Raw genomic sequence first — 111,638 nt, 5'->3', positions numbered from 1 at the left:
CACGGTGCCCACCATCACCAGCAGCGCCGCGATACCGCCCACCGTGAAGGCCAGCGACACCATGTTCAGTCGGATGAAGCTGCGCTTTTCGCGCTCCTCATAGGCGACGTTGAGGGCGTCGAAGATGGCTTTGACGCCGGCATTGGCGCTCCAGATCGCGAGCACGAGGCCAAACAGGAAGGTGATACCCAGGGCCGCATTGCCATTCGACACCACGCGCGCGACCTGGTCCTCGACGATCTGGAACGCGCCCTCGGGCAGCATCATCGCGAGCGTCTGCAGGTTGGAACTGATCGTCGAGGGATCGGCGAACAGGCCGTAGGATGAGACCAGCGCGGTCACGGCGGGGAAGATCGCGAGCAGCCCGAAGAAGACGACACCGCCCGCGGTCGCGAGCAGGCGATCGTCGTCGATGCGCTGATAGGTGCGCCAGAAAATATCCTTCCAGCCCGCCCAGGGGATCGTAAGCGGGCTTTTCGCGCGGCGGCCGTGGCCGGGCTGCGCGGCTGCGCCCGCCGGGCTCATCTCGGGCGAATTCGACTCGTTGCTGCGGCGGTCGTGCAGAGGCCCCGATCGTCCGAGGCCGGCCTCCCAAAAATACCGTTCCGCGGTCAGCACGAAGACGGTCGTGGCTGCCACCAGCAGCCAACTGTCGAGCTGCCCGGAGCGCCGCACACGCATTCAAGTATCCACTCTGTGCCCGTGGTGCCGCCGGCGCGCCGCCGTGAGTCCCACCAGCCCAACGGCCGCGAGCATCAGGCCAAGCTGCACGGACCGGTTGGAACGAACCGGCCAGGCCTTGCTGCCATGGCCCCGATCACCCGGTGCGAGCGGCGCCAGGGGAATCGTGGTCGCGACGTCTTTCACCGCCTGCTTGATCGTTCCACGCGGGATGCGCGGGGTGACAATCGCCACCCGCAACCGGCTGGCAAGCGGCACGATCGGTCTGCTCGGGCGATTGATCTGGGCCATTGCAACTCCGGCGCAGGCTGCGGCCAGCACGAGCAAGATCGCCCCGACGGCGCCGAATCCCCAGAATTGGCCGTATGTGAGCTCGACCCAGCGGAACAGGGCCATCAGGCCGACGAACAACGTCGCGATAACGAACAGTCCCGCGACCGCGAACAGGGCGCCGGCCACCGCATAGGACGTCACCCTGCCGGTCGCATGGTTGGTTTGATCACGCAGGTAGGACTGCGCCGCGCGTTTGAGGTGGTTAAGCTTGAGAGCCACGCCGGCGCGCAGCAATTCGCCTGATGGCGCAAGCATGCGGAACATCCTCCGAGCGCGAGAAATTCGTCGGTGGATGAACGTGGCGGAATTTGACTTGTTCCGACGGTGCGGGCCCGTCGTGACCGATCAGCCGAGATCGGCTGCAGCGATCCAGAACACCTCGCCCTCGGACTCCTCGCTGTCCAGCCAGAGCAACGGCAGCTCCGGAAAGGCTTCGTCGAGCAATTCGCGGCCGCGGCCGATCTCGCAGAGCAAGCCGCCGTCGGGCGTAAGATGGTCGGGTGCGTCGCGCAGGATGCGGCGTACCAGGTCGAGGCCATCGGGGCCGCCGTCGAAGGCGAGCTTTGGTTCAGCCCGGCACTCCGGCGGCAATGCCGCCATGCCCTCGGCATCGACGTAAGGCGGGTTGGTGATGATCAGGTCATAGCGCGCATCCCCAAGCGGCGCGAACAGATCGCCGCGATGGAGGCTGATCCGCTCGTCGAGCCCATGCTCGCTGACATTGCGTGCGGCAACCTCGATCGCGCCCTTGGAGATGTCGACGGCATCGACCTCGGCATTCGAGAAATGATGTGCGGCGAGGATCGCGAGGCATCCTGATCCCGTGCAGAGATCGAGCACGCGCTCGACGGCAGCGGGGTCGTCGATCAGCGAACCGGCCTCGCCATCGCCGCCGAAATGCGACTCCAGGAGTTCGCCGATAAAGGAGCGCGGAACGATGACGCGCTCGTCGACATAGAAGGGCAGGCCGCGCATGTAGATCTTGTTGACGAGATAGGCGGCCGGTTTGCGTGTGGTGACGCGCTTGTTGATGAGATCGAGGATGGTCTTGCCTTCCGCTGATGTAACGCGGGCGTGGACGAAGATCTCGAACTGGTCGGGATGCAGGTGCAGCGCCGCGCAGACCAGGAAGGCTGCTTCCGCGACCGGATCGGTCGTGCCATGGGCAAAGGCGAGCTTTGCTTCGACGAAGCGGCTGACTGCGTAGCGGACGAAATCGATCAGGGTGAGAAGCTCGCCGCGGCCCACCTTTGCAAGTTTTGGCGCGGTGCGGCCGCGCGCGGTCTTTTTCGCAACTCTTGCCATCAGGATCGGGTCCAGCGTGCGGCGGCGTCGTCGTCGCGGGCCTGGGCCTCGACCCAGCCGGTGCCGGTGGCGCTCTCTTCTTTTTTCCAGAACGGCGCGCTGGTCTTGAGGTAATCCATCAGGAACTCGGCTGCCTCGAACGCCGCCTGGCGGTGCTGCGAGGCGGTCAGCACCAGCACGATATTCTGGCCGGGCATCAAGCGGCCGACGCGGTGGATGATCGTGACGCCGTTCAGCGGCCAGCGCGACGTAGCCTCGTCGACATGGCGCTTGATCTCGTCTTCCGCCATGCCCGGATAATGTTCGAGCATGAGCGCCGAAATCTTCGCGCTGTCCTCGTCGCTACGGCAGATGCCGGAGAAGCTGACGACCGCGCCGATGTCGGTGCTGCCTCTCGTCAGGCTCGCGATCTCGCGCGCGATGTCGAAATCGTCCTCCTGGATACGGATGGTGACGGGGCCGCTCATGCGCCTAGCCGCCGGTCATTGGCGGAAAGAACGCGATCTCACGGGCGCCCGCGATCGCGGCGTCCGGCTTGACATGGGCGTGGTCGATCGCGGCGCGGATCACCTTCGGCTTCTCGAACGCATAGGCATACGCCTCGCTCCGGCCGGACAGCCAGGCGATCAGGTCCTCAACGGTGCGCACCGTCGGTGGCGGCTCGATGGTCTCCTCGGCCATGCCGACGCGCTCGCGCACCCAGGCGAAGTATTTCAGCTTCATCCCTCATCCTCCTTGATGAGGTGGTGGATGCCGGCGCGGAAATAGTCGTAGCCGGTGTACATGGTGAGGATTGCCGAGGCCCACAGCAGCAACAGGCCGATCTGCGTCACCACCGGCACGACCTGGTCGCCGGCCTCGCCCGCGAGCAGGAAGCCGATGGCAACGAGCTGAACCGTGGTCTTCCACTTTGCGAGCTTGGTCACGGGTACGCTGACACGGAGCGCGGCCAGGTATTCGCGCAGGCCCGAGACCAGTATTTCGCGGCACAGGATCACGATGGCGGCCCACAACGACCAGCCATGGATGATGCCGTCGGCAGCCAGCATCAGCAGGCAGGATGCGACCAGCAGCTTGTCGGCGATCGGATCGAGCATCCGGCCGAACGCCGATTGCTGATTCCAGATTCGCGCATAATAGCCGTCGAGGTAATCGGTCACCGCGGCGCCGATGAAGATGGCCACCGCCACCCAGCGCAGCCACAGCGGCCCGTCCATGATCGACTGCGCGTAGATGCATCCGACCACGACCGGGATCGCGGCGATCCGGCCATAGGTCAGGATGTTCGGGAGGGACATCGCGCGGCTGGTCGTCCCTCGTGTGGTGGCGATGTTCATCCGTCCTACCAATACCGCTGTGGCCTGAAGGTCAACCGTGCCGCTCCCCAAATGAGGTGCGGGATACGACGACCATATGACCGCGGTCCCCCTTTAATTCACCCCGGCTGGGGATGGAAATACTCGAAAATCCTACGCGCGCTTTCGGCGCTCACTCCCGGAACCTTGCCGAGATCGACGATCGACGCCCGTTCGATCTCCTTCAGGGTTCCGAAATGGTGCAGCAAGGCACGTTTGCGTGACGGGCCGATGCCCGGAATCTCCTGCAAACCGGCCTCGCGGATGTCCTTCTTGCGCAGCTTGCGGTGCGAGCCGATGACGAAGCGGTGGGCCTCGTCCCGCAGCCGCTGGATGAAATAGAGCACGGGATCGCGCGGCTCCAGCTTGATCGCCTCGCGCTCCGGCATGAACAGGGTCTCGCGGCCGGCATCCCGGTCCGGTCCCTTGGCCACCGACATCAGCGACACCTGGGTCAGCCCGAGATTTGCAAAAATCTCCCGGACCGCATTGAGCTGGCCGCGGCCGCCGTCGATGATGACGAGGTCTGGCCATTGCGGGAAATCGTCGTCCTTCGTCTTGGCCGCATTGTCCTCAGGAGGATTGATCAGGCGCTTGAAGCGGCGCTCCAGCACCTCGCGCATCATGCCGTAGTCGTCGCCGGGCGTGAGCCCTTCGGACTTGATGTTGAACTTGCGGTACTGGTTCTTCACGAAGCCGTCCGGGCCGGCGACGATCATGGCGCCGACCGCATTGGTGCCCTGGATATGGCTGTTGTCGTAGACCTCGATCCGCTTGGGCGGATGGGGCAGGGTCAGCGTCGTCGCCATGGCGTCGAGCAGGCGGCTCTGGGTCGCGGTATCAGCGAGTTTGCGGCCCAGCGCTTCGCGGGCATTGGTCAAGGCGTGGGCGACGAGTTCTTTCTTCTCGCCACGCTTGGGGGTCGTGACCTCGATCTTGTGGCCGGCCTTGATCGACAGCGCGTTGGCAAGCAGCTCGCTCTCCTCGATTTCGTGCGAGAGCAGGACGACTTTCGGCGGCGGCTTGTCGTCGTAGAACTGGGCGAGGAACGAGCCCAGCACTTCCTCCGGCGTAAAAGTCTTCTCCGCGCGGGGAAAATAGGCGCGGTTGCCCCAGTTCTGCCCGGTGCGGAAGAAGAACACCTCGACGCAGGAGAAGCCGCCTTCCTGGTGGATGGCGAACACGTCGGCTTCCTCCACCGTGCGCGGATTGATGCCTTGCTGCGACTGGATCGCCGACAACGCGGCGAGGCGGTCGCGGTAGAGCGCCGCGCTCTCGAATTCGAGCTCGCCGGAGGCCTTCTCCATCTCGCCGGCGAGCTCCTGCTTCACCGCCTGGCTTTTGCCGGACAGGAAGTCGGTCGCCTCGCGCACCAGCGTCGTATAGCCGGGGAAATCGATCTCGCGGGTGCAGGGGCCGGCGCAGCGGCGGATCTGGTGGAGCAGGCAGGGCCGGGTCCGGCTCTCAAAGAAGGAATCGGTGCAGGAGCGGATCAGGAACGCGCGCTGCAACGCCGTGATGGTGCGGTTGACGGCGCCGGCCGAGGCGAACGGGCCGAAATAGCGCCCGGGGCGGGTCTGTGCGCCCCGGTGCTTCAGGATCTGCGGCGCCCAATGGTCGCCGGTGATCAGGATATAGGGAAACGATTTGTCGTCGCGGAGCTGCACGTTGAAGCGCGGCCGGAGCTGCTTGATGAGGTTGGCTTCGAGCAGCAGTGCCTCGGTCTCGGTCGTGGTCGAGACGATTTCCACGGAGACCGTGGCGGCGATCATGCGCAGGATGCGCGCCGGTTGCGGCGCACTGAGGCGCGCATAGTTCGATAGACGCTTTTTTACGCTCTTGGCCTTGCCGACATAGAGCACGTCGTTGTTCGCATTGAGCATGCGATAGACGCCGGGCGAGGTGGGGGCGAACCGCACCGCGCGCTCGATCGCCTCATGGCCGGTCGCCAGCGGGGCCTCGCCGACCGCGCCGTTCTCCTCGAGGATATCCGGCAGCCGTGAATCGTCCTCGTCGTCACCGCTTGCAGTCGCGGGGTCGAGGTCCGGCGGCGCCAGCCCCTCGGGCGGGGCGTCCGGCGCGGTGCCGCGCCCGGGTTTGCGCGTGCGTGCGTCGTCCGGATTGTCGGTGGAATCGTGAACCATGGGACGAATTTAGGTGCTGAGGGTGCCGATTTGAAGTTCCGGCCATGCCGCACGCACAAGATACCGCGCAGTTCCCGGTAACGCTTCCTTAAGTCTGTTAAGAGCGCGGTAACGGGTCTTAACAGCCCTTTAACTTAAAACTCTCGATAAATCCTACGCGAAAGTTTGTTGGTTCCGTAACCATGCAGTTTTGCTTTGCGCGGCGGCGCAGGCATCGCACCGGTTGCGGCAGTTGCGTTGGAGAGTGTGATGAAGAGGTTCGTTGTGGGCGCAGCCGTATTGGTTGCTGCCGGCTGGACAGCTTCGGCAGAGGCCGCCGATCTCAATTACGGGCAGCGTGCGCCCTATACGGTCAATCAGCCGCTCAACGCCTATAGCTGGGCCGGTCCGTATCTCGGCGCCAATCTTGGCTACGAATGGGGCTCGGTGAGCAGCAATCCCGCAAAGCCCTCCGGCTTCGTCGGCGGCGCGCAGGCGGGCTACAATTTCCAGAGCGGACCGTGGGTGTTCGGCATCGAGGGCGATATCCAGGCTGCCGGCGCCGACGACACCTTCGCGCCGTGGAAATTTTCCAATCCCTGGTTCGGGACCGTGCGCGGCCGCGCTGGCTACGCCTTCAGCAACGTGCTGTTCTACGGCACCGCTGGCCTCGCCTTCGGCGAGCTGCGTGCGCAGACCTTCGGCTGGACGGAGTCGCATACGACCGCGGGCTGGACCGCCGGCGTCGGCGCGGAAGTCGGCTTCGCGCCGAACTGGAGCGCCAAGCTCGAATATCTCTACATCGATCTGTCGACGAGTCAGTTCGCAATTACAGGCGTGTCAAACGGCTATAGCGCCAGCGTTGTGCGCGCAGGCGTGAACTATCACTTCTGATAGCTAAAGAAGAAAATACCGGACCTATAACCTCCCGGCCGCAAGCGGCCGGGATTTTTTTGGGCCAGGCTCGCTAGGCGAGGATCACTAAATTGACCGCCTTCGGCCCCTTACCCTTCTTGTCCGGTTCGACTTCGAAAGTAATACGCTGTCCTTCGGCAAGGTCCTTCAGTCCCGCCCGCTCCACAGCAGTGATGTGAACGAAGACATCGCGACCGCCGTCGTCCGGCTTGATGAAACCGTAGCCGCGCTCGCCGTTGAAGAACTTGACCGTTCCCGTCATGGCCATCGGGAAACTCCCCCTCATTGCTCCTCCGCCGCGACGCAGACGCACGTCACGGCATGACCGGGCCTTACGAAGCCCGGGAGCTGGCCATCCTTGGGCAGACCATGCGGTCCGACTGGATCTTTCTTAGGCCTTCACTCCGCCGCAACCATTCGCGGAAGCGGAACGTAAAGCCAGTCACGGAAACACCATAATACGGTTCATTGCAGATTGACTACGGTTCCTGCATATTTTTCCCAAAGATGGCGGCGCCTTAGGGCTTTGGTACTTCCAGTCTGAAACGCGCTGGTCCGCCCTGGCCGAGCGGCACTTCCAGTTCGGGAAGGATCGTCTTGAGCTCGCCATGCAGCGTGAAGGGCGGATTGACGATCAGCAGCCCGGTGGTGGCGAGCGGCGCGCCATCAACCTGCGGCGCGACGCTGAACTCGAGCCGCAGGCATTTTCCAGCCGGTTTTGCTGCGGCCGCGGCGCGCGCGACCAGTTGCGCGAGCGTGTCGGTGGCGCGTCGGCTCTTGGCCGGATACCAGATTACATAGATACCGGTCGGCCATTTCGCGAAGGCTGCCGAGAAGGCCTCGCCCAGCCGTTCGAACTCGTCCTTCGCCTCGAAGGACGGATCGATCAGCACGAGGCCGCGCCGCTCCTTCGGCGGCACGAAGGCCGGCAGTGCCATCCAGCCGTCGAGATCGACCACGCGGGCCTGTTCGTCCCGCCGCAGCAAGCTGATCAACGCTTTTCGCGCTTTCGGCTCGAGCTCGCAGGCGACGAGACGGTCCTGCGGCCGCATCAGGCCGCGCGCGATCAGCGGTGAGCCCGGATAGGCCTTGAGCTCGCCTTTCGGATTGTAGGCGCGCACGATGTCGAGATAGGGCTTCGCCAGCGCGATGCTCTCGTTCGAGAGGCGCGACTGCATCAGCCGCGCGATTCCCGTCAGCCACTCGCCGCTGCGGCGCGCCTCGTCGCCTTCGAGATCATAGAGGCCGGCGCCGGCATGGGTGTCGATGACGCGGAACGCGCCCGGCTTGTCCTGCAAATAGGTCAGGATGCGGGCCAGCACGATGTGCTTGATGACATCGGCGAAGCTGCCGGCATGGAAGGCGTGGCGGTAATTCATGGCGCAGAGTTACGACATCAGGCGATGAAAGTAACTCCCGTCATTCCGGGGCGGTGCGTCAGCACCGAACCCGGAATCCATTTCGCCATCGACTACGCGGCTGAATGGATTCTCCGATGCGCAATTGCGCATCGTAGTTCACGCTTCGCGTGCCCCGGAATGACGGCGATCCAGCCTAACCACCCCTGATCGGCGGCATCGTCAGCTGGTCGCGGCGGCAGGCGCGGCGGTCGTTTTCTTCGCAGGCGCGGAATTGCAGGTCCTTGCTGAGGCAGATGCGGACCTCGGAGAGCCGCGTCCGGTTGCAGGTGACCGAGATTGCGGCATTGCTCAGGCCCGGATTGGCCTTGATGAAGGCCTCCTCGACCTCGGCCGGCGCCACCGTCTTGGCCTGCGGCAGGTCGAGATATTCGGCCGGAATCTTGATTGCGGCACGGGCCTTTCGGATCGTCTCGAAATAGTTTCGCTCGGTGAGCCCGGCGCAGGTGCCGTGCTTGTCCCATTCATTATAGATCAGGCCCGGCGCCGGCATCAGGTCGAGCATCGAGGAGACGATGCCGCGGCTCAGCCGCGGCGCCGGCCGCTGGCAATATTCGGGGAAGCCGTTCTCATATTGCGGCCACAGGCCGTGCACCACGAAGGCGTAGGGCCGTCCGTCGCACTGGATCTGCGAGCGTCCGCCGCGTTCCGCAGCTTCTTCGCAGAAGGAGGGCGACCAGGACAGCGACAGCACGTAGAAATCGAACTCGCCCGGCGCATTCTGCCGCTTGTCCTGGGCTCTTGCGCCCCCGGCGAGCGACACCAGCCCGGCTGCGAGGGCAACCGAGATCATCAGGCGGGAAAATGAACGCAATCTGGAATAAAACATGGCGACGCCCCTCAACTAGACTGTGCAAACGAGCCTAGCAGGCGACAGGAACATTTCAAGAACAAAATTCGAGCGGTGCGCGTCCAGGCGAAGCCGCCTGCGAATCAGTGCTTCGCGGCTCGGCAGGCCGGGTTGTAGGCCCAGTTGCGGTCGAGCCCGACCACGCACCATTCGACGCCCTGGCCGAAGCCCGCAAAGCCGCCATCCTCGATAATCGAGAAGTGCACCTTGCGCAGCTTGCCGTCATTGAGCATGGCGTCGCCCGTGCAATAACGGCGCGGAATGTTGTCGGACGTCCAGGGCCGGAACGCGGTCTCGTGAACGGCAGCGAAGCCGGTGATCTTCAACGAGGAATTCCAGAACGAGCTTTCCTTCTCCCAGAACTGGGTGGCGATCGTCGGCAGCGCCTTGTCGCAATCGGCGACTTTGCCGTCGTAACGCGGCCCGCTCAGCCAGAAATTCAGTTCGAGCGGATTGGCGGCCTTGGCCTCGCTGAGCGACAGCGCTCCGAACGTGAGGCCGAGCAAAGCGGCAAAGCGGAGCGATTTCAGGATCGGGAGGGCGCGCATGGACAATCCAGACAGCATGATCTGCGAAGGGCGGACGGTGCCGCGAAGGCCGGGGGAGGTCAAGTGCAGCGCGGCAACACTTGCCGACGAGTTGACCGTAATGACGCGGCAAGCGGCCCTTCCGTTCTTTTCACCGTCGCGCCGGCACCGTAAGCTGGCGCCAACCAATTGGAGTGACGGGAATGCGAATCATTGCGGCCGCGGGCCTTCTTGCCGGCCTGGTTGTCTCGGGCATGCTGGCGAGCCAGTCGGCACGCGCCGACATCCTTCCGGTGCCGCCGTTCAAGGGCAACGACACCGGCGGCATCATCGCCTATTCGATGGCGACGCAGGTCGATGCGCGGCAGGTCGCGGTCGATCACTGCGCGCGGTACGGCAAGGTGGCCAAATTCCTCGCGGTGCAGGGCTATGAGGGCGGCTACGTCTCGTTTTCGTGCCGCTGGGTGCCTTATGGTGCTGCCGACCGGCCGATCCGCACCCTCTACTAAGCGCTGCTCGCTGCGCCACCACAAGAACAACCGGGAGCCTCTCGCATGACGCGCAAGCTTGCTTTGCTCGGGTCGGCCGTGTGTCTCGTGTTGTCGACTGGGGTGGCCGACGCCGACGATCTGCCGGTGCGCAAGGCCGGCCTGTGGGAGCTGAAGATGGTCAGGGCCGGCTCGCCAGTGCCGGAGATGACCATGCAGCACTGCACCGACGAGGCCGTCGACAAGGAGATGAACAACAACGTCTCCCCGATAGCCAAGCAGATTTGCTCCAAGCAGGAGATCAAGAAGACCTCGACCGGCTATGTCAGCGATTCCGAGTGCAGCGTCGCCGGCATGAGCACCACTTCGCACGCCGAGATTGTGGGCGATTTCAATTCGGCCTACACGGTGAAGACGTCGTCGCATGCGCAGGGCGGCCAGGCCGGCGCGGCGGGCCGCGACACCACCATGACGCTCGACGCCAAATGGCTTGGCGCCTGCAAGGCGGACCAGAAGCCCGGCGACATCGTGATGCCCGGCGGCTTCAAGATGAACGTGCGCGACGTCGACAAGCTGAAGGCGCTGTTGCCGAAGTAGGCGAGACCGTAGCCCGGATGGAGCGCAGCGAAATCCGGGGCACTCTCATCCGTAGCGCAAAAGTCCCGGATTACGCTTCGCTCTATCCGGGCTACGCCAGCTACACCGGTATCCTCACGCTTGCCCGCAATCCGCCCATCGGGCTGTCGCCGAGCGTGATGTCGCCGCCATGCGAGCGGGCGATGTCGCGGGCGATTGCAAGGCCGAGGCCGGTGCCGCCTTCGTCCTGGTTGCGTGCGTTGTCCAGCCTCAGGAACGGCTTGAACACCTCTTCGCGCAGATGGGCGGGAATGCCGGGCCCGTCGTCGTCCACAGTGACGGTCAAATAACGGTGATCGCGCTGGCCCGCGATGGCGATGGTCTTGCCGTAGCGCGCGGCATTGGTGACGAGGTTGGCAAGGCAGCGCTTGAACGAAGCCGGCTTCACCGTCACCACGGGCAGGCCGTGGAACGTCACGGTCGAGGTGTGGCCGTGACGTTCGGCGTCGCTGCGCAGTTCTTCGAGCGCCTGCGCCATGTCGGTCGGCTGCGATTGCTCGCCGGAATCGCCGCGAGCAAACGCAAGGTAGTCCTCCAGCATCATCGACATCTCGTCGACGTCCTTGCGCATGCCCTCGAGCTCAGGGCTGTCGCCGATCAGCTCCAGCTCGAGCTTGAAGCGGGTCAGGATGGTGCGCAGATCGTGGCTGACGCCGGCGAGCATCGCGGTGCGCTGCTCCATCGTGCGCTCGATGCGCGATTTCATTTCGAGGAAGGCGACTGCGGCGCGCCGCACCTCGCGCGCGCCGCGCGGCCGGAAGTTCGGTGCCTCGCGGCCCTTGCCGAAACTTTCGGCGGCGTCCGCAAGCCGCAGGATCGGCTTGATCTGATTGCGCAGGAACAGCACCGCGACGATCAGCAGGATCGAGGACGTGCCGACCATCCAGAACAGGAAGATTTCCGAATTCGAGGCATAGGCGGCGCTGCGCTGCGCGAACACGCGCATCACGGCGTCGTCGAGCTGGATGCGGATCTCGACAAGGTTGGAGCGGCCGACCGTGTCGATCCAGAACGAACGCCCGATCTGGCGGCCGAGCTGCACCGACAGCGTCTGGTCGAGCAGCGAGAAGAACGGCTTTGGTCCAGGGGGCGGCATGTCGCCGGCGGGCAGGAAATCCACCACGAGGCCCAAGCGCTGCTGGGCGATGCGGCGGATCTGGTCGCGGTCCTTGTCCTGCGGATAGCCCTTGTAGACGTCAATGAGTGCCGCGATATCCTGCACTACCGCGGCGGACAATCGGCGCGTCACCGTGTTCCAGTGCCGCTCCATGAACACGAAGGCGACGACGGATTGCAGCACCACCATCGGCACGATCATGATCAGCAGCGCACGGGCATAGAGGCCGGTCGGCATCCAGCCCTTGAAGGCATTGCCCATCAAGCCATTGACGGCGGAGACGCGCCCGGCGGCGCTTCGGAGCAGCGTCAGGCCGGTATCAATCGTGCTCATCGGTCGCGCTTCACTGCTCTGGACTCAAGGCGATGCCACCAGCCGGTAGCCGATGCCGCGCACCGCCTGGAGGAACAGCGGATTGGCGGGGTCGTTCTCGATCTTGCGCCGCAGGCGGTTGATCTGCACGTCGACGGCGCGCTCGTTGACGGTGCCGTTGCCGGTGAGCGCGCTGCGCGGCACGGTTTCGCCCGGCGTCTCGGAGAGGATCCGCAGCATCTCGCGCTCGCGATCGGTGAGGTGGATGACGTCCTCGCCCTGGCGCAATTCGCCGCGATCGAGATGGTAGACGTACGGACCGAACGCGATCTTCTCCACCGTCGCGGCCTGCGGCGGCGGCGCGGCGCGCTTGAGGATGTTGTTGATGCGCAGCGCCAGCTCGCGCGGCTCGAACGGCTTTGCCACGTAATCGTCAGCGCCGATTTGCAGACCCTCGATGCGGGCTTCGGCTTCATGCCGCGCCGTCAGCATCACGATCGGCACCGAGGAGGACGTCCGGATGAAACGGGCAAGATCGAAGCCGGTCTCGCCGGGCATCATGACGTCGAGGATCAGCAGGTCGAAATGCAGGCCCAACAGCTTCGAACGCGCATCGCCGGCGCTGGCGGCGGTGGTGACGCGATAGCCTTCGCCGGCGAGGAAGCGCGACAGCAGATCGCGGATGCGGCGGTCGTCGTCGACCAGCAGAAGATGCGGGGCGTCGTCGGCCGGTTGCGCGGGCGTGCGGGCGAGCGTGGCAGCGAACGGCACGGTCACTCCTTTGCGTCTTGATTGACGGTGGCGAAGATCGTCTCGAGCACCTTGTCCGGATCGTCGCGGTCGATCATCGCACGCAGGAAACGCTTGACGGTCTCCGCATCCTGCGGCGCCATCTCGGCGAGTGCCCTGGTGATCCGCGTGGTCTGGAGGCCGGCGAGCTTCTGCACCAGCGCCTCGCCCTTCGGCGTTGCGTAGAGCAGGCGCTGGCGGCGATCATTGTCGCCGGTCTTCTGCACGATGTAGTCCTCGTCCAGCAGCTGCTTGAGCACCCGGCCGAGCGATTGCTTGGTGATGCGCAGGACATCGAGGAGATCGGCGACCTTGAGCCCGGGATAGCGATAGACGAAGTGCATGACCCGGTGATGAGCCCGGCCGAAGCCGAAGGCCTCCAGCTCCTGGTCGGGATCGCCGACGAAATCGCGATAGGCGAAGAACAGCAGCTCAATGATATCCCAGCGCAAATTGCCTCCGTCGCCTGCTGCCGGCCGTGGCTCGGCAGCGTCTAGAGGGGGAGTCGCGAAATTTATGTCAGGCATATTGACGTATCTTGGGTTCAATGTTACAAAACGATCAGCCCGGACGAAATTTTAGATCGTTTCGTTTCGGGTGCATCGTCCAAAGCGACCGGAGAGAGCCGGACAGGCGGCGGCGGCCGGATCAGGTCTACCGTGCGATTGTCGAGCGGCATTTCGGCAAAACATACTGGACTTCTGCCTTCCGCAAAAGCATGTCCTCGGCGATATGCTGGCCACGGAAACCGGCCGTAACAAGGCTGGCGGTGGTCCGGCCAGAAACCTAGTCAAGCCAGCCGGCCCCGAAACAGGCAGGCCGGCGCCAGAACAGCGCCGATACCGACAGCGGGAGCCAAGGAAATGAGCATGAAATTCGATATCCAGCCCGCGGCCAATCCAACCGCCGAAAAGGACCGTATGGCCAAGCTGGTGGACCCCGGCTTCGGGCGGGTGTTCACCGATCACATGGCGATCGTCCGCTACAACCAGGCCAAGGGTGGCTGGTATGAGGCGCGTGTCGAGGCGCGCGCCAATTTCCAGATCGATCCGGCCGGCGCCGTCCTGCACTACGCGCAGGAAATCTTCGAGGGCCTCAAGGCCTACAAGCGCGACGACGGCGGCGTGAACCTGTTCCGCCCCGACGCCAATGCACGGCGCTTCAAGGATTCGGCCGACCGCATGGCGATGGCGCAGATCCCCGAAGACGTCTTCATCGAGGCGGTCGAGCAGGTCGTGCGCATCGACCGCGCCTGGATTCCGGGCGGCGATGGCAGCCTTTACCTACGCCCCTTCATGATCGCGAGCGAGACCTTCCTCGGCGTGAAGCCGTCGTCCGAATACATCTTCGCGGTGATAGCCTCGCCGGTCGGCTCCTATTTCAAGGGCGGCCCTGCGCCGGTGTCGATCTGGGTGTCGGAAAACTATACGCGCGCCGCGGTCGGCGGCACCGGCGCCGTCAAATGCGGCGGCAACTACGCCGCGAGCCTGCGCGCGCAGGCTGAAGCCATCCAGCACGGCTGCGATCAGGTGGTCTTCCTCGATGCGGTCGAGCGCCGCTACATCGAGGAGCTCGGCGGCATGAACGTCTTCTTCGTGTTCGAGGACGGCTCGCTGTCGACGCCGCCGCTTGGCACGATTTTGCCCGGCATCACCCGCGACTCCATCATCGCGCTCGCCAGGGATGCCGGCAAGACGGTGCGCGAGGAGCCGTATTCGATCGACCAGTGGCGCAAGGATGCGGCCTCCGGCAAGCTGAAGGAAGCGTTCGCCTGCGGCACCGCCGCCGTGATCTCGCCGATCGGCAAGGTGCGCTCGGTGAGCGGCGACTTCGACATCAGTGGCGGCGCCGCCGGCCCCGTCGCCATGGGCCTGCGCAAGCAGCTCGTCGACATCCAGTACGGCCGCACCAACGATCCGCACAACTGGATCAGGAAGGTGTCTTGACGTTTGGCGTCGTTCACTCCGGGATGGTCCGCGGGACCAGACCCGGAATCTCGAGATTCCGGGTTTGATGCTTCGCATCGCCCCGGAATGACGGCATCCGGATAGACGGCAACGGTTGCCGCTTCGCGCGTCGGCTGGTAAACGCCGCGCATGGCCGAAAAACCCAAAAAACCCCAGAAACTGAAGGCGCGCCTGCCGCGCGGGCTCGAGGATCGCGATCCCGCCGCAATCCGGGCGACGCGCGAGATGGTCGAGAAGATCCGCGCCGTCTACGAGCTCTACGGGTTCGAGCCGGTGGAGACGCCGGCGATGGAATACACCGATGCGCTCGGCAAATTCCTGCCCGACCAGGATCGTCCGAACGAGGGCGTGTTCTCGTTCCAGGACGATGACGAGCAGTGGATTTCGCTGCGCTACGATCTGACCGCGCCGCTCGCGCGCTATGTCGGCGAGCGATACGGGACGGACAGTCTTGTCCTGCCCTATCGCAGCTATCGCGTCGGCTACGTCTTCCGCAACGAAAAACCCGGCCCCGGCCGCTTCCGCCAGTTCATGCAGTTCGACGCCGATACCGTGGGCTCGGCGACGCCGGCGGCGGATGCCGAGATCTGCATGATGGCGGCGGACACGATGGAGGCGCTCGGGATCGCGCGCGGCTCCTATGTCGTGAAGGTGAATAACCGCAAGGCGCTTGATGGCGTGCGTGATGCGCTGGGAATCGTCGATGATGGCCAGTGGCTCACGATCATGCGCGCGATCGACAAGCTCGATCGGCTCGGCCTTGCCGGAGTCAGGCAGTTGCTAGGCGCGGGTCGCAAGGACGAGTCCGGCGACTTCACCAAGGGGGCAGGGCTGCAGGACGACGACATCGCGCTCGTCGTCTCCGCCATCGAACACAACAAGGACGAGCCGATCGATCTGCGCCTCAGTGCGAGCGTCGTCGGGCAGCAAGGCCGAGACGAACTCGACCAGATCAGCAAGCTTGTGACGGCCGCCGGCTATGGCGAAGATCGCATCAAGATCGATCCGTCCGTCGTGCGCGGCCTCGAATACTACACCGGCCCCGTCTACGAGGTTGAACTCCTGCTCGACACCAAGGACGAAAAAGGCCGCCCGGTACGGTTCGGCTCGGTCGGCGGCGGCGGGCGTTATGACGGGCTCGTTTCGCGCTTCCGCGGCGAGCCGGTGCCGGCGACCGGGTTCTCCATCGGCGTGTCGCGGCTCCAGGCGGCGCTTACGCTGCTCGGCAAGCTCGACACGCGCCCCGAGTTCGGGCCTGTCGTCGTCACCGTGTTCGACCGAGATCGCGTCGCCGACTATCAGAAGATGGTCGCGACCCTTCGCAACGAAGGCATTCGCGCCGAGCTCTATCTCGGTAATCCCAAGAACATGGGCAATCAGCTCAAATATGCCGACCGCCGCAACGCGCCCTGCGTCATCATCCAGGGGTCTGACGAGAAGGCGCGCGGCGAGGTGCAGATCAAGGATCTGATCGAGGGTGCAAAGGCGGCTGCCGCCATCGCCTCCAACCAGGAATGGCGCGAGAGCCGCCCGGCGCAATTCTCGTGCAGCGAAGCCGATCTCGTCGCAAAAGTGCGCGAAGTTCTGGCCCGCCATGACGTGAGCTGGGGCTAGCCATTCGCAAGCGACGTCGTGCCCGGGCTTGTCCCGGGCACCCACGTCCTGTTTGATGCCTCCATCGTGAATGGCCGGGGTGTGCCCGGCTGTCGTGAAAGCAGCAGGGAGACGACAATGCCTGAGATCACCGTCAGCATGGCCGAAGGCCGCACCGACGAACAGAAGGCCGGCATGATGCGCGACATCACCCAGGCGCTGGTGAAGAATCTCGGCGTCGATGCCGATGCCGTTGTGATCCAGATCAACGAAGCCCCGCTTCGCCACAAGATGAAGGGCGGCAAGACCTTTGTGGAGCGCGCGGCTGCGGCGAAGAAGTAGTTTTGGTCGCGAATAGCAAACACAACTGTCGTCCTGGCGAAAGCCAGGACCCATTACCCCAGGGAGCAGTTGTTGCGGCAGGTCGTGGATAGACTGTGCCGCCGATAAGCAGTCGGGGTAATGGGTCCCGGATCAGCGCTCCGCTTCGCTACGCTTGTCCGGGACGACGTTGAGGAAGCACCATGGACGCACGCGACTTCATCAAGATCGGCATGAGCGCCGAGCGCACGCTGGTGGTGCCGGTGGAGCGCACGGTCGGGCATTTCGTGCCCGGCATGCCCATGGTCTACGCGACGCCGATGATGATTCTGGAGATGGAGATGACCGCGGGCGACGCCATCCGCGCCGCGCTAAGGCCGGGCTGGGTCACGGTCGGTACCGAGGTCGACATCCGCCATCTTGCGGCAGCGCTGGTCGGCGCGACGGTGCGGACGACCGCGAAGGTGGTCGCGGTCGAGCGCCGCGTCATCCGCTTCGAGGTCGAAGCGTTCGAGGGCACGCGCAAGCTCGGTGAAGGCCGCCATGCGCGCGGCCTCGTCAATGTCGAGATGTTCAACAAGCGGTTGGGGGCGTAGCCGCCTACTTCGCCAATTCCTTCGACCGCTGCGTCGCGGCCGCGATCGCGCGGATCATCAGGTCGCGCAGGCCGGGCTCGCCCATCAGCACGCCGAGCGCTGCGGCGGTGGTGCCGCCGGGCGAGGTGACGTTCTGGCGCAGCGTGCTCGATGGCAGCTCCGATTGGTGCAGAAGCTCGCCGGAGCCGGCGACGGTTTCGCGTGCGAGCTTGGTCGCGAGCGCCTCGGGCAATCCCGCCTCGACGCCAGCGCGGGCGAGCTCTTCGGCGAGCAGGAACACATAGGCCGGGCCCGAGCCGGAGACGGCGGTGACCGCGTCCATCAGGTTTTCGTCGTCGACCCACTCGACCGAGCCAGTGGCGCGCAGCAGAGCGTCCGCCACCGTCCGTTGCTGTGCGCTGACATTGTTCGCCGCCACTGCCACAGTGATGCCGCGGCCGATCGCGGCCGGCGTGTTCGGCATCGCGCGCACCACCGCGCCGCCGCAGACTTCCTGGAGCGAGGCGATCGGGGTTCCCGCCATGATCGACACCACGGAGGTTTTGTCGGAGACGAATGGCTTCAGCTTGGCACCGGCCTCGCGGAAGTATTGCGGCTTCACCGCGACGACGAGCGTCTCGACGGCGCCGGCCGCCGTCACGTCAGGATTGAGCGCAGCGCCCTTTGCGGCAAGCGCGCTGATCTCGGGCGAGAGGTGCGGATCGATCACTGCGACCCGGCGTGGGTCGAGCCCGCCCGCCAGCCACCCGGTCAGCATCGCGCCGCCCATCTTGCCGGCGCCGGCAAGCAGGATGGTCCCGGTGATGTTTTGGAGAGTGCTGTTGTTCGCCATAGCTGCCGCCAAAAAATCCGCCGTCGTCCCGGCGAAGGCCGGGACCCAACCACAGGCGGTTCTAGTGGATGGAAGGCAGAGCAACAAGCGTCGCAAAATACGGCGAAATCACGCGGTATGGGTCCCGGATCTGCGCTCCGCTTCGCTGCGCTTGTCCGGGACGACGATGAGGAGAGAGTCGTGGCTTTCTCACCGCGTTGGAGAGCGAGGCGCCCTACGCCTCGCCCGCCGTATCGAACATCGCCGCGTCCATCGCTTCCGTCGTGCTCTTGCCCGCCCACACCACGAACTGGAACGCCGGGAAATAGCGCTCGCTGGCGTGGATGGCCCCGGCGAGCATCGCTTCGCATTGCGCGGTCGAGGCGGTGAGGCCGCCCGGCAGCACCAAGGCCTGGCGATGCATGATCATGCCGGTGTGGGTCCACAGGTCGAAATGTCCGACCCACAATTGCTCGTTGATCGCGGCAACGAGCCGCTGCACCTCCGGCCGGCGCGCGACTGGAATCTTCATGTCGAACGCGCAGGCCAGATGCAGCGCCTCGATCTCGCCCATCCAGGTGAAGGAGATCTGATAGTCGGTCCATTGTCCCTTGGAGACAATCGTGAGCTCGTCTTCGCCGGAACGTTCGAACGGCCAGTTGTTGCTGGCGGCAATGTCCTCGACCACCGCGAGCGGATGGTTTCGGGAATCGATAGTGCTTTCGAGCAAGGACATGCCGTCTCGACCTCTTGCCTTTTTGTTATCTTTGATACGCACGCGGTTGGTCCGGCGCGCGCTCCCTAAACGTCGCTACGGCGATCCCCTCGGAGTCGCTCTTGCGATCCCCTCAGAGTCGCTCTTGCGATCCCCTCGGATCAGCGCGGGCCTGTCGCGGATCAACTGATGTGATTTGCGGAATCTGCGCAACCGGGTCCGGAGTCCGTCCACAAGTCAGGACTCGTTCGTCCACAGCTCATCTCGGCCATAATTATTAACGAGAAGAACAAATCGGAATCGGATTCGTCGAACCGGCCAATCGTTAATTCCGTCCCGCGAGGGCCGGACCGCCATGGCGGCATGGGACCATGCGGTTTTCCCATGCGGAACACGCTTGCTGCGGCCGCCCGCCGGCGTCATATTTCCTGTCAGGCCGTTCATTCCGAACGGCCGATGTTCTCAGGGCGGGGTGAAAGTCCCCACCGGCGGTAAGGGTCGCAAGGCCCAAGCCCGCGAGCGCCTTCCCCAAGGGGTCTCCTGAAAAGGATGTTTCCTGAAGGGAAGGGTCAGCAGATTCGGTGCAACTCCGAAGCCGACGGTTAAAGTCCGGATGAAAGAGAACGGTCGGTGGCAGACGCATCGGAAGATGCGGCTGTTTGTCGTTCCGTGTGCCCTGATTCTGGTCCTTAGAAAGAGGAAAGCCATGAATCAGATGTTGCAAGATCCCCAAACCGAAACGTCCCAAGTAGCCCCACCGCCGGTTCCGCAGGATCCGGCGACCGAGCATCCGCGCTTTGCAAAACCGCAGCGGGTGGCCTTCGTGCAGGCCTGCTGGCACCGCGACGTGGTCGAGGAAGCCCGCATCGCCTTCGTCAAGGAGGCGGAAGCGCGTCACCTCACCCATGTCGACGTGTTCGAGGTGCCGGGCTCGTTCGAGATCCCGCTGCACGCGCAGATCCTCGCCAAGACACGGCGCTATACCGCGATCGTCGCGGCGGGCCTCGTGGTCGATGGCGGCATCTACCGCCACGAGTTCGTCGCCGACACCGTGATCAAGGCACTGATGGACGTTCAGTTGCGCACGGAAGTGCCGGTGTTCTCTGCGGTGCTGACGCCGCAGCAATTCCACGAGACCGAGGTGCATTACGATTTCTTCCGCCGGCACTTTGCCATCAAGGGCGTCGAGGTCGCGGAAGCCTGCGCCAACACGCTGCACGGCCTCGAACGCCTGCGCGGCCAAGTCGCGGCGGGAATCGTGGGATAGCGAGGGTCGGAAGGACCGAGCACTCCTTCGCCCCGCTTGCGGGGAGAGGGGGAGTCTCCGCGGGGACGGTGAAGGTTGCCCTTGGGGAGACTCCCCCTCACCCGGAATTCAAGCTTCGCTCGAATTCCGGCCTCTCCCCGCAGGCGGGGAGAGGCGAAAGAAATCAGTCGAACAGGCTCGACACCGATTCTTCCGCGGCGGTGCGCGCAATCGCGTCCGAGATCAGGCTGGCGATCGGCAGCATGCGGATGTTCGGCGACTTGATCACCGCATCGGTCGGCTGGATCGAGTCGGTGATCACGAGCTCTTTCAGCTTCGAGGAGGCAATTCGCGCGGCCGCGCCGCCCGAGAGCACGCCGTGAGTGATGTAGGCGTAGACGTCCTTGGCGCCCTTGGCGATCAGCGCATCGGCCGCGTTCACCAGCGTCCCGCCGGAATCGACGATGTCGTCGACCAGGATGCAGGTGTAGCCGGCGACGTCACCGATCACGTTCATGACCTCGGATTCACCGGCCCGCTCACGGCGCTTGTCGACGATCGCCAGCGGGGTGTTGATGCGCTTGGCAAGGCCGCGCGCGCGGGCCACGCCGCCGACGTCCGGCGAGATCACCATCACCTTGGAGAGGTCGAACTTCTCCTTGATGTCGCGCACCATCAGGGGTGCTGCGTAGAGATTGTCGGTCGGGATGTCGAAGAAGCCCTGGATCTGGCCGGCATGCAGGTCGAGCGTCATGACGCGGTCGACGCCGGCCTGCCTGATCAGATTGGCGACGAGTTTTGCCGAGATCGGCGTGCGCGAACCCGATTTGCGGTCCTGCCGCGCATAGCCGAAATAGGGCAGCACCGCGGTGATGCGGCGCGCCGACGACCGGCGCAGCGCGTCGGTGATGATCAGCAATTCCATCAGATGGTCGTTCGCCGGGAACGAGGTCGACTGGATGATGAAGGCGTCCGAGCCGCGGACGTTCTCCTGGATCTCGACGAAGATCTCCATGTCGGCGAAGCGCCGCACCACCGCTTTGGTCAGCGGCAGGTCCAGGCCCTGCGCGATGGCTTGGGCGAGTGCCGGATTGGAGTTGCCGGCGACGAGCTTGATTGAGCCATTCTTGGCCGACATGGACGCTTCCTCCCGCGCTTTGCTGGACACGATGTTCAACATCTCGGATACCCACGGAGCACGGTTACGACGGGCGAGGAAATATCAGGCTCAGGGCCGCACTGGCAACCCGGGATGCTACGTTTTCCCTGCGAAATCCCGAGTCGGGTCAACGGTTTGGCCGGTATCTGGAGCCGTGGTTTAACGGTGGTTATCGCTCAGTATAGCCGAGCGCCGAGGCAGGCATGTCCGGTTCAGGCGCCGCGGTCATCACGCTTGCCACCGCCGGTCCGCGCAAGCCGGGAGCAGGGCTCGGGGCATCCGGCGTTCCGTTGATCATGTTGGAAAGTCCGCTGAATCCGGCCTGCGCGATCTTCCGCAGCACTAGATCGTCGGCGGCCGACCAGGGATCGCGGCCGCTCTTGGCCGAGGTCGGTTCCTCGCCCGAGACCCGCAGCGCCCGCTGCTGGTTGGCGTCGTAAACGTCCCAGACCCAGGCGACCACGGTCTTGCCGCGCACCACCTGAGCGGAAAGGTAGCTGCGCACGCGGTAGGCGGCCGTCCCCTCGCGGGAGACGACGGACAGGCTGCGCAGCTTGGATTCGCTGTCGAGCACGCCGACCATGCGGTCGAACACCTGCGGCGGCGGCCCGTCGATCGACTCGAAGGCCACCGTCGCTCCGCTGCCGGCACTTGGCGCCATCGCATAGGAATTGCCCGCAGCACCCCCGCCGGCGCAGCCGCCGAGCGCGGTCGTTGCCGCCAGCAGCATGACCGCCAGCACGGGCGAACCCACGCGGCGCAAGAATGATGACGCATCCCTCATTATGGGGGGCAGCGATATCGTTAAAACCGATTAACGTCTAGGGCAGGGGCGCCATAGATCACCGTCATTCCGGGGCGCGCCCCTTGGCGCCAACCCGGAATGACGACGTGTTGCTCTTGTGTTCACCCCTCCAGCGCGATCGCGTGGATGTGGCGGCCGTAATCCGGCTCCTTGCGATGCACCGAGCGGCGGTAGCTGAAGAAACGTTCGTCGGAATAGGTGTCGAGGCCGAGATCGTCGATCATCAGGATGCCGGCGGCCTCCAGCCGCATCCGGATGAAGCCTGCGAGATCGAACATCGCGTGGCCTTCGCGCACCGACGGGATGAAGAAAACCGCATTGTCCGCGTCCGCCTCGATGAAGCGCGCCACGAATTCGTTGCCGACCTCATAGCTGTCCTGGCGGATCAAAGGACCGATCGCCGCGATGATGCCGCTGCGCGAAGCGCCGAGCTTCTCCATCGCCGATATCGTCTGCTCCAGCACGCCGGTCAGGGCACCCTTCCAGCCGGCATGCGCGCCGCCGATGACGCGCGCGTCGGGGTCGACGAACAGCACCGGGCCGCAATCGGCGGTGGAGACGCCGAGCGCGATGCCGGGCGTTCTGGTGACCAACGCATCGCCCTTCGGCCGCGGCCCGCTTGGCCACGGGGCTTCGGCGACCAGGACGTCGGGCGAGTGGATCTGGTACAGGCTGAGGAAGCGTTCCGGTGCGACGCCGACATGCTCGGCCATGCGGCGGCGGTTTTCCGCGACATGGGCCGGATCGTCGTTGGAGCCGAGCCCGCCGTTCAGCGCTGAATAGATGCCATTGGAGACGCCGCCTTCACGGGTGAAGAAGGAATGACGCAAGCCGGGCACCGCTGACAACAGCGACGATGCGAGGATCATGAGGCCCCTCCAGCCTGTTCGAGGTCGCTGAGGCCCGCGATTCTGGTCAGCCGCGGCTCGGAGATACCGAGCACCTTGAACATCGAGCCCATGCCGCTGCGCCCCGCATCGGTCAGGCGCCTCAGCGCCACCGAAATGTCGGTGGCGACGTCCGGCGCCGCCTTTTGCATCAGGGCGGCTGCGCGGGTGTCGATGCCGATGCGCTTGAGGAAGTCGCCCTGCGTGACCGGACCGTGCACGCGGGCGCCGACATCCTCGGCCGCGCGCGCCAGAGCCTGGAAGTCGACATGGGCGGTGACATCGGCCTGGCCCGGCGCCTTCAGGGGATCGGCGAAGGTGTGGCGCGCGATCGCCTGGAAGGTGTCGCCGGCATCGCTGCGCAAATGGCCGTAGTCGATGATCAGCGCCGCGCCGTCCTGGTCGCGCACGCGCGTGGCGAGCTTCATGATCTCGGCGTCGGGCCGCCATTCGAACACGGCGCCGACGGGCGCCGCGCGTACCAGCGGCGGCAGCAGCACGTCGAAGCGCGGCGTCGGCTCGGCCGCCGCGCCGAACTGAAGCCTGCCGTTGCCATCGAGCTCGATCACGCGCTCGTGCCAGCCGTTCTCGTATCTCACCATCTGATGGATCGGCAGCACGTCGAAATATTCGTTGGCGAGGATGATGCAGGGGCCTTCGGGCACCTCGTCGATGCTGTCGTGCCAGGCGATGTTGCGCACGCCCGACAGCGTCGCATTCTGCCGCTCGCGCAGCACCGGGTTGACCTCGACCAAGTGGATATGAAGCGCCTGGTACAGCGGCGGCAGCACGCGCAATGCGCGCAGCGCATCCGCCATCATGGTGCCGCGGCCGGGGCCGAGCTCGATCAGCCGCAGGAACTGCGGCGAGCCCATGTGCTTCCACACCGAAGCGGTCCACAGGCCGAGGAGCTCGCCGAACATCTGGCTGACCTCGGGCGAGGTGGTGAAGTCGCCCTCGCGCCCGAGCGGATCGCGCGAGACGTAATAGCCGTAGCGCGGATGCATCAGGCACAGCTCCATGTACCGCCAGACCGGCATGGGGCCCGAGGATTTGATCAGCGCCTTGATCTCGTTCAACAGCGGCGAGTCGGTCACGGCCTGCTTTCCCAAAAGGAATTAACGGACGGCCTCAGCGGGCCTCGGCGCACCGCGCCGTAATGCCAATACAACAAGTATGCCGCCGACAATAAGCATCGGGATCGACAGCAGCATGCCCATGGTTAATCCGCCCCAGAGGAAGCCGAGCTGGCCATCGGGCTCGCGAAATTGCTCGCCGGCGATCCGGGTCAGGCCGTAGATCAGGATGAAGGCGCCGAGGACCAGGCCCGGCCGCTTCAGGGCGCCGCAGCGGATCATCACCGCCAGCACCGTGAACAGCAGGATGCCCTCCATGCCGGCTTCATAGAGCTGGCTCGGATGGCGCGGCAGCTGCGTGGGATCATTGGGGAAGATCATCGCCCAGGGCAGCTCCGGATCGGTAGCGCGGCCCCACAATTCGCCATTGATGAAATTGGCGATCCTCCCGAGGAACAGCCCGATCGGACCAACGGCGGTGGCGACGTCGCCGAGCGACAGGATCGGGATGTTGTTGCGGCTGGCAAACCAGATCGCCGCAATGACGCAGCCGATGAAGCCGCCATGGAACGACATCCCGCCTTCCCACAATCGGAAGATCGCGGCGGGGTGCTCGACGAAGAAGGGCAGGTTGTAGAACAGCACGTAGCCGGTGCGGCCGCCCAGGATGATGCCGAGCGTGACCCAGAGCACGAAATCGTCGATCTGGAGCAGCGAGATCGGCGCGGGCCGGCCCCACAAGCGCTCGCTCTTCAGAAGCGAGCGCGCATAGATCCAGCCGAACACGATGCCGCCGATATAGGCGAGCGCGTACCAGCGAATGGCGAACGGCCCGATCTCGAGCGCGATCGGCTTGAAGGCGGGAAAGTCGATGAGCAGAAAGGGCATCGCGCCTTCGAAAGGTTAAACGAGATTGCGGCGATAGAGCGCGAGCAGGCGCTCCCAATGCCGCTCGGCGGCGTCGCGGTCATAGACCGGACGCTTGGGAAAGGCGAAGCCGTGATGAGTGCCGGGATAGATCTCGACCTCGGCCTTGGCGCCGTTCTTGGCGCCGCTCACGCCCTGCTTGACCTTCTCGATGATCTCAGCGGGCGCATAGATGTCGGTCTCGGCGCAGGCGAAATAGAGCTCGGCCTTGGTCTTAGCCGCGACGAGATGCGGGCTGTCGTCCTGGTCGGTCGCAAGCTGCGTGCCATAGATCGAGGCGGCGGCCTTGACGCGATCGGGGAAATGCGTGGCGGCATTGACGGCGTAACGGCCGCTCATGCAGTAGCCGACGGTGCCGATCAGCTTGGTGTTCGCGGCCGTCTGGCCCTCGGCATAGGTGAGCAGCGCCCTGCTGTCTTCCATGATCATGGGAATGCTGAGCGAGCCCATTAGCTGGAACATGCGCTTGCGCTCCGGCGCGTTCGGATCGGCCGGCAGCGCTCCGAGCTCCATCACGCCGGAGCGGTAATACAGGTTCGGCAGCATCACATAGTAGCCCGATGTCGCGAGCCGGCGCGCCATGTCGCGCAGCTCCTCGCGGATCGCCGGCGCGTCCATGTAGAACAGGATCACCGGGAACGGCCCGCCGCGCTCGGGATGGCTGATGAAGGTTGCGGTGTGGCCGTCCTTGGTGGGGATCGCGATCTGCTGGTCGATCATGACTTGCGTTCCGTCTTGTGATTCTTGTTATGCAGGGACGTTGAATACGATTGCAAGGAAACCGAGGCATGACAAGGATACCGCCGATCGGCTCTTGAACCGGCCTGTTCGGATTGCCATTGTGTTTCGGAGAGTTCGCGCAAAGTTTATCGGAGGCCGCCATGACCCAGACCAGCAACCGGTTTTTCGACGAGATCGGCCGCCTGATGAACGACGCCGCCGGTGCCGCCCAGGGCGTCAAGCGCGAGTTCGACACCGTGATGCGCACCCAGGCGGAAAAATTCCTGCGCGACATGGACCTGGTCAAGCGCGAGGAGTTCGAGGCGGTCAAGGACATGGCGCGGCTGGCGCGTGAGGAGAACGAGGCGCTGAAAGCGCGCATCGCGGCGCTGGAGGCCAAGCTGGGCGGGTAGGTTTTGCCTGGCGTCATTCCGCGGCGCGACCAAGTCGCGAACCCGGAATCTCGAGGTTCCACAATGCGCAATTGCGCATTGGGGTTCGGTCGCTGTCGCGACCGCCCCGGAATGACGGCGGGATCCGGTCATCGCCGGCAGCCCATTCTCCTTGTCATTTCCGCATCTTCCGGGTAAAAGCCCGCCACGTTCGCGGCCCCCGCACCCCTGGAGGCTTGCTGTGAACGGCACCATGGGCCGCCTTGCGGCCCATTAACTTTTGCAAAAACAAGGACTTAACGTTATGGCGACCGTCAAGGAATTGAAGGCGACCGCACGTCCGAAGAGCGGCAAGGGGGCCGCCCGGGCAGAGCGTCGCGCCGGGAAAGTGCCCGGAGTGATCTATGGCAACAAGCAGCCCCCGCTCGCGATCTCGGTTGATGATCGCGAACTGCGCCAGCGCATCCTCGCCGGCCGCTTCCTGACCACGCTGGTCGACATCGACCTCGAAGGCAAGAAGCACCGCGTGATTCCGCGCGACTTCCACCTCGATCCGGTCAAGGACTTCCCGATCCATGTCGACTTCATGCGGCTCGGCGAAGGCGCCACCATCCGCATCAGCGTGCCGCTCCACGTCGTGAAGGCGGAAGGCTCGCCCGGCGTGAAGCGCGGCGGCGCCGTCAACATCGTTGCCCATGCGATCGAGCTCGAATGCGGCGTCGAGAGCATCCCGCAGTACATCGAGGCCGATGTCGGCTCGCTCGAAATCGGTCACTCGCTGCATCTGGCCGACATCAAGCTGCCGGCCGGCGTCAAGGCACTGACCCGCGAGGACGCGACCCTCGTCACCATCGTGCCGCCGTCCGGCTACGCCGAAGAGCAGAAGGCGGCGGCTGCGGCTGCGGCCGGTGGTGCGGCTCCGGGTGCTGCGGCTGCTCCGGCGGCTGGCGCGGCTGCGCCGGCTGCGGGTGCTGCTGCTCCGGCAGCGGCCGCCAAGGCTCCCGCCGGCGGCGACAAGAAGAAGTAATCTCTCAAGGCTGGCGCGCGATCTTTGATCGCGCGCCGAGCGAGGGGCGCGCCGCGTCATGCGACTGTTTGTTGGGCTCGGCAATCCCGGCGCGAAATACGCACGTAACCGGCACAATATCGGCTTCATGGCCGCCGACGAGATTGCGCGGCGTCATGGTTTTGCGCCATGGCGCCGTCGCTTTCAGGGCGAGACCTCGGAAGGCACGCTCGGCAGCGAGCGCGTGATCCTGCTCAAGCCCATGACCTACATGAACGACTCGGGCCGCAGCGTTCAGGAGGCGGCAGGCTTCTTCAAGATCGCGCCGGGTGACGTCACCGTGTTCCACGACGAGCTCGAGCTGCCGGCGGGCAAGGTTCGGGTGAAGATCGGCGGCGGCATCGCCGGACATAACGGCCTGCGCTCGATCTCCGCGCATATCGGCAACGAGTACCGCCGGGTGCGGCTCGGCATCGGTCATCCCGGCGTCAAGGAATTGGTGCACGGCCATGTGCTGTCGGACTTCGCCAAGGCCGACAACGAATGGGTGGCGACGCTCTGCGACGCGGTGGCGGAGCACGCCGCGCTGCTCGCCAAGGGGACGGATGCGACCTTCGCCAACAGGGTGCATCTTGCCATGCAGGCGAAGGGTTTTTTGACCAAGGACGACAACGGAGAGAAGTCGGGCTGATCTCTCTCCGTCATGGCCGGGCTTGACCCGGCCATCCACGCCTTCTTCTCCGCGGAGCGAAGGACGTGGATGCCCGGCACAAGGCCGGGCATGACGACCCTCAACGAACGCACGCGCCCACGGCGCGAGGACTGGAAGACACGATGGGATTCAAATGCGGGATTGTCGGGTTGCCCAATGTCGGCAAGTCGACCTTGTTCAATGCGCTGACCGAGACGGCCGCGGCGCAGGCGGCGAACTATCCGTTCTGCACCATCGAGCCGAATGTCGGCGAGGTCGCCGTGCCCGATCCGCGGCTGGATAAGCTGTCGACGATCTCCAAATCGGCGCAGATCATTCCGACCCGGCTGACCTTCGTCGACATCGCCGGCCTCGTCCGCGGCGCCTCCAAGGGCGAAGGCCTCGGCAACCAATTCCTCGCCAACATCCGCGAGGTCGACGCCATCGCGCATGTCGTGCGCTGCTTTGAAGATTCCGACATCACCCATGTCGAGGGCAAGATCGCGCCGGTCGCCGACATCGAGACCATCGAGACCGAGCTGATGCTCGCGGACCTCGACAGCCTCGAGAAGCGCGTCGACAATCTCGGCAAGAAGGCCAAGGGCAACGACAAGGACGCCAAGGAGCAGCTCGACCTCGTCAACCGCACCCTGGTGCTGCTCCGCGACGGCCAGCCCGCGCGCCTCGTCGAGCGCAAGGCCGATGAAGAGCGCGCCTTCTCGATGCTCGGCCTGCTGTCGTCAAAACCGGTGCTTTACGTCTGCAACGTGGAGGAAGGCTCCGCCGCCACCGGCAACGCCTTCTCCAAGGCGGTGGAAGAACAGGCCGCCAAGGAAGGCGCCGTTGCCGTCGCCATCTCGGCAAAAATCGAATCCGAGATCGCGACGCTCTCGCGCGAGGAGCGTGTCGACTTCCTGGAGACGCTGGGCCTCGAAGAGGCCGGTCTCGATCGTCTGATCCGCGCCGGCTACACCCTGCTCGACCTCATCACCTATTTCACGGTGGGACCGAAGGAGGCGCGTGCCTGGACCATTCACCGCGGCACCAAGGCCCCGGGGGCGGCCGGCGTGATCCACACCGATTTCGAGAAAGGCTTCATCCGCGCCGAGACCATTGCGTATGACGACTACATCGCGTTGAACGGTGAAGCCGGCGCCCGCGACGCCGGCAAGCTGCGGCTCGAAGGCAAGGAATACGTCGTCGCCGACGGCGACGTGATGCATTTCCGGTTTAATACGTAAGCAGCTGAATTCGTCATTCCGGGCTCGCCTCTTCGAGGCGCCTCGGAATGACGAATTAGCGCAACCCGCCGCCCTGATCCCTGATCGCGCCGAGATGCTCGTTGATGCGGAAGACGATCAGGATTAATTCCGCGGCGATGCGTGAGAATATGATGCCGACGACGACGCCGGCGATGGACTCCAGCACCACCAGGAAGCCGCCGAACGGGCTGATCGCCATCGCGGTGAGACCGGCAAAGATTCCGGAAAGTCCGAACAGACAGATCACCGCGATCACCAGCCAGTAGAAGGTCTTGATGATCGTCGGCGTGATGAAGCGGTCCCATTGAAACAGATCGCTGAATGAAAACATCTCTCTCCCCCGGGCAAATCGCGCCGCCGCCGTGTCAATTTGACTCAAGGCGGGTCTGGCCCGACTCGTCGAATGTAGCACGAGCCATGCGGGCCGGCGGGTTGAGATTGCCGCAAAGTGCGGCCACAATCTGTCATTCCCGCAAAGCTTTCCCAAGATGACCCTGACCTTCGAAGATTTTCCCACCGGCCGGTTCGGAACGTTCGGCCCGCGCCATGTCACCCGCGACGAGATCCTGGCCTTTGCCGCCGAGTTCGATCCGCAACCGATGCACCTGGACGAGACGGCCGCGGCCAAGAGCATGCTGCGCGGCCTGTCCGGCTCGGGCTGGCACCTCTGCTCGCTGATGATGCGGATGATGGCCGACGGCTTCATCACCCGCGCCGCCTCGCTGGGCTCGCCCGGCGTCGACGAGGTGCGCTGGCTTTCTCCATTGAGGCCCGGCGACGATCTCACGCTCGAGGTCGACGTCGTGGAGGCGCGTACGTCCAAGAGCCGGCCCGAGCTCGGCATCGTCAAGTTCAAATGCACCGTGCGAAACGCCAAAGGCGAGGCGCTGTGCGAGATGACCTCGCCGATCCTGATCGAGCGGCGCGAGGGGGCGGTCTGATGCGGTTCTTCGAGGAGATCGAGATCGGCCATCGCCGCGAGATCGGCGCCTACACGTTCACCGCGGAATCCATCAAGACGTTCGCCGCAAAATTCGATCCGCAGCGCTTTCACCTCGACGAGGAGGAAGGCAGGAATTCGCTGTTCGGCGGGCTCGCTGCGTCGGGCTGGCATGTGGGCTCAGCCTGCATGAGTCTTCTCGTCGCGGACGGCCAGCGCCTGATGAAAGAGGCCACCGCGCGCGGCGAGGAGGTTGCGGTATGGGGGCCGTCGCCGGGCTTTCGCGACCTGCGCTGGATCAAGCCGGTGCTCGCCGGCGACACCGTCAGCTACGTCAACGAGGTCGTCGACAAGCGCGCCTCCGGTTCACGTCCCGGCTGGGGGATTTTGACGGCCCGCACCACCGGCACCAATCAGCGCGGCGAGCAGGTCTATTCCATCACCGCCAGTGCCTTCGTGCCGATGCGCGAGAAGGGCGATTAGACTAGTTCCAAGATGAACAGCCGAAATGAGCGCGCGAGTGTTGCTCGCGCGCTATGGACGCGATTCCGGGCGGCTGCCATAAGCCCTCCCGAGATGGCCGGCCCGCGAAGCAGTTGGCGGAACCATCGAGATGCTAACCAAATATGAACCTGTCGCTGTCTATTTGAACGAACTGGGCAGAGTACAGGGGACGAGGACCATGGCAGACCGCGGCGCACTCAAGCTGGTCGGATTTATCTTCGCTACCGCGACGCTGGCCGTGATGCTGGTCGCCGGCATGGTGGTGAAGGGCTATGCGGATGGCGGCTACACCCTGGAAGCCTCGACGATCGACGCGAGCCGGTAAGAGTTCGTTAACTCTTTGGGGCCGGCGTCCGGCCTCCGCTCAGCGGCTATAGACCAAAGCCAGCACTGCAATCGCGACAGCCAATAGTCCAACGAAGCGCAGCATGATCGTGCCGAACTGGTTCGGCGCAGGTCGCAGCGGTATAGGGTCCGTGTTGTCGGGCCGAATGCTTTCCATATGAAATGTCCCCGGGCCCAGCCGTAACACCGACGGGCGCTGGGCATTGGTCGGCGCGGGGGCGCGGAAAGTTCAAAGTGGGGTTCTTCACCTCGCCCCGCTTGCGGGGAGAGGTCGGATTGCATCGAAGATGCAATCCGGGTGAGGGGGACTCTCCCGCGAGAGCCATCTATCGCCGAATTTGCGGAAGCTGCCCCTCACCCCAACCCTCTCCCCGTAAGAACGGGGCGAGGGAGAAGAGATCCTCAGACTCAAAACCGCCGCGCCCCCTGTTCGGGAACGCGGCGGCTGGTGATGCCTGATGTGTCCGATCAGCTGTTGCGCAGGCCGTCGGCGGCGCGCTTCCACTGGGCGACGTTGTCGGAGATCATGCGGGTCGACTTCATCGCGGCCTGGCTGAGCTGGGCGTAGCCGGAGATCTCGCGCTGGACGCGCTGGCCTTCGGCGTGGAGCAGGTCGCGCAGGCTTTCGAGCTCGGAGATCAGATTCTCGATCTCGGCGAGCGAGGTGCCGGCGACGCGCTGGATCAGCGAGTTGACGTTGGTGACGGTGGCGTCCGCGCTCGGATCGAGCGGCGTCTCGGTGCTCCCCGCCGCCGGACGGCGCAGATAGGCGATATCGTTGCGGACGAAATCGCGGATGCCGGCTTCGACTTCCGTCACCGCGGCGAGATTGTTGTCGACGGTTTCGGTCTCAGTTGATTCAATCTTTTCCGGACGAGTTGCGTTCATCGTTGTTCCCCTGTTCGCATCAGCGAGTGTCCCCCGCACGACGACGTTGCGGGACCATCAGGGCTTCGGATTTTGACCGCAAATGGGCCGAGATGCGGCAAGGGCGGACCATTCGGGGGCTTTGCCGTGGCGTTTCACTACAAGGTTTCTGAATCGTGTCGCGCGGGCGAGGTGAAGAGACTTCACCAGCTCTTCTTGAAGCCTGCGCTGAGGCTCTTGTTGATCGCGCCTTGCGACGTCTCGCCGACGGAGCCGGAGACGGTGACGTTGTCGAACAGCTTCTGCTCGGCGCCGAACTTGCGCAGCCATTTGTCGTCGGTGGTCGACAGCGTCTGGCCCGCGGTGATGCTGGTGCCGGTGTCGGTGATGGTGACCTTGGCGGACTGGTCGGTCTCGTAGTTGCGCGTGATGTGCCCGCCGACGCCGGGTAGCGCGGTGGTGCCCTGCTGGTTGACGCTGTAGCCGTTCTGGAGCGTCAGCGAATAATCGTTCGACAGCGGCACCGATTTGGTCAGCGAAGCGCCGATCTTGCTCTGCTCGGCGCCGGGATCGACCCGGGCTTCCACCGCGGTTTTGTCCCAGATCGAGCCTGCGCCCGGCGCGGTCGCGGCCGCCCAGGCGCTGCCGGAGGATTGCGGCACGCTGCCGCCATTGCTGGCCTTCTGAGCCAGGAGTTCGGACATCGTCCGCGGCTCGCTCGTCACCGTCATGTCGGCGCCGATCCGCGTGTCCCAGAACGAGAACACCGATTGCTTCACCTTCACGGCCGAGGAGCCGTTGGCGTTGGCGTTCGACGACCAGTTCATCCCGCTATTGGCGGCGGCCTGCGCGCGCTTCTTGGCGGCGATGATTTCGTTGAGCGTGCCGGCGTCGATGGCGAGCTGGCCCCAGTCGAGCTTGTCGACCTCGATGCCTTTGAGCACGTCGGGGTCGTTGACGTCGGCCGTCTCCGCCGCGTCGGCGTCCTCGTCCGGCGCCGCCGCAATGGGCGGGATGATCTGCGCCGACGCCGTCAGCACCGAGCCGAAAATGAACGCGGCCGCCAGCAACGGCAGCCTGGTCCAGCCAAAACCTGTCGAGAATTCCATCGTCCTGCCCGCGAGCCCAGTTCACGCCCAGGATGCGGAACTATCGTTGCGAAATTGTGGCGCTGGCCTCATTTCGAATGACGAACCAACGGGCCGCGCGGAAGGCGCGCGCCCGATGACGAGCTTCTCCACGACGGCATCCGGCGGGGCTGGAGGCCAGGACGCATCGCGAGAGCCTCAATCTATCGGTCCCGACAAGCGGGGCCCGTTGGTGTCTCCCTCAGCCCACGCCGGTCATCTTCGGCAGATGAATGGCGCGGCCGAGTGCCTGCTCGACCAGATCAAACGTGTCGATCAGCACGCGCATGTTGATGAGCCGGCCCGCCCTGAACTGGGCGAACTGCGCCACCCGCAGCGAGATCGGCTTGTCGGAATCCAGCGCGGTGAGCGAATAGCGCAGCATCGAGGAGGCGGAATCGACGCCGAGCATGATGCTCTCGCGGTCGAAGCGGCGAACCTGGAAGTTGTCGGCGAGCTGGCGGATGACGTCGAGCACCGCCACCTTGCCCTGGCGCGCGCCGAGGAACGGAAACATGTCGATCGGGCCGTAGAGCGCCCAGTCGACGTCCTCGTCGATCAAGGCCTCGACATCCTCGAAATGCCGGTCGTTGATCGCGCGGTGCAACGCGCGCGAGAAACGCCAGAGGCTGTGCTCTGTCATTTTGGGGCGTCCTGAAACTGGCTTGCAAAAAAACGAAAATCAACCCCATGCACAGGTGGCGCGGCGGGGTTGCTCAACTCATTTGTGTGCGAACAAATACGGGATTTCGGCGAAAACGCAAATCACGTTTTTGCAATGCAGAATTGAGCGCGCTTTGTGAGATTTACAATAGAACCCCGTATTTTACCGGTCGGCCGCCCGGACCGGCTCAGCGTCCGTCCACCCGCTCGCCCACGATCAGCGGCCCGATCTCGCGCTCCAGCACCTGTTGCACCAGATCGTAGGAATCGATGATCTCGCGGATCTGCGCGACCTGGCCGTTGCGGAAGCTGTAGAACACGGCCATGTCGACCTGAATGATGCGGTCATTGCTGCGCTTCTTGAAGAATACGCGCAGATAGGCGGCGACCACGTCGCCTTCGGCGACGATCTGCGGCACCTGGTAGCGGGTCTCGGAGTAGCGCGCCTGTACCGTGCGCCAGAGCTCGCGCAGCTCGGCCTTGCCGTGGCGCGGGCCCATGTGCGGCAGCACGTCGATCGGCGCGTGGGTGAGGAAGTCGACGTCGTCGGTGCAGCACGACAGCGCGGCCTCGAGATCGCTGCGCGTGATGGCGTCGAGCAGATGCAGCACGCGCTGGCGATTGAGCTTCTCGACCGTCATTCCGCCCGTCCTCATTGGCCGTGTGGCGTTTGCGCAAAGCTAACGCGCGGTTTTGCGCGCCGGCAATCCGCAAAACCACAGAGATGTTGCAGACGATATGACGCGCGAGCGCAATGCCAGGTTCATGGCTGCAATTGCGGGTTGAGCGAGCGCGTGCCTGCACGAATTCACACAGCGCCGCCGCGCCAGACGAACGGGCAGGGCAAGCTGTAAAGCGCAAGCAGCGCCGCATCGGCGGTCCGCTCCCTCGCCCCGCTTGCGGGGAGAGGGTTGGGGTGAGGGGCTTCCCGGGGCAGTGACAGTCGGACTCGCGGAGGCTCCCCCTCACCCGGAATCCAAGCTGCGCTTAGATTCCGGCCTCTCCCCGCAAGCGGGGAGAGGCGAAGGGCGAGCCGACGGACCGCGTGACGCATCTCACATCACGCCTCCCCCATCGCAGCTAACTTCATCCGCATGTCATCAGGGAAACGTGCCATGGCCGTCATCGCCGCCGCAAGAAAGTCCCGCCTGCACAACGCGCTCGAAGGCCTTGCGCTGACCGCGACCCTCCAGAGCTTCCCGACCTTCGCCACTGCTGCGATGCTGCTAAAACTGTTCGGCAATCACGACCTCGTCGGCGACCCCGGCGTCGCCATCTTCGTCGCCGTCGCCTCGCTCGCCCACGCGCTGGCCGCGGTGGCGCTGGGCCCGAGCTTCCCCGGTTTCTTCAAGACCGTCTACGAGCCAAAATTCTTCGAGGCCCACCTGTCGCTCTCCGACAAGATCACCGAATGGCGCACCCAGCCGGTCGCCTCGCTCCAGCTCGTGACGATCGTACTGCTGCTGTCGGTGATGGCGGTGGTCACGGCGAGCGTGGGGTGAGGGACTGTGGCGATCCGCCGTCCTCAAGCGAGCGCCCTACCTCTTCTTCCACCCGCCCCGTTTGCCGGGCATCCCGCCCGTCGACTTCGGCGCCGGCCCGAACTCCGGGCCTGACTGCCGCGAATCCGTCGGCTGGATGATCCGGCTCTCGCCGCCGAACGGCTTTGACGGCAGCGGCGCGTTGGCGCGGTAGGGCAGCGATTCCGGGCCGTGCATCTCGTCGAGATGCGGCTTGTGGACCTTTGAGCCGCCGCTTCCGCCGCTGGCCTTCAGCGCGGAGCCCACGGTCTTTTTCTTCATCGCGCTGACAGGCAAATTGGCGGCGTCGCCGTATTTCTTCGTGCCGGCATAGGCGCCGGCCTTGCCCTGCACGGTGCGCTGCTTGACGGTGGGGTCGTCGACCACTGCGAGCTCGGTCGCGCGCAGGCGCTTGACTTCGTCACGCAGGCGCGCGGCTTCCTCGAAGTTCAGATCGGCTGCGGCCTCGCGCATGCGAGTTTCGAGATCGCCGAGCACGGCCTCAAAGTTGTGGCCGATGGAGATGACGTCGTCGGTCATGTCGTGACCGCCGACCTCGACCAGCACGTGGTCGCGCTCGTAGACGGAGTTGAGGATGTCGCCGATCGACTTCTTCACGCTCTCCGGCGTGATGCCGTTGGCGGTGTTGTACTCGACCTGTTTTTCGCGGCGCCGGTTGGTTTCCGCGATCGCGCGCTCCATCGACCCTGTCATCTGGTCGGCATAAAGGATCACCTTGCCGTCGACGTTACGCGCGGCGCGGCCGATGGTCTGGATCAGCGAGGTCTCGCTGCGCAGAAAGCCTTCCTTGTCGGCATCGAGAATTGCGACCAGCGCGCATTCGGGAATGTCGAGACCCTCGCGCAACAGATTGATGCCGACCAGCGCGTCGAACGCGCCGAGGCGAAGATCGCGGATGATCTCGATGCGCTCGATGGTGTCGATATCGCTGTGCATGTAGCGGACGCGAATGCCCTGCTCGTGCAGATATTCGGTGAGGTCCTCCGCCATGCGTTTCGTCAGCACGGTGACCAGCGAGCGATAGCCGGCTTGGGCTGTGGCACGGACCTCGCCGACGAGATCGTCGACCTGGGTGCGGGCGGGGCGGATATTGACGGGCGGATCGATCAGGCCGGTGGGGCGGATCACCTGCTCGACGAACACGCCGCCGCTTTCGTTCAGCTCCCAGGCGCTGGGCGTGGCGGAGACCGCGACCGTCTGCGGCCGCATCATGTCCCATTCCTCGAAGCGCAGCGGGCGGTTATCCATGCAGGAGGGCAGGCGGAAGCCGTATTCGGCGAGCGTCGCCTTGCGCCGAAAATCGCCGCGGAACATGCCGCCGATCTGCGGCACCGTGACGTGGCTTTCGTCGGCGAACACCAGCGCGTTGTCGGGGACGTATTCGAACAGCGTCGGCGGCGGCTCGCCGGGGCGGCGCCCGGTGAGATAGCGCGAATAGTTCTCGATGCCGGCGCAGCTTCCCGTCGCCTCCATCATCTCGAGGTCGAAGGTGGTCCGCTGCTCCAGCCGCTGCGCCTCTAAGAGGCGGCCCTGGTCGTGCAGCTGGTCGAGCCGCTGCTTCAACTCAGACTTGATCGACTTGATCGCCTGCACCAGCGTCGGTCGCGGCGTCACATAGTGCGAGTTGGCGTAGATCTTGATGAATTCGAGCTCGTCCTGCTTGTGGCCGGTGAGCGGATCGAACTCCTCGATATTCTCGACGGTGTCGCCGAACAAATTCACGCGCCAGGCGCGGTCCTCATAGTGCGCCGGAAAAATGTCGATGACGTCGCCGCGCACGCGGAACGTACCGCGGGTGAAATCGGCCTGGGTGCGCTTGTATTGCAGCGCGACGAGGTCGGCGATGAGCTGGCGCTGGTCGATGCGCTCGCCCTTCTTCAGCGCAAACGTCATCGCGGTGTAGGTCTCGACCGAGCCGATACCGTAGATGCAGGAGACGGAGGCGACAATGATGACGTCGTCGCGTTCGAGCAGCGCGCGCGTCGCCGAGTGGCGCATGCGGTCGATCTGCTCGTTGATGGAAGAATCTTTCTCGATATAGGTGTCGGTGCGCGGGACGTAGGCTTCCGGCTGGTAATAGTCGTAGTACGAGACGAAGTATTCGACCGCATTGTCGGGGAAGAAGCTCTTGAACTCGCCATAGAGCTGGGCTGCCAGCGTCTTGTTCGGCGCCAGGATGATGGCGGGGCGCTGCGTCGCCTCGATCACCTTGGCCATGGTGTAGGTCTTGCCCGAGCCGGTGACGCCGAGCAGCACCTGCGAGCGGTCGTTGCGCTGAATGCCCTCGACCAGCTCGGCGATCGCGGTCGGCTGGTCGCCGCGCGGATAGTATTCCGACTTGATCTCGAAGCGCACGCCGCCTTCGGACTTTTCCGGGCGCGGCGGCCGGTGCGGCGTCCACACCTGAACCGAACCGTCGTCCCTGCGGAACTCCGGCCGGCCCTCGCGGATCAGCGACTCCAGCGCATCCGCGGTGGCCTTGACGCCGAGCGCCTCCATCTTGCTGCGCGGCGGACGGGCAAGCGCCTCGGCGTCGTCCTCTTCAGTCGGCAGCCCAAGCTGGCGGGCGAGTTCCGGATCGAGCGTCGGTATCGTGGCGGCAGTTCCGTAATTGGCCTGCGGCGCCTCCTCCAATCCGGCGCTCTCTCCGCTCCCTCCCCCCGCCGGGGAGGGGGGTGAGCCACGGGTCGCGTCGCCTGCAATTGGCCGCGTATCCTGCCCAAAATCCTTCGGCGTCGAGGCGCGCGCGCGATGCGCGGCGGCTTCGCCCCCGGAACGGCGGTCGCGCGAATTGTCCGGCGGCGGCTGGAGGCCGGTGCCCGAGCCGAGCCCGGCATCGCCGCGATTGATCGCGGGATTGAGCAACTCGGCCAGCGCCGGTCCGATCGGCTGCACGTCGGGCCGATGTGCTTTGGAGTTCGGCGCCTTGGATTTGGGGGATTTTGCGGGGGGAGCAGGTTTCTTCGCCATGCCCCGAATATGGGACGAGTCCGCCTCTCAGAAAAGGGCGAATGCCCGTCCCGGTTCAGGCTGCTGACAGCAGGTTGGCAGCAGGGCAGCAGCAGATTTGCTCTTAGGCCGCCGGCAGCGGTCCCTCGTCGTCCTCGGCCGCCATGCGCGGCTCGAGAATGTCGAGATGGATCCCGCCGCAATCGGTGCAGCGCATGGTCCAGTACTCGCATCCGGCGCGGCCGCCGATCACGCGGAGCACCGTGAGATCGCCGTCGCATTCCGGGCAGTTCGACAGCACGTTGCGGGCGTAAATCCTCGGCCGCGGTGCGTCTTCGATTTCGATGACTGACATGACCGGTTCCCCCTTTTACGCCGCGCTGTCCCTGCGGTCCATTTCGGCAATCCAGTTATCGTCGCTGTCGTCAGCCCGCCGGCGGAAGCGGTCGATGTGGTGCTTGGCATCGGCGATCGCGGCGTCGGGATCGGGCCAGGCGAAGCCGACTTCCATCGCCGGAAACAGCACGCCGTCGATCGCAACCGGGCTGAAATCGGCGCGCCGGATGCGGGCGTGCCACAGCCCCTTGCCAGCTTCGAAGGATTCGATGTCAAAGCCGTCGTAGATGGTCGTCATTGGTGTCCCCAAATGTCTTGCGAGTGTCTTGTTGGAGGGGCAGGGGACCACGGTTGCGGATTTGCGTATGTGAAGCCGTTCACAAGCGGCCGGGCTTTTTTGCCTAAAGCGCGATGAGACGAGGATGAATCATCATCGCGCTTCAGGTTGTTGTTGTTGTTTGGAGCATGATCTTTTCGGAAAACCGCTTCGCACTTTTCCGGATCATGCTTTAAGGACCGGTTGAGACCTCAGTTCCGCGTGGTGGCGCGGCCGATCCGCCTCACGGGCCGAGCCGCAGGCTCGGAGGCGGCGCGCATGATCCAGCGCCGGAACGCGGCAAAGTCGCGCTGCTCGGTCTGAAAGCTGCGATAGAGCAGGTACCAGCGCATGCCCTTGGGCACCGAGAGATCGAACGGCGCGACCAGCCGGCCGGCGGCGAGATCGTCGTCGATATACGGCCGGATGCCCATGGCGATGCCGAGCCCGTCGGCGGCGGCCTGGAGCGCCTGCCCGTAGAACTGGAACTCCGGCCCGCGCGCATTGATCCGCGCGACGCCGGCGGCCTTGAGCCAGATCGGCCAGTCCTCGGGTGAATGCGCGACCCGGATCAGGCTTGGTCCCTTCAGGTCCGTCGGCCGCTTCAGGCTGGCCGCGAGGCGGGGCACGCAGACCGGCGTGAGGTCGCCGGCAAACAAGGGCTCGGCGACCAGCCCGGGCCAGTCGCCGGTGCCGAGCTTGATGCCGCAGCTCCAGTCCTCGCCGAACGGCACCGTCGCGCCGCCGGTGGTGAAGCGCACTTCGATGTCGGGCTCCTCGCTGCGAAACTCCGACAGCCGCGGGATCAGCCAGCGCATCGCAAAAGTGTGGCCGACGCCGATGGTGAGCACGCGCACGCCCGAGGGCGCCGTCACCTGCGCGGTGAGGCTTGCCAGCGCATCGAAGATCGGCGTCAGCCCGCTCTGATAGGCGCGCCCGGCCTGCGTCAGCACCAGGCGGTTGGCCTTGCGCTCGAACAGGGCGACGCCGAGCCGTTCTTCCAGCAGATGCACCATGCGGCTGACGGCGGCCGCCGACACGTTCAGCTCGACGCCCGCCGCGGCAAAGCTGCCGGTCCGCGCCGCCGCCTCGAACGCCTTGATGCCGTTGAGAAAGAGCAGCCGGCGCAATTGCGTAGACCCTCAGGAAAGCTGATGCCAGGCCAAGATAACTCAGTTTGCGCGAGGAGGGCAAGCGGGCCACAAGGATGGGCGCAATTCCAAGTTGATTTGCTGAGCCGGAGGCGGTGCTCTTCGCCTCTCCCCGCCTGCGGGGAGAGGCCGACGCGCGAAGCGTGGCGGGTGAGGGGAACTCTCCGCGAATCCAACTGCCACCTCCCTCGCGGAGACTCCCCCTCACCCCACCCTCTCCCCGCAAGCGGGGCGAGGGAGACGAACAGTCTGCGTCCCTGACTTGCGCCGCGCCACCACAGGAGTCCCTCGTGACGCCCATCATGATCGCTGCCCTTGGATTGCTGATGGTCGGCACCGCGTTCCTGTCGGGGCTGTTCGGCATGGCGGGCGGGCTGATCCTGATCGGGGTACTGCTGGCCCTGATGCCGCTGCCGACCGCGATGGTGCTGCATGCGATCACGCAGATGGCCTCGAACGGCTGGCGCGCCTTGCTGTGGCGGGCGCACATTCGCTGGCGGCCGGTGTTCGTCTATCTGATCGGTTGCGCGCTGGCGCTGGCACTGTGGTCGATCACCCGCTACGTGCCGGACAAGCCGGTCGCGCTGTTGATGCTCGGCGTCACACCGTTCATGGCGCGGATGATGCCGGCGGGCATCAAGCCGAATCCCGACAGCATCTGGCAGGGCACGTTCTACGGCTCGATCTGCATGGGCTTGATGCTGATGACGGGCGTTTCCGGACCGCTGATGGACACGTTTTTCCTCGGTGGACAATTCGGCCGGCGCGAGATCGTGGCGACGAAAGCGACCTGCCAGGTCGCGAGCCATTTCGCAAAGCTGCTCTATTTCGGCGGCATCATCGACCAGGCTGCCTCGCTCGATCCGGTGCTGGCCGGGATCGCGATCGCGGCCTCGATGCTCGGCACCAGCCTTGCGCGGCGGCTGCTGGAGGCCATGAGCGACCGGCAATACCGCGTCTGGGCAACGCGCCTGATCACCACCATCGCCTGCTACTACATCGCCTATGGAAGCTGGCTGCTGGTTCGCACGCCGGTGCTGGCCGCCTTCGACAAGGGAGGCTTGCAATGAGCGAAATGGCCGATCCGCTGGTGCTGGATTTCGTCGAATGGGTCGCACGCGAACCGCGCGCCTATGCCGAGGTGATCTCGACCTGGAAGACCTCGTGCCCGCGCCTCACCATCTGGGAGGACGCCGCCGATCGCGGCTACGTCGCGCGCGAGACGCTGCCCGGTCTCGGGCTGATCATCGCGGTGACGGCCGAGGGGGAGAGGCTGCTGCGGACGAACGGGCGGTGACGCGCATTGTCTCCACATCGTCATTGCGAGCGCGAGCGAAGATTCCATGGGGAGTGGATAGCGACCAGGTCTGAGGCCAGACTGAGGTTGCTGAACCCCTCAACCTGGAGACGACGATGTTGCTCGATCATCCTTCCGACGGACCGACCGCTATCCGGACGCAGTTTGGCGCAATTTTTGTGTCTTTGGAACTGAGCCGTTCGACGTGGGTGATTACGTCACTTTCGCCTGGTACGGGCGAGAAGATGTCCAGGCACAGCGTCACGGCCGGCGATACGGCTGAGCTGATGAAGCTGTTTGCGGAACTCAGGCGCAAGGCGGAGGCCAGGACCCGCGAGAGCTATCCGATCATCACGATCCAGGAAGCTGGGCTGGACGGGTTCTGGCTGCACCGTGTTCTGCAACAGAACGGCATTGAGAGCCACGTGGTCGATCCCGCCTCGATTGCGACGTCGCGACGGCGGCGGCGGGCCAAGACTGACAGGCTCGATGGCGAGGCGCTGTTGCGGGCGCTTCTGGCCTACAAGCGCGGCGAGCCGCGGGTCTGTGCGATGGTGGTTGCGCCCTCGCCTGAAGAGGAGGACCGGCGCAGGCTGTGTCGCGAACGAGCGACGCTGATCGCCGAGCGCATCACGCATGTGAACCGGATCAAGGGTCTTCTGTTCGCGCAGGGGATATCCGACTACGTGCCGCTGCGGCGCAATCGGCGGGCGCGGCTTGAGGCCTTGCGCACGGGCGACGGGCGGGAGCTGCCTTCGCATTTGAAGGCGCAGATCGGCCGCGAGCTCGATCGGGTCGAACTGCTTCTGGAACAGATCAAGGCGGTCGAGGCCGCGCGAGATGCTCTGCTGGCCGCAGCCCGGAAGCCTGCAGACAAGAACGCTGCAGACAAGGTCGCGCCGGATCCGGTGGCGATGCTGCTGGCCTTGAAAGGGCTCGGCGCCAACTTTGCGGCCGTGCTCTGGTCGGAGGCGTTCTACCGGCAGTTCTCCAACCGCCGCCAGGTCGCCGCCTATGCGGGGCTTGCGGCGACGCCGTGGCAAAGCGGAGGCATCCGGCACGAGCAGGGCGTGTCGAAGGCCGGCAATCCCAGGCTGCGGACCACAATGATCCAGCTCGCCTGGCTGTGGATACGTCACCAGCCGCAGTCGGCCCTGACGCGCTGGTTCAAGGAGCGAAGCCCGCAAGGCCGCAAGCGCGCGATCGTGGCGCTGGCGCGCAAGCTTCTCGTGACCTTGTGGAAGTATGTCACCGCGGGCGAGACCATCGAGGGGGCCGTGATGAAGCCCGCCGCCTGATCCGGACCGCACCAAGCGGCGTGCTTCGCCGCCCGCGCGCAACGAAAGAACCATAACCCATCTGCCGAGGCCCGATCAGTCTCGGAAGATCCGGGTGGACGAACCGATGGATTGCATGGCTTCAAACGCCGCAACGAAGAATGGCCTCGTCCTCTCGAGCCTGCCCGCCGCAAGCGGAATCGTGGTGCAGTCGCCTTGTGCGACGACCGAATGTGAGTTTGATCTGGCAAGCAACCCAGATCGTCGAACCGGCTCGACCCTTGGATCGCAAATGCGAGGATGGCAGATGCCCTGACAGAACCGCCAACGCGAGGAGCTCCTATCGGCCCAACGCACCAAGCATGATGGCGTGCTCGCTCAACTCAAGGCCAAGCCGCTTCGCGGCGGCCCTAACAGGCCGGCCTTGACTTGATCTGCGCGCGCCATCCTGCAGAACCCGCGGTCGGGACGAAGAGGTGGCTGCAGTCGAACAAAAAGGTGACTGCTCATCCTTGACACACACATTCCCCATGTGAGCAATCCAGAATGCGCACTACGGCGACAGCCTGGATTGCTTCGTCGCAAGAGCTCCTCGCAATGACGGAGCATGTGGAAAGCGCCTTTCATGAACCTCAAGCTCTTCGAACTCGTCGGCACTGACGCCTCGCGGCCCTTCAGCCCGTATTGCTGGCGGACGCGGATGGCGCTGGCGCACAAGGGGCTGTCGGCGCAATCGCTGCCCTGGCGCTTTACCGAGAAGAGCAGAATCGCGCCGCACGGCTCGGAAAGGGTCCCGGTGCTCCTGCATCACGACAAGCCGGTGGTCGATTCCTGGACGATCGCGACCTATCTCGAAGACAATTTTCCGGACCGTCCGTCGCTGTTCGGCGGCGAGGGCGGCCGCGCCATGGCGCGCATGCTTAACGCCTGGGGCGACATCGCCATCGTCGGCGGCATCTCTCCGCTGATCATCGCCGACATCCCGAAAAACCTCGCCGAGGTCGATGCCGAATATTTCCGCAAGTCGCGCGAGGCGCGCTTCGGCGGCAAGGCGCTGGAAGAGATCATGGCGAGCCGCGACGCGGGCGTGATCGCGTTCCGCAAATCGCTCGAAGTGATGCGGCAGACCTTGAAGAAGCAGCCCTATCTCGGCGGCGACGCGCCGAACTACGCCGACTACATCGTGTTCGGCGGCTTCCAATGGGCCCGCGTGGTCAGCCCGTTCAAGCTGCTCGAGGCGGATGACCCGGTTTATGCCTGGCGCGAAAAGTTGCTGGATGCGTTCGACGGCATGGCGCGGAGGTCGCCGGGGTTTGCGGTGTAGTTGTCACGCACACTTCCTCCGCAACGTCGTCCCGGCGAAGGCCGGGACCCATACCGCGAGGTCTATCGATTGCGGTTGGTCGCAATACCGAACAACTAGTCTTCGCCAAACTACGCCCTGTGGCTATGGGTCCCGGCCTTCGCCGGGACGACAGCGAGTGTGGGGAGCGTTAGTGCCTCATGAGAAGTGTGGCGAGCTACTTCGCCGTTTCCGCCGCCGCATTGCGCAGACACTCCCGGCACAGGCAATCCTCGCCCTTGACCGGCATCGGCAGTCGCGCGGTCTCCTCCGCGCACCAGCACGATCCCGACAGGTCGCAGCCGAACTCGGCGCCGCAGCGGGAGCAGGCGAGGCGGCGCGGTTGCGGTTCCTGCAACGGAATTTCTTTCTGATTTGTCATGATTTGCGCAAAAGCTTTGCCGTCATTTTCATGTCGGGTTCATCTCCCGCTGCGGTATATTAGGCGACGCGCACCTGCTCGCAAAGCGCCCAGGACAAATTGATGGCCCGCGATTCGCAAGCCGCCCTCGTTGCGCTCAACCGGTTCGGTTTTGGCGCCCGCGGCGGCGCGTCGGGCGATCTCATCAATGCGGCCACCGATCCGCGCGGTTTCGTCAAGGCGGAACTGAACCGTCCCAACGGCGTGCTGCTGGAAGCGCCCGGCCTGCAATCGACGCCGCAGCTCGGGCAGGCCGCGTTCGCCTATCAGGATCAGGTCAAGCAGGCGCGCGAGGCGGCCGCGAAAGCCGGTACGCCCGCCGAGGCGCCGTCCCCGCAGGCGCCGGCCGATCAGAAGCCGGACAACAAGCTCCGTCGCAATCTGTCGCTGAACACGGTGATGACCGAGATCGCCGGCCAGATGGCCGAGGCGAAGCCGGCCGACAATGCGGCGAAACCCGACGCCATGCAGCCCAATGCCGCTGTGCCCCCTGCCGCAAAGCCCGCGCCGCAGCCGCTCAACGTCATTCAGAAGACGTTTCGCGCCGAGGCACTGGCGCGGTTGCAGCGCGCGACACTGGTCGAGTGCGGCTTCACCGAGCGGCTCGTGGTGTTCTGGTCCAACCATTTCTGCATCTCCGCGAACAAGGGCGAGTTGGCGCGGATGTGGGCCGGCGCGTTCGAGCGCGAGGCGATCAGGCCGCATGTGCTCGGGCGCTTCGCCGACATGCTGAAGGCGGTCGAGCAGCATCCGGCGATGCTGTTCTTTCTCGATAACCAGCAATCGCTCGGGCCGGACTCGCGCGCGGGCCAGAACCGCAAGCGCGGGCTGAACGAGAATCTCGCGCGCGAGATCATGGAGCTGCATACGCTCGGTGTCGGCGGCGGCTATACCCAGGAGGACGTCACCTCGCTGGCGCGCATCATCACGGGCTGGAGCTTTGCCGGTAGGCAGGGGCAGCTCGGCACACCTGGCTCCTTCGTGTTCAACACCAATGCGCACCAGCCCGGGCCGCAAGCCCTGCTCGGCAAGACCTATGAGGCGACCGGCCTGGCGCAAGGCGAGGCCGCGCTTGCCGACATCGCACGCCATCCCTCGACGGCGAACTTCATCGCCACCAAATTCGTCCGTCATTTCGTCGCTGACGATCCGCCACCGTCGCTGGTCGCGCGATTGCGCGATGTGTTCGTCAAGACCGACGGCGATCTCAAAGCGCTTGCGACCGCGCTGGTCGATTCCGACGAAGCCTGGAAGGCGCCGCTGACCAAGATGCGCTCGCCTTACGATTTCCTGGTCGCGAGCGGCCGGCTGCTCGCGCGCGTGCCGGAGGATCCCGGCGCCTATCTCAACAATCTGAACCTGCTCGGCCAGCCATTGTGGACACCGGCCGGGCCCAATGGTTTTCCCGACACCAACGCCGCCTGGGCCGCGCCCGAAGGCATCAAGCTCCGGCTCGATATCGCGGCACAAATGGGCGCGCGGCTTGGCAACAACATCGACCCGCTCGATCTATTGGAATTCGCGGCTGCGGACGCGGCCTCGACCGAAACACGGCGGACCATCGAGCGCGCGGAGTCGCGCCAGCAGGCGCTGGCGCTGCTGTTGATGGCGCCGGAGATGCAGAGGAGATGATGATGGATTGCTGCGAAAACCGGCTCCTCACCTCGCGCCGCGGCCTGCTGCTTGGCGGCGCCTCCTTCGCAGCGTGGGCGTACTTGCCGAAATTCGCGCGCGCGGCGGACGGGCGCGACCCGCGGCTGATCGTGGTGATCCTGCGCGGCGCGCTCGACGGGCTCTCGACCGTCGCGCCGGTCGGCGACCCCGATTATGCCGGCCTGCATGGATCGATCGCGCTCGCGGCGGATGGCGCGCATCCGGCGATCATGCTGGACTCCTTCTTTGCGCTGCATCCGGCGATGCCGGAATTTGCGCGCATGTATCGCAACATGCACGCCGCGGTGATCCATGCGGTCGCAACGCCTTATCGCGACCGTTCGCATTTCGACGGTCAGGACGTGCTCGAAAGCGGCTATGCCGGTCCGGGCCGGGTGCAGTCGGGCTGGCTCAACCGCGCGCTCGAAGCGCTGCCGCGCGGCGAGCGCGTGTCGAGTGCTCTTGCCGTCGGCCCGACCACGCCGCTAGTGTTGCGCGGCGCTGCGCCGACCGTCGGCTGGGCGCCGGTCGCGTTGCCGCAGGCCGATGACGACACCGCGATGCGGCTGGTCGATCTCTACCGCCATCGCGATCCCGCGCTGGCGTCGGCGCTGTCGCAGGGCCTTCAGCTCGAGAAGGCCGCGAGCGGCGACGACATGAAGCCAAAGCCGGGCAATGCGGTGGCGCAGATGCGGCAGGTGGCGCGCGGCGCCGCCAAGCTGATGGCGGCCGATGACGGACCGCGCATCGCGGCACTCGCCTTCGACGGCTGGGACACTCACGCCAACGAAGGCGGTCCGGTCGGACGTCTGGCGTTCCTGCTCGGCGGGCTCGACGGCGCGCTCGCCGAATTCGAGAGCGGTCTCGGCGAACGCTGGCGCGACACCGTCGTGGTGGTCGCGACCGAGTTCGGCCGCACCGCGCGAATCAACGGCACCGACGGCACCGATCACGGCACCGGCACCATCGCGCTGCTCGCCGGCGGCGCGGTGAAGGGCGGCCGCGTCATCTCCGACTGGCCGGGCCTCAAGCTCGCCAACCTCTACGAAGGTCGCGACCTCAAGCCCACCACCGATCTGCGCTCAGTGATCAAGGGCGTGCTGCAAGCCCAGTTCGGCCTGTCCGATCGCGCGCTCGCCGAGACCGTGTTCCCCGACAGCGCCGCAGCGCGGCCGATGAAGGGGCTGGTTACTTAACCTCTTCCCGCCCTTATGCGGGGAGAGGTCGGATCGCCCCCGGCGATGCGAAGCATCGTCCGGTGCGATCCGGGTGAGGGGCAGGGCAATGCGCGGCCACGATGGGAAGTCCATCCGACTCGCAAGACGATTGCGTGTTGTTCAAACAGATGCGGAGACGGTTCTCTGGAATCGCATTCGCAACCGACGGATCGACGGCAACAAGTTCGTAAGACAGGAGCCGATCATCGGCTACATCTGCGATTTCGTGTGCCGCGAGAAGCGGCTCATCATCGAAGTCGACGGTGGGCAGCACAACGAATCCGCCGCAGATGCGATCCGTGATGCGCGCCTGAAGGACAAGGGCTACAGAATTCTCCGCTTCTGGAACAACGACGTTCTCGGTAATATAGAGGGTGTGTTGCTAACAATTCAGACCGAGCTCGCGGAGGCAGCCCCTCACCCCACCCTCTCCCCGTAAGAACGGGGCGAGGGAGTGAGAGGGCGGTGCCTCCCTCACGGGCGAGAAGGCAATCGAATGATCCCGAGTGCGTGCAGCGCGCGTCTTAACCTCTCCCCGCTCTTTTGCGGGGAGAGGTCGGATCGCCCCCGGCGATGCGTAGCATCGTCCGGTGCGATCCGGGTGAGGGGCAGGCACTCCGTTGCCATGATCGAATGTCCCTCCGACTCGCAAGACGATTGCGATCGAGCACATTCCACCTACAATTCAGACCGAGCTCGCCGAGGCAGCCCCTCACCCCACCCTCTCCCCGTAAGAACGAGGCGAGGGAGTGAGAGCGATGCCTCCTTCACATCAGGAGACCACCCGCATGTACATCGCCATGAATCGCTTCCGTGTCACCAAGGGCTCGGAGTCAGCCTTCGAACAAGTCTGGCTCTCGCGCGACACCCATCTCGACAAGGTGCCGGGCTTCGTCGAATTCCATCTGCTGAGGGGGCCCGAGCTCGAGGACCACACGCTGTATGCTTCGCACACCGTGTGGGCGAACTATGCCGCGTTCGAGGCTTGGACGAAGTCGGAGGCGTTTCGCGCGGCGCATCAGCGGGCGGGCGACAACAAGCCGCTTTATCTCGGCCATCCCCAGTTCGAAGGCTTCGAGGTGATGCAGACCGTGGGACACGGCGCGAAGTAGCGCGCCGCGCTGCACACGTCAGCCTTTGGTGATCTCATCGATCTCGGCGAGATCACCGGCGCCGAGCTGCCAGGCGATCGCCTTGACGTTCTCCTCGACCTGCTCGACGCGGGTGGCGCCTGCGATCACGCTCGACACTTGCGGGCGCGCGGCGAGCCAGGAGAAGGCGAGCTCGAGCATCGAATGCCCGCGCGCCTTGGCAAAGGCCTCGAGCTTTTCAACGATGTCCTCGTTGCGCGGCGTGACGTAGCGGTCGCGCAGCGCCGGCGCTTTTGCAAAGCGCGTATCGGTGGGTGCGGCTGCGCCGCGCTGGTACTTGCCGGTGAGCAGGCCGCTCGCAAGCGGGAAGAACGGCAGCAGGCCAAGCTTGTATTCCTGCGCGGCCGGCAGTAGGTCTTGCTCGATGCCGCGGACCACGAGGCTGTACTCGTCCTGGGCCGAGACGAAGCGGCTGACATTCATCGCGCGCGCGGTGAATTCGGCTTCCGCGATGCGCCAGGCCGGGAAATTGGAATTACCGATGTAGCGGACCTTGCCCTGGCGGATGAGGTCGTCGAGCGCGCGCAGCGTCTCCTCCATCGGCGTTAGCGGGTCGTAGTCGTGCTGCTGGTAGAGATCGATGTAGTCGGTCTTGAGCCGCGTCAGGCTGGCATCGACCGCGTTCATGATGTAGCGGCGCGAGGCGCCCTGCTTGGTGCCGTCGGTCGCCATCGGCTTGGAATATTTGGTGGCGAGCACGATGTCCTTGCGGCGGTCGCCGAGCACGGTGCCGAGCACCGTCTCCGAGCCGCCCATGCCGGCATAGATATCGGCGGTGTCGAACAGCGTGATGCCGAGATCGAGCGCGCGGTAGATCACCTTGCGCGAGGTCTCCAGATCCGTGCGCTGGCCGAAATTATTGCAGCCGAGCCCGACCGCCGAGACGCGCAGGCCGGAGGCGCCGAGATTACGAATTTCCATGGGAGGTCCTGTCAGAACAAAGCAGCGGGCCATTGTGACCGCGGTGTGCCGCAGCGGCAAGGCGCCGGCTGCGTTGCTGCCATGCTGGCGATAGACTGCGGGCAAAAAAATGCGGCCCCTGTCAGACGCGGCGACTGACGGGGACCGCTTGGAGCGCTTGATCGGTGACGGGGGGCCTGATCAGACGCAGGCGCAACCTAATCCCGGAGTGTAACGCGCCGGTGACAGGCAAAGTTATCCACAGGGGCCCGCGGCCGGATCAGAATATCTTGCGATAGACGATGAAGCCGGAGCGCTCCGCGACCTTGTCGTACAGGCTCTGCGCCGTGAGATTGGTCTCATGCGTCTGCCAGTAGACGCGCGGCGATCCCGCGAGCTTCGCCCGCTCGTAGACGCCGTGGATCAGCGCCGAGGCGACGCCTTTGCCGCGTGCGGCCTCAAGCGTGAACAGGTCCTGCAGATAGCAGGATGGCTCGATCGCAGTGGTGCTGCGATGGAAGAGATAATGCGTCAGCCCAAGCAGCCGGCCCTCGCTCTCGGCGATCAGCGCATGCACCGGCTCGTAGGCATCGAAGAAGCGCTGCCAAGTCACGCGCGTGATCTCGCCCGAGAGCGCGGTCGGGCCGGAGCGGCCGTAGAAGGCGTTATAGCCGTCCCACAGCGGCAGCCATTGATCGTAGTCCTGCCGCGTGACGGGGCGAATGGTGAGCGACATCTGAAAATTCCGCAATCTTGGAGGACGTAAGGCGCAAAGCCAATGAAGCGTCCTTCATACGTGATGACCGGTGCGCCGATCAATCGCGCTCTAGCGTCGCTCGGCGACGCGCAGATGGCCGATCAGCCTGCGGCCCGTGGGATCGCGCAGCGAGCGGTAGTAATCGGCACGGGACGCCGCATCGGTGTGGCGCACGAGGTCGGTCACCGGCGTATAGCTCAGCATGCGCCCGCCGTCGGGCAGCGCGGCGCAGACGAACCGCAGCACCTCGCCATTCCGCAAGCTGATGTTGATCGGCGTAGCATCGCCGATCCGCACCATCTCCATGCGCTGGGCGATGAAGGCGCCCAACTCATCCTCCGGCAGCTCGAACGCGCCGGTGTCGCGGCCGTGATACATCAGCGCGATGAAGGGCGGCTTGCCGTCGGCGACTTCGTCCGGCAGTGCAAAATAATCCCGGAACGCACGGTTGATGAATTCGGCGCGCGTCTCCGCATCGAGCAGCACGATGCCGATATCGACCTGGTCGAGCGCAGCCGACAGCCGCGCGCCGGTAGCGTGGTTGCGGCGCTCGGAGGCGAATGTGTCGATCAGGCGCTCGCGCACCAACCCGGTGATGGCGGCAGTGGAGGTAACCGTTATCGCCAGGAGACCGAGCGGGACCAGATCGGCGGCGGCGTAGCCGGGACCGGCCCGGTGGCCGAGGAAGAACAGCGCCGCGCCGATCAACGCAACGGCCGCACTGGTCATGGCGGAGGTGAAGCCCGACAGCGAGCCTGCAACAGCCACGATGCATACGAACAGCGGCGCGGGCGAGGGAATGGGTAGATGGCGGTCGATCAGGATCGCCAGCAGCGCAATCGCTGCCGTCAGCGCCGGACCGGAGATCGCGCGCCATCCGAACCGCATGGGCCTGTCTCGCTCCTCCCGAACGAGTAAGGCCGCGACACTGACTGATCGTTGCGTCAACGCGATGCGATTTCGCGCGGTGCGCTTAAAGCGGACTTGCGCCGGAGCACAAAGCTTTCGGATGATTTTAGGCCAAGTGCGCGGGCTTCGCGCGTTGTTGCAACATGGGCGCGTTCAGCGTCGACGTTCCCGGGCTCTTGCGCATGCCGGTGAAAATCAACAGCGACGCCGCGACCAGGATGGCCGCGGTCAGAGTGATTGCAACGACTACCACAGGTGATTTCATCGATGTCCTGTCGCGATGCCGGTCGGCGCGGGCCATGCGGCGCCTTGAAGGCTGGTCCAGGATGAAACGGGGATCAGACCGGCAGGCCCATCGCCATGGTCGCCTTGGTCGACAGCACCGTCAGGGTGACGATCAGGCACAGCGACAGCGCCGCGACGGCGAGCGAGGCCGCCACTGCGTTGGTCAACCGGGAAGACGCGACGGTGGCGGGTTGGCCCTGAAAGCCTACCGTGCCGGACGCCCGAATCATGGTCTAAATCCTTCAACGCGCGAGCGAATCACCCGCGACGCTCTGTAATTTCACAGTTTCAACCGGCAATATTGCGGCGGCTCCCGTGCGAAAATGGCGGGATTGCGGCAAAGGTTAACGATATGCCCGTTATTTCTTAACGTGACTTCGCACTCAGGCGCCCGCCGCGATGCTGGCGGGGTCGTCGATGTCGGCCGGCCGCCAGTCCATCGCCACGAAGCCGGGCGCCGCTTCGACGCGCTTCAGCCAGTCCCGGATCGCCGGGAAGGTCGAGAGGTCGAAGTCGCAGCGCTCGGCGACGTGGGTGTAGCCGTAAAGCGCGATGTCGGCGACCGTGAGCTGGCGGGCGGCGAAATAGGCGTTGGTCTTGAGGTGATTTTCCATCACCTGGAGCGCGCCATAGCCGCGCTCCATCCAGTCCTCCAGCGAATGGGTCTGGAGGTCGCGGCCGCCCCTGACCAGCGACAGCCAGAAATAGGCCGCGCCGATGTTCGGCTCGAGCGCGTGCTGCTCGAAGAACATCCATTGCAGCGCCTCGGCGCGTTCGATGCGGTTCTCCGGCGCGAGCGGCGTGCCGACGGCGACATACCAGAGGATGGCATTGGACTCGGCGAGATAGCGGTCGGCGCCGACCTCGAGCAGCGGCACCTGGCCGGACGGGTTCTTCGCCAGGAAGTCCGGCGTGCGGCTCTCGCCGCGCAGAATGTCCACCTCGACCGCTTCGTAAGGCAAGTTCAGCAGCGCCAGCGCAAGGCGAACCTTGTAGCTGTTGCCCGAGCGTTGCATCGAATAGAGCTTGTACATTCTGGGAGTTCGATTCCGAGGACGGGGAAGGCGCGGCGCTTGTTGCCCCGCAACGCGGCTAAACAATGATGCCGTTGCGAATCCGCCGCAAGGGCCGGCCAATAGAAAAACTCGAAAACCCTACCGCACTGCAGCGCCGCGGAAGATCATTTTCGTACGACGATGCAAATCAGATCACGCTTGCGTCAACATGCGAACGCGTCGCTCCCGCGCGATCGTGAAGCACGCAGGGCGATCGCGATTCGTCTTGGCCGGGACAAGCCCGGCACGACGACACTCTGGTTCATGACGGTAGACACGCAAAATTGCTCCGAGGACAGGCTATGCCGGATATGAGGGATTCCGCCGGCAAAGTTTCGGAATATTGCGCGGAATCGCGCCGCGAAACGCCGGGATTCGTAAACTTTTCCGGGATATGGCCGAAGTTTTCTTGCGATGCAGCGGCTCACGTTTTAGGGTGGCTCATTCCCACAATCAGAGTCGTGAAGGCCCTAAGGGTTCACGACGCTCGCCAGGAGATGATGATGTCCTTCCTTGCTGCTGCGCTCGACCGTGTGAAGCCGTCCGCGACCATCGCGGTCACGGATAAAGCACGCGCGCTGAAAGCGGCGGGCCGCAACGTCATCGGCCTCGGCGCCGGCGAGCCGGACTTCGACACGCCCGCCAACATCAAGCTGGCGGCGATCCACGCCATCGAATCCGGCAAGACCAAGTACACCGCAGTCGACGGCATTCCCGAGCTGAAGGATGCGATCATCGCGAAGTTTCAGCGCGAGAATGGTCTCGTCTACAAGCCGAACCAGGTGATCGTCGGCACCGGCGGCAAGCAGGTGCTCTACAACGCGCTGATGGCGACCATCAATCCGGGCGACGAGGTGATCATCCCCGCGCCCTATTGGGTCAGCTATCCCGAGATGGTGGCGCTCGCCGGCGGCGAGCCGGTGCCGGTGGTCTGCACTGCCGCGGCCGGCTTCAAGCTCCAGGCCGAGGCGCTCGAGCGCGCGATCACGCCGAAGACCAAATGGGTGATCCTGTGCTCGCCGTCGAACCCGACCGGCGCGGCCTATACGCGTGCCGAGCTGAAAGCGCTCACCGACGTGCTGGTCAGGCATCCGCATGTCTGGGTGATGACCGACGACATGTACGAGCATCTCGTCTACGACGATTTCCAGTTCACCACCGTCGCGCAGGTCGAGCCGAAACTCTACGACCGCACGCTCACTGTGAACGGCGTCTCGAAAGCTTATTGCATGACCGGCTGGCGCATCGGCTATGCCGGCGGCCCGGCGCAGCTCATCAAGGCGATGTCGACGATCCAGTCGCAGTCGACCTCGAACCCGTCCTCGATCTCGCAGTGGGCCTCAGTTGAGGCGCTGAACGGTCCGCAGGATTTCATCCCCGCCAACAACAAGGTGTTCAAGGAGCGCCGCGACCTCGTCGTCTCCATGCTGAACCAGGCCAAAGGCATCGAGTGTCCGCGGCCGGAAGGCGCGTTCTACGTCTATCCGTCCTGCGCCGGCACGATCGGCAAGACCGCGCCGTCCGGCAAGGTGATCAGCAACGACGAGGAGTTCGTCACGGAGTTGCTGGAGACCGAAGGCGTCGCCGTCGTGCAGGGCTCGGCCTTCGGCCTCGGCCCGGCCTTTCGCATCTCCTATGCGACCAAGACCTCGGACCTCGAAGATGCCTGCAAGCGCATCCAGCGCTTCTGCGGCAATCTGCGCTAGCCGGTCTGCAACAGGAATCGAAAAGGCCCGCTCAGGCGGGCCTTTTTATTGTCGCGATCTGGCAGCGCCAGGACTCTTGTGGCATAGACGATCGCGCGCCACGGGTAGGCGTCCTTTCTGCTCGCATCACATTATAGCCGGAGACATTTCATGCGCCGTTCATTCCCCCTCGCTGGGCTCGCCGTCGCCAGCATCGTTGCCTCCGTGGCAGGTAGCAACGCGCAGCAGCGGATGGTGCAGGTCGGCGTGCTCGAATGCCGCGGCGGTGCCAGCGTCGGCTTCATCGTGGGTTCCGTGACAAATCTCGGCTGCGTGCTGCGCGTCGATGGTTTGCCGGACGACCGTTACGTCGCGACCATTCGCAAAGTCGGCCTCGACATCGGCATCACCCAGGAGACGGCACTGGCGTGGGGTGTGTTCGCACCGGTAAATCGGCTCGGACCCGGCGACCTCGCGGGCAATTATGCCGGTGCGCAAGGCAGCGCGTCGGTCGGCGTCGGCCTCGGCGGCAACGTGCTGGTCGGCGGCTCCAGCAATTCCATCGCGCTCCAGCCGCTCAGCGTGCAGGGCCAGGTCGGCCTCAACATCGCGGCCGGTCTGGAGAGCCTGGAACTCCGTCCGGGCCGTTAAACAATTTCCCGTGTGCGGATCGCGTCGCTCGACCGGCGCGATTCCCGCGAGGACGCACCGCAGCGATTTTTGATGCTTGCCAAACCGGGGGGACGGGCAGAGCATCCGCGTTTGCCGACCCAATCATGGGCCGAGCTCCACACCAAGGAGGCGGCGAATGGGACAAGACGTCAGAAGTCCCCGAGGTCCACGGTGCATTGCGCTGGTGGGCCCATTCCAAAGCGGTAAAACCACACTTCTCGAAGCGATACTGGCGCGAACGGGCGCAATCCCGCGCGCCGGCAGCGTCGACGCCGGAACTTCCGTCGGCGACGCAAGTGCCGAGGCCCGTCTTCACAAGATGACCGTCGGGCTCACTGCCGTCACCACGAGTTTCATGGGCGACAGCTACACCTTTCTCGATTGTCCCGGTTCCGTCGAATTCGCTCACGACATGCGCGCCGCGCTGCCCGCGGTCGACGCCGCGGTGGTGGTTTGCGAGGCGGACGAGAAGAAGCTGCCGCAGCTTCAGATCATCCTGCGCGAGCTGGAGGAGCTGAAGGTCCCGCGTTTCCTGTTCCTCAACAAGATCGACCGCGCCAACAAGCGCATCCGCGAGACGCTCGCGACGCTCCAGCCGGCCTCGCGTGTGCCGCTGGTGCTGCGCCAGATCCCGATCTGGAAGGACGAGCTGATCGAAGGCTTCGTCGATCTCGCGCTGGAGCGCGCCTTCATCTATCGCGAGCACAAGGCCTCCGAGGTGATCGCGCTCAAGGGCGGCGATCTCGACCGCGAGAAGGAAGCCCGCTTCTCGATGCTGGAGAAGCTCGCCGACCACGACGACGCGCTGATGGAGCAGTTGCTCGAAGACATCCAGCCGCCGCGCGATGCCGTGTTCGACGATCTCGCCCGCGAATTGCGCGAAGGGCTGATCTGTCCGGTGCTGCTAGGCGCCGCGGCGCGCGAAAACGGCGTGCTGCGTCTGATGAAGGCGCTGCGCCACGAGGCCCCTGGCATTGCCGAGACCGCAAAACGTCTCGGTGTGCCCGAGAGCAAGGATGCGCTCGGCTATGTCTTCAAGACGCTGCATTCGCAGCACGGCGGAAAACTGTCGCTGACGCGGCTGCTCGCCGGCCATCTCGACGACGGTGCGACGCTGCAATCCTCCTCCGGAGGAGCGAGCCGCGTCGCCGGCATCCTCGCCGTCAACGGCGCCTACGACACCAAGCGTGCCGCGGCTGAAGCCGGCGACACGGTGGCGCTCGGCAAGCTCGACCCGATCAAGACCGGCGACACCGTCTCGAACGGCAAGACCCAGCCGGCCGCGCTGGCCGCTCTCGAGCCGACACCGCCGGTGCTCGCGATCTCGATCGCGGCCCCCGACCGCAAGGATGACGTCAAACTCGGCCAGGCGCTGGCGCGCCTGCACGAGGAAGATCCGTCGCTGATGATGGTGCAGAATGCGCAGACCCACGACACCGTGTTGTGGGGGCAGGGCGAGATGCATCTGCGTGTGGCCAGCGAGCGGCTGCACGACCGCTTCGGCGTCAAGGTCACGTCGCATCCGCCCGCGATCGGCTATCAGGAGACCATCCGCAAGCCGATCACCCAGCGCGGACGTCACAAGAAGCAGTCCGGCGGCCACGGCCAGTTCGGCGACGTCGTGCTCGACATCAGGCCGCAGCCACGCGGCGACGGCTTCAAGTTCACTGAGAAGGTGGTCGGCGGCGCGGTGCCGCGCAACTACATCGGCGCGGTGGAGGAAGGTGTCGTCGACGGATTGACGCGCGGTCCGCTCGGTTTTCCCGTCACCGATTTGGTGGTGACGCTGACCGACGGTTCCTATCACAGCGTCGACTCCTCCGACCTTGCCTTCCGTACGGCGGCGCGGATCGGGCTCAACGAAGGCCTGCCGCAATGCCAGCCGGTGCTGCTGGAGCCGATCCACATGGTCGAGATCGTCTGCCCGACCGATGCCACCGCCAAGATCAACGCGATCCTGTCGGCGCGGCGCGGGCAGATCCTCGGCTTCGACACCCGCGACGGCTGGAGTGGCTGGGACTGTGTCCGCGCCATGATGCCGGAAGCCGAGATCGGCGAACTCATCGTCGAGCTGCGCTCGGCCACGGCCGGTGCCGGCAGCTTCACCCGTCAGTTCGACCACATGGCCGAGGTCATCGGGCGCGCCGCCGACCAGATCATCGCCGCGCATCGCGTCGCGGCGTGATATGCCTCTCGCAGTAAGGGACGCACCGCCCTCTCACACCCTCTCTCCGTTCTTACGGGGAGAGGGTGAGCGCCTCGATGGGTCTTCATCCGGTGATTAGTTAGAGCATGATCCGGAAAAGTGCGAAGCGGTTTTCCGAAAAGATTATGCTCAAACAACAACCTAAAGCGCGATGATGATTTAATTCTCATCTCGTCGCGCTTTAGCGGCGCGCACTTCTCAAGCCGGACGATTTGATCGACACTGCCGCGACCTCACGGGCGGTGGTGCATCGGAATGCTGGATTCGCGTCGCATTGCGCTGGCCTGCGCGCTCAGCATGATTGCAGGCTAGGTCGACGGAATCGGGTTCCTGCATCTCGGCGGCCTGTTCGTCTCCTTCATGAGCGGCAACTCCACGCGGCTGGGCGTGAGCCTTGCGGAAACCGATTGGCCGCAGGCTGCCAGCGCTCTGGGTCTGATCGCGCTGTTCGTGGCCGGAGCTGCGGCCGGCAGCCTCGTGGTGCTTGGCGGCGGCGCCGAGCGGCAGCCCTGGCTGCTCCTGATCGAGGCAGTGCTGCTTGCCGGTGCCGGACTTTGCCATGCGTACGGGCTGCCTGGCCTCGCGATTGCCGGGATCGTGCTTGCGATGGGCCTGGAGAATGCCGTGTTCCAGATCCAGGGCGGCGCGGGGCTCGATCTTACCTCGCCTATGTCCGGATCAATCTCGCCGCGATCTGGCCGCTGGTACAATGCTGGCGTTGAGCGCGATCGTGGCCGTGGCGATGCGGCGCTCGCGCGCTTGACAGAGCCGGCTGGACGCGAAATGGATCGCCTCCCACGCTCCCTGAGGGAAGGATAATGGTGCCCAAGGCTCCCGCAGCCTGCTTGATCGGATGGCCGGCGGCGCATTCACGCTCGCCGCTGATCCATCATTACTGGTTGCGCACGCTGGGCATCGCGGGCGGCTATGTCATCGAGGCGGTCCCGCCCGAGGATCTGCGCGACTTCGTGCTGCGGCTGTCGCTGCGCGGCTTCGCCGGCGCCAACGTCACCATTCCGCACAAGGAAGGCGTGCTGGCGCTGTCGATGCCGGATGCGCGCGCAAAGGCCGTGGGCGCCGCCAACACGCTGTGGTTCGCGGATGGCGAGCTCCGCTCGACTAATACCGACGTCGAGGGTTTCATCAACAATCTCGACGCCAGCGCGCCCGGCTGGGATCGGGCTGAACAGGCGCTCGTGCTTGGGGCCGGCGGCTCCTCGCGCGCGGTCGTGTTCGGCCTGCTCGAACGCGGCTTCAGTCGCGTGCATCTGGCCAACCGTACGATGGCACGGGCGGAGGCACTCGCAAGCGAGTTCGGGCCGAACGTGCAGCCCGTTACATGGGACGGGATCAACGACGTGCTGCCGCGCGCAAAACTTCTCGTGAACACGACCTCGCTCGGGATGCACGGCCAGCCTTCACTCGATGTTGATGTGGCAAGGCTGCCACAGGCGGCCGTCGTCGCCGATCTCGTCTATGTCCCCCTGGTGACCCCGCTGCTTGCGGCGGCGAAGGCGCGTGGTTTGAAGACCGCCGACGGGCTCGGCATGCTCTTGCATCAGGCGGTGCGCGGTTTCGAGCTATGGTTCGGCCGAAAGCCAGAGGTCACGGCAGAGCTGCGTGAGCTGGTCGAGGCCGATCTCACAAAGACTTGAGAGAATAGCGCGCGATCTCCGGAGTTCTATGTCCGTGGGACAATCGGAGACCGTCATGTCTGTTCAACGTGCAACTTTCACACGTCCGCTCATCGCCGTCGCGATGGTGGCCATCTCGACCCTCTATGCAGTCGCGCAGAAGGCGCCGGTGCCGACGCGCGTGCGCGGCACGATCGAAACCGTCGATAGCGACACGATGCAGGTCAAGTCGCGCAGCGGCGAGGACGTCAAGCTGCACATCGCCTCCGATCTGCGCGTCGCCGGGATTACCAAGGTTTCGCTGGCCGACATCAAGACGGGTTCGTTCATCGGCGCCACTACCGTGCCGGGGCCGGACGGCGGCCAGAACGCGGTCGAGGTCCATGTGTTTCCGGAGAGCATGCGCGGTACCGGCGAGGGCTCGCGGCCCTACGATCTGAAGCCGAATTCCAGCATGACCAATGCCACTGTCGCCGAGAGCGTGGTCGGCAATGATGGGCACACCCTGCTCATCAAGTACAAGGACGGCGAGAAGAAGGTGTTCGTCTCGGCCGATACGCCGGTTGTCACCTACGTGCCCGGCGAGAAAGCCGATCTCAAGGCCGGCGCCAAGATCATCGCCTTCGTCAAGCAGCTGCCGGACGGCTCGCTCGAAGCCAACCGTGTCAGCGTCGGCCGCGATGGCCTGACGCCGCCGATGTGAGGGTAAAGCGGGAAGTGCTTCCCCAACGTCGTCCTGGCGAAAGCCAGGACCCATTACCCCAGGGAGGAGTTTGATGGAGGCTGGCAACCGCTAGTCTTCGCCAAACTTGATCCTGTGGTTATGGATCCTGGATCTGCGCTTCGCTTCGCTGCGCTTGTCCAGGATGACGATTGAGAGTGTGGCGACGACTTTCGCTAGCCGCCAACCGCAGAATCGTAGGGTAGGCAAAGGTGCGCTTGCGCCGTGCCCACGTCTTCTCGCGCATTCCGTGAAACGTGGTGGGCGCGCTTCGCTTTGCCCACCTTGCGAAAATCACACCGCAATGATGTGATCGTCGATCTCGTCGATCTTGTTGACGCCGCACAGGCCCATGGTCGTGAGCAGCTCTTTCTGGATGATGTCGATCGCCTTGGCGACGCCGGCATGGCCGCCGGCACCTAAGCCGTAGGCATAGGCGCGGCCGATCATGCAGGACTTTGCGCCGAGCGCGAGCGCGCGCATCACGTCCTGGCCGGAGCGGATGCCACCGTCGAACATGATCTCCATCTTCGAGCCAACCGCGTCAGCGATCTCGGGCAGCACCTCGATCGAAGACGGCGCGCCGTCGAGCTGGCGGCCGCCATGGTTGGACACCACCAGCGCCTGCGCGCCGGTTTTCGCGGCGAGCTCGGCGTCCTCGACGTCCAAGATGCCCTTGATGATGAGCTTGCCCGGCCAGATGCTGCGGACCCACTCGACGTCCTTCCAGTTCAGCGAGGTGTCGAACTGCGAGTTGATCCAGGTCGACAGCGACGTGATGTCGTCGCTGACCTTCAGATGACCGGCGAGATTGCCGAAGGTGCGGCGCTTGCCCTGCAGCACGCCCGACACCCAGGCCGGCTTGGTGGCGAAATCGATCAGCTTCGACAGCGACCATTCCGGCGGCACCGTCATGCCGTTCTTGATGTCCTGGTGGCGCTGGCCGATCACCTGGAGATCGACGGTGAGCACGAGCGCGCTGCACTTGGCCGCCATCGCGCGCTCGATCAGCTCCTTGATGAAGCCGCGGTCCTTCATCACATAGAGCTGGAACCAGAACGGCTTCTCGACATTGGCGGCGATGTCCTCGATCGAGCAGATCGACATCGTCGATTGCGTGAACGGGATGCCGGCGGCCTGCGCGGCGCGGCAGGCGTGAATCTCGCCGTCGCCGTGCTGCATGCCCAGAAGGCCCACCGGCGCGAGCACCAGCGGCATGGTCGAGGGCTCGCCGAGAATGGTGGTCGAGGTGTCGCGGCTGGAGACATCGACCAGGATGCGTTGGCGAAACTTGACGCCCTGCATATCGTCGCGGTTGGCACGCAGCGTTTCCTCGGCATAGGAGCCGCGGTCGCAATAATCGAAGAACGCCTTCGGCACGCGGCGCTGATGCAGTGTGCGAAGATCGTCGATACAGGTGATGTGCTTCATGAACGTTTCCCCGGCCCGTCTTGCATCGGAAGATTTAGGGGTCATCTAGCATGGTTGGATGCACAGCCAAATCCTTTGCCAGATCCTTCAGGGAGGGCGCCATGACCAGGCCGCACCGCGAACCGACGCCGGAAGAGATCAAGGAGAAGCGCCGGCTCGAGGAAGCGCTGGAAGAGGGGCTGGAGGAGACCTTCCCGGGGTCGGATCCCGTCAACGTCACCCAGCCGCCGCCGAGCCGTGGGGACAGGCTCATCAAGCGCACCGACTAGGACCGAGCTCTGGCCTCAAATCGGTGGCCAAGCGGGAGTTTCAGTGTTAACAATAGCTTAACGGAACGACCGTGGCTTCGGTTCCGTAATGATTCATCATATTTTTTGAAGCCAAGTTAGCTGCGAACGCTTTATAAGACCCGAGCGTAATCAGGGATGGTGGAGCCGTGTAAGGCATCCGGTAGTTGTATCGGGAATTCCTGGTTGCCGTGTGGGGGATCACATGAGCCGCAAATATTTCGGGACTGACGGGATTCGGGGCCGTGCCAACGGACTGATCACGCCGGAGCTCGCCCTCAAGGTCGGCCAGGCCGCAGGCCTCGCGTTTCAGCGCGGTGACCACCGCCATCGGGTCGTGATCGGCAAGGACACGCGCCTGTCCGGCTACATGATCGAATATGCGATGGTGGCGGGCTTCACCTCCGTCGGCATGGACGTGCTGCTGGTCGGCCCGATGCCGACGCCCGCGGTCGCGATGCTGACCAAGTCGATGCGCGCCGATCTCGGCGTCATGATCTCGGCCTCGCACAATCTGTTCGAGGACAACGGCATCAAGTTGTTCGGCCCGCAGGGCTTCAAGCTTTCCGACGACGTCGAGAAGCAGATCGAGTTGCTGCTGGACGAATCCCTCGACAAGCGGCTGGCGCAGAGCGCGAGTCTCGGCCGCGCCCGCCGCATCGACGGCGTGCATGACCGCTACATCGAATTCGCCAAGCGCACGCTGCCGCGCGATTTGTCGCTGGATGGCCTGCGCGTCGTGGTCGATTGCGCCAATGGCGCCGCCTACAAGGTGGTGCCCGAAGCGCTGTGGGAGCTGGGTGCGGACGTCGTGCCGATCGGCGTCGAGCCCGACGGCTTCAACATCAACAAGGAATGCGGCTCGACCTCGCCGGAAGCGCTGTCGAAGAAGGTGCGCGAGATGCGCGCCGACATCGGCATTGCGCTCGATGGCGACGCGGATCGCGTCATCCTGGTCGACGAGCGCGGCCATCTCGTCGACGGCGACCAGTTGCTCGCAGTGATCGCGCAAAGCTGGAAGGAAGACGGACGGCTGTCGCGGCCCGGTATCGTCGCGACCGTGATGTCCAATCTCGGGCTCGAGCGTTTCCTGAAAGGGCACGGGCTCGATCTCGTGCGCACGCCGGTCGGCGACCGCTACGTGCTCGAGCAGATGCTGAACGGCGGCTACAATCTCGGCGGCGAGCAGTCCGGCCATATCATCCTGTCCGACTATGCCACCACCGGCGACGGCTTCGTTGCTGCATTGCAGGTGCTGGCGGTGGTGCAGAAGCTGCGCCGGCCCGTCTCCGAGGTCTGCCACCGCTTCGATCCGCTGCCGCAGATCCTGAAGAACGTCCGCTACAAGGGTGGCAAGCCGCTCGACGATTCCGACGTCAAGTCGGCGATCTCCGACGGCGAGAACCGGCTCAACGGCCACGGCCGGCTGCTGATCCGCTCCTCCGGCACCGAGCCTGTGATCCGCGTCATGGGCGAGGGCGAGGACCGTATCCTGGTCGAGGACGTCGTCGACGCCATCGTCTCCGCGCTCGGCCAGGCGGCGGCTTAGGCGCATCCCAGCCATCGGCGATTGGCGGTGGTTTGGCCGCCGCCAGCATCGTAACTAGCGGGTGCGGCGGTTCGCCACGCCTGCCGGGATCGCTCCATTGAACAAGCCTGTCGTCGTCTCCGAGGAAACGCTGACCGAGCCGGTCGTCGTCAGCGACGTTGCGCCGGCCGCGGCCAAGGCGACCGTAGTCAAGGCGGCCGCGGGGCCGGCCTATATCGTGCTCGCCGGCATCAGCTTCTCGCACTTCCTCAACGACACCATGCAGTCGCTGATCGCCTCGGTGTATCCGATCCTGAAGGACACCTACGCGCTCGACTTCGCGCAGATCGGCATGATCACGCTGGCCTTCCAGTTCACGGCCTCGCTGCTTCAGCCGGTGGTCGGGCACTACACCGACAAGAAGGCGCAGCCCTATTCGCTGTCGATCGGCATGGCCTCGACCTTCTTCGGCCTGCTGCTGCTCAGCGCCGCGCATCAGTATCTCGTCATCCTCGTTGCGGCCGCCCTAGTCGGTCTCGGCTCGGCGGTGTTCCACCCCGAATCCGCGCGCATCGCGCGGCTTGCGTCGGGCGGCCGCTACGGTTTTGCGCAATCGGTGTTCCAGCTCGGCGGCAGCTTCGGCACCTCGATGGGGCCGATATTGGCCGCGCTCATCGTCGTGCCGTTCGGGCAGGGCAGCATCGCCTGGTTCTCCTCGATCGCGTTCCTCGCGATCGTCATCCTCTGGCGCATCGGCCGCTGGTATGAACCGCAGATCAAGGCGAAGAAGACCGCGGTGGCGCACGCCCATCCGGACGCGCCGAATTCGCGCCGCGTCGCGGTCGCGCTTGCCGTACTGGTGGCGCTTTTGTTCTCAAAACAGCTCTACGTGTCGAGCCTGTCGAGCTACTACATCTTCTACCTGATCGACCGTTTCGGCGTGTCGACGCAGGCCGCGCAGATATATCTCTTCATCTTCCTCGCGGCGAACGCGGTCGGCGCGTTTCTCGGCGGACCGCTCGGCGACCGCTTCGGCCGCAAGATCGTGATCTGGATCTCGATCCTCGGCGCGCTGCCGTTCACGCTGGCGCTGCCCTATGCAGGGCTCGCCGGCAGCGCGGTGCTCAGCGTCATCATCGGCCTGATCATCTCCTCGACGACGTCGTCGATCATCGTGTTCGCGCAGGAGTTGGTGCCGCACCGCTTCGGCATGATCTCAGGCGTGTTCTTCGGCGTCGCCTTCGGCATCGGTGGCCTGGGCGCGGCCGTGCTCGGCAAGCTCGCCGATCACACCTCGATCGAGTTCGTCTACCAGGTCTGCGCCTACCTTCCGGCGATCGGCCTGCTCGCGGTGTTCTTGCCGAAGCTGCCGCGGCACGCGCGTTAACGCATCCTCTCTCGCAGCACCCCACCTTCATGGATCGTTAGCAATTGCGGCGCGCGGGCGCCGCAATTTTGCAACGCTCCTGCCGCATCCGCGTGTGTGGTGAGAAAAAATCAACCTTAAAAATTAGGGTTAAGCGGCGCTTAAACATTTGCTGCCATCGTCCGGTCCGTGAGTTTCCAGAACGTGAGGCGCCGTATTTGCCTCACCGGCCAAAAGGACGAAGCCAATGCGTAGCGTTAAGTCTCTCCTTGCCGCGGGTGCGGCAACCCTGATTTCGTCGATGGCGTTCGCCGCCGATATGCCGATCGCCGCACCGCCTCCGATGTACGCGCCGCCGGCGCCCCCCGCCGACTTCGGCGGCTGGTATCTGCGCGGCGACGTCGGCATGACCAATCAGAGCGCCAAGCGCATCGACAGCGCGACCGCGCAGGCATTCCCGACCCAGACCGTGGGTCTCGGCTTCGACTCTTCGCCGCTGTTCGACCTCGGCGTCGGCTATCGCTTCAACAACTGGTTCCGCGCCGACGTGATCGGCCAGTATCGCGGCAAGGCCAATTTGCACGGCGCGGACAACGTCATTGCGCCCGGCTTTGTCGGGTCTGACAATTATAGCGGCAGCAAGTCCGAGTGGGTCGTTATGGCCAACGCTTATGTCGATCTCGGCACCTGGTGGTGTATCACGCCGTTCATCGGCGCCGGTGTCGGCGGCTCCTACAACAAGCTCAGCGGCTTCCGTGACGATGGCGTGCAGATCGCTGCCGGCGTGCCCTCCAACAGCGTGACCTACTTCGCCGACAACGGGAAGTGGAACCTCGCCTGGGCCGCCCATGCCGGTCTCGCCTACAAGGTCAGCCCCGGCTTCACGGTCGAACTGGCCTACAGCTACATGGATCTCGGCGATGCGGCGCCCGGCAACTTCCGCGCCTACGACAACAGCATCTCCGGCGCGTCCACGATCAAGGTCAAGGACATCACCTCGCACGACGTGAAGCTCGGCGTGCGCTGGGAGCTCAACAGCCCGCCGGCCTACATGCCGCCGCTCGTCACCAAGGGCTGATCGCAGCTCCATCGCTTAAGACGTCTTAACGGCGCGGGATTTTCCCGCGCCGTTTTGCTTTGCGTATTTTTCATTGCTCGACGGTGACGAAAGCCTCCGGCGCAACCATTGGTTAAGGTTAACGAGCCATGATCACGAGCGAAAGTTCGAGTTCGATGGAGCGTTGCAATGCGTAGGCTGATGTTGGCGGCGGCGATGTTGGGGACGGGGTCTGCCGCGCAAGCGGCCGATATGCCCGATCTGCCCATCCTGCGCGGCGGCTTCACCGACGGCCTGTCGAAGACGTCGCACAACTGGGATGGCGTCTATGCCGGCGGCACCGTCGGCTACTCGTCCGCGTCGACCGACTTCAGCCAAAGCGTCGTCGGACTGACCAACTTCATCTTCCGCGACAGCGTGCTCCAGCAGCCAACGTCGACGTGGTCGCTCATGAACAAGACTACGACGCAAAGCACCAATTTCGGAGCCTTCCTCGGGCGCAACTGGCAATGGTACGATGCCGTTCTAGGTCTCGAGGGCACCTATAGCTATTTCAACAAGATTTCCACGTCGACGTCGGGCTCCAACTCGCTCGATATCGTCAACCCGCCTGGCGACGTCCAGCCCACCGGCGTGACTAACCACTATCTCACGACATTGACCGGCACCGCCGCGGCGCAGGTCAAGGACATGGTCACGCTCCGCGGGCGCGTGGGTTGGGACGGCGGCGATTTCATGCCTTACATGTTCGCCGGCGCGGCGCTAGGCCGCATGGACGTCTCCCGCACCGTGACGAGCGATGTGAAGCTGCGTCAGGATGCGACGGTGACGGATGGATTGGGCAACGTCATCACAATCACCGGAACGCCGATGGACGTTCCGGCGCAGTCGCAGACGCAGTCTCAGCACAGGACCAACAATTTCGTGGTCGGCTGGACCGCCGGTTTCGGACTGGAATATTGCTTGTGGGAAGGATTGTTCGCACGGGTGGAATACGAATACGTGAAATTCTCTCCCGTCATGAACACGTCGGTGACGCTGAACAACGCGCGTCTCGGGCTCGGCTACAAGTTCTGAGTGCGGCGTTTGCCAGCCGTTGACAGGACCGTTTAGCCCTGATGCTGTGTCGCTTCGTGAAGGAGCGGCGATGCAGATCTACGGCGATATCAACTCCGGAAATTGTCTGAAGGTGAAGTGGGTCTGCGACAAGCTCGCATTGACCTACGACTGGATCGACATCGATACGCGCAAGGGCGAGACGCGCACGCCGCAATTCCTGAAGATGAACGGCGCCGGCCAGGTCCCGACCGTCGAGCTCGACGACGGCCGCACGCTGGCGCAGTCCAATGCCATCATCCGCTATCTCGCGCGCGGCAGCACGCTCATCCCGCACGACGCCTTCACTGCCGCCAAGATGGACGAATGGCTGTTCTGGGAGCAGTACAGCCACGAGCCCTATATCGCAGTGTGCCGCTTCCAGCTGGTCTATCTCGGCAAGGACGTCTCCGAGCTCGATCCGGAGAAGGTCAAGCGCGGCTATGCGGCGCTCGACCGCATGGAGCAACATCTTGCGGCGAGCCGCTTCCTCGCCGGTGACCTGATTTCGCTCGCTGACGTCTCGCTGCTGGCCTATACGCGTGTCGCGCATGAAGGCGGCTTCGATCTCGGCCGCTATGCGGACGTGCGGCGCTGGATCGGCGAAGCCGAGGCCTATCTTGGTCTTGCGCCGGCGCGTTGAGTCTGGAGTATCTGAATGAACGACAAGTCCGTCTCCATTCGCCCCGCGCGCCGCGACGACGTCGCCGCGATCGTCGCAATGCTCGCCGACGATCACCTTGGGCGCGCCCGCGAGCGGGTGGAGGATCCGCTGCCTGCGTCCTACTATGAAGCCTTCGAGCGGATCGAGCGCGATTTCAATCTCCAGCTCGTCGTCGCGGAGAGCGAGGGCAGGGTGGTCGGCTGCCTGCAACTCGCTATCCTGCCCGGCATCAGCTCGCAAGGCGGCTCGCGCGGTCTGCTCGAAGACGTCCGCGTTGCTTCCGACTGTCGCAGCCGCGGCATCGGCGAGCAATTGGTGCAATGGGCTGTCGCGGAAGCGAAAGCACGGGGCTGCAATCTGGTCGAATTGCTGACGCATGCGAGCCGCGTCGATGCGCAGCGCTTCTACAAGCGGCTTGGATTTGCAGCGAGTCATGTCGGCATGACTGTCCGCTTTTGAGGCAGCTCGTCGCGGCCGTTGCGCGATCAGCAAATTCAGATCGCGCATTCGTTCATATTAAGAGCCGGTAAACTACCCAGCCGTCGTTCACGTTGTTCCAGGAACGAACGGTGCTACGGGAGCGTCGGACACCGAGCTCGGTCGGTTCGGGGATTTCGATGACAAGCTATTCGATGATCAAGGTCGGCAACGACTACGTTGTGCAGGCCAATGACAAGTGCATTTTGAAAGTCGGCAGCCGCCGCCGCGCCGCGCAATTGATCAGCGAGGCGACGGACCTGCTGAACGCGCTCGCCGCAGTGGAATCCCCGGATCTCGCACCGGAGGCGCCATCTCCCGACCGAGAGGTGCCGGAACTTCCTTGACTGGTCTACCCGTTTCCCGTATCAGCCGCGGCGGGACACCTCCCCCCAACGGGAGGCTCACTATCTGGAAGGGTAGATTATGACTGTAGCGAAGCCCGCCTCGCGGCCGAACGTGCCGCATTTTTCCTCCGGCCCCTGCGCCAAACGCCCCGGTTGGAACGCCCAAAATCTCAAGGACGCAGCGCTCGGCCGTTCGCATCGCGCGAAAGTCGGCAAGACCAAGCTCAAGCTTGCGATCGATTTGACGCGCGAAGTGCTCGAGGTGCCCGCCGATTACCGCATCGGCATCGTGCCGGCCTCCGATACCGGCGCGGTCGAGATGGCGCTGTGGTCGATGCTGGGCGCGCGGCCCGTCACCACGCTCGCCTGGGAATCCTTCGGCGAAGGCTGGGTCAGCGATATCGTCAAGGAATTGAAGCTCAAGGACGTCACCAAGCTCAACGCCGCCTATGGTGAAATTCCGGATCTTTCCAAGGTCGATCAGAACAGTGACGTCGTCTTCACCTGGAACGGCACCACCTCCGGTGTGCGCGTGCCGAACGCCGACTGGATCAGCGCGACTCGCGAAGGCCTGACCATTTGTGACGCCACCTCGGCGGCGTTCGCGCAAGCCCTCGACTGGGCCAAGCTCGACGTCGTCACCTTCTCCTGGCAGAAGGCGCTCGGCGGCGAGGCCGCCCACGGCATGCTGATCCTGTCGCCCCGTGCGGTGGAGCGGCTCGAGACCTACAAGCCGGCCTGGCCGCTGCCAAAGATCTTCCGCATGACCAAGGGCGGCAAGATCAACGAGGGCATCTTCGTCGGCGAAACCATCAACACGCCCTCGATGCTGTGCGTCGAGGATTATCTCGACGCGCTGAACTGGGCCAAGTCGATCGGCGGCCTCAAGGCGCTGATCGCGCGCGCCGACGCCAACACCAAGGTGCTCGCCGACTGGAAGGCGAAGACGCCCTGGATCGACTTCCTGGCCAAGGACGCTTCGATCCGCTCCAACACGTCGGTGTGCCTGAAGTTCACCGATCCCACGATCACCTCGCTCTCGGTGGATGCGCAGGCCGACTTCTGCAAGAAGCTGGTCGCGCTGGTCGAGAAGGAAGGCGCAGGCTTCGACTTCGCCTACTACCGCGATGCGCCGGCCGGCCTGCGCATCTGGTGCGGCGCCACCGTCGAGGCGAAGGACGTCGAGCTCCTGACCCAGTGGATCGACTGGGCCTTCGCCGAGACCAAGGCCGTGCTGCCGAAAGCGGCGTAAGTTTTCTTTCTTGGCCTCTCCCCGTAAGTACGGGGAGAGGGAGAAGAAACCGCTCCGAGACATCAACCTAGTTAGGTCGAAGGCCGCCCTCGTTTCAGGCAAGGTAGAGGATCAAATCCATGACCAAACCCAAAGTTCTCATTTCCGACGCGCTCTCTCCCGCCGCCGTGCAGATCTTCAAGGATCGCGGCGTCGAGGTCGACTTCCAGCCCAATCTCGGCAAGGACAAGGACAAGCTCGCCGAGATCATCGGCAATTACGACGGCCTTGCGATCCGCTCCGCGACCAAGGCGACGGCCAAGATCCTGGAGAAGGCAACCAACCTCAAGGTGATCGGTCGCGCCGGTATCGGCGTCGACAACGTCGAGATCCCCGCGGCGACCGCCAAGGGTATCATCGTGATGAACACGCCGTTCGGCAATTCGATCACGACCGCCGAGCACGCCGTCACCCTGATGCTGGCGCTGGCGCGCGAGATCCCGCAGGCCGACGCCTCGACCCAGGCCGGCAAGTGGGAGAAGAACCGCTTCATGGGCGTCGAGATCACCGGCAAGGTGCTCGGCGTGGTCGGTTGCGGCAACATCGGCTCGATCGTCGCCGACCGCGCGCTCGGCCTGCGCATGAAGGTCGTCGCCTTCGATCCGTTCCTGTCGCCGGAGCGCGCCAAGGACATCGGCGTCGAGAAGGTCGAGCTCGACGACCTGCTCAAGCGCGCCGACTTCATCACTTTGCACACCCCGCTCACCGAGAAGACCAGGAACATCATCGACGCAGCCGCGATCGCCAAGATGAAGAAGGGCGTGCGCCTGATCAACTGCGCCCGCGGCGGCCTGGTCGACGAGCAGGCGGTAATCGACGCGCTGAACTCCAAGCACATCGCGGGCGCCGCTTTCGACGTCTTCGTCGAGGAGCCCGCGACCTCGAACGTGCTGTTCGGCCATCCCAACGTGATCTGCACGCCGCATCTCGGGGCGTCCACCACCGAAGCGCAGGAGAACGTCGCGCTCCAGGTCGCCGAACAGATGTCGGACTATCTGCTTACCGGCGCGATCTCGAATGCCGTCAACTTCCCCTCGATCACGGCGGAAGAGGCGCCGAAGCTGAAGCCGTTCATCGCGCTCGCCGAGAAGCTCGGCTCGTTTGCCGGCCAGCTCACCGAGTCCGGCATCCTCAAGGTGCAGATCACCTATGAGGGCCACGTCGCCGAGATGAAGATCAAGGCGATCACCTCCGCCGTGCTGTCGGGCCTGCTGCGGCCGATGCTGGGCGAAGTCAACGTGGTGTCCGCGCCGGTCGTCGCCAAGGAGCGCGGCATGGTGGTCGACGAGATCGTGCGCGCCGCCCAAAGCGACTATGAGAGCCTGATCACCGTCACCGTCACCACCGAGCGCCAGGAGCGTTCGGTCTCGGGCACCGTCTATCACGACGGCAAGCCGCGGCTCGTCGACATCAAGGGCATTCGCGTCGACGCCGAGTTCGGCAAGTCGATGATCTACGTGACCAACGAGGACAAGCCGGGCTTCATCGGCAAGTTCGCAAGCCTGCTCGGCGACGCCAAGATCAACATCGCGACCTTCCATCTCGGCCGCGCCGCGCCCGGCAGCGATGCCATCGCGCTGATCGAGGTCGACGGCCCCGTGCCGGCCGAGGTGCTCGCCAAGGTGCAGGCCCTGCCGCAGGTCAAGCAGGTCAAGGCGCTGACGTTCTGATTGCGCTTTCGCCAATTGCGTCATGGCCGGGCTTGTCCGGCCATCCACGCGCATCCGCAAGTAAGGACGTGGATGCCCGGGACAGGCCCGGGCATGACGAGCGGAAAGAGTGACGCGCATCATAAATTCCGACGTGCGGAACAACGCCGCCCCCGCTTGCGAGGGCGGCGCTTTTTGTTGGTGCGGCGCCGCGCTTTATTTCTCCCGCGGCTGCCGAACTTTGTGTACCAATGGCGCTAGCACGCTCCGTACCAATCGTTCGAAAAAGGGAGAAAACAATGCGTGAAGCCGTCATCGTTTCCTATGCGCGCACGGGGCTGGCGAAGTCCGGCCGCGGCGGGTTCAACATCACGCCGCCGATGTCTCTTGCGGCCCACGCCATCCGCCATGCGGTCGATCGCGCCGGTGTCGAGAAGGACTATGTCGAGGATTGCTATCTCGGCAATTGCGCCCATGGCGCGCCGAATATCGGCCGCCAGGCGGCGCTGCTCGCAGGGCTCCCGAAATCGACCGGTGGCGTGTCGGTGAACCGCTTCTGCTCGTCGGGTCTCCAGACCATCGCCATGGCCGCCAACTCGATCCGCTCGGATGGTTCCGACTGTATCGTCGCAGGCGGTACCGAGAGCATTTCGATGCCGGGCGGCGTGACGCCGAAGGAATCGATCGATCCGGAGCTGCTCAAGACGGCGCCGGCGATCTTCATGGCGATGATCGACACTGCCGACATCGTTGCCGAGCGCTACAAGCTCAGCCGCGAATATCAGGACGAATATTCGCTGGAGTCGCAGCGCCGCATGGCGGCCGCGCAGCAGGCGGGCAAGTTCAAGGACGAGATCGTCCCGATGAAGACGAAGATGAAGGTGGTCGACAAGGCGACCAAGGCCGAGTCGATCGTCGACTACGTCGTCGACCGCGACGAGTGTAACCGCCCCGAGACCACGCTGGAGGGCCTCGCCAAGCTCGAGCCCGTGAAAGGTCCCGGCAAGTTCGTCACCGCCGGCAATGCCAGCCAGCTTTCGGACGGCGCCGCGGCCGTGGTGCTGATGGAAGCCAAGGATGCGGAGAAGCGCGGCCTCAACCCGATGGGCCGCTTCGTCGCCTGGGCAGCCGCCGGCTGCGAGCCGGACGAGATGGGCATCGGCCCGATCTTCGCCGTGCCGAAGCTGTTGAAGCGTCATGGCCTCAAGATCGAGGACATCGATCTCTGGGAGCTCAACGAGGCCTTCGCCAGCCAGTGCCTCTACTCGCGCGACAAGCTCGGCATCGATCCCGAGAAGTACAACGTCAACGGCGGCTCGATCGCGATCGGCCATCCCTTCGGCATGACCGGCGCGCGTCTCACCGGCCATCTCCTCCAGGAGGGAGCGCGCCGCAAGGCGAAGTGGGGCGTCGTGACGATGTGCATCGGCGGCGGCCAGGGCGGCGCCGGCCTGTTCGAGATCTATAGCTGAGGCAGAGCTCTACGAATGCGAAAGGGCACGACGCGCGCCGTGCCCTTTTTGTTGAGCCTTGACTTAGAGCGAGACGAGTTTGGGAACAGTAAGAGACGCGCCGCTCTCTCGCTCCCTCGCCCCGTTCTTACGGGGAGAGGGCGGGGTGAGGGGCTGTCTCCACAGGCTCGCGGCTTAAGCCCTCGCCAGCGCCGGCGCGAACACCACCTCGATCAGCGTGCCGGTGTTCGCCGTGCTCTTGATGTTGAACCGGGCGCGGTTGGCTTCGACCAGCGCCTTGGTGAGCGACAGGCTGAGCGCCGAATTGTCCGAGGCATCGCCGGGCGGAGCCGTCCGGAACGGCTCCATCGCGGCCGCGACTTCCCGCTCGCTGAGGCCATGACCGGTGTCGCGGATGCGCAAGCACACCTCGCCGCGGTCGTTCAGGGCGGTCGAGACGATGACCTGGCCGCCGGCGCTGGCGAGCCGGATCGAGTTGGACACCAGGTTCATGGTCACTTGCCGCAACGCGCGCGCGTCCGCCGTGACCTGCGGCAGCGCATGTGCGAGCGAGGTGCGGATGATAATGCGCTCGCGGTTGGCCTGCGGCTGCATCACCACGACGCAGGCTTCGATGAGATCGTTGAGATTGAGGTTGGCGAAGTTGAGATCGAGCTTGCCGGTCTCGATGCGCGACAGCTCCAGCAGATCGTCGATGATGGTGATCACGCGCTCGCCGGAGGCTCGGATGTCCTTCATGTATTCGCCGTAACGCTCGTTGCCGAGCGTGCCGAAGCGTTCGGAGATCATCACCTCGGCAAAGCCGATGATGGCGTTCAGCGGCGTGCGGATCTCGTGGCTGATCCGCGCCAGCATGTCGGCCTTGGCGTTGGCCGCACCGTCGACGAGATGGCGAGCGCGCGTCAGCTCGCTCTCGCCTTTCTTGCTCTGCGAGAGATCGCGGAACACGGCGAAGAAGTTCGGGCCGTCGGGCCGGGTGCGGCCCATGATCATCGCGAGCGGGATGGTGCCGCCGTTCTTCTCGCGGCCCAGCACCTCGCGGCCGTGATCGAGCAGGCTGGCGATGTCCTGGCTCTTCAGGCTGTCGAGATAGTCGAGGACGACATGCTGGCTCTCGGGTGCAAACAGGCTCACCAGATTCTTCTGCAACAAGGTGTCGCCGTCATGGCCGAACAGCGCCTCGGCGCTGCGGTTGCAGGCGTGGATGTTGCCTTCGGCATCGAACATGACGATGCCCTCGGCGGTGGTGTCGAGGATCGCGGCGAGATCTTCGGCATCCGCGTCGCCCACCTCTGGCTCCGGTTCGGGCGCGACGGGCGCCGCCGTCACGGTTTCCTCGACGACTGCTGTGGCCTGCGGCTGCGCGCAGATCAGCGCATGCGCGGATTCGCCGTCCCAGTCGATCGTGTGCAGATGCGCCTCGGTGGTCGCGAGCGGCTGCTCGCCGTCCGCCACCGTCGCGCTGATCGTCACCGGTGTGCCGGCCTGCGACGTGCTGCTGGCCGAGGACACGCCCGGTTCGACATAGAGCGCATCCAGCCCGCCGGCATCTTCCAGCGCGCTTAGGCCAGCATAGCCGATGCGCGCGAGGAAGGCGGGGTTGGCATAGAGCAGACGGTCGAGCCGATAGATCAGAATGCCCGTCGGCAACAGGTCGAGCAGGGTGCGGTCGCGCGCACTGTGGCCGCGTGCGGGCGGTGTGGGTTCGGTCAGCCATTCGGCCGGTGCGTGCGGCGCCTCGGGCTCAGGCGGCAGCGGCTCGGGTGCGATCTCCGCCGTCGGCAGCTCGGACGTGACCGCCGCGATGGTCTCCCTGTCGCGTTCGAGCCGCTCGGACAATTGCCGGGCGAGCTCGTTGAACGCGCTGTTCTCGACAGGCGTCAGGGTCGGCGATCTTGTGTCGCCGGGGGCGCGGAACGGCACGACATTGGGAGGCGTTTCCACGGGCGTTTCCGGATCGGTTGGGTGTGAATTCGCTGCGGTGACGGGTTCGGATAATTCAGGCTCAGGCTCAGGTGCGGGCGGCTCGATCGGCGGAGGCGGCGGCTCCGGTTCGGGCTCGACCAATTCGGCGGACAGGCTCGGCAGTGCGGCCGGCTCGGTGAACAGCTGGTAGCGCCTGAGCGCATCGAGCCGGTTGAGACCGTCGAGATCGCGGCAGACGCCAAAGCCTTTGAAGCCCGCGAAATTTCGCTCGCTGTCATAGACGGGAAGCCCTGCGAGCTCGACCGGCAGGTGTTCGCCGCCATCGGCCGGCCAGTTCACGGTGATCCCGGCCCAGGTGTCGTGGCTAGCGAGCGCTTGCGCCACGCGACCGTCGGGATCGAGCGCGAACGCGTCGGCAATCTCGCGCCAGGGGCGGCCGAAGCCGGCCGCCGTGTGCGCGCCGATCAGGCGGATGAACTCGTCGGAGCTGAGCACAAAGCGGCCCTCCGCATCCATCTGCCACAGGAAGCGCAGCGGATGCTGGCGTGGTGCGGGCGGCTCCGCGTGGCCCGACGGCGGCTCGACCATGTCTGCCGTGATCGGCTCGGCCTGCGGCGAGACGATGGCTTCGGGCGGGTTTTCAACCGAAGATTCAGCCGCGGCTTCGATCGTCTCGGTCGGCGCCGGCGCTTCGACCAGCTCGGCGAACGCGTCGAACAGGGAGATCCCGGCGAAGGCCTCGCTGCATGAAGCGGGCTCGCGCGGCGTCTCGACGGCTTGTTGCGCGGGTTGAACCGGTACCTCGGGCGCGGTGTCCGCCGCGCTCTCGGCCGTGGATGCGGCGGGTTCTGCCCGCACGGGGGCGGGCTCGATCAGCGCGACGAGGCCGATATCGACACCCAGGCCGACGCGTTGCAGCACCATGTGGCCGATGCCGATCGGGATCTCGACGCGGCCTCGGCTGAGCGCATCGCTGCGTGCCTGCTCGAGGCCGGCCTCGACGAGATCGCGAAAGCCGAGCAGCGGGCGGGCGGCTTCGCTGGCGCCGGCGAACAGGCCGTCGGGCGCGAACGCCGCCATCGGCACCGGGGCGCTCTCGACCAGCCGGTGCAGCCGTTCGACCAGCGGCATGGTGCGTCCGGTCGCATCCATCGCGGTGACCAGCACGCCGTGGCCGCCATCGGCAAATTCGAGCCGGGCGCAGGCGCAGGTCATCAGCGCGCCGAGCCGGGCGCCGAAGCCGCGCAGCCGTTCGAGCCGGACCGCGCCGGTCGCCGGTAGCCGCCGGGCAAGCCGGGCGACCTGGCGGCGATGTGCGTCCGCCGGTCCGAATGTCTTCCCCGCGAGCGCGGCGGCATGGGCTGCGCCGAACAGCTTTGCGCCGACCGGATTGGCCCAGAGCACGCGCGTGCCGTCGATCGACCAGAGCCACGCCGGAAGCGGAGAGGTCGCATGCACGGCCAGCCGCGGATCGCCGACGCCTCGCAACTGGAAATCCGAACTACTCATCCAACCGGCTTGCTTCTCGCTGTCACCCATCTCGTGGGGCGGCTGCCGGGAATGACAGCCTTAAGAAAGGGTTAGTATCGCGCGCGGGCGCGGACAGGTCCACGGCCCCGGTCTAAAGGTAGCGGCCTAAAGCCGCGATAACCTTAATGCAGATGAACCCGCAAGCCCGACCACGCGTTGTATCCGCAGGATTCGCGACAGGAGTGGCAGCCATGGCCGACCAGGCACATGACCGTTTCGAGCCTCCGCCGGAGATGCGCTCCGTGGCGGAATCCAGCTTCAAGCAGGCGCGCGAGGCGTTCGAGAAGCTTCTCGCCGACGCCGAAACCGCCACGGGCTCGCTCGAGGAGCGCGGTGCGAGCATGCGCGCCGGCGCCGAGGACGTCGGCGCCAAGGACGTCGGTGCCAAGGACGTCGACGCCAAGGACTTCGGCGCAAAGGACGTGGGCGCCAAGACGATCGACTTTGCCGAGGCCAACGTGCAGTCCTCGCTCGACTACGCCCAGTCGCTGGTTCACGCCAAGGACCTCTCCGAGGTGACGCGGCTGCACCGCGAATATGTGCAGGCTCTGATGCGGACGCTGGCCGAGCAGGCCAGCGAAATGGGCCGGATCGTCGGCCGCGCCGCGATGGACGCGACCAGGCCCAAAAGCAAGTGATTCTGGAAAGCAAGTGATTCCGGCCGCCGTCGTGGAACTCAACCATGGGTTCCCGCAGTGTGGAGCCTCATCCTGACCGAGATTAATTGTCGCCGCGTACCTCTGATCGCGTTGCGATGCACAATATTGACATGTTGGGCAGCAATAGTGGTGGGCGCTGGGCGAACCATCTCATTTGTATCGCGTTCCAGTCTTCGTACCCGCCAAGTTATGGCCCCGATTGGGCCGGCGGGCGCGCCAGAAGGCTCACTCCATTTTCCACTACCGTGAGGGACAACCATGACAGGTGCGACTGATCCATTCTCCGCCTCGATCATTCCATTCGAGGTTCCGGAACAGATGCGGGCGTTCGCCGAAAAGGGCGTTTCGCAGGCCCGCGAAAGCTACGCCAAGTTCAAGGACGCGGCCGAAAACCAGAACGGCACCATCGAGGCCGTGTTCACCTCGGCCAGCAAGGGCGCGAGCGAGTACACCGCCAAGCTGATGGAGTTCATGAAGGCGAACACCAGCGCCCATCTGGACTTCGCCCAGGAGCTGTTCGGCGTGAAGTCGCCGACGGAGGCGCTGGAGCTGTGGACCGGCCATTCCCGGAAGCAGCTCGAAACCTTCCAGGCCCAGGCCAAGGAGCTCGTCGAGATCTCTCAGCGCGTCGCCTCCGAGACCGCCGAGCCGATCAAGGCCAGCGCCTCGAAGTTGTATCCGCCCGCCGCCTGATCGGCTGGGCCGTTTTAACTGTAAAAACCCGGGCCCCAGGGCCCGGGTTTTGCTTTGGAAATAACGTTGTTTGAGGGCGATTCCCGGGTCCAGCGGCCTTGCCAAAAACGGCCGTTGCACCTAGTTTCCGCCCCGTCCAGCCCCCTTGGTTCTCGGCCCGTCTAGGGCGCCCCATAGGCGGCTCGCAAGGATGCAGTTGTAGCTCAGTTGGTTAGAGCGCCTGTCTGTGGAACAGGAGGTCGGTGGTTCGAGCCCACCCAACTGTACCAACAAAATCAATAACTTAATTCTAGTCATCGCTCGAAGCCAGCAATCGCTAGCTACCAAATAGCTACCACGGCGACGGGAAACGCGGTCCGGTTCTAAAAGTAGTCTTTCGTGATGACGGATCGCAGGTTCGAGTATTGTTGCGGCGACACCTGTGAAAACTCCACCACCGCCGATAGCGCTTAAATCAATCATCGCCTAGGTCCGGGTGACCTCGCCCAACCGTGTCATGCCTTCGCTATGACGACTCCATGCGACTCTAGTCAATAATCTGACGCAGCATAACGAGCATCAATGACCCCGCCATCATGGATTGCCACAAGGGCACGGGCAGGACTGGCGTGCCGAAAGCGTGCTTGCGGCCGGCAGATAAGATGGTGAGTAGAATAACAAAGCTGCTCGGCGATTCGGCCGCCGGCGAGGAATATTGCCTCTTCGACGTTCGCAGCAACTATGTCCACGGAAGTCAGGTGGGTGAGATTTCCAGCGCTGAACTCAAGAGCGCCCGTATCCTGGCAAGAAGAATCGCTGCACGGCCGGTTCAGGTCGTTGCTCATGATGCAGCCGCTTCTAACGTCGCTGCTCGACCCGGAGACCTCGATGGATGACGAAACCGCCCAGGAAAGCGCGCGACAGCGACGATGGCGAGAGCTACTGGTCGAAGCGTATGATGAAGTCGTAGCTGCAATTCTCTCTAAGCTTGAAGGGGGCGGCAAACCATCCCGGGTGAGCAGATATCCGACTTTCTCACTACGCGAGAACGGGATGCCATCTCTAAGCGACGGCGCTTTCACAGGAGCAGGGCCGTTGGAATATTCTTCGCTGCTGGATCCCCCCTACAGTGACCACGAGGCACGTCGGTTAGGCAAATTCCCGCCTGCTCGCTTCCCTGCGGTGGCGAGGCTGGTAGCGTTCTCTTGCGAGTACCCTGAAATTGCCCGCATTCCTGGGCCGAGTTCCGACGCAGAGAATCCGATAGTGAAGGTTGCGATCGAACTGCTGGTTGCGCGCGCTGCAGATGTTCATTTTCTTCGCTTCGGCGAGACGCCCGTGACGGCCGCGACCCGCACCGTCGTGCTGAAGCCGCTGTTCAATGGATCGTTCGACGCGCGTTTGAATCTCGCAGTGCTCGCGCCGATCGCGCTGGCCAGGTTCGACTTCGGCCGTATGCGCTTGGGACCGTCCGCCTTCATCATGCGAATGTCGCCAGACCTGCAGCGAGCGCGATGGGAGATGAAGGCCTACGGTGCTAACGGGCATGACCAGGTGCTAGCAGCTGCAACTCATGCATTCGTGCTTACTGGATGGGATATACCGAACGGCAATTGGAATGAGCTCGATCAGACACTGTCGAACTTCAGCTCAGATGTACGCGAGCGAATCGACGCATTGTTCGCGGCGCTCCGGATCGAGACCGGGATCGAAACCGGGTATGCCCAGGAAGTGCGCCTCGCTCGGGGGTGGCGTCACCGGCACAACTATGGCCTGCCAGACGTCTACGCCGTTGGCGCGCGCCGCTACCCCGAGGTGTTCGACGATTTTGGCTGGAATCGCGGAAACCTGCCGCTCGTCACGAAGGCTCAGATGCGGGAGGTTGCGCGTCTATTCGAGGCGCTAGAACAATCGCCGGGCGAAAGGCTCGCCTTGGCCACCCGTCGCCTAAACACGGCGATGACGCGTAGCGATTTCGCCGACGCAATTCTCGACGCCACGATCGCTCTGGAGGTTTTGCTGGGCGACGGCGACGGCCAGGCGATCTCCTGGAAACTTCGGATGCGTGCAGCCGCGTTGGCAGGCATTGAGGAAGGCCAAGCTGGTGGCAAAGCCATGAACGATGCGATCTCCAAGGTCTACGCCACCCGATCAGCCATTGTTCATGGGGCGCGGCGCCGTGGCGCCCCAAACGCACATGCAGAACGGGATTTGGCAGCCAAGGAGCAGTCGCTCGACGTGTTGCGAAGAATGCTCAAAATCCTCATCCAACGACCCGAGTTTCTCGACCTACACCGTATCGACAGCGACTTGTTAATGGCACCGCCAGCCGCCGTATCTGGCACTTAGGGGCGACTGGATCGATGTCAGTTCCCAAGCGCCATCACTATGTGCCGCAGATGATCCTGAATGGGTTCACTGACCCAGATGGCTGGCTGCACTGGTGCCGCCCCCGAGAACGCCCCGTTACGATCCGCCGGGCAAGACCCGCCGAGCTGTTCCATCAGAACCATCTGTACAGCACGCTTTCTGAAGCCGGGACCAAGGACCCGGCGATGGAGCACGCTCTTTCCGTTCTTGAGAGCGAAGCCGTTGGCGTCGTGCAATCCATTCTGGTGCCAGCACGGGAGGGCCGGCTCCCAGTCCTCTCATCGGAGCAGAAGCGCCTCTGGTACATGTTTTTCCTAACCCAGTGGCGGCGCACTCCGGAGACCCAACGAGCGAACGTCACCGATGCTGAAGCACTGCGGATGGTCGAGGATACACTCGACGAGCTCCGCCGAGCCGCACCCCATCGACTTGACGAAATCGAAGCGCTGGCGACACCCAAAGCCAAGGCTCGAACGCTGCGCAACGTTCGAGTTCAGACACTCGGAGAACCCAGCGCGGAGGTCATGAGCGTGCTCGAACGGCGCGGCATCGCCATATTGCGCATCATGCAGCCGAAGAAAAGCTTCATCATCGGTAGTCGGCCGGTCGTGAAGCTCACTGAGTACAATCGCACCGACCTTAACGATCCGGCCGTGGAGATGTGGCTTCCGATTGCCTCCGATGTTGCTGTGGGAGTAGGCCACGGCGACGGGAGCGTGAGTCTGCATCATACAGCCGATGAACGCCCTGTCCGACAGCTCAACATGGCGATCGCGCGTCAGAGCGGCACGATCGCGGCCTGGTTCAGTAGCGCTTGTGCAATCCATTGCCAATGCACGCTGAACCAGACCAGCATCCTAAACCCAGGCCCCGCCATCCGGGTCCCATCGGCCCTTGGCCCCTTCCGGCACCGCGAGACCGGTGATCACAGGGCCCAGAAACCGTTGCAATTCCAGCTGAAGCTCTGGGAAAGAGGGCGGCTGAATAGTCGGCAGATTTCGACGAAGAAAGCCAGTCCAGAGACCGCGATCGGCGGCAATCGTAGCGAACGCCTCGGTCAATCCCACAGGTATCTCGGTCGGGACAGCAGTCTCTCGGCGCCGGAGCGTACCGCCGACGGCCTCCACCAGTTCGGGCAGTTCGAACCCGAATGTGCGGAGCGTGACCCAAATGTCGTAGAAGTCCTTGATCCGCCCATTCGCTGTCCCGAAGCGGATCATCACTTCGAATTTCTCTGCGATCACAGTTTCGGGCGGGTACATGAGAATATTCGCCGCCGGAAGGTTCGGCAGAAGGCAGGGGAACATCCTGCGCTCCGGCGGTGGATAGACATGATCGCCAAAGCCAATATCAACCTGAACGGGAATCACTGCCCTGGCCAGCTCTCCCTTTAAATTCAGGTGAACGCCCTGGTACTTGTCACCTTCACGCACCGGTTCGACCGTGAGAGTGGCCGGATCGAAGATGATACCGTCATCGGGCGCTTCGACTTGGCAGATGCGGGTGAAGAGCTCAACGATGGCGGCGGGCTCGGGGTCGCCGTGGCCGAGCAGATCGAGATCACCGGTTGGCCTGAAGACGTGTTCAGGCCAGGTCACGAACAGCATCGCGCCCTTAAGCACATAATGCTCGGCCGCTTCCGTCAGGCTAAGACGGAAGAGCAGGCGTTCGATCGCGTAACGCGTCAGGATTCGTTGATAGACATCACCATGTTGCTTGGTATGTTGAAGCAGGCGGTCCCTGATTGACGCCGCGAGATTCTTGAGAACCTTGGCCATCATTGCATCGCTTTGATGTAGGGCTCGATTCGCGCTGTGACACGGTCGATGCCTGCGTACTTCATGAGCTCACTCTCCGTGGTCTTTCGTTGCCGCAGAGCGTCTCGGAGAGCTTCGATGGCGACGTCCTCGCCGACGTGACGGCGATGTTTGAAGCAATCGGCAATTGTTTTCGCGACGCCATAGATCGGCACATCTACGCCTTCGACCCTGACGTGCTCGACCCCCGCCGTCAGGACATCTCCGGTCGCCCGGACGATCTCGAGCCGCATGACTTGGGCGTTCGGCGTCCGCGCCTTGTGTGGTATCGTCATCCAGACGGCGTGCGGTAGCTGGGTCGTCAGCGCATGATGACGAAGCGCACTAACAAGGCTGACGACGCCGTATGGTATAAGGCGCGCGGCTTCCGCGAGATCGTGAGCGGTGTCTTCACCGACTCGTTCAGGGTCTTGGTAGAGACCACGTGCGAGACGGACGATATCGCCGGCATCGGCAAGGCGCTTCAGATAGACGAGTGGGATGCCCGCTGCCCTGAAGTCGCGCGCACGCGCAATCCCGCGGTCTCTGATGAGACTGAGGGCGCTTTCGCGATGGGTCATACGATTTCCAGCCATATTTTACCTATTGTCGGCAAAAAAATACACTTGTCGACAGAAAATAACAGTTTGGAAAACTCAACTGATGTCATATATTTCTTATGACCATGGCGCAACAAAGTTCCTCAACCGATCTAACCTCTAAGCACGTGCGGGCTGCGCGGGCGCTTTTGGCGTGGTCTCAACAGGACTTGGCCAAGCAAGCCGGTGTGGCGACCTCGACTGTAGCGGACTTCGAGAGGGGCCAACGGACCCCGGTCGCCAACAACGCGCAAGCGATTCGCACCGCGCTCGAAGGCGCCGGTATCAGATTCCTTCCAACGGGGGCGGTGATCGGGCCGCCGGTCCCGAATATCACCACAACCGAACGCCCGGGCGCACCCATCCGTTGGGTGAGCGCAGAGGATCTATCGGACTGGGCAAACCGGACCGACGGAGCCGTCAGCCTGCCGACTCTTCTCGCCTATCTGATCCGCGCGACCTGCGACACGACGGTTCACCTCCGCTTCCCCGCAGACGAGGGCGTCCGCCATCCGGGTTGGGATGGACGGACGTCCACCGAGATCGGAAACACCTACGTGCCGAAGGGCGACGCCGGCTGGGAAATCGGCAGCCAGCGTCGCGATATCGAAAAGAAGGCAACGGAGGACTACCGCAAGCGGACCGATGAGCCCACGCCGCTCAATCCAGCCAACGCGACGTTTGTTTTCGTCACACCTCGCCACTGGCCGGGTAAGGATAAATGGGCGAAGGCCCGAGAGGCGGAAGGCCACTGGGCAAACGTTCGCGTATATGACGCTGATGATCTCGTTCACTGGATAGAACAAACGCCCGCGGTTGGACTTTGGCTGGCGGTTCGTTTGGGAAAACGACCGGACGGCACACGCGAGCTCGACGAAGTTTGGGAAGAGTGGTCGCTCGCCACCAAATGGCCTCTGACAGAAGACTTGGTGCTAAGCGATCGGGACCAGGATGCTGCTGACGTTCTCCGTTGGCTTCGCGGTGGACCTTCCGTCTTCTCCGTTCAAACGACCACGACCGACGAGGCGGTGGCGTTTTTTTACGCCACGCTCGTAATGCTACCGGAGGATATGGCGGCCGCCTATAGAGCCCGCTGTCTTGTGGCGACGACTGCGGCCGCTGCTCGGGCACTGGCAAACGCGCCAGGCCCCTTGATTATCGTGTTGACCGAACCAGACTCCGGTCTGGCACACTCGCTCGCGGAACGCGGGCACTACGTGCTGCAAGCTTATGATGAGCGCCCGATCTCCCGGGGCGAAGTCCGCTCCCTCGCGCGTCCATCGCGCGAAGGGATCGCAGGCGCCTTGGTTGCCGCAGGCATTACTGAGCCTCGCGCCGAGGCGTTCGCGCGCGACAGTGCTCGCAGCCTGGCTGTCCTGCGTCGTCGTATCCCTGCGGCGGCTGGACGCCAGCCGCAGTGGGCGGAAGATACACCGCCCCAAGCTTTGCTGGCAGCACTCCTCGCGGGCGGTTGGGATGAGAACGCGGAGCACGATCGGGCTCGGCTAGCCGAGCTCGCTGATCAACCGTATGACGCTATCATTCGCGACCTAGTTCCCTACGTCGGCAAGTTCGACAGTCCATTGCAAAAGATCGGTTCAACCTGGCGCATCGCGTCGCCGCCAGACGCGTGGTTTCGGCTCGCGCGGCACCTCACGAGCGTCGACATCAAACGTTTCGAAGACGCGGCGCACGCTGTACTTGGCTCTGCGGACCCACGATTCGAAATGAACCCCGATGACCGCTGGATGGCGGACGTTCGCGGCATTCATCGTGATTATTCCGGAATGTTGCGTCATGGAATCGGACAGGTGCTGATCCTACTCGCGCTGTGGGGCGACGAGGCGAGCATCGTCCCTAACGCCGCACGTCGGGCCGATAATATCGTTGCCAAGCTGCTGGCCAACGCCACTCAACAACGCTGGTGGTCGCTCTCTCGGGATTTCCGACTGCTGGCGGAGGCGTCGCCCAATGCTTTCCTAAGCGCAGTTGAAGATAGCCTTGACCTGAACGATCCGCCCATCCGCGCCCTGTTCGGTAGAGCAGGTGAAGGCATGTTCGGTACGGAGCATCTATCAGACCTGCTTTGGGCTCTGGAGTCCTTGGCCTGGTCGCCCGAGCTAATGCCCCGAGTGACCCATGTCCTGGCTCGCCTAGACGCCATCGACAGTCCACCGGGACAATATGCCAACCGGCCAGCCAACAGCCTTCGTGAGATTCACCTTCTTTGGATCCCACAAACATTTGCGCCGCTCGACCTGCGGCTTCGAGCGCTCGACCTGATTCGAAAACAGGCGAGCGACTCCGCGTGGAAGCTTATGTTGAGCATCCTGCCGCAGGGGCACGATTCTTCTTCGCCGGCTCCTATGCCGCTGTGGCGTGATTTCACAGTTGACGAGGTCGAGGTCGTTACCTGGGGACTCATTGGGCGCGGCGCCGTGGCAATCACGGACCGCGTACTCGCTGATGTGGGCCTTGACGCCGACAGGTGGACGGCACTGCTTGAGCGGTTTGCTGACTTGTCGCCTGACCCTGAAGGCGGGTTCGCGGCACTCGAGGCAGCTGAACCGAAGATCACCGAGAAGGCCGATCGCGCGGCAATATGGACGACACTGCGGCGTGTGCTCCATCACCATCGACAATTTCCGGACGCCGATTGGTCGATGCCTAGCGAGATGCTTGACCGACTCGAAGCAATTTACGACCGCTTCGCGCCCGCCGATCCGATAGAGCGCGCCGCATGGCTCTTCGAGCAGGAAGCCGCTCTGCCAAAGCCCTCGGCTGAGGGATGGAAGACGGAGCAACGCGACGTCGATCTGGCGAGGCGCCAAGCCGCCAAAGCCTTGTTTTCCGAAGGCGGGGTTTCAACCATCCTAGCGCTCTCGCGTATGGTCGGCACGGCCGGCTACATCGGCAAGGCCCTCTATGATAGCGGCCTGTCCGAGTTCGATCTTGAATCACTGCTGGACGCGGCTATTCGAAGCGACGATTCACACGAACGCGCGCTCGCCCATGGTCTGATCATTTCCGCCTTTGCAGATCGAAAAGAGCCCTGGGCTGCGGCCTTGATTGCCAAGGCGAAGGATCGCGATTGGGGTGACACGGCATTGCTTACAATCCTGCGCGCACTCCCCGGTCGGCGTTGGACCTGGGACCAAGCGGCCCAGGCTGGCGCAGAAGTCGAGGAGACCTACTGGCGGCAGACACCGGTGTTCTGGATGAGCGAGGACAGGGAAGAGGTCGGGTCCGCAATCCGCAAGCTGATCTCCGTCGGGCGTGCCCGTCACGCTCTCCCGCTAGCGGGACGCGACAGCCAGATTGAGCTGCCTTCCAATCTTCTCCTCGAGGTGCTGCTCCAGGCGGCCAGCCAGCCCTTCGAAAATGACGGCGACAAGAACGAAGCGACAATGTTCCAACATTACGTCGCGGAGATTCTCCAATTGCTCGATAAGCGTAGCGACGTAGACACGAAGATGCTGGCCAGGGTCGAATGGACCTATCTGCCGGTTTTGACCCATTCGCGCCGCCCGGCGAAGGTGCTGCTGAAGGCGCTTTCAGAACAGCCATCCTTTTTTGTCGAGATGCTCAGCGTTGTATTCAAGGCAAAAGAAGAGAGCGGCGTCGTAGACGCAGAGCCGGAAAACCCCGAGCGAGCCCGCGCCGTAGCAAACCAGGCCTATCGTTTGCTTAATGAGTGGGATCGTCTCCCCGGGACCCAAGATGATGGCACGATCGACGGCACAGCCCTGGAGGCTTGGATCAAGGAAGCTCGTTCGCTCTCCAAGACAGTAGGTCGAGAAGAAATCGCCGACAGCCGAATTGGCAATATGTTGGCTGCTTCCCCGTTTGGCGCGGACGGCAATTGGCCTGCCGAAGCGGTCCGCGACGTTATCGATCTCTTTCGCAGCAAACCAATGATCGACGGCTTTTTGACAGGCAAAAGCAATCGACGTGGCGTTACGATGCGGTCGCCGCGCGACGGCGGAGATCTTGAGCGCCGAGAAGCGGCAAAGTACCGAAACTGGTCGGCGGCCATCTCTTTTGACCATCCGCATACCGCCAGGGCTCTCGACAGGCTTGCCGACAGTTACGAAGCTCAAGCGCATCGCCATGACGAGAGTGCCGAGCGGCTGGACTGGGAGTGACGTCTTGAATGTATTGAGGAAACGTGACGCCCCAATCCCAAGCTGGCCGTTCTTTCACAATATTGTAAGCGATCCTTGCCCTGCCCATAAATGGCTGCAAAGACTACAACGCAGCGTTGTGCTTGGGGGATATCTTGCAGCGGCGAAATGACGAGAACCGAGCGGCGGATTGCAGATGCCTTTCCTGACGTCTGATCGAGCGGGCAAGCCTCATGGCTGATCTGTTGCCACTCGATGTCATCGCGGGTACCCGGGTTCGTGATCGTCCACACCTGTTCGTTCTGGGATGCTACGACCGTCGTATTACATTTTATGCGCAGCAGGTACGCGCCCTATCTCTAGTTCACGCCTTGGCCGATCAAGGCTATCTTCGATCCAACCCACGCATCGCGGTCATCGGCGCTGGTGCCGCGGGATTGACGTGTGCGGCGGGCGCCGTGCTGGCGTCAGCGAGCCAAGTGGTCTTGTTTGAGGGCGCGGGGAATCTTTTGTCGTTGCAGTCGACGACCGACCGCCGAAACCTCGATCCTCATATCTACGATTGGCCTGCCTTGGATACGACCGATCCCGTCGCTGACCTCCCGATACTGGACTGGCAGGCCGGAACGTGCAGGTCGGTGCGTGACGACGTGGTTGTCGAATTTGAAGACATCGCGGTCCGAGTTGGAGACCGGCTTGAGCAGCGTCTGCGGCATCGAGTCAATGAAATACGACAGGCCGGCACGGGCTACGAGCTCGCCTTCACCGATCTAAACGCTCCGGTGGGACCAGATCGCGAGCGTACCGACCGTTTTGACATGGTATTCCTTGCGATCGGCTTCGGCCTAGAGCCGCAGGAGACGGTTCCGAACATCCAGAACAGCAGCTACTGGTCGGATGCCGGCGTCCCAGTCGGCGAGTTCGAAGGCCGGCCTGCGCCACGGTTCTTCATTAGCGGGAACGGCGACGGTGGGCTGATCGACTTCGTCGCGGCAGGCTCGACCGATTTCAATCACGCTGGGATGATCCGGCTTATCGCTAGTCATCCCGGCATAGCCGAACTCTCGCCGATCATCACCGCGATAGACATACGTGCGCGAGGAGTTGACTCGGCCGGGCAGCGTTTTGACTTCATCGCGGCATATGATGGGGAGTTGCTGGACCGGTTGCGCGCAATCGGTTTGGTCGACGCGGTCGCTCGGCAATTGCGACCGGGCGTCCACCTTGTCCTGCAAACGCTTCATGCCGAAATGTTCGAGGTGACGACCTCCACGCTCAACCGCATCGCAGCCTATCTCACCATCAAGGCTTGCGGGGCAGACCCGGTACGTAGCTTCAGCCATCTCCAGAGCAGGTCTGTCAAACGGGTCGACCCACCTGTGCCCCCAGAGCCCGCACGCTTCTGGCTCGATTGCGATGGCGAAATAATCGGCGCCGACGCGGTGATCATTCGTCGCGGGCCGCTGCGCGACGATGTGCGTCGCCCGTTCGCAGATCATCTCGCCGGCTTCGAAGAAACGCATCGAGAATGGCTCGAGCGTCACGGGGATGCGACCTTGGTCCCCAAGCTTTCGCGTGCCGCACGCGACATGTTTGCCGAAGCCGCACGCGCAGCAGATATTCCGCTTTCGCGCCGTGTTCAACGGCAGGCCGCCCCGCATGTGCCGATTACCGTGCAACTGCGCCGCGTGCGTGACCGTATCCGCTGGTCCGGCGGCGCGACGCCGCAAGACCTCGTGCGTTCATGGGACAATGACCAGCCGTTCGAGATCATCCTCCCCGATGTCCCGACCGACCTTGGTGCTGCAGCGGGTGCAATCCTGCGCGTCGCCTGCCATGCCAAGCGCGCGACGCTGCGCGCGGCGCCCGCGCAATGGCGCGACCATGTCGCTCGTCTGAGCGTCGACTCATCGCACGCTGAGGGCATGGCGATGCCGGTGATAGTTGCTGGCAATCCTGGCGGCGGCGCCCAGGATCCAATCACCGATGACCCCGCCCGGTTCGCCCGCCAGATTCATACCGTGCTCGATAGCTGGATGCTCGGGCGTTTGAATGACCATCTCGAACGCTTCCTGGTTAACCGCGAGGATTCTGGCCATCGGATCGGCTTTCAGGTCGCGCAAGATCTAAGGGAAGGGATGCGCGCCACATGGGCGGAATGGCGCGTGGCATTCGAGGATGATCCTGCGCTCCTCAACCACTTCCTACGCCTTCTGACTTGTGCGATCGACGACGACGGTGACCGCGACGCCGCCCAGATCCTCGTCGGTCCGACGAAGTTTGGCGCGATCGCTCGAGGTACGGCAATTTCGCTGGCAATTGCGGCCGTGTGGCAGACGACCGATCCCAAGCCCGGGAAGCCCGGGAATCTGTTACGCCAGCGCGGCGAGGCTCCCGAATGGACTGGCCACGGGTGCGCAGCTGATCGTATCGACGGAACCGCGATGTCGCTGTGCGCAGCAAACTACATGTGGCAAACTCAGTTCGTGATCCTGTCGGTCCAAGGTGCCATCGAGGTCGCCCGCATTGCGGAGCGGGCTTTTGCCCAGGTCGAGACCCAGCAGCCGTCGCTGAGCGAGACGGACGGCTCGGGGCCAGTCATGATGTGGATCAGCCGCGAATTTATCGACGCCATGGCTGCCGGCACCGACCAACTTGCCGCATTGCTGGCGACAATCGAGGCACGTCACTTCTCGTCGCTCGAGCGAGCCATCGTGAAAGGAGCCGAGGCATGAGCGACGACCGAACCAGTCTCTCGCCCGACCTGGCCGATTTTGCCAATCGCCTGCGAGACGCAGCGCTAAGGTTGGACCTTGTGGTCGAGGATCGGAGCAAGCTCGCCACGACATCGTTCAGTGGCGGGACGTCTGCCGCAACATCGCTCAGCCCCACCGACCTTCCCACCGAGTGTCACGCGCTCAGAATCAATAGGTTCAACATCATACTCGGGGTTCTTCCCGACATTGCCGCGCTCGAGGCCGTGCGAGAGACTCTGCGGCGATATCGCAATCAATGCGTTGTCGCGCGGTCCTATCTGACGCCCAACGAGACCCTCGACCTCCAGTTGATGTTGCTGGGACCTCGATCGAGCGAGCGCCAAGAGGCCTGGCGCGCGCTAGCGCTGATGGTGGAGCGGGACGACCGCGTCGCACGCAAGCTGGCCTGGCTCCGGCCGGAAGATCCGAAGCGGGACGACGAAAGCTTCGCAGATTTCCTCAAGCGCACCTTTCTCGCGCGCCCCTGGATCCGAAAAGAAGGTGAGTTCGACGACGTGGCCCTCGATCAACTCAGTTCGACCGCCGCCACCACGCCGGGGCTGCCGAGGACGACCGCCGCCGAATGGCAAAGCATCGCACTCGACGATGGCAAGGCGCCCGATCAGATCGTCACCGCGCTTGTCAAAGCCTGGGAACGGAGAGGCCAGTCATGAGCATCTACCTCGCGCGCATTGGCATCCACAATTTCCGCACGTTCGGCGCGTTCGATGTTGAGTTACCAGCGGCCCCCGGCTTGGTTCTGCTTACGGGCACGAACGGCTTAGGAAAGAGCAGCTTCTTCGACGCCATCGAGTGGGGGTTGACTGGGACGATCCGCCGATTCGCGCCTTATCTCAATAAAGGCAGAAAAAAGCTTGTCGAGAGCGATTATCTGACACGACGCGGGGCAGAAGCCGGATCTCACAAGGTCGTGCTGACTTTTTCGGATGGCGAACCCATCGAGCGTAGCATCAACAAAGCGACGGCAACGGCTTCGATCACTGCGAAGCTCGCGCGATCCGACCGCCGTGCCATCGAGGATCTGAGCACATACCTCGCGCTCACCCATTTCCTGGGACAAGCCGCACAACAGCGCTTCACGAGCCGTGAACCGCAGGATCAATGGCAGGCGATCAAGGGACCGAGTGGGTTGGAGCGTCTGGCGCAAATTCGTTCGGGATTGCGCGGACGGCCTGTCGTCGCCGCGTTCAACCGACGGCTCGAGCAGGAACGGGCAAGCGTGAGCGCGCTCGAAGCGTCAAATCGCTGATTGGCAAGGCTGGACCGCGCGCCTCGTTCGACTGCAACAGGCTGCGCGCGCGACCGGCGCACTAACGCCCGGCGAAGTGCTGGAGCGACAAGCCCTTGAAGCTGAGCTCGACGGGTTGCTCGGCGAGAGCGCGAACCCGGTTTCTGGTGAAAGCACCAGCCGCCGGCTGGCGGCGCTCGGAGACCGTATCGGCGATGCGCTGCGCAACCGGACCGCCCGCCTTGTCAGCTTCGCCGCACTCGACGATTTGCCTGTAACCTATACCCGGGTCAGCGAAGAAGCCCGGATCGATCATCCAGTTCTCGTTCGCTTGCGGCAATCCGCAAGCGATGCCCAGGCAGCTGTCGAGCGCGCCGCCCCAAGCTTGGAAACTGCGGACAAGGCGGTCGTGGACCAAACCGCTGCGATCGCGGAGATCGAGCAGGAGATCGGACTCCTCGAGAACGTGAGGACCGATATCGCCCGGCGCAATCAGCTCGCTGCTCAGATCGATAGGGCCCAAAAGGACGTGGCCGAGGCCGGGACGGTGATAGCCGCCAAACGCGCTGTCTTCGAGCAGGCCGATGCTGCGATCAACCGGCACGGTGACGCAGCGGCGAACGTCGCCAGACTGCGCCAAGAAGCGGAAACGACGGGTGCGCGTTTAGAGTCGTTGCCAACGTTGATGGACCTCGAGGAGCAGGCTGGCAGATTGGCAGCCGCCCTCGCGACCGCACGCGATGCGGCGGCGGTGGCGCGCCGTGATCTTGATTCGCTGACCGCGGAGCGCACGAGCCTCGAGGCCGAGATCGCCGAAGCAGTCCAAGCCCGTGCCGAGGCGGTCCGCCATGCGAGCGCGATCAGCGAGGCTCTTGCCGGACTAGCAAGCCATATCCACGAGGATGACACCAACTGCCCTGTCTGCCGCACCCCATTTGCGTCCGGAGTGCTGAAGTCGCTCGTCGAGACGGCGGCTTCGACGGGCGACGGACAACTGGCTGATGCCGACGAGAAACTGGAGCGACTTCGCGCGCAACATGCCCAGCTCGCGACGTCGATAGCCGCGCGCCAGTCTGTCGTCGATGCGCCGATACAGCGCGAGCGCGACGCCGGCGCGGCGGCGAATGCCCTCGCAGACGCGAGAGCGGCATTGGCCCGGGCTCTTGGAGTCGATGACGCGGCTGATTTGTATGCGATCGTGCATGCGAAGGCTCGCAACGCGACGGCAGTCCTCGCTGACGCAGTGAAAGAACTTGAGCCGCTGGCCGCGCTCGCCGCTCAATACGCTCAGCAACGTGAGACGCTCGCGACCGAACTCGAGGACCTGATTATGCGCGAAAACCAAGCGCTGGGTCAGCTCGATGTCTTCCGTGCCGAAGACAAAGCCTGTGTTGACCGGATCGCAGCGCGAGGGTGGGCGGAGAGCTCGCTCGAACGTGTCAACCAGCGCCTGACTAACCGGCGGGAGGAACTTGAAATCGCACGTGCCCAGCTCACGCGGCTAACCGATGCTGCCGCCGCGACCAAGACAGCGCTCGCAGGATTACGGGCGGAGCTCTCCGGCGCAGAGCGGGAACTTGCCGCAGCGAACTCCTCGCGTAACGCCGCCGAGGCAACGACCCGCGAAATGGTGGCGCGCTGGTCGCGGGCTGGGCTCGACGGGCAACCGAGCCAAGCCATGTTGGACAAGGCGAGGGCCACGCTTGCCGACCTACTCGATGAATTCCGCGCGCTGAGCGAGCGCCAAGTCGTCCTTGCTCGAGACAACGAGAGCACCCTGTTGCATGCGGAGATTGTCCAGGTAGTGGAAGCGATGCGTCAAGCCGGAGGCGAAAGTGGCGTGGCCGATCCGGCGGCCTATCTTGCCGGGCTGCAGGCGAAGACCGACACCGCGCGTGACGCGGTAAAGCTAACTACCGCGACGCGCCTCGCCGTCGGTCGCTATAGCGAGGAACTCAAAACTGAGGCAGATGACTTTGCCAGTCGGGTGCTTGATCCGCTCAACGTTGTCATTGATGATTTCAACGAAGCGATGTTGAGCACGCCGGGCGAAACGATACAATTCAAAGCCGACACCCGCATCGACGCAACCAGCTTCGGCATGGCGCTGCGGTATCGCGATCAGGTCGAGCATGCTATCGAGACTCAAAAGGACTTGCCGCCGCAGTTGGTGTTAAGTGAGGGCCAGCTTGCCGCCAACGGTTTCAGCATCCTGTGTGCAGCTAGCACTGCCTATCCGTGGTCCACTTGGCGTGCGTTGCTCCTCGATGATCCGCTCCAACATAACGACATCATCCATACAGCCGCATTTGTTGATGTCATGCGCAACATGGTAGAGCTAGAAGGATACCAGCTGATCATGTCGAGCCATGATCGGGCAGAAAGCGACTTCATTGCACGCAAGTTCGACGCGGCCGGCCTTCCCTGCACGACGATTCTGCTCACCGCGCCGTCGGACAAGGGCGTAGTCTGGGATCCTCCGCTACGTAACGCAGCGGCGAACCGCATCTTGCGGCAGAGTGCGGACGAGCATCTCTCCGACAGCGCCTAACCCTGGTCGACCGGAAAAACGAGGAACCATTCACCTCCTTCAACCGATTTCGGGCTCCGACGCGAAGCTGGCCATCCGATCGGCGAACGAAAGCCGCACGTATCTGGTGCGGTGGTTCTGATACGTGCTGCAACAATCAAATCTTGTTTGATTTCGATCGCGTTCGTTGTGCTTCAACCATGTCGTTTCTGGTGCGAAAACTGGTGCGGTCCGTGACCAACGAACGAAGTGAGGAAGCGCCTTTTCGTCATTCGTGCACCAGCTACGCCGCCAATCGTCTCCAATCCTCGGCCGGATACATTGCCGCGTAGTTGCGAAGCATAAACCAGCTGTAGGGCGGATCGTATCGGCGTCTGACGGTCTCGCCGGGCGTCCGGCCAAGCGACTCGCAGCAAAGATCGATGCCCCTTCGGGCGCAGTCTTCGATCGCAAGCCATTCCTTTCCATGGTGGTCAGGAATGCAGTCAAGGAAAGACAGGTCGCGAGTTTCAAGCAGCGAGCCTCCCAAAAGAATATGCACACACTTATGGTGCTTCGGACAGAGCCATTGATAGTCGTGGATGGCATCCTCAACTCCGCACTCGAACTGAAGCGCAAGCGGAAACGAGTGATGCGCGTGGGTGACTTCCGGATCATATCCGCATATCAGGCAAGGCTGCGGTCGCTCGCGTATGAAGTTTCTGAATTCTGAACGGGCATTCTGGAGCCAAGCCTTTCGCCGCACGCTGGTTTCGGCCCGCCCTTCAGGGCTGCCAGCTGCCATCAAAATGTCGACTAAGGCGCTGTGTTCCGCCGAGCGGGGTTCCCCACATCGCTCATAGTTAGCGTTAATGTAGCGCGGCACGGGGTCTTCGCGCCGCAGCGGAGCCAACCATGGCTTGATTCCAAGTTCGGCGCAGGCGCTGTAGCGTGCTCGTCCGTCCCAAATCATCCCTTCGTACAGAACGATCGGAAGCCGCTGACCGCGCGCGCCCATGTCTTGCTTTAGGATGCCATAGAGAACGTTGTCCATCGTGGGGAAAGTACGCACAACCGGATGAATCAGAAGCCTTGGCATATGCGAAACTCCGAGCATTAGAGTTCGTCCGAATCGGAAGCGAGCACGTGTTGCGCCACCATCTCGTCGCGGCGGGTCGGACAGACTTGCGCTGGGGGGCCAGGTTTCGAGGACCCCATTTTAAATGCTCCCGAATTTCCGGCAATAATCGACGCGCTAATTCAGCGCGCGAGAGAACTCGGTCAGCGTTTGTTCAGAAATGGCGAAAGAGCACCAAGACCAAGCGCTCTTGATAGCGGATCGTTGCGCTTGTTCAGCAAGCCGAGTGCGTCAAGTCCCGATCCCGGCGCAAATGCTGCCAAACCCGCGCCGAACGAGTTTTGACCAGAGCCAAACAGCGTACTTAGTGCGCCAAATTCTGGCACACGGGCTGGCGTCGGAGGCTTCCGCTGCCAATCTCGCACTTTGACACGTTGTATTGTCCACTGATTGGCGTCTATATCCAACCTCATCGAGCCGTCCTTGCGCGTTGTCGCCACATAGCGCCGTTCGAGGGCGTTATTTGAAAACACTGCTCCGGTACAGCGGCTACGATACCATGCGTTGGTGTCCTGGCTGTCATATTGGTGTTCGTCGTCTGAGATGATCACGAGCTGCGGCTGGATCAAATCGAACAATTCCGTGCAGCATCCGTTTTCCCGACCATGGTGGGAGGCAACAAACACGGTCGTGCCAAGTAAGTCGGCGCGGAACTCCGGTGTGGTCAGTAGCCGCCGCCAGCCCGCCACCTCGAGATCACCGGTGAACACGATCTTGAAGGCGCCGAATTGCACGACTACCGCGAGGCTCAGATCGTTGGTCTTGTTAACAACGCCGGGGATAAAGGACCAAGAATACCATCGGATTTGAACTGGCCCGAAATCCGGCTCGGTAACAACCGGGAAACCTCTCGCACGGGCAAGCCATGCCGCGAAAGCTTTGGCTCCCGGTCCCATTCCGTCCTCTTTAAGCAGCGCAAATTCCCGCGCGCCGATGGTGGAATTCGTGAGAATCCAAGGCAAGTTGCAGTTTTCGATCATCCCCCTGAAATTGCTGAGATGATCTTCGTCGAGATTCGTCAGCGCGAGGAGGTCGATGGTCTCCCCGAAGTAATGTAGCGAAGGAGCCCAGAATGTCTCCTCGCGCCAGCGGTCACCACAATCAATCATCATTCGCCGGCCATTTGGCGCAGTGATGACGGCGCATTGGCCGTGGCCGACATCGAAGATTTCAACACGCATAAAGCAATACCCCTTACGATGATACTATCCGATTCTATTGGACCGCTTCAACGCGACGCAACAGCCAGCGAATTCTGAACCAACCGCATGCCGTAAGCTTTCGCGGCGAGACACATCGAGACGTAGGCCAAAACGAGGAAAAGAGCATAAGTGGCGAGTGTCCTGCCATCCGGGGCGAACCACGCCGCGACCGGCAGCAGCAGGATCATCAGCAGGAAGTTAATTGTTCCTATGTCGCGCGCCGCGAGATATGACTTGTGTGCATCGAGAACGCCGACATCGTCGGCGTGCTTCTTGTATATCGAATAGAACCGCCGATCTTGTTCGGCCGGGTCAGTCGGTAGTGGGCCGTACTTCTTCTGAAGCTTGCTCATATCAACGCGCGAATCCGACGGGCCGATCTTCGTGAAGGCGCGCGAGCCGGGCAGAGGATTCGACCAGCGCCAATGGATCAACCGGTCTCGCAAGTGGGGCGGTATCAAGCCAAGCAAGACAAGCCGGGTTAGCGCGATGAGGCCAAGCGAGATCGAACCCGGCGCCAAAAAAGCTTGCAGCTTCCGCGTCAATTCTGGCTCTGCGAATTGAATGATCGGCAAGGGTTGGAAAACGACGTAAGCGAAGGCTACCGCATGCACGACCAAGGCGGTTCTAATAAGCCAAGCGTTTTGCTCTTTCAGAGATTTTGTCGCGGTCATTCAGATGCCCCCTTGTGCATCAGGCTGTAAAGCCGGGTGGGCGCCGCAATGAGCAGCACAGACGGCGGCGGCCGTTCCATGGCAAGCTTTTTCGCTGTCGCGCGATCGAGCGCGGACGGCCCATGGTCGGCAAGATGCGAATGCCAGGTGCCTACGTCAAACAGCGTGTTGCCGCTTGCGCGATGCCGGGCCGTGATCGCCCCCCTCAGACCTTGTGTTCCGAGCACAAAACACGACGCCGACCGCTCGCTATCGGGCGGAGCATCGATCACATCGACAACCGTTATCGCCTTAAGCCGGGCGCTGCACATTCCGATCAACAGGCCACCGGTTTCGACGGTCGGGTAGAGCGCTGCTTCGGATCGAATTTTCCTCAACACGTTCTGGGATAAGCGGATGGTCCAGCCTTCTGGACCTTCGATATCGACGATCTCAAAAGGTGGAACATCCTGCCGTTGCCACTTTGTATCCGAGGACCTTTCCGCCTTACTGCCGATAATGATCGAGCCTGCGGCAATTGTATTTTGCGTACATCCGACGAACTCTTCGGTCAGCGCCGCAGTCATGGCCGACAAGCGCATGTCGGTCATCGGCATGGTTAGCGCGCCGCATCCTTGCCCGATCTGGACTTCGGACAGTCCGAAAGCCGGGTCAAAGAGCAACTTGCGCAGGCGATCGTCGGTGATGCTGGCGTACAGTTCTGCGACAAGATCGGAAAGGGTCGGATTATGAGACGCGCCTTCGACGAGAAGGAGGCCGCCGTCCCCGCGCCCGAATAGCGCTGCCTCTGCAAGACGGGGTTTGACATCCTTTGTCGGGAGTACAGACAAAGCCTCGCGAACACTGAGAGAGGCGGTTGTGTTAATCGCGTAGCCTGCTTCCTTTGGCAAGATCAATTTGCGCGTTTCTCTCGCCGCAAGGTCCACAACAGCGTCGCCCTGTTGCACCGAGGGCTTTTGGCCGAGCAGCTCAAGTTCCTTCGCAAGCTCCGACGCTTTTGAATTTGCGTATTCAGCGCGCGCAAGAGCGTGCCGCGCCATATTGTGAGGGCGCAGAGAGCCATTGTCGCTTACGGCAGAAATCGTGGTGCCCGATCGCGCGAGATGCATGGCCATTTTCGATCCGACGCTACCGCACCCGATCATGGCGACCGGCAGCACTACCGGCGCACCAGAAACATTGCGCAGCAACATTGGGTTCGTTGCGTCGATGTGCATCATAGGCGCGACCGACTCATCATCTCCGGCAGCGAGCAGCGACGAACGCTGTTTCATCGCCCGGATGTCGAGGACATAGGGAAGCAATTCGATGTTCGATTGCGACCCAACCAGTAAGGTAGGGCGGCGTGCGCACAGAACGATACCGACGGGTATGGGCACCTCAAGGTTAAAACCCTGAAAGCACCGTTCGAGATTGTCGAGAAAAACACGCAGCGCCCGGCCGCAGTGTAGTTCGTCCGCCCGCTCCAGCAGCCGACGGTAGCCGTCAACTGTTTCGGGCATGTACGAACCGGCCACCAAATCCGCGCCAGTCGCCAATTTATCGGGCCAAATAAGGCAGCACACCGTATCGCCGGACCATAGGCCGTTTCGTTTGCGGCGTACGAATAATTCGTTGTCGTCTCGTTTGAGAGGCACTGGTTCTTGAGTGACATTCAGCCATGTCCAGGCGTCACGGCAGGTCAGAGATTCGTCTGCGCTTGATCGCAAAAAATCAGCTTTGAGTACGCGATATCCGCCATTGTGATCTACTGCCGCGCGACAAGCCTCGGCGTCAATTACGATGACATCAGACAAATCGCGGCGCAGCGTCGGCTCCCAGCCTCGGCCGTGGTGAATCAATGTGCCTTCCGCCGCGCGCTGGAGCCATAGAACTAGCTGATGCACGAGATGGAAAACGCCGAGTTCGACGAGTCCGAACTGAAAGAAATACTCGCGCTGGCTGCCGTCGACAAGGCAGGGGCGCGGCAGTTGGGTCAAAGGCCCAGGTTGCAGATGTGGAAGATCCCGCGGAAAGTCGGAGCGCAAATAAAAGGAAGGCGACGACCAAGGGTAGGTCGGCCATAGTTTTACAGTGACCGTTTCGGTCGTCCGTATGCCATTGGGGCTCGCGCCATCAACCTTGTAGTCAATCGGCATTTCGACGTTAAGGTCGAGCTCGATCAGGCAGCTTCTGTCGTCCACCTTAATAAATCTTCCCGCACGGCACTCCGCATGGGTTCGGGCTGCCAGCAGAAACTGCTCGCCGTGGCTGCGAAGCTCATCTTCGGTCATGCCGCGATCCGCCTACTATTCGTCCCGACGTCCCTGCGCTGATCCGTGAGGGCGCGCATGCGATGCGGTAGAGCTGATGCCAAGCGCGGGCGCCGCGAGCGCCGCAGCCGTGCCGATCTTCCGGACGATGCCGCTGGATTTTACCTCAAACGTAAGAGCCAGCTTTTTTTCCGCCCAATATTCGTCGGTACAGAAAAAACGGTCGGCATCATCATCGAGGATATCGACATATTCCCGCTTGGCGCGTTCGTGCGGCGGATTATCGTCGTCGGCCTTGATGGGCTTGCAGCTCGCGACAATGATCGCGCCTTTGCGCGTCTGCGAAAGGGCATTTCGCGCGTCACTATCCACTTTGACTTTCTCGCCCAGCTCACTCCAGCGATCAGAACTCAGGCTGCGCCACGAGCAATGGTGGGGCGGCACCGTGATGTCGTAAGTGAACCAGTCGGAATTGGTCTTCCCATGGTACTTCCACAAGCGTTTCCAGATTTCGACTTCGGCGTCACCGCCTGTCAGATACCGGCAACGATCGCTGATGCCACCGCCCCTGAGAGAGAAGCGAAGGATTACTGACGACTGATTGTGCCGTAGAGTCTCCTCGTCATCTTCGTCTTCGGGTGGCAACGGTGCGAGAAGCCTTGCCTCAAATGCGCCGTCGGCCAGACGATTGCAGGCACTAAGCGTTTCATTGAGCTTGATGACGATGTCGAGAATATCGTCGGTCTTGCCGTCAACATCTTCGCCCAGGATCAAAATGCGGTCGCCTTCGGCGGTTGACGAGCCTTTTTCACGGAAGAGCGCGACACGTCGCCGTGCTTCCTTGGCCCAGGCCTTGGCGTCTTCGCACAGACTTTCTCCGTTTGCATCCGCCCGCCGGAAAACGACCGGCGATGACCACATCTCGCGGATCAGGATTTTGTCGTCGTTTTCCTTCCACTCTTTCGGCGGCCCAAGATGGAAGTGATTGCGCAGCCCGGTGATATGGTCGGAGTGCGGATGGCTCAAGAGGAAGCCGTCAACATAAAGTCTACCGGCATCGTCGCGCTTGAGCCGCCCTCTCAAATCTTCGGCGACGTTGGGAGTTTCGTGGTCTTCGTCGTCCGCGTCGGCACGGATATTAATGTCGATCAGCAGGTTTTGGCCGTTATCAAGACATACGAGAGTCATGTCGCCGTTAGAAACGGGAAAGAAGGTAATGGAAGCAGTCATGTGATGCGTCCTGGTTCTCAACTTGTTGATGTTCCCTAGATGTTCCCACCCAGACGGCGTCTTTTCCGAAAGGCGAGGTTGCCGCCCCTCGCGTCCATCCATAAGATATGGGAACACAGCGAACGTTAGTCAAGTAACTAGACGTGTTTTTATGTGTAGAATCGAGTTTCTAGGAGGATTTGGGATGGAGGACGGTGGCGAACAGTTGCGCTGGGGGGTTCGCCGACGTCTTGAGTTCATCGATTTCCGCCTCTTTTGGGATGGTCGCTTCAATCGAAGCGATTTGGCGGACACATTCGGCATCTCGACGCAGCAAGCGTCCGCCGACATCGCTCAATATGAAAAGTTCGCCGCCGGAAACCTGCACTATGACAGGGCGGAAAAGGCGTACACGCGCGCGGAGGCGTTTTCGCCCGCCTTCATCGGCGAGACGATCGAGCGCTATCTGCTGCAGCTGGTCGCAATCGAAAACCGTTGGATGCGGCCGGAGGACACTTGGTTTGACGCCATCCCGCCAGTCGAGGTGCTGACACTGGGTCGGCGACCGACCGATCCGACCGTGCTCTTGCGTGTGCTCGATGCCATCCGCAGGAAATCAGAGATCGATATCGAATATGCGTCGCTGACAGGCTCTATGCAGCCGTCACGGACCATTGCCCCTCACGCGCTCTCACACAGCGCCGGCCGCTGGTACATCCGCTCCTGGTCGCGGGATCACAACGATTTTCGAGACTACAATCTCAACAGAATCGCGTCCGTGACCAACCATCGGCCGGCGTCGGTCGATCCGGCGCTGGATTTCGAATGGGTTCACATCATTAATCTTGTGATCCTGCCAAATCCAGGTCTGAGCGCCGAGCGTCAAGCCGCCATTGCCGCGGAGCACGGAATGACGGACGGCCACCTCATTCGACCCTGCCGCCTCAGTCTCAGCTTCTATCTGATGAGCGAATACAATCTGGACGTTGAACCCGGTGTCCTGAAACCAGAAAAGCAGCAGATCATTTTGCAGAACCGAGACGAGGTGACTCAGGCTCGCGCCATGTCGCGAAAGATGTCGATTGAAGCTCTCGCAAGAACTTCAGCATCCCGGTCTTCGACATGATCAGACTCGGGCACCAACGTCTGCTGCTTTCTCTCGAGGGTTTTCGGCCACCATGGTGGTAATCGCAACTCTACTGTTCGGGAGCCTCGCGCGTGCCGATCATGCGGAAGGGTCCGACACTGATCTTCTTATGGTGAGCCTCGACAGGGAAACCCGTCACGTTTCTGTCGGTCATCTTTCGCTTTTTTTGTATCCATGGAATCAACTGCAACATGATGCGCGCGACGGCGACCTGTTCGTCTGCCATTTGACGCGGGAGGCAAAGCCGCTCATCGATCCGGACAATTGCCTCGCGAAGCTTCAATCCGCTTTCCAATTCCGATCGAGCTATCAAGGCGAGATTGATCGAGCCAGAGACTTCGGGATGTATCTCGCCCGGTTCGGTGACGAACTCAACTCAACCCTGCTGACTAAGCGTGCGCTGTGGTGCATCCGCACGATCCTCATCGCTCGAAGTGCTGAACGGCGCGATCCCGTTTTCGCGCCGCAGCGGCTTGCTGAGAATACGCAATCGGCTGCGGCCCGCGACCTTCTGATTAACCGGCATATCCATCGCGAAAGCGCGGCGGTACGACAAAATCTGCTTAGCTTTCTCGAAGAAGAGACGCAGTCGAACGGGGTCCTTGACACTGCGGACCGAGCGCATTTCATCGAGAGGTTCGATGCGACCTCAAACAGGGTAGCATTGCAGACGCTCCGGCAGGAGCAAGAAAGCCGAGCGGGCTATTTTGGATGACGCGCCTCCTCTGGGGTCTGCATGAAAGATGGTAGCTGGCATTTCGCGCTGGACTGCTCGTCGGAGGACACCCAATGCAATATGCGCTCGTAGGTGGAACGCGAAGTGAAGCCTCACCCGGCGCCGGAGGGACGTGTCCAACCTGTGGGGGGGCAATGGTCGCGAAGTGCGGCCCCCGCGTCGTGCACCATTGGGCGCATGCCGGTCGACGAAACTGTGATCCTTGGTGGGAGAACGAGACGCCATGGCATCGAGAGTGGAAAAGTCTGTTCCCCCCAGAATGCCGTGAGATCTGCCATACTGCTCCAAACGGCGAGATCCATCGATCTGACATCAAGACTCCAACCGGTATCGTTATCGAAGTGCAGCATTCAGCAATGTCGGATGGGGAGCGGCTATCGAGGGAGGCGTTCTACGGCAATCTTATCTGGATCCTTGATGGCAAGCCGTTCAGGTCCAATTTTGACCTTTACCACGAGCTTCCCGACCCTCGATCCCAACTAGCCCAGGACATCGTTTGGACTAAGGCGGGCAGGCATATGAACGGCGCGAATGCCGGAATTTTTGTCCGGCTGTCGGAATGCCGAAAGGAGTATCCCGAGCGAGTGATTCGCTCATTGCGATGAGCAAGGATGATTATCAGGTTCTCCGGCGCACAGCGACGCGGGCGCAGCTCGACAAGAAAGCACGTTATGTCTGCGCGAAATGCGGACATGCCGTCTATGCTCCGCGCGAAGGCCGGACTGGCCACCCGTACTGGAAACACCACCCAGGTGCACCACAAGTGTGTCCCCGGTGGACGGGCACGCCGGCTAGCACCCACTTTTCTTGGATCGTGAGTCGTGATTCAAGATATGGATGATCCCCGAAGCAAGAGAAGTCCACCTTTCGCGGAAAGATCGCAAGGTGCTTGAGGCGTGTTGTCGCTCGCCGGTGACGTTGCAGCGCGATGTGAAGCGAGCGCGGATCGTTCTGTTGGCGGCGGATGGGCGCAGCACCCGCTCGATCGCCAAAGAAGTCGGAGTCCAGCCGCGGATTGTCAGCCTTTGGCGGCACCGCTATGCCGATCATGGCCTTGAAGGGCTGCAAGACAAGCCGCGGCCCGGCAAGCAGCCGATCTATACGAAGGTCACCGACAAGCGGATTCTGAAGCTGCTGGATAAGCCGGCCCCGCAAGGGTTTGCGCGCTGGACTGGCCCTCTGCTGGCCGAGGCGCTCGGCGATGTTGACGTCCAATATGTTTGGCGGTTCCTGCGCAGCCACAAGATTGACCTCGCGGCTCGCAAGTCTTGGTGCGAGAGCAACGACCCGAACTTTACGGCCAAAGCCGCCGATGTTGTCGGCCTCTACGTCGCCCCGCCCGCGAAGGCCATTGTGCTATGCGTGGACGAGAAGCCCTCGATCCAGGCCTTGGAGCGAGCGCAGGGTTACCTGAAGTTGCCCAATGGCCGCGCCTTGACCGGCCAGAGCCAGTTACAAGCGGCATGGCACGACAACGCTGTTTGCGGCGCTTGAAGTCGCCACCGGAAAGATCATCGCGACGCATTCAAAACGCCGTCGCCGCGTCGAGTTTCTCGACTTCATGAACAGTGTCGCCGCGGCCTTTCCGGGCCGAAAGCTTCACGTCATCCTCGACAACCTCAACACCCACAAGAAGAACGAGCCCTGGCTCAAGGCCCACCCCAACGTGCAATTTCACTTCACGCCGACAAGCGCGTCCTGGCTCAATCAGGTCGAGGTCTGGTTCTCGATCTTGCAGGGGCAGTCACTTAGCGGCACCTCCTTCACAAGCCTCAGCCAGCTTCAGGAACCACATCGATGCCTACGTCAACGCCTACAACGACAAAGCCGAGCCCTTCGTCTGGACCAAGAAAAAGGTCCGTCAACGCCGTTTCAAAGGCCGCCGTATCACTCAGCTCTGATTCCGAGTACTAGTGTCGATATAATTAGCGCGCAGCAATTTGATGGCGCGCAGGAAAGCCCGCTCCATGCAAAAATCAAGCATATCGTCGGTGAGTTGTTAGCAGACGACCATCGCACGACGGCAGGAAGTGTCGTTGTTGACGAGTATCTTATCCAAGGAAATGGGCGACGGCGCCCGGACGTACGCGCGATCTATGACGGCTTGCCACTCGTCGTGGAGGTCCAACTTTCCACCACGCAGATCCCCATCATAGTGCAACGGGAAGACTTCTATGAGAACGCATCCATTCGCCTAATGTGGCTCACCTGGAATTTCGAGCCGCCCACGAACGGCCGGCTACTTAGTTCATTTGAGGACATTTTCTACTCTCACGATAAAAATCTGTTCTCAATGGACGACGAAACGATTGCCCTCTCGAAAGAGAAGCAGGACGTAATTTTGCGCGCGTTCTGGATGAATGGAGACGCATGGCTCTCGAAACTAGCCACCCTTTCGGACTTAAACTGGAACGACGGGGGGCGCGCAAACTTGGTGCCGTCGAGGCCGCCTTGGCATCACGACTTTCTCTCGCGCTGGCGCGGTGCGCTCGGCGAAAAAGGCACGAAATGGAAAGAGCGCGAGGCCCTCTTTAGCGAACTTGTCGCCAAATTGAAGCTTCCCGGTGACGTCGATGAGCTGCACGCGCTCGACGTGGATGCATTGATCAACTGCATGCTCTCGTTGGTCGACGGCCGGCCGGTCGGGTCACGACAGCAGAATCTTGTCGAAGTGCTAAACTCCTTCCTTAATGTCGAGCGACGACAACGTTATGTGCGTCTTATCCGTACTTTCGCTCGACTGACCAACAAGGAGGCTGTCTTTGAGGTCCAGAGTATTCGCAACAAGATCGTCAAAGCACGCGCAGTGGCACAAGATGATCGCGAAAGCGTTTCAGGTAAGATTGCGCTTGCCCTGTTCCCTCAGTGTCTGTCCGGGAACATCTTGAATCATCGGAATCATTTGTGATTCAAGGGTGGCAGTCCGATTCGAAGGGGCGCCCATGTGGACGAAGGAGAACCGCGGTCGTTACGACCGAAGCCGGCTACGCTATCCAAGCGATTTGACTGATGAGGAATGGGCGTTGGTGGGGCCGCTGATTGCGCCAGCCAAGCGAGGCGGCAACAAGCGCACGGTCGATGTGCGCGAGGTGATCAATGGCCTGATGTATGTGCTGAGCACCGGTTGCCAATGGCGAGCGATCCCGAAGGACCTGCCGCCACGCAGCACGGTGCACGACTATTTTGACTTGTGGGCTTGGAACGGCACGCTCGATCGCATCCATCACGCGCTCTATGTACAATGTCGAGAATTGGCTAACCGAGAACCCAGCCCGAGCGCCGCCATCATCGACAGTCAAAGCGTCAAGAGCGCGGAAAAAGGGGGGCGTGGATCGACCCGCATGGCTACGATGCGGGCAAGAAGATCAAGGGCAAGAAGCGCCACATCCTAGTCGATACTCAAGGCTTGCTGCTCCACGCCCTCGTGCATTCGGCGGACATCCAGGATCGTGACGGTGGGGTGCTGGTGATGGCCACGCTGTTTGGCCTGCATCCATTCCTGCTGAAGCTCTATGCTGACGGCGGCTATCAGGGGCCGATCTTTCAGTCCGCCGTTCGCAAAATCCTCCGGCAAATCGACGTCGAGATCGTCAAGCGCTCCGATACAGCAAAGAGTTTTGCGATCTTGCCCAAGCGATGGATCGTCGAACGCACCATCGCCTGGCTCAACCGCTGCCGCCGTTTGGCCAAGGATTGGGAGTGCCTCAACCGAAAGGCATTGGCGTTCTTGCGCCTCGCCTCAATCCGCCTCATGCTGCGAAAGCTCTGCCAAAAAACAGCATGATCCCGGACAGACTCTCAGATATTCTCTTCAGCAACTAGTTGAACGCTGAAGGGGGCAGACCGCTCGCGAGGCAGCGACTTAGCAAGCGACAGCGGAGTAGGTAGGAATATCGTGCATTCCGAAAATATTGATGAACTCAAAGCTAAGCACATTTGCTACTCTTGCATTGGAGAGCAGTATCTAAGTGACGAAGTTCGAGCAAAAGGGAAACGGGCCAAGTGCAGCTATTGCAAAAAGGCGCGTCGCGCCTTCAGCCTTGGCAAGGTCGCCGAGCGTGTGGCGACTGCGTTCGAGCAACACTACTATCGAACTTCCGATCAGCCGAACGACTACGAACATATGCTCCAGCGCGATAAGGAGCTGAGTTACGAATGGAACCGACATGGCGAAGATGTCGTGTACGCGATTCAAAACGCCGCAGAAATTTCTGATGACGCTGCTCAGGACGTCCAGTCAATCCTGGAGGACGAACATGGCGATTTCGACAGCGCGGCTATGGGCGAGGAGACTGAGTTCGCAAGCGATAGCTACTATCAGGAGAGAAAGGTTAGCGATGCCGCCTGGCGCGAGGAATGGCGTCGGTTCGAGAATTCTCTCAAGACAGAGGCACGTTTTTTTAGCCGCACTGCAGCTGCCCATCTAGCCGCAATCTTCGACGGGGTCGACGATTTGCAGACGCGGCAGGGGGAGCCTCTTGTCGTTGATGCAGGGCCCGGAACGGGTTTCCATACACTTTTTCGCGCCCGGGTCTTTCAGTCCGAGAACAGACTAGAGGTGGCGATGTGTCGGCCCGATCAGCAGCTCGGGTCGCCGCCTGCGCTGTTGGCCGCCGCAGGTCGCATGAACGCGAGCGGCATTTCCGTATTCTACGGTGCCAATGATCCCAAGGCCGCCATCGCCGAGGTGCGGCCTCCGGTTGGAAGTAAGGTTGCCGTCGCGCAATTCGAAATCATCCGAAATCTTCGGCTGCTTGATCTGACGGCGCTCAAGAATGTGCAGATGCGCGGAAGCATCTTCGATCTCGAATTTGAGCGCCGCTTGGAACGAGCGCAATTCCTGAAATCTCTAAGTAGCCGTATCACTCAACCAGTCATGCCCGACGACGAGTCCTTTGAGTATCTGGCAACGCAGGCCGTCGCCGATTTTCTAGCAACTGAATCCTCGGTACCTATCGACGGCATCATCTTTCCGTCGGTTCAAGTCGCCGGAGACGTGCTCAACGTCGTGTTATTCCACAAGGCTGCGCGGGTCGAGGCGATGGAAATCCCAAACGGTACTGAAATCAGGGCCAGTACGGGGCACAGCAGCGCGGAGGGGTGGGAAGACGATTACTCGGTCATCGAGGAAACGCCGCCGGCGTTAAAGGCGGATGAAAAACAGCAAAAGACACCGGCGTGGCCGGATTCTGCCATGCCAGCATTAGCGGGGACAGAGGTTGATTCCGATCCGCGCAAGCCGAGTCTTCGTGTGATGCCAGATAGCGTTTGCGTGAACCATGTGGAGGGCGTCGTCTTTAAGACTGATGAATATCGAGTCCGTCGTTCCCGCTGGGAGAAGAATGATCGATCGCCGTTCTGAACTCAAATGTCGGTATGATAATTGTGGTTCTGATGCGCGAGAGCGTCCGCCGTGAGATGCGGGTTCGAATGTCGATGCGAGCAGGATCATACGCTAGGCGCGCCAATGCCTGCAATTCATGGGGTCATTATCATTCTTCAATCCGTGGCCACGGTTCGGGCAGGCCGATAATGTCGGCGAACCGTTCTCCCTTACGGAACACCCACTTATCGCCGTCCGCTTCAAACCGGTTCATCTCTCGTAACGCGTCTGGAATAGGATTGACCGCCCAAGGGTTAACCGCGAGCACCGGCTGCCATTTCTCCTCTCTCAGTTTCCACAACCCTGTTTCAGGCAATAATAGAATTCCGCTCACATACTTGTTCCGCGGACCGTTCGGCCCATGCCAGAATCCATTCTTTCCGCGGACGATATAAGCCGTGCCGTCTTCGAACTGCACGATTTCATCGCCAAAGACAGCGTCGGTAAGTGCTGAATGGATCGAGTCCTTGTTGAACAGCTGGTTCTTTCCGTCCGCGACAGCGATTAGATACGGCTTTTCGAGCGCCCCGTACCTACGAGACTTTTCGTGCAGTGCATCGCGGAGATCCTTGTGCGGGGCGATAACACCCCCTCGCATTTGAGCGACTCCGATCGCCTCTGTCGGCGGGTTGGGGTCGCTGCCGCCCGAGTAGAGATCGAGCTCAATAATCCAGTCTCCCGCGGTGAATGTCTTACTGATCTCTTTGGTCTTTGCTACCTCGGCGTTGTCGCGCGCCCAGCGTTCGACGTCACCGACGAGCGGCCGCAATGGCGGACTACTCTTGCCTGCGCGCGCTAATCTGTATCCAAGGATCGACCCGGCTGGAATTGTGGCCCCGTTTATTGCGTTGTAGATTGGGTTTTCTCTGTTCTTCTCAGCTGCTTCTGTGGCCGGCGGATTGACGGTCGTTACCTCTACGTATGCAACTGTCCCGTCTGTCTGGTCGATCGCAGCAAAGTCGGGTCGCTTCGTTGAACCGGAAACCTGCGGATGCGGTGTGGCGCGGTAACCTGAGCCAACGATGAAGGCATTGGTCGACAGCTCGGATAGCGCCGCCCCGAACTCGCGATCTCCTCCGTAACAGATGCGGGTAATCAGCTCGGCGCGATCACTCGCGGACATCCGCGCCAACCAGCCGTTCACGACCGATCTCAGTTCGCTGTAGCCAGGGCTTGCACTGCTATCGTAAAAATCAAAAAGCTGCTCACCACGACGCAACGGGTCTGTCCGTGTTCTCTCGCGATCTTCGAACAGGACCAATTGCTCTTCACGCTCGGCGGTGCTCCACTTCGCTTTCAGCATTTTTGCCAGTTCGGCGGCTTCGCTGATCGTGAGTGTCGAGAGATCGTCAACTATCTTCTGAATATCCGCCATTGAAAGTCTCGATCCATTGCTGCAGTTGTCAGCGCGACAGATATGGGAAACAGCTTATTCGTCCTTGACGTTGCCCGCGATGATTTCGTCGATCAACGAGCCGTCCCATACCAGCCCGATCTGGGCTTGATGCGGATGATCTGTCGGCATGCGACCCGAGTACACGCCAATGAATTTGTTCAGCGGCGTATCGACGAGTGCAACAACGCCCGGATCGACCATATGGTTTGTCCAGCTTCGCCGAATCACAGGCGCTCCGGACATGCCGGGACGCGAGGCAGTATCGACCAGCATGTAGTCGGTCGTAAGCCGGGCGAGTGCGGGCTCCGACGCGATGCTTCCCCTCTTCCAGACGGGATAGGCAGGCGGTGAGATTTTAAAAGGGTAACCGAGGATAAATACCTCCATCCCGACCTCGATGCGAAGCGCGGCGTTGGCCAGGATGTTGAGCGGATACAGGGCGATGGTCAGCCCTTCTTGCTTGAATGGAATCGGCAAAACCGCGATGTCCACCCGCCTGCTGGGATGTACCAGCCAAAGCGGCCTATCATTTTCGTCTCTGATTTTGATGTCCAACCTCTGCTTTTCAAACGATCCAGTGCGGATGTTGAACAGCGTGCGCAGGATGTTTGGCCGGCCCGCATCTTTTCTCAAATTCGCCCGAGTGAAAAAATCGCACATCGTCAGCACGTGCCAATTGGTCACGAGGTAGTGTTGATCTCCAATCTTCCACGTGAATCCAGTGCCCTGACCGAGTGGCATATGGTCGAAGTACTGCTCGATCGGGACGGTCGTCAGTGTAAACTGATCCAGTTGCGTCATCGCGGGTCTCACATAGGCTCAATTAAAGCTGTTGGAAAAGCGGCATCTGCGGCGGTATGACGTTCTCGCAGATAAAGCCGGAAATCGAAACTCCCAGGAGCCTGACCGCTTTCTTCATCGGGAATAGAGCTTCAACAGCTCAGCCGACGCACCCTCCAGCTCGCTGCGGCTGCCGACCGCGCCGGTCACCGTCCGGCTCCGGGTGATCAGTTCAAAATCGGCGAACTTCACCTTTAGAGTCACTGTCCGGCCCCGCGTGCCTTTGTCTTCGCAATGTTGCCAGACCTTGTCGATCAGCGGCTGCAGTTCAGACAGCATCGTCTCGAACTCGGTGAGGTCGCTCAAGAAAGTGTTTTCAGCGCCGACGGATTTCCGGATCCTGTCGGCGCGGACCTCACGATTGTCGACGCCTCTCGAGATCCAATAATAGTAGCTTCCGGCCTTGCCGAAGTTGGCTTGCATGAATTCGAGCGACTGATTGCGCATGTCGAGACCGGTGTTGAGACCGAGGGAGTTCATCTTGGCGCTGGTCGCCGGCTCGATACCGTGAAACTTGCCGACGGGGAGGACTTCGACGAACGCCGGCCCGATCTCCGGCGTGATGACGTACTGGCCGTTCGGCTTACGGTAGTCGGAGGCGAGCTTCGCGAGAAACTTGTTGTAGGAGATGCCGGCTGAAGCGTTGAGGCCGGTTACCTCCTTGATCTTCGCACGGATCGCGAACGCGACGTCCCGCGCGAGCGAAATCCCCTGCAGGTTTTCCGTGACGTCCAGATAGGCCTCGTCCAGCGACAACGGTTCGATGATCGCCGTGTGCTCTGCAAAGATCTCGCGGATCTGCTGCGAGACCGCCTTGTACGCCTCGAAACGCGGCTTCACGAAGATCAGGTCTGGGCATTGCCGCTTCGCGGTCACCGATGGCATGGCCGACCTGACGCCGAACTTGCGCGCTTCGTAGCTGGCCGCCGCCACGACGCCGCGTTCCCGGGATCCGCCGACGGCGACCGGCTTGCCGCGGAGATCCGGATTGTCCCGCTGCTCGACGGATGCATAGAAGGCGTCCATGTCGATGTGGATGATCTTGCGTTGGCGGCTTGGGGAAGCTGCCTGGTCTTCATCGTCCTCGATGGTCACGGCGCTAGCCCGGCGGTATCTTCCTTGACGCCGCGGGCAACGATTCGGAGCGTGCCGTCGGCAAGCGGCCGCTGTAGCTTCAGAGCCTCGTCCGAAGGAGCCGTCATCCAGGCGTCCACTTCGTCCGGCGTTGTCAGGATCACCGGCATCGCCTTGGGGTGGATGGCGCCGACTTCGGCGATCGGCTCCGTCGTGAGGAACGCGTAGAGGTCGTTGGTGGTCTCGCCTTCTTTGACCTTCCGGACGGACGTCCAGTTGGTCCATATGCCGGCGAAGCAGGCGAGCGGACGGGTCTCATCGAGCGCGAACCAGATATCACCGCCCTCCGCCTTGTTGAACTCGCTGAAGGAGTTGAACGGTACCACACAGCGGTTTTCGGCGCCCAGCCATCGCGTCCAGTGTTGGCTCTTCACGTTGCGGATGTTGGTCGTGCCGCCGTCCGGCTCCATCCGCAGCAACTCCTTGAAATCGACGGGCTTGCCCTTGGCCTGCAGTTTTTCGGCCCGTTTCTTGGTGGCGTCCATCAGTGCCTTTGACGACGATGGCATCCCCCATCGCGCCGTAGCAAGTTCGCGGCCCTCGTCCCCGTTGCGCACGATCGGTGCCTTGTAATCGGGGAAAACCCCCGGCATCGGAGCCAGATTGCCAACGTATCGGTTCACGACACGAAACAGCGCGATGATGGCCGCCTGGTTGGTCGTGATCGAGTAGAGGTTATGCCGACGTCGACATAATCTTTACTGGACGAACCCGCTCCGCGGGAGGGTATCCGCGTTGAGCGCGGCGTGTCCCCCGTCGAAGCCAGCCAGTGTCCCTGACCCCGGCACCACCCGCACAGCGACGTAATCCACCCCATTTCAGAAGCGCTTGCCCTTGGCAAGATGGTGTTGCTGCCCGCGCGCAGCGTGCCTCTTGTCAAGGAGTTCGCTATGACCTCGCTTCGGTTACGCATGATGGAAGACATGCAGGTCCGCAACCTGTCGCGAAACACGCAGGATTCGTATTTGCTGCAGGTTTCGCAGTTCGCCCGGCATTTCGCTAAATCGCCGGCTTTGCTCGGCCCGGAGGATATCCACGCCTACCAGGTCTATTTGACGAACGAGAAGAAGCTGGCGCCACGCTCGGTGCAAGTGACCGTCGCAGCGCTTCGATTTCTCTACCGCGTCACGCTCGGCCTCGATTGGGATTTCGACCGGATCATTCCGTGCCCAAAGGCGCCAAAGACACTGGCCGTCATTCTCAGCCCTGAGGAGGTGCTGCACTTCCTTGGCTGCATCGAGAGCTTCAAACACCAGGCGATCCTGACGACATGCTATGCCGCCGGTCTACGTATTTCCGAGGCGACCCGGCTGAAGCCTGAGGCTATCGATCGTCAGCGCATGGTGCTGCGCGTCGAGCAGGGCAAGGGACAGAAAGACCGCTACGTCATGCTGTCGGCCAGGTTGCTGGAGGTGCTGACGGACTATTGGCGCGCCGTGCGACCCACCGGGGCATGGATGTTTCCCGGCGCCGTTGCTGGAGAACCGATATCGACAAGCGCCGTAGATGCCACCTGCCGCCAAGCACATCGGATGTCGAAACTCTCCAAGCCGGTGACACCTCATTCGCTGCGGCACGCATTTGCGGTGCACCTGCTCGAAGCTGGAGCCGATCTCCGCACCATCCAGCTCCTGCTCGGCCATCGCAGCTTGTCAACGACCGCTCAATATCTGCGGATCGCTACCAACAAGGTCTGCGCGGCGACGAGTCCGCTTGAACTGCTGCCGCGTCCGATCCCCAAGGCCTCCTCGCCGCCAGCGCCCGAACATTTCTGACGGCCAGCCTCATGGGCCGCTCGGGTCCGGAGGTCGCGGATATATTCCGTCGCTACGGTGCTGCCTGGCGAGAGCAGCACTGGGCCTTGCTATCGACCGAACGACGCGCAGCGATGACTGCCATCGAGCGCTGCCGAACGTCGGCGCTCGGAGGCCATGTCGAACAGTGCGACCGCTGTGGCGAACGACGGATCGCTTACAACAGCTGCCGTTCCCGCAGTTGCCCCAAGTGCCAGTGGCTCGCCCGAGCGGAATGGATCGAGGCTCGGCGGGAAGAGCTTCTCGATACGCAGTATTTCCATGTCGTCTTCACCGTTCCCGACGAGATCGCCGCGATTGCCTTCCAGAATGCCAGCACGGTCTACAAGATCCTGTTCCACGCAGCCGCCGAGACGTTGCGCACCATCGCTGCCGATCGGCGACATCTCGGCGCGGAGATCGGGTTTTTCGCGGTGCTTCACACCTGGGGTCAGAATCTCAGCCATCATCCCCATCTCCACTGCGTCGTGCCCGGCGGCGGGCTATCGCCGGACGGGAGCCGCTGGATCGCGTGCCGTCCCGGCTTCTTCCTACCAGTCGCTGTGCTCTCCCGACTGTTCCGGCGGCTGTTTCTCGAAGGTCTGCAAAAGGCATTCGATGCCGGCGAGTTGCGATTCTTTTCGTCATTGGAACGGCTGCACGATCCCGTCGCATTCCGGCGCTATCTGGATCCCGCCCGCCAGGTCAACTGGGTAGTCTATGCCAAGCCACCCTTCGCGGGCGCTGAACGGGTTCTGGAATATGTCGGACGCTACACACACCGGGTGGCAATCGCCAACAACCGGATCGTCGATATCGAGGATGGCAAGGTATGCTTCCGGTGGAAGGACTATCGCAACGAGAACCGGCAAAAGGTGATGGCGCTCGACGCCGGGGAGTTCATCCGGCGTTTTCTCGTCCATGTCTTGCCCGAAG

The 111,638-nt window shown here is 63.1% G+C and carries 107 protein-coding genes, 1 tRNA gene, 4 pseudogenes and 1 riboswitch (2 of these 113 cut by a window edge); of the genes and pseudogenes, 59 read left to right on the top strand and 53 right to left on the bottom strand.

What is annotated here, in order from left to right:
• From IVB18_RS43920 to uvrC, 7 genes and pseudogenes are all read right to left on the bottom strand, one after another.
• Positions 1–681 (bottom strand): annotated as a pseudogene (locus IVB18_RS43920) (YihY/virulence factor BrkB family protein); it reaches 440 nt to the left of the window's first position.
• The gene (locus IVB18_RS43915) at positions 682–1,269 is read right to left on the bottom strand and encodes a phage holin family protein (RefSeq protein ID WP_247986297.1); all 588 of its coding nucleotides are present in this window, start codon (positions 1,267–1,269) and stop codon (positions 682–684) included.
• Between the two features lie 90 nt (positions 1,270–1,359).
• Positions 1,360–2,319: a 50S ribosomal protein L3 N(5)-glutamine methyltransferase gene (gene prmB / locus IVB18_RS43910; RefSeq protein WP_247986296.1), complete on the bottom strand. Its 960-nt coding sequence runs from the start codon at positions 2,317–2,319 to the stop codon at positions 1,360–1,362.
• The gene (locus tag IVB18_RS43905; RefSeq protein ID WP_247986295.1) at positions 2,319–2,786 is read right to left on the bottom strand and encodes a molybdenum cofactor biosynthesis protein MoaE; all 468 of its coding nucleotides are present in this window, start codon (positions 2,784–2,786) and stop codon (positions 2,319–2,321) included. The genes prmB and IVB18_RS43905 overlap by 1 nt, the downstream gene beginning before the upstream one ends.
• A 4-nt stretch (positions 2,787–2,790) precedes the next feature.
• The gene (gene moaD / locus IVB18_RS43900; protein ID WP_247986294.1) at positions 2,791–3,042 is read right to left on the bottom strand and encodes a molybdopterin converting factor subunit 1; all 252 of its coding nucleotides are present in this window, start codon (positions 3,040–3,042) and stop codon (positions 2,791–2,793) included.
• Positions 3,039–3,656: a CDP-diacylglycerol--glycerol-3-phosphate 3-phosphatidyltransferase gene (gene pgsA, locus IVB18_RS43895; protein ID WP_247986293.1), complete on the bottom strand. Its 618-nt coding sequence runs from the start codon at positions 3,654–3,656 to the stop codon at positions 3,039–3,041. Before pgsA ends, moaD begins: the two co-directional genes overlap by 4 nt.
• A 98-nt stretch (positions 3,657–3,754) precedes the next feature.
• The gene (uvrC, locus tag IVB18_RS43890) at positions 3,755–5,818 is read right to left on the bottom strand and encodes an excinuclease ABC subunit UvrC (protein ID WP_247986292.1); all 2,064 of its coding nucleotides are present in this window, start codon (positions 5,816–5,818) and stop codon (positions 3,755–3,757) included.
• A gap of 249 nt (positions 5,819–6,067) precedes the next feature.
• On the opposite strand from uvrC, the gene IVB18_RS43885 reads away from it, so the two are divergent.
• Positions 6,068–6,691, top strand: coding sequence for an outer membrane protein (locus IVB18_RS43885; RefSeq protein WP_247986291.1), 624 nt, complete (start codon positions 6,068–6,070; stop codon positions 6,689–6,691).
• Positions 6,692–6,764: 73 nt separating this feature from the next.
• Here IVB18_RS43885 and IVB18_RS43880 read toward each other — a convergent pair whose 3' ends face one another.
• The 4 genes from IVB18_RS43880 to IVB18_RS43865 form a co-directional block, all read right to left on the bottom strand.
• On the bottom strand, positions 6,765–6,980 hold the full coding sequence (locus IVB18_RS43880) for a cold-shock protein (protein ID WP_028176631.1): 216 nt from the start codon (positions 6,978–6,980) through the stop codon (positions 6,765–6,767).
• 250 nt (positions 6,981–7,230) lie between these two features.
• Positions 7,231–8,091 (bottom strand): 23S rRNA (adenine(2030)-N(6))-methyltransferase RlmJ, encoded by an 861-nt coding sequence (gene rlmJ / locus IVB18_RS43875; protein ID WP_247986290.1) that lies wholly within the window; start codon positions 8,089–8,091, stop codon positions 7,231–7,233.
• Positions 8,092–8,266: 175 nt separating this feature from the next.
• Positions 8,267–8,959: a ribonuclease T2 gene (locus IVB18_RS43870; protein ID WP_247986289.1), complete on the bottom strand. Its 693-nt coding sequence runs from the start codon at positions 8,957–8,959 to the stop codon at positions 8,267–8,269.
• A gap of 104 nt (positions 8,960–9,063) precedes the next feature.
• Positions 9,064–9,528 (bottom strand): hypothetical protein, encoded by a 465-nt coding sequence (locus IVB18_RS43865; protein ID WP_247986288.1) that lies wholly within the window; start codon positions 9,526–9,528, stop codon positions 9,064–9,066.
• A gap of 182 nt (positions 9,529–9,710) precedes the next feature.
• Between IVB18_RS43865 and IVB18_RS43860 the strand changes: the two genes are divergently transcribed.
• Together IVB18_RS43860 and IVB18_RS43855 are read left to right on the top strand one after the other, a co-directional pair.
• Positions 9,711–10,016 carry a hypothetical protein gene (locus IVB18_RS43860; protein ID WP_247986287.1) on the top strand — a complete coding sequence of 102 codons (306 nt, stop codon included), beginning with the start codon at positions 9,711–9,713 and terminating at the stop codon, positions 10,014–10,016.
• A gap of 45 nt (positions 10,017–10,061) precedes the next feature.
• Positions 10,062–10,592: a DUF3617 family protein gene (locus IVB18_RS43855; protein WP_247986286.1), complete on the top strand. Its 531-nt coding sequence runs from the start codon at positions 10,062–10,064 to the stop codon at positions 10,590–10,592.
• Positions 10,593–10,692: 100 nt separating this feature from the next.
• On the opposite strand, the gene IVB18_RS43850 is transcribed toward IVB18_RS43855, so the two are convergent.
• From IVB18_RS43850 to IVB18_RS43840, 3 genes are read right to left on the bottom strand one after another with little or no spacing between them, the layout of a single operon-like run.
• Complete coding sequence (locus tag IVB18_RS43850; protein WP_247986285.1) at positions 10,693–12,081, bottom strand: ATP-binding protein; 1,389 nt, start codon at positions 12,079–12,081, stop codon at positions 10,693–10,695.
• Positions 12,082–12,105: 24 nt separating this feature from the next.
• On the bottom strand, positions 12,106–12,837 hold the full coding sequence (locus IVB18_RS43845; protein ID WP_247986284.1) for a response regulator transcription factor: 732 nt from the start codon (positions 12,835–12,837) through the stop codon (positions 12,106–12,108).
• The gene (locus IVB18_RS43840) at positions 12,834–13,376 is read right to left on the bottom strand and encodes a MarR family transcriptional regulator (protein WP_247986283.1); all 543 of its coding nucleotides are present in this window, start codon (positions 13,374–13,376) and stop codon (positions 12,834–12,836) included. Before IVB18_RS43840 ends, IVB18_RS43845 begins: the two co-directional genes overlap by 4 nt.
• A gap of 336 nt (positions 13,377–13,712) precedes the next feature.
• On the opposite strand from IVB18_RS43840, the gene IVB18_RS43835 reads away from it, so the two are divergent.
• The 4 genes from IVB18_RS43835 (at position 13,713) to IVB18_RS43820 (ending at position 17,326) form a co-directional block, all read left to right on the top strand.
• A complete protein-coding gene (locus IVB18_RS43835; RefSeq protein WP_247986282.1) occupies positions 13,713–14,795 on the top strand; it encodes a branched-chain amino acid aminotransferase in 1,083 nt (360 codons plus the stop codon).
• A 150-nt stretch (positions 14,796–14,945) separates the two neighbouring features.
• Positions 14,946–16,430: a histidine--tRNA ligase gene (hisS, locus tag IVB18_RS43830; RefSeq protein ID WP_247986281.1), complete on the top strand. Its 1,485-nt coding sequence runs from the start codon at positions 14,946–14,948 to the stop codon at positions 16,428–16,430.
• A 117-nt stretch (positions 16,431–16,547) separates the two neighbouring features.
• Positions 16,548–16,751 carry a tautomerase family protein gene (locus IVB18_RS43825; RefSeq protein WP_008144861.1) on the top strand — a complete coding sequence of 68 codons (204 nt, stop codon included), beginning with the start codon at positions 16,548–16,550 and terminating at the stop codon, positions 16,749–16,751.
• Positions 16,752–16,933: 182 nt separating this feature from the next.
• Entirely contained in the window at positions 16,934–17,326 is a 393-nt protein-coding gene (locus IVB18_RS43820; RefSeq protein ID WP_247986280.1) for a hotdog domain-containing protein, read from the top strand.
• A 4-nt stretch (positions 17,327–17,330) separates the two neighbouring features.
• Here the strand turns inward: IVB18_RS43820 and proC are convergent, their stop codons facing one another.
• Complete coding sequence (gene proC / locus IVB18_RS43815; RefSeq protein WP_247986279.1) at positions 17,331–18,158, bottom strand: pyrroline-5-carboxylate reductase; 828 nt, start codon at positions 18,156–18,158, stop codon at positions 17,331–17,333.
• Positions 18,159–18,372: 214 nt separating this feature from the next.
• A complete protein-coding gene (locus IVB18_RS43810) occupies positions 18,373–18,873 on the bottom strand; it encodes a YbjN domain-containing protein (RefSeq protein ID WP_247986278.1) in 501 nt (166 codons plus the stop codon).
• A 433-nt stretch (positions 18,874–19,306) separates the two neighbouring features.
• Positions 19,307–19,481: riboswitch (FMN riboswitch) on the top strand.
• Positions 19,482–19,558: 77 nt separating this feature from the next.
• Between IVB18_RS43810 and IVB18_RS43805 the strand changes: the two genes are divergently transcribed.
• Entirely contained in the window at positions 19,559–20,119 is a 561-nt protein-coding gene (locus IVB18_RS43805) for a 6,7-dimethyl-8-ribityllumazine synthase (protein WP_247986277.1), read from the top strand.
• Between the two features lie 163 nt (positions 20,120–20,282).
• On the opposite strand, the gene IVB18_RS43800 is transcribed toward IVB18_RS43805, so the two are convergent.
• The 6 genes from IVB18_RS43800 to IVB18_RS43775 all read right to left on the bottom strand — a co-directional run bounded on the left by IVB18_RS43800 (position 20,283) and on the right by IVB18_RS43775 (position 25,672).
• Entirely contained in the window at positions 20,283–21,236 is a 954-nt protein-coding gene (locus tag IVB18_RS43800; RefSeq protein ID WP_247986276.1) for a ribose-phosphate pyrophosphokinase, read from the bottom strand.
• A 190-nt stretch (positions 21,237–21,426) separates the two neighbouring features.
• Positions 21,427–22,041: a hypothetical protein gene (locus IVB18_RS43795; RefSeq protein ID WP_247986275.1), complete on the bottom strand. Its 615-nt coding sequence runs from the start codon at positions 22,039–22,041 to the stop codon at positions 21,427–21,429.
• 122 nt (positions 22,042–22,163) lie between these two features.
• Positions 22,164–22,931 (bottom strand): peptidoglycan editing factor PgeF, encoded by a 768-nt coding sequence (pgeF, locus tag IVB18_RS43790; RefSeq protein WP_247986274.1) that lies wholly within the window; start codon positions 22,929–22,931, stop codon positions 22,164–22,166.
• Positions 22,928–24,046, bottom strand: coding sequence for an SAM-dependent methyltransferase (locus tag IVB18_RS43785; RefSeq protein WP_247986273.1), 1,119 nt, complete (start codon positions 24,044–24,046; stop codon positions 22,928–22,930). The genes pgeF and IVB18_RS43785 overlap by 4 nt, the downstream gene beginning before the upstream one ends.
• Before the next feature lie 21 nt (positions 24,047–24,067).
• Positions 24,068–24,913, bottom strand: a complete 846-nt coding sequence (lgt, locus tag IVB18_RS43780) for a prolipoprotein diacylglyceryl transferase (RefSeq protein WP_247986272.1) — start codon at positions 24,911–24,913, stop codon at positions 24,068–24,070.
• 15 nt (positions 24,914–24,928) lie between these two features.
• Positions 24,929–25,672: a dienelactone hydrolase family protein gene (locus tag IVB18_RS43775; RefSeq protein WP_247986271.1), complete on the bottom strand. Its 744-nt coding sequence runs from the start codon at positions 25,670–25,672 to the stop codon at positions 24,929–24,931.
• 161 nt (positions 25,673–25,833) lie between these two features.
• Here IVB18_RS43775 and IVB18_RS43770 point away from each other — a divergent pair, with 161 nt between their 5' ends.
• The 4 genes from IVB18_RS43770 to ychF all read left to right on the top strand — a co-directional run bounded on the left by IVB18_RS43770 (position 25,834) and on the right by ychF (position 29,002).
• On the top strand, positions 25,834–26,085 hold the full coding sequence (locus IVB18_RS43770) for an accessory factor UbiK family protein (RefSeq protein ID WP_018648337.1): 252 nt from the start codon (positions 25,834–25,836) through the stop codon (positions 26,083–26,085).
• A 283-nt stretch (positions 26,086–26,368) separates the two neighbouring features.
• Positions 26,369–27,091, top strand: coding sequence for a 50S ribosomal protein L25/general stress protein Ctc (locus IVB18_RS43765; protein WP_247986270.1), 723 nt, complete (start codon positions 26,369–26,371; stop codon positions 27,089–27,091).
• A gap of 58 nt (positions 27,092–27,149) precedes the next feature.
• Positions 27,150–27,761: an aminoacyl-tRNA hydrolase gene (gene pth / locus IVB18_RS43760; protein ID WP_247986269.1), complete on the top strand. Its 612-nt coding sequence runs from the start codon at positions 27,150–27,152 to the stop codon at positions 27,759–27,761.
• Between the two features lie 143 nt (positions 27,762–27,904).
• A complete protein-coding gene (gene ychF, locus IVB18_RS43755) occupies positions 27,905–29,002 on the top strand; it encodes a redox-regulated ATPase YchF (protein WP_247986268.1) in 1,098 nt (365 codons plus the stop codon).
• 55 nt (positions 29,003–29,057) lie between these two features.
• On the opposite strand, the gene IVB18_RS43750 is transcribed toward ychF, so the two are convergent.
• The gene (locus tag IVB18_RS43750; RefSeq protein ID WP_247986267.1) at positions 29,058–29,354 is read right to left on the bottom strand and encodes a DUF4282 domain-containing protein; all 297 of its coding nucleotides are present in this window, start codon (positions 29,352–29,354) and stop codon (positions 29,058–29,060) included.
• 157 nt (positions 29,355–29,511) lie between these two features.
• On the opposite strand from IVB18_RS43750, the gene IVB18_RS43745 reads away from it, so the two are divergent.
• The 3 genes from IVB18_RS43745 (at position 29,512) to IVB18_RS43735 (ending at position 30,792) form a co-directional block, all read left to right on the top strand.
• Positions 29,512–29,964: a MaoC family dehydratase gene (locus IVB18_RS43745; protein WP_247986266.1), complete on the top strand. Its 453-nt coding sequence runs from the start codon at positions 29,512–29,514 to the stop codon at positions 29,962–29,964.
• The gene (locus IVB18_RS43740) at positions 29,964–30,446 is read left to right on the top strand and encodes a MaoC family dehydratase (protein ID WP_247986265.1); all 483 of its coding nucleotides are present in this window, start codon (positions 29,964–29,966) and stop codon (positions 30,444–30,446) included. The genes IVB18_RS43745 and IVB18_RS43740 overlap by 1 nt, the downstream gene beginning before the upstream one ends.
• A gap of 199 nt (positions 30,447–30,645) precedes the next feature.
• Entirely contained in the window at positions 30,646–30,792 is a 147-nt protein-coding gene (locus tag IVB18_RS43735; RefSeq protein WP_045003736.1) for a hypothetical protein, read from the top strand.
• Positions 30,793–30,831: 39 nt separating this feature from the next.
• On the opposite strand, the gene IVB18_RS43730 is transcribed toward IVB18_RS43735, so the two are convergent.
• The 5 genes from IVB18_RS43730 to IVB18_RS43710 form a co-directional block, all read right to left on the bottom strand.
• A complete protein-coding gene (locus IVB18_RS43730; protein ID WP_247986264.1) occupies positions 30,832–30,969 on the bottom strand; it encodes a hypothetical protein in 138 nt (45 codons plus the stop codon).
• A 311-nt stretch (positions 30,970–31,280) separates the two neighbouring features.
• Positions 31,281–31,700, bottom strand: a complete 420-nt coding sequence (locus IVB18_RS43725; RefSeq protein WP_247986263.1) for a hypothetical protein — start codon at positions 31,698–31,700, stop codon at positions 31,281–31,283.
• 182 nt (positions 31,701–31,882) lie between these two features.
• Positions 31,883–32,788 carry a hypothetical protein gene (locus IVB18_RS43720; RefSeq protein ID WP_247986262.1) on the bottom strand — a complete coding sequence of 302 codons (906 nt, stop codon included), beginning with the start codon at positions 32,786–32,788 and terminating at the stop codon, positions 31,883–31,885.
• A 220-nt stretch (positions 32,789–33,008) separates the two neighbouring features.
• Positions 33,009–33,449: a nuclear transport factor 2 family protein gene (locus tag IVB18_RS43715; RefSeq protein WP_247986261.1), complete on the bottom strand. Its 441-nt coding sequence runs from the start codon at positions 33,447–33,449 to the stop codon at positions 33,009–33,011.
• Between the two features lie 208 nt (positions 33,450–33,657).
• Positions 33,658–34,110: a nuclear transport factor 2 family protein gene (locus IVB18_RS43710; RefSeq protein ID WP_247986260.1), complete on the bottom strand. Its 453-nt coding sequence runs from the start codon at positions 34,108–34,110 to the stop codon at positions 33,658–33,660.
• 474 nt (positions 34,111–34,584) lie between these two features.
• Here IVB18_RS43710 and IVB18_RS43705 point away from each other — a divergent pair, with 474 nt between their 5' ends.
• Complete coding sequence (locus IVB18_RS43705) at positions 34,585–34,971, top strand: hypothetical protein (RefSeq protein ID WP_247986259.1); 387 nt, start codon at positions 34,585–34,587, stop codon at positions 34,969–34,971.
• Between the two features lie 36 nt (positions 34,972–35,007).
• Here the strand turns inward: IVB18_RS43705 and uvrB are convergent, their stop codons facing one another.
• From uvrB to IVB18_RS43685, 4 genes are all read right to left on the bottom strand, one after another.
• The gene (uvrB, locus tag IVB18_RS43700; protein ID WP_247986258.1) at positions 35,008–37,980 is read right to left on the bottom strand and encodes an excinuclease ABC subunit UvrB; all 2,973 of its coding nucleotides are present in this window, start codon (positions 37,978–37,980) and stop codon (positions 35,008–35,010) included.
• Between the two features lie 103 nt (positions 37,981–38,083).
• The gene (locus tag IVB18_RS43695; RefSeq protein ID WP_247986257.1) at positions 38,084–38,314 is read right to left on the bottom strand and encodes a hypothetical protein; all 231 of its coding nucleotides are present in this window, start codon (positions 38,312–38,314) and stop codon (positions 38,084–38,086) included.
• Positions 38,315–38,329: 15 nt separating this feature from the next.
• Positions 38,330–38,593 carry a hypothetical protein gene (locus IVB18_RS43690; RefSeq protein WP_247986256.1) on the bottom strand — a complete coding sequence of 88 codons (264 nt, stop codon included), beginning with the start codon at positions 38,591–38,593 and terminating at the stop codon, positions 38,330–38,332.
• 230 nt (positions 38,594–38,823) lie between these two features.
• Positions 38,824–39,741: a LysR substrate-binding domain-containing protein gene (locus tag IVB18_RS43685; protein WP_247986255.1), complete on the bottom strand. Its 918-nt coding sequence runs from the start codon at positions 39,739–39,741 to the stop codon at positions 38,824–38,826.
• A 311-nt stretch (positions 39,742–40,052) separates the two neighbouring features.
• Between IVB18_RS43685 and IVB18_RS43680 the strand changes: the two genes are divergently transcribed.
• The 4 genes from IVB18_RS43680 (at position 40,053) to IVB18_RS43665 (ending at position 43,660) form a co-directional block, all read left to right on the top strand.
• Positions 40,053–40,832 carry a sulfite exporter TauE/SafE family protein gene (locus IVB18_RS43680; protein WP_247986254.1) on the top strand — a complete coding sequence of 260 codons (780 nt, stop codon included), beginning with the start codon at positions 40,053–40,055 and terminating at the stop codon, positions 40,830–40,832.
• A complete protein-coding gene (locus tag IVB18_RS43675; protein WP_247986253.1) occupies positions 40,829–41,059 on the top strand; it encodes a hypothetical protein in 231 nt (76 codons plus the stop codon). The genes IVB18_RS43680 and IVB18_RS43675 overlap by 4 nt, the downstream gene beginning before the upstream one ends.
• 116 nt (positions 41,060–41,175) lie before the next feature.
• Positions 41,176–42,357 carry an IS110 family transposase gene (locus tag IVB18_RS43670; RefSeq protein ID WP_247983422.1) on the top strand — a complete coding sequence of 394 codons (1,182 nt, stop codon included), beginning with the start codon at positions 41,176–41,178 and terminating at the stop codon, positions 42,355–42,357.
• Between the two features lie 604 nt (positions 42,358–42,961).
• Positions 42,962–43,660: a glutathione S-transferase family protein gene (locus IVB18_RS43665; RefSeq protein ID WP_247986252.1), complete on the top strand. Its 699-nt coding sequence runs from the start codon at positions 42,962–42,964 to the stop codon at positions 43,658–43,660.
• Positions 43,661–43,856: 196 nt separating this feature from the next.
• Here the strand turns inward: IVB18_RS43665 and IVB18_RS43660 are convergent, their stop codons facing one another.
• Positions 43,857–44,060 (bottom strand): cysteine-rich CWC family protein, encoded by a 204-nt coding sequence (locus IVB18_RS43660; RefSeq protein ID WP_247986251.1) that lies wholly within the window; start codon positions 44,058–44,060, stop codon positions 43,857–43,859.
• A 102-nt stretch (positions 44,061–44,162) separates the two neighbouring features.
• On the opposite strand from IVB18_RS43660, the gene IVB18_RS43655 reads away from it, so the two are divergent.
• The 4 genes from IVB18_RS43655 (at position 44,163) to IVB18_RS43640 (ending at position 48,081) form a co-directional block, all read left to right on the top strand.
• Entirely contained in the window at positions 44,163–45,731 is a 1,569-nt protein-coding gene (locus tag IVB18_RS43655) for a DUF1800 family protein (RefSeq protein ID WP_247986250.1), read from the top strand.
• Positions 45,731–46,948, top strand: a complete 1,218-nt coding sequence (locus IVB18_RS43650; protein WP_247991875.1) for a DUF1501 domain-containing protein — start codon at positions 45,731–45,733, stop codon at positions 46,946–46,948. The genes IVB18_RS43655 and IVB18_RS43650 overlap by 1 nt, the downstream gene beginning before the upstream one ends.
• Positions 46,949–47,036: 88 nt before the next feature.
• Positions 47,037–47,408, top strand: coding sequence for an endonuclease domain-containing protein (locus IVB18_RS43645; RefSeq protein WP_247986249.1), 372 nt, complete (start codon positions 47,037–47,039; stop codon positions 47,406–47,408).
• A gap of 349 nt (positions 47,409–47,757) precedes the next feature.
• Positions 47,758–48,081, top strand: a complete 324-nt coding sequence (locus tag IVB18_RS43640) for an antibiotic biosynthesis monooxygenase (RefSeq protein ID WP_247991874.1) — start codon at positions 47,758–47,760, stop codon at positions 48,079–48,081.
• 18 nt (positions 48,082–48,099) lie between these two features.
• Here IVB18_RS43640 and IVB18_RS43635 read toward each other — a convergent pair whose 3' ends face one another.
• From IVB18_RS43635 to IVB18_RS43610, 6 genes are all read right to left on the bottom strand, one after another.
• The gene (locus tag IVB18_RS43635; RefSeq protein WP_247986248.1) at positions 48,100–49,041 is read right to left on the bottom strand and encodes an aldo/keto reductase; all 942 of its coding nucleotides are present in this window, start codon (positions 49,039–49,041) and stop codon (positions 48,100–48,102) included.
• Between the two features lie 259 nt (positions 49,042–49,300).
• Positions 49,301–49,756 carry a GNAT family N-acetyltransferase gene (locus IVB18_RS43630; protein WP_247986247.1) on the bottom strand — a complete coding sequence of 152 codons (456 nt, stop codon included), beginning with the start codon at positions 49,754–49,756 and terminating at the stop codon, positions 49,301–49,303.
• 90 nt (positions 49,757–49,846) lie between these two features.
• The gene (locus IVB18_RS43625; protein ID WP_247986246.1) at positions 49,847–50,665 is read right to left on the bottom strand and encodes a PAS-domain containing protein; all 819 of its coding nucleotides are present in this window, start codon (positions 50,663–50,665) and stop codon (positions 49,847–49,849) included.
• Between the two features lie 127 nt (positions 50,666–50,792).
• On the bottom strand, positions 50,793–50,987 hold the full coding sequence (locus IVB18_RS43620; RefSeq protein WP_247991968.1) for a hypothetical protein: 195 nt from the start codon (positions 50,985–50,987) through the stop codon (positions 50,793–50,795).
• A gap of 37 nt (positions 50,988–51,024) precedes the next feature.
• Entirely contained in the window at positions 51,025–51,201 is a 177-nt protein-coding gene (locus IVB18_RS43615; protein WP_247986245.1) for a hypothetical protein, read from the bottom strand.
• A gap of 153 nt (positions 51,202–51,354) precedes the next feature.
• Complete coding sequence (locus IVB18_RS43610) at positions 51,355–52,005, bottom strand: glutathione S-transferase family protein (RefSeq protein ID WP_247986244.1); 651 nt, start codon at positions 52,003–52,005, stop codon at positions 51,355–51,357.
• Between the two features lie 524 nt (positions 52,006–52,529).
• Between IVB18_RS43610 and IVB18_RS43605 the strand changes: the two genes are divergently transcribed.
• The 6 genes from IVB18_RS43605 to IVB18_RS43580 all read left to right on the top strand — a co-directional run bounded on the left by IVB18_RS43605 (position 52,530) and on the right by IVB18_RS43580 (position 58,926).
• Positions 52,530–53,732 carry a pyridoxal phosphate-dependent aminotransferase gene (locus tag IVB18_RS43605; RefSeq protein WP_247986243.1) on the top strand — a complete coding sequence of 401 codons (1,203 nt, stop codon included), beginning with the start codon at positions 52,530–52,532 and terminating at the stop codon, positions 53,730–53,732.
• A gap of 150 nt (positions 53,733–53,882) precedes the next feature.
• Complete coding sequence (locus tag IVB18_RS43600) at positions 53,883–54,362, top strand: DUF992 domain-containing protein (protein WP_247986242.1); 480 nt, start codon at positions 53,883–53,885, stop codon at positions 54,360–54,362.
• A gap of 157 nt (positions 54,363–54,519) precedes the next feature.
• Positions 54,520–56,568, top strand: a complete 2,049-nt coding sequence (locus IVB18_RS43595) for an elongation factor G (protein ID WP_247986241.1) — start codon at positions 54,520–54,522, stop codon at positions 56,566–56,568.
• Between the two features lie 381 nt (positions 56,569–56,949).
• Positions 56,950–57,408 carry a YoaK family protein gene (locus IVB18_RS43590; RefSeq protein ID WP_247986240.1) on the top strand — a complete coding sequence of 153 codons (459 nt, stop codon included), beginning with the start codon at positions 56,950–56,952 and terminating at the stop codon, positions 57,406–57,408.
• The gene (locus IVB18_RS43585) at positions 57,408–58,244 is read left to right on the top strand and encodes a shikimate dehydrogenase (RefSeq protein ID WP_247986239.1); all 837 of its coding nucleotides are present in this window, start codon (positions 57,408–57,410) and stop codon (positions 58,242–58,244) included. The genes IVB18_RS43590 and IVB18_RS43585 overlap by 1 nt, the downstream gene beginning before the upstream one ends.
• A gap of 55 nt (positions 58,245–58,299) precedes the next feature.
• Positions 58,300–58,926 carry a hypothetical protein gene (locus tag IVB18_RS43580; RefSeq protein WP_247986238.1) on the top strand — a complete coding sequence of 209 codons (627 nt, stop codon included), beginning with the start codon at positions 58,300–58,302 and terminating at the stop codon, positions 58,924–58,926.
• A gap of 312 nt (positions 58,927–59,238) precedes the next feature.
• Here the strand turns inward: IVB18_RS43580 and IVB18_RS43575 are convergent, their stop codons facing one another.
• Positions 59,239–60,375 carry an alpha-hydroxy acid oxidase gene (locus tag IVB18_RS43575; RefSeq protein WP_247986237.1) on the bottom strand — a complete coding sequence of 379 codons (1,137 nt, stop codon included), beginning with the start codon at positions 60,373–60,375 and terminating at the stop codon, positions 59,239–59,241.
• Positions 60,376–60,476: 101 nt separating this feature from the next.
• Between IVB18_RS43575 and IVB18_RS43570 the strand changes: the two genes are divergently transcribed.
• From IVB18_RS43570 to IVB18_RS43520, 11 genes are all read left to right on the top strand, one after another.
• Positions 60,477–60,644, top strand: coding sequence for a hypothetical protein (locus IVB18_RS43570; RefSeq protein WP_247986236.1), 168 nt, complete (start codon positions 60,477–60,479; stop codon positions 60,642–60,644).
• A gap of 223 nt (positions 60,645–60,867) precedes the next feature.
• The gene (gene glmM, locus IVB18_RS43565; protein ID WP_247986235.1) at positions 60,868–62,211 is read left to right on the top strand and encodes a phosphoglucosamine mutase; all 1,344 of its coding nucleotides are present in this window, start codon (positions 60,868–60,870) and stop codon (positions 62,209–62,211) included.
• A 97-nt stretch (positions 62,212–62,308) separates the two neighbouring features.
• On the top strand, positions 62,309–63,577 hold the full coding sequence (locus tag IVB18_RS43560; protein ID WP_247986234.1) for an MFS transporter: 1,269 nt from the start codon (positions 62,309–62,311) through the stop codon (positions 63,575–63,577).
• A gap of 226 nt (positions 63,578–63,803) precedes the next feature.
• Positions 63,804–64,634 (top strand): outer membrane beta-barrel protein, encoded by an 831-nt coding sequence (locus IVB18_RS43555; RefSeq protein ID WP_247986233.1) that lies wholly within the window; start codon positions 63,804–63,806, stop codon positions 64,632–64,634.
• A gap of 168 nt (positions 64,635–64,802) precedes the next feature.
• Complete coding sequence (locus IVB18_RS43550; protein WP_247986232.1) at positions 64,803–65,690, top strand: outer membrane beta-barrel protein; 888 nt, start codon at positions 64,803–64,805, stop codon at positions 65,688–65,690.
• A gap of 70 nt (positions 65,691–65,760) precedes the next feature.
• Complete coding sequence (locus IVB18_RS43545; protein ID WP_247986231.1) at positions 65,761–66,351, top strand: glutathione S-transferase family protein; 591 nt, start codon at positions 65,761–65,763, stop codon at positions 66,349–66,351.
• 15 nt (positions 66,352–66,366) lie between these two features.
• The gene (locus IVB18_RS43540) at positions 66,367–66,831 is read left to right on the top strand and encodes a GNAT family N-acetyltransferase (protein ID WP_247986230.1); all 465 of its coding nucleotides are present in this window, start codon (positions 66,367–66,369) and stop codon (positions 66,829–66,831) included.
• 173 nt (positions 66,832–67,004) lie between these two features.
• On the top strand, positions 67,005–67,196 hold the full coding sequence (locus IVB18_RS43535) for a hypothetical protein (protein WP_247986229.1): 192 nt from the start codon (positions 67,005–67,007) through the stop codon (positions 67,194–67,196).
• Between the two features lie 79 nt (positions 67,197–67,275).
• Positions 67,276–68,448, top strand: coding sequence for a phosphoserine transaminase (locus IVB18_RS43530; RefSeq protein ID WP_247986228.1), 1,173 nt, complete (start codon positions 67,276–67,278; stop codon positions 68,446–68,448).
• A 119-nt stretch (positions 68,449–68,567) separates the two neighbouring features.
• Positions 68,568–70,157, top strand: a complete 1,590-nt coding sequence (gene serA / locus IVB18_RS43525) for a phosphoglycerate dehydrogenase (protein WP_247986227.1) — start codon at positions 68,568–68,570, stop codon at positions 70,155–70,157.
• Between the two features lie 278 nt (positions 70,158–70,435).
• Positions 70,436–71,608, top strand: coding sequence for an acetyl-CoA C-acyltransferase (locus IVB18_RS43520; protein ID WP_247986226.1), 1,173 nt, complete (start codon positions 70,436–70,438; stop codon positions 71,606–71,608).
• Between the two features lie 174 nt (positions 71,609–71,782).
• Here the strand turns inward: IVB18_RS43520 and IVB18_RS43515 are convergent, their stop codons facing one another.
• Positions 71,783–75,043 (bottom strand): PAS domain-containing protein, encoded by a 3,261-nt coding sequence (locus tag IVB18_RS43515; RefSeq protein WP_247986225.1) that lies wholly within the window; start codon positions 75,041–75,043, stop codon positions 71,783–71,785.
• A 212-nt stretch (positions 75,044–75,255) separates the two neighbouring features.
• Here IVB18_RS43515 and IVB18_RS43510 point away from each other — a divergent pair, with 212 nt between their 5' ends.
• The 3 genes from IVB18_RS43510 (at position 75,256) to IVB18_RS43500 (ending at position 76,685) form a co-directional block, all read left to right on the top strand.
• A complete protein-coding gene (locus IVB18_RS43510) occupies positions 75,256–75,702 on the top strand; it encodes a phasin family protein (protein ID WP_247986224.1) in 447 nt (148 codons plus the stop codon).
• 279 nt (positions 75,703–75,981) lie between these two features.
• Entirely contained in the window at positions 75,982–76,416 is a 435-nt protein-coding gene (locus IVB18_RS43505; RefSeq protein WP_247986223.1) for a phasin, read from the top strand.
• Between the two features lie 192 nt (positions 76,417–76,608).
• Positions 76,609–76,685 (top strand) — tRNA-His (locus tag IVB18_RS43500).
• A 261-nt stretch (positions 76,686–76,946) separates the two neighbouring features.
• On the opposite strand, the gene IVB18_RS43495 is transcribed toward IVB18_RS43500, so the two are convergent.
• Positions 76,947–77,240, bottom strand: coding sequence for a hypothetical protein (locus tag IVB18_RS43495; protein ID WP_247986222.1), 294 nt, complete (start codon positions 77,238–77,240; stop codon positions 76,947–76,949).
• A gap of 43 nt (positions 77,241–77,283) precedes the next feature.
• Between IVB18_RS43495 and IVB18_RS43490 the strand changes: the two genes are divergently transcribed.
• The gene (locus IVB18_RS43490; protein ID WP_247986221.1) at positions 77,284–78,744 is read left to right on the top strand and encodes a HEPN domain-containing protein; all 1,461 of its coding nucleotides are present in this window, start codon (positions 77,284–77,286) and stop codon (positions 78,742–78,744) included.
• A gap of 878 nt (positions 78,745–79,622) precedes the next feature.
• On the opposite strand, the gene IVB18_RS43485 is transcribed toward IVB18_RS43490, so the two are convergent.
• Positions 79,623–80,543, bottom strand: coding sequence for a nucleotidyl transferase AbiEii/AbiGii toxin family protein (locus IVB18_RS43485; RefSeq protein ID WP_247986220.1), 921 nt, complete (start codon positions 80,541–80,543; stop codon positions 79,623–79,625).
• Positions 80,543–80,857, bottom strand: a complete 315-nt coding sequence (locus tag IVB18_RS43480; RefSeq protein WP_247986219.1) for a hypothetical protein — start codon at positions 80,855–80,857, stop codon at positions 80,543–80,545. Before IVB18_RS43480 ends, IVB18_RS43485 begins: the two co-directional genes overlap by 1 nt.
• Before the next feature lie 33 nt (positions 80,858–80,890).
• On the opposite strand from IVB18_RS43480, the gene IVB18_RS43475 reads away from it, so the two are divergent.
• The 6 genes from IVB18_RS43475 to IVB18_RS43450 all read left to right on the top strand — a co-directional run bounded on the left by IVB18_RS43475 (position 80,891) and on the right by IVB18_RS43450 (position 91,840).
• Positions 80,891–81,244, top strand: a complete 354-nt coding sequence (locus IVB18_RS43475) for a hypothetical protein (protein WP_247986218.1) — start codon at positions 80,891–80,893, stop codon at positions 81,242–81,244.
• Complete coding sequence (locus IVB18_RS43470; RefSeq protein ID WP_346732598.1) at positions 81,241–85,305, top strand: helix-turn-helix transcriptional regulator; 4,065 nt, start codon at positions 81,241–81,243, stop codon at positions 85,303–85,305. The genes IVB18_RS43475 and IVB18_RS43470 overlap by 4 nt, the downstream gene beginning before the upstream one ends.
• Positions 85,306–85,517: 212 nt before the next feature.
• On the top strand, positions 85,518–88,019 hold the full coding sequence (locus IVB18_RS43465) for an ABC-three component system protein (protein WP_247986216.1): 2,502 nt from the start codon (positions 85,518–85,520) through the stop codon (positions 88,017–88,019).
• Complete coding sequence (locus tag IVB18_RS43460; protein ID WP_247986215.1) at positions 88,016–88,714, top strand: ABC-three component system middle component 1; 699 nt, start codon at positions 88,016–88,018, stop codon at positions 88,712–88,714. The genes IVB18_RS43465 and IVB18_RS43460 overlap by 4 nt, the downstream gene beginning before the upstream one ends.
• Entirely contained in the window at positions 88,711–89,310 is a 600-nt protein-coding gene (locus IVB18_RS43455) for an ATP-binding protein (protein WP_247986214.1), read from the top strand. Before IVB18_RS43460 ends, IVB18_RS43455 begins: the two co-directional genes overlap by 4 nt.
• A gap of 76 nt (positions 89,311–89,386) precedes the next feature.
• Entirely contained in the window at positions 89,387–91,840 is a 2,454-nt protein-coding gene (locus tag IVB18_RS43450) for a hypothetical protein (RefSeq protein ID WP_247986213.1), read from the top strand.
• 262 nt (positions 91,841–92,102) lie between these two features.
• Here the strand turns inward: IVB18_RS43450 and IVB18_RS43445 are convergent, their stop codons facing one another.
• From IVB18_RS43445 to IVB18_RS43425, 5 genes are all read right to left on the bottom strand, one after another.
• Positions 92,103–92,897 (bottom strand): hypothetical protein, encoded by a 795-nt coding sequence (locus tag IVB18_RS43445; protein ID WP_247986212.1) that lies wholly within the window; start codon positions 92,895–92,897, stop codon positions 92,103–92,105.
• Positions 92,898–93,079: 182 nt separating this feature from the next.
• Positions 93,080–94,117, bottom strand: a complete 1,038-nt coding sequence (locus IVB18_RS43440; RefSeq protein ID WP_247986211.1) for an MBL fold metallo-hydrolase — start codon at positions 94,115–94,117, stop codon at positions 93,080–93,082.
• A 47-nt stretch (positions 94,118–94,164) separates the two neighbouring features.
• Positions 94,165–94,812 carry a hypothetical protein gene (locus tag IVB18_RS43435; RefSeq protein ID WP_247986210.1) on the bottom strand — a complete coding sequence of 216 codons (648 nt, stop codon included), beginning with the start codon at positions 94,810–94,812 and terminating at the stop codon, positions 94,165–94,167.
• A complete protein-coding gene (locus tag IVB18_RS43430) occupies positions 94,809–97,085 on the bottom strand; it encodes a Mov34/MPN/PAD-1 family protein (RefSeq protein WP_247986209.1) in 2,277 nt (758 codons plus the stop codon). Before IVB18_RS43430 ends, IVB18_RS43435 begins: the two co-directional genes overlap by 4 nt.
• Before the next feature lie 15 nt (positions 97,086–97,100).
• Positions 97,101–98,294 (bottom strand): hypothetical protein, encoded by a 1,194-nt coding sequence (locus tag IVB18_RS43425; RefSeq protein ID WP_247986208.1) that lies wholly within the window; start codon positions 98,292–98,294, stop codon positions 97,101–97,103.
• A gap of 184 nt (positions 98,295–98,478) precedes the next feature.
• On the opposite strand from IVB18_RS43425, the gene IVB18_RS43420 reads away from it, so the two are divergent.
• From IVB18_RS43420 to IVB18_RS43395, 6 genes and pseudogenes are all read left to right on the top strand, one after another.
• Positions 98,479–99,399, top strand: coding sequence for a WYL domain-containing protein (locus IVB18_RS43420; RefSeq protein ID WP_247986207.1), 921 nt, complete (start codon positions 98,479–98,481; stop codon positions 99,397–99,399).
• A gap of 52 nt (positions 99,400–99,451) precedes the next feature.
• Complete coding sequence (locus tag IVB18_RS43415) at positions 99,452–100,135, top strand: hypothetical protein (RefSeq protein WP_247986206.1); 684 nt, start codon at positions 99,452–99,454, stop codon at positions 100,133–100,135.
• A gap of 858 nt (positions 100,136–100,993) precedes the next feature.
• A pseudogene (locus IVB18_RS43410) lies at positions 100,994–102,057 on the top strand (IS630 family transposase).
• Entirely contained in the window at positions 101,997–103,064 is a 1,068-nt protein-coding gene (locus tag IVB18_RS43405; protein WP_256477131.1) for a DUF6035 family protein, read from the top strand. Before IVB18_RS43410 ends, IVB18_RS43405 begins: the two are co-directional and overlap by 61 nt.
• Before the next feature lie 34 nt (positions 103,065–103,098).
• Positions 103,099–103,940, top strand: a protein-coding gene (locus IVB18_RS43400; RefSeq protein ID WP_247986204.1) for an IS5 family transposase whose coding sequence is annotated in 2 segments (ribosomal slippage) — positions 103,099–103,471 and positions 103,471–103,940 — 843 coding nt in all. Because the reading frame shifts where the segments join, the coding sequence is not laid out codon by codon here.
• Between the two features lie 111 nt (positions 103,941–104,051).
• A complete protein-coding gene (locus IVB18_RS43395; RefSeq protein ID WP_247986203.1) occupies positions 104,052–105,518 on the top strand; it encodes an RES domain-containing protein in 1,467 nt (488 codons plus the stop codon).
• A 1,306-nt stretch (positions 105,519–106,824) separates the two neighbouring features.
• Here IVB18_RS43395 and IVB18_RS43390 read toward each other — a convergent pair.
• The 4 genes and pseudogenes from IVB18_RS43390 to IVB18_RS43375 form a co-directional block, all read right to left on the bottom strand.
• Positions 106,825–106,914, bottom strand: a pseudogene (locus tag IVB18_RS43390) (50S ribosomal protein L7/L12); the annotation flags it as partial.
• Positions 106,915–106,968: 54 nt separating this feature from the next.
• Positions 106,969–107,736, bottom strand: coding sequence for a serine protease (locus IVB18_RS43385; protein WP_247986202.1), 768 nt, complete (start codon positions 107,734–107,736; stop codon positions 106,969–106,971).
• A gap of 22 nt (positions 107,737–107,758) precedes the next feature.
• A pseudogene (gene dinB, locus IVB18_RS43380) lies at positions 107,759–108,801 on the bottom strand (DNA polymerase IV).
• 65 nt (positions 108,802–108,866) lie between these two features.
• On the bottom strand, positions 108,867–109,502 hold the full coding sequence (locus IVB18_RS43375) for an SOS response-associated peptidase family protein (RefSeq protein ID WP_346732597.1): 636 nt from the start codon (positions 109,500–109,502) through the stop codon (positions 108,867–108,869).
• Positions 109,503–109,799: 297 nt separating this feature from the next.
• Here IVB18_RS43375 and IVB18_RS43370 point away from each other — a divergent pair, with 297 nt between their 5' ends.
• Together IVB18_RS43370 and IVB18_RS43365 are read left to right on the top strand one after the other, a co-directional pair.
• Positions 109,800–110,684: a site-specific integrase gene (locus tag IVB18_RS43370; RefSeq protein ID WP_247986201.1), complete on the top strand. Its 885-nt coding sequence runs from the start codon at positions 109,800–109,802 to the stop codon at positions 110,682–110,684.
• A gap of 11 nt (positions 110,685–110,695) precedes the next feature.
• Positions 110,696–111,638 carry the 5' portion of an IS91 family transposase gene (locus tag IVB18_RS43365; protein WP_247986200.1) on the top strand. It continues 263 nt past the right edge of the window, so the window shows 943 of its 1,206 coding nt (coding positions 1–943); it begins with the start codon at positions 110,696–110,698; the stop codon falls past the right edge of the window.

It is taken from the genome of Bradyrhizobium sp. 186 (assembly GCF_023101685.1).
Taxonomy (GTDB): domain Bacteria; phylum Pseudomonadota; class Alphaproteobacteria; order Rhizobiales; family Xanthobacteraceae; genus Bradyrhizobium.
Note: the sequence above shows the minus strand (reverse complement) of the source record. Positions and strands in the feature narration are given on the sequence as shown.

What these genes read in the sequence shown, in the direction of transcription:
- pgsA (WP_247986293.1), bottom strand. Translation starts at nt 3,656, where the DNA reads ATGAACATCGCCACCACACGAGGGACGACCAGCCGCGCGATGTCCCTC.
- IVB18_RS43590 (WP_247986240.1), top strand. Translation starts at nt 56,950, where the DNA reads ATGAGCGGCAACTCCACGCGGCTGGGCGTGAGCCTTGCGGAAACCGAT.
- IVB18_RS43765 (WP_247986270.1), top strand. Translation starts at nt 26,369, where the DNA reads ATGGCGACCGTCAAGGAATTGAAGGCGACCGCACGTCCGAAGAGCGGC.
- IVB18_RS43455 (WP_247986214.1), top strand. Translation starts at nt 88,711, where the DNA reads ATGAGCATCTACCTCGCGCGCATTGGCATCCACAATTTCCGCACGTTC.
- IVB18_RS43750 (WP_247986267.1), bottom strand. Translation starts at nt 29,354, where the DNA reads ATGTTTTCATTCAGCGATCTGTTTCAATGGGACCGCTTCATCACGCCG.
- IVB18_RS43660 (WP_247986251.1), bottom strand. Translation starts at nt 44,060, where the DNA reads ATGACAAATCAGAAAGAAATTCCGTTGCAGGAACCGCAACCGCGCCGC.
- IVB18_RS43695 (WP_247986257.1), bottom strand. Translation starts at nt 38,314, where the DNA reads ATGTCAGTCATCGAAATCGAAGACGCACCGCGGCCGAGGATTTACGCC.
- IVB18_RS43535 (WP_247986229.1), top strand. Translation starts at nt 67,005, where the DNA reads ATGATCAAGGTCGGCAACGACTACGTTGTGCAGGCCAATGACAAGTGC.
- prmB (WP_247986296.1), bottom strand. Translation starts at nt 2,319, where the DNA reads ATGGCAAGAGTTGCGAAAAAGACCGCGCGCGGCCGCACCGCGCCAAAA.
- IVB18_RS43800 (WP_247986276.1), bottom strand. Translation starts at nt 21,236, where the DNA reads ATGTCGGCCAAGAATGGCTCAATCAAGCTCGTCGCCGGCAACTCCAAT.
- IVB18_RS43635 (WP_247986248.1), bottom strand. Translation starts at nt 49,041, where the DNA reads ATGGAAATTCGTAATCTCGGCGCCTCCGGCCTGCGCGTCTCGGCGGTC.
- IVB18_RS43470 (WP_346732598.1), top strand. Translation starts at nt 81,241, where the DNA reads ATGACCATGGCGCAACAAAGTTCCTCAACCGATCTAACCTCTAAGCAC.
- IVB18_RS43620 (WP_247991968.1), bottom strand. Translation starts at nt 50,987, where the DNA reads ATGGCCCGCGCCGACCGGCATCGCGACAGGACATCGATGAAATCACCT.
- IVB18_RS43825 (WP_008144861.1), top strand. Translation starts at nt 16,548, where the DNA reads ATGCCTGAGATCACCGTCAGCATGGCCGAAGGCCGCACCGACGAACAG.
- IVB18_RS43575 (WP_247986237.1), bottom strand. Translation starts at nt 60,375, where the DNA reads ATGAAGCACATCACCTGTATCGACGATCTTCGCACACTGCATCAGCGC.
- IVB18_RS43370 (WP_247986201.1), top strand. Translation starts at nt 109,800, where the DNA reads ATGACCTCGCTTCGGTTACGCATGATGGAAGACATGCAGGTCCGCAAC.
- IVB18_RS43730 (WP_247986264.1), bottom strand. Translation starts at nt 30,969, where the DNA reads ATGGAAAGCATTCGGCCCGACAACACGGACCCTATACCGCTGCGACCT.
- IVB18_RS43795 (WP_247986275.1), bottom strand. Translation starts at nt 22,041, where the DNA reads ATGAGGGATGCGTCATCATTCTTGCGCCGCGTGGGTTCGCCCGTGCTG.
- IVB18_RS43915 (WP_247986297.1), bottom strand. Translation starts at nt 1,269, where the DNA reads ATGCTTGCGCCATCAGGCGAATTGCTGCGCGCCGGCGTGGCTCTCAAG.
- IVB18_RS43810 (WP_247986278.1), bottom strand. Translation starts at nt 18,873, where the DNA reads ATGTCCTTGCTCGAAAGCACTATCGATTCCCGAAACCATCCGCTCGCG.
- IVB18_RS43530 (WP_247986228.1), top strand. Translation starts at nt 67,276, where the DNA reads ATGACTGTAGCGAAGCCCGCCTCGCGGCCGAACGTGCCGCATTTTTCC.
- moaD (WP_247986294.1), bottom strand. Translation starts at nt 3,042, where the DNA reads ATGAAGCTGAAATACTTCGCCTGGGTGCGCGAGCGCGTCGGCATGGCC.
- uvrB (WP_247986258.1), bottom strand. Translation starts at nt 37,980, where the DNA reads ATGGCGAAGAAACCTGCTCCCCCCGCAAAATCCCCCAAATCCAAGGCG.
- IVB18_RS43820 (WP_247986280.1), top strand. Translation starts at nt 16,934, where the DNA reads ATGGACGCACGCGACTTCATCAAGATCGGCATGAGCGCCGAGCGCACG.
- IVB18_RS43840 (WP_247986283.1), bottom strand. Translation starts at nt 13,376, where the DNA reads ATGCCTGACATAAATTTCGCGACTCCCCCTCTAGACGCTGCCGAGCCA.
- IVB18_RS43515 (WP_247986225.1), bottom strand. Translation starts at nt 75,043, where the DNA reads ATGAGTAGTTCGGATTTCCAGTTGCGAGGCGTCGGCGATCCGCGGCTG.
- IVB18_RS43375 (WP_346732597.1), bottom strand. Translation starts at nt 109,502, where the DNA reads ATGCCGGGGGTTTTCCCCGATTACAAGGCACCGATCGTGCGCAACGGG.
- IVB18_RS43540 (WP_247986230.1), top strand. Translation starts at nt 66,367, where the DNA reads ATGAACGACAAGTCCGTCTCCATTCGCCCCGCGCGCCGCGACGACGTC.
- rlmJ (WP_247986290.1), bottom strand. Translation starts at nt 8,091, where the DNA reads ATGAATTACCGCCACGCCTTCCATGCCGGCAGCTTCGCCGATGTCATC.
- uvrC (WP_247986292.1), bottom strand. Translation starts at nt 5,818, where the DNA reads ATGGTTCACGATTCCACCGACAATCCGGACGACGCACGCACGCGCAAA.
- IVB18_RS43735 (WP_045003736.1), top strand. Translation starts at nt 30,646, where the DNA reads ATGGCAGACCGCGGCGCACTCAAGCTGGTCGGATTTATCTTCGCTACC.
- IVB18_RS43630 (WP_247986247.1), bottom strand. Translation starts at nt 49,756, where the DNA reads ATGTCGCTCACCATTCGCCCCGTCACGCGGCAGGACTACGATCAATGG.
- IVB18_RS43385 (WP_247986202.1), bottom strand. Translation starts at nt 107,736, where the DNA reads ATGACGCAACTGGATCAGTTTACACTGACGACCGTCCCGATCGAGCAG.
- IVB18_RS43425 (WP_247986208.1), bottom strand. Translation starts at nt 98,294, where the DNA reads ATGACTGCTTCCATTACCTTCTTTCCCGTTTCTAACGGCGACATGACT.
- IVB18_RS43460 (WP_247986215.1), top strand. Translation starts at nt 88,016, where the DNA reads ATGAGCGACGACCGAACCAGTCTCTCGCCCGACCTGGCCGATTTTGCC.
- IVB18_RS43770 (WP_018648337.1), top strand. Translation starts at nt 25,834, where the DNA reads ATGACCCAGACCAGCAACCGGTTTTTCGACGAGATCGGCCGCCTGATG.
- serA (WP_247986227.1), top strand. Translation starts at nt 68,568, where the DNA reads ATGACCAAACCCAAAGTTCTCATTTCCGACGCGCTCTCTCCCGCCGCC.
- IVB18_RS43880 (WP_028176631.1), bottom strand. Translation starts at nt 6,980, where the DNA reads ATGGCCATGACGGGAACGGTCAAGTTCTTCAACGGCGAGCGCGGCTAC.
- IVB18_RS43430 (WP_247986209.1), bottom strand. Translation starts at nt 97,085, where the DNA reads ATGACCGAAGATGAGCTTCGCAGCCACGGCGAGCAGTTTCTGCTGGCA.
- IVB18_RS43465 (WP_247986216.1), top strand. Translation starts at nt 85,518, where the DNA reads ATGGCTGATCTGTTGCCACTCGATGTCATCGCGGGTACCCGGGTTCGT.
- IVB18_RS43445 (WP_247986212.1), bottom strand. Translation starts at nt 92,897, where the DNA reads ATGCCAAGGCTTCTGATTCATCCGGTTGTGCGTACTTTCCCCACGATG.
- IVB18_RS43550 (WP_247986232.1), top strand. Translation starts at nt 64,803, where the DNA reads ATGCGTAGGCTGATGTTGGCGGCGGCGATGTTGGGGACGGGGTCTGCC.
- IVB18_RS43440 (WP_247986211.1), bottom strand. Translation starts at nt 94,117, where the DNA reads ATGCGTGTTGAAATCTTCGATGTCGGCCACGGCCAATGCGCCGTCATC.
- ychF (WP_247986268.1), top strand. Translation starts at nt 27,905, where the DNA reads ATGGGATTCAAATGCGGGATTGTCGGGTTGCCCAATGTCGGCAAGTCG.
- IVB18_RS43710 (WP_247986260.1), bottom strand. Translation starts at nt 34,110, where the DNA reads ATGACGGTCGAGAAGCTCAATCGCCAGCGCGTGCTGCATCTGCTCGAC.
- IVB18_RS43490 (WP_247986221.1), top strand. Translation starts at nt 77,284, where the DNA reads ATGGATGACGAAACCGCCCAGGAAAGCGCGCGACAGCGACGATGGCGA.
- IVB18_RS43555 (WP_247986233.1), top strand. Translation starts at nt 63,804, where the DNA reads ATGCGTAGCGTTAAGTCTCTCCTTGCCGCGGGTGCGGCAACCCTGATT.
- IVB18_RS43655 (WP_247986250.1), top strand. Translation starts at nt 44,163, where the DNA reads ATGGCCCGCGATTCGCAAGCCGCCCTCGTTGCGCTCAACCGGTTCGGT.
- IVB18_RS43640 (WP_247991874.1), top strand. Translation starts at nt 47,758, where the DNA reads ATGTACATCGCCATGAATCGCTTCCGTGTCACCAAGGGCTCGGAGTCA.
- IVB18_RS43665 (WP_247986252.1), top strand. Translation starts at nt 42,962, where the DNA reads ATGAACCTCAAGCTCTTCGAACTCGTCGGCACTGACGCCTCGCGGCCC.
- pth (WP_247986269.1), top strand. Translation starts at nt 27,150, where the DNA reads ATGCGACTGTTTGTTGGGCTCGGCAATCCCGGCGCGAAATACGCACGT.
- IVB18_RS43805 (WP_247986277.1), top strand. Translation starts at nt 19,559, where the DNA reads ATGAATCAGATGTTGCAAGATCCCCAAACCGAAACGTCCCAAGTAGCC.
- IVB18_RS43625 (WP_247986246.1), bottom strand. Translation starts at nt 50,665, where the DNA reads ATGCGGTTCGGATGGCGCGCGATCTCCGGTCCGGCGCTGACGGCAGCG.
- IVB18_RS43905 (WP_247986295.1), bottom strand. Translation starts at nt 2,786, where the DNA reads ATGAGCGGCCCCGTCACCATCCGTATCCAGGAGGACGATTTCGACATC.
- IVB18_RS43420 (WP_247986207.1), top strand. Translation starts at nt 98,479, where the DNA reads ATGGAGGACGGTGGCGAACAGTTGCGCTGGGGGGTTCGCCGACGTCTT.
- IVB18_RS43650 (WP_247991875.1), top strand. Translation starts at nt 45,731, where the DNA reads ATGATGGATTGCTGCGAAAACCGGCTCCTCACCTCGCGCCGCGGCCTG.
- IVB18_RS43600 (WP_247986242.1), top strand. Translation starts at nt 53,883, where the DNA reads ATGCGCCGTTCATTCCCCCTCGCTGGGCTCGCCGTCGCCAGCATCGTT.
- hisS (WP_247986281.1), top strand. Translation starts at nt 14,946, where the DNA reads ATGGCCGAAAAACCCAAAAAACCCCAGAAACTGAAGGCGCGCCTGCCG.
- IVB18_RS43865 (WP_247986288.1), bottom strand. Translation starts at nt 9,528, where the DNA reads ATGCGCGCCCTCCCGATCCTGAAATCGCTCCGCTTTGCCGCTTTGCTC.
- lgt (WP_247986272.1), bottom strand. Translation starts at nt 24,913, where the DNA reads ATGCCCTTTCTGCTCATCGACTTTCCCGCCTTCAAGCCGATCGCGCTC.
- IVB18_RS43745 (WP_247986266.1), top strand. Translation starts at nt 29,512, where the DNA reads ATGACCCTGACCTTCGAAGATTTTCCCACCGGCCGGTTCGGAACGTTC.
- IVB18_RS43435 (WP_247986210.1), bottom strand. Translation starts at nt 94,812, where the DNA reads ATGACCGCGACAAAATCTCTGAAAGAGCAAAACGCTTGGCTTATTAGA.
- IVB18_RS43495 (WP_247986222.1), bottom strand. Translation starts at nt 77,240, where the DNA reads ATGAGCAACGACCTGAACCGGCCGTGCAGCGATTCTTCTTGCCAGGAT.
- IVB18_RS43855 (WP_247986286.1), top strand. Translation starts at nt 10,062, where the DNA reads ATGACGCGCAAGCTTGCTTTGCTCGGGTCGGCCGTGTGTCTCGTGTTG.
- pgeF (WP_247986274.1), bottom strand. Translation starts at nt 22,931, where the DNA reads ATGATCCTCGCATCGTCGCTGTTGTCAGCGGTGCCCGGCTTGCGTCAT.
- IVB18_RS43475 (WP_247986218.1), top strand. Translation starts at nt 80,891, where the DNA reads ATGATGACGAAGCGCACTAACAAGGCTGACGACGCCGTATGGTATAAG.
- IVB18_RS43715 (WP_247986261.1), bottom strand. Translation starts at nt 33,449, where the DNA reads ATGACAGAGCACAGCCTCTGGCGTTTCTCGCGCGCGTTGCACCGCGCG.
- proC (WP_247986279.1), bottom strand. Translation starts at nt 18,158, where the DNA reads ATGGCGAACAACAGCACTCTCCAAAACATCACCGGGACCATCCTGCTT.
- IVB18_RS43520 (WP_247986226.1), top strand. Translation starts at nt 70,436, where the DNA reads ATGCGTGAAGCCGTCATCGTTTCCTATGCGCGCACGGGGCTGGCGAAG.
- IVB18_RS43570 (WP_247986236.1), top strand. Translation starts at nt 60,477, where the DNA reads ATGACCAGGCCGCACCGCGAACCGACGCCGGAAGAGATCAAGGAGAAG.
- IVB18_RS43740 (WP_247986265.1), top strand. Translation starts at nt 29,964, where the DNA reads ATGCGGTTCTTCGAGGAGATCGAGATCGGCCATCGCCGCGAGATCGGC.
- IVB18_RS43675 (WP_247986253.1), top strand. Translation starts at nt 40,829, where the DNA reads ATGAGCGAAATGGCCGATCCGCTGGTGCTGGATTTCGTCGAATGGGTC.
- glmM (WP_247986235.1), top strand. Translation starts at nt 60,868, where the DNA reads ATGAGCCGCAAATATTTCGGGACTGACGGGATTCGGGGCCGTGCCAAC.
- IVB18_RS43775 (WP_247986271.1), bottom strand. Translation starts at nt 25,672, where the DNA reads ATGATCGACCAGCAGATCGCGATCCCCACCAAGGACGGCCACACCGCA.
- IVB18_RS43545 (WP_247986231.1), top strand. Translation starts at nt 65,761, where the DNA reads ATGCAGATCTACGGCGATATCAACTCCGGAAATTGTCTGAAGGTGAAG.
- IVB18_RS43720 (WP_247986262.1), bottom strand. Translation starts at nt 32,788, where the DNA reads ATGGAATTCTCGACAGGTTTTGGCTGGACCAGGCTGCCGTTGCTGGCG.
- IVB18_RS43705 (WP_247986259.1), top strand. Translation starts at nt 34,585, where the DNA reads ATGGCCGTCATCGCCGCCGCAAGAAAGTCCCGCCTGCACAACGCGCTC.
- IVB18_RS43870 (WP_247986289.1), bottom strand. Translation starts at nt 8,959, where the DNA reads ATGTTTTATTCCAGATTGCGTTCATTTTCCCGCCTGATGATCTCGGTT.
- IVB18_RS43725 (WP_247986263.1), bottom strand. Translation starts at nt 31,700, where the DNA reads ATGAACGCAACTCGTCCGGAAAAGATTGAATCAACTGAGACCGAAACC.
- IVB18_RS43505 (WP_247986223.1), top strand. Translation starts at nt 75,982, where the DNA reads ATGACAGGTGCGACTGATCCATTCTCCGCCTCGATCATTCCATTCGAG.
- IVB18_RS43585 (WP_247986239.1), top strand. Translation starts at nt 57,408, where the DNA reads ATGGTGCCCAAGGCTCCCGCAGCCTGCTTGATCGGATGGCCGGCGGCG.
- IVB18_RS43415 (WP_247986206.1), top strand. Translation starts at nt 99,452, where the DNA reads ATGGTGGTAATCGCAACTCTACTGTTCGGGAGCCTCGCGCGTGCCGAT.
- IVB18_RS43850 (WP_247986285.1), bottom strand. Translation starts at nt 12,081, where the DNA reads ATGAGCACGATTGATACCGGCCTGACGCTGCTCCGAAGCGCCGCCGGG.
- IVB18_RS43615 (WP_247986245.1), bottom strand. Translation starts at nt 51,201, where the DNA reads ATGATTCGGGCGTCCGGCACGGTAGGCTTTCAGGGCCAACCCGCCACC.
- IVB18_RS43605 (WP_247986243.1), top strand. Translation starts at nt 52,530, where the DNA reads ATGTCCTTCCTTGCTGCTGCGCTCGACCGTGTGAAGCCGTCCGCGACC.
- IVB18_RS43670 (WP_247983422.1), top strand. Translation starts at nt 41,176, where the DNA reads ATGTTGCTCGATCATCCTTCCGACGGACCGACCGCTATCCGGACGCAG.
- IVB18_RS43690 (WP_247986256.1), bottom strand. Translation starts at nt 38,593, where the DNA reads ATGACGACCATCTACGACGGCTTTGACATCGAATCCTTCGAAGCTGGC.
- IVB18_RS43485 (WP_247986220.1), bottom strand. Translation starts at nt 80,543, where the DNA reads ATGGCCAAGGTTCTCAAGAATCTCGCGGCGTCAATCAGGGACCGCCTG.
- IVB18_RS43595 (WP_247986241.1), top strand. Translation starts at nt 54,520, where the DNA reads ATGGGACAAGACGTCAGAAGTCCCCGAGGTCCACGGTGCATTGCGCTG.
- IVB18_RS43610 (WP_247986244.1), bottom strand. Translation starts at nt 52,005, where the DNA reads ATGTACAAGCTCTATTCGATGCAACGCTCGGGCAACAGCTACAAGGTT.
- IVB18_RS43645 (WP_247986249.1), top strand. Translation starts at nt 47,037, where the DNA reads ATGCGCGGCCACGATGGGAAGTCCATCCGACTCGCAAGACGATTGCGT.
- IVB18_RS43510 (WP_247986224.1), top strand. Translation starts at nt 75,256, where the DNA reads ATGGCCGACCAGGCACATGACCGTTTCGAGCCTCCGCCGGAGATGCGC.
- IVB18_RS43480 (WP_247986219.1), bottom strand. Translation starts at nt 80,857, where the DNA reads ATGACGATACCACACAAGGCGCGGACGCCGAACGCCCAAGTCATGCGG.
- IVB18_RS43835 (WP_247986282.1), top strand. Translation starts at nt 13,713, where the DNA reads ATGAGCATGAAATTCGATATCCAGCCCGCGGCCAATCCAACCGCCGAA.
- IVB18_RS43580 (WP_247986238.1), top strand. Translation starts at nt 58,300, where the DNA reads ATGTCTGTTCAACGTGCAACTTTCACACGTCCGCTCATCGCCGTCGCG.
- IVB18_RS43860 (WP_247986287.1), top strand. Translation starts at nt 9,711, where the DNA reads ATGCGAATCATTGCGGCCGCGGGCCTTCTTGCCGGCCTGGTTGTCTCG.
- IVB18_RS43885 (WP_247986291.1), top strand. Translation starts at nt 6,068, where the DNA reads ATGAAGAGGTTCGTTGTGGGCGCAGCCGTATTGGTTGCTGCCGGCTGG.